The 100,877-nt window shown below is 64.2% G+C and carries 96 protein-coding genes; 56 read left to right on the top strand and 40 right to left on the bottom strand.

Annotation, left to right across the window (positions count from 1 at the left end; genetic code table 11):
* The first annotated feature begins 75 nt into the window (after positions 1-75).
* Together FCK22_RS04825 and FCK22_RS04830 are read left to right on the top strand one after the other, a co-directional pair.
* Entirely contained in the window at positions 76-705 is a 630-nt protein-coding gene (locus FCK22_RS04825) for a ribonuclease HII (protein ID WP_067265994.1), read from the top strand.
* An 88-nt stretch (positions 706-793) separates the two neighbouring features.
* Positions 794-1,894 carry a site-specific DNA-methyltransferase gene (locus FCK22_RS04830; protein WP_136720258.1) on the top strand — a complete coding sequence of 367 codons (1,101 nt, stop codon included), beginning with the start codon at positions 794-796 and terminating at the stop codon, positions 1,892-1,894.
* A 128-nt stretch (positions 1,895-2,022) separates the two neighbouring features.
* Here FCK22_RS04830 and FCK22_RS04835 read toward each other — a convergent pair whose 3' ends face one another.
* The 3 genes from FCK22_RS04835 to mutY form a co-directional block, all read right to left on the bottom strand.
* Positions 2,023-2,400 carry a response regulator gene (locus FCK22_RS04835; RefSeq protein WP_248646431.1) on the bottom strand — a complete coding sequence of 126 codons (378 nt, stop codon included), beginning with the start codon at positions 2,398-2,400 and terminating at the stop codon, positions 2,023-2,025.
* A gap of 114 nt (positions 2,401-2,514) precedes the next feature.
* Positions 2,515-3,663 carry an alkane 1-monooxygenase gene (locus tag FCK22_RS04840; RefSeq protein ID WP_136720260.1) on the bottom strand — a complete coding sequence of 383 codons (1,149 nt, stop codon included), beginning with the start codon at positions 3,661-3,663 and terminating at the stop codon, positions 2,515-2,517.
* A gap of 66 nt (positions 3,664-3,729) precedes the next feature.
* Complete coding sequence (mutY, locus tag FCK22_RS04845) at positions 3,730-4,794, bottom strand: A/G-specific adenine glycosylase (protein ID WP_136720261.1); 1,065 nt, start codon at positions 4,792-4,794, stop codon at positions 3,730-3,732.
* 82 nt (positions 4,795-4,876) lie between these two features.
* Here mutY and FCK22_RS04850 point away from each other — a divergent pair, with 82 nt between their 5' ends.
* From FCK22_RS04850 to FCK22_RS04860, 3 genes are read left to right on the top strand one after another with little or no spacing between them, the layout of a single operon-like run.
* A complete protein-coding gene (locus FCK22_RS04850; protein WP_067263163.1) occupies positions 4,877-5,386 on the top strand; it encodes a DciA family protein in 510 nt (169 codons plus the stop codon).
* A gap of 35 nt (positions 5,387-5,421) precedes the next feature.
* Positions 5,422-6,108: a DsbA family protein gene (locus FCK22_RS04855; protein ID WP_067263165.1), complete on the top strand. Its 687-nt coding sequence runs from the start codon at positions 5,422-5,424 to the stop codon at positions 6,106-6,108.
* Positions 6,108-7,226, top strand: coding sequence for a CaiB/BaiF CoA-transferase family protein (locus FCK22_RS04860; protein WP_067263168.1), 1,119 nt, complete (start codon positions 6,108-6,110; stop codon positions 7,224-7,226). Before FCK22_RS04855 ends, FCK22_RS04860 begins: the two co-directional genes overlap by 1 nt.
* Here the strand turns inward: FCK22_RS04860 and lpxK are convergent.
* The 6 genes from lpxK to FCK22_RS04890 all read right to left on the bottom strand — a co-directional run bounded on the left by lpxK (position 7,223) and on the right by FCK22_RS04890 (position 13,510).
* On the bottom strand, positions 7,223-8,209 hold the full coding sequence (gene lpxK, locus FCK22_RS04865; RefSeq protein WP_136720262.1) for a tetraacyldisaccharide 4'-kinase: 987 nt from the start codon (positions 8,207-8,209) through the stop codon (positions 7,223-7,225). The two genes, FCK22_RS04860 and lpxK, sit on opposite strands and share 4 nt — an antisense overlap.
* Positions 8,196-9,440 (bottom strand): glycosyltransferase N-terminal domain-containing protein, encoded by a 1,245-nt coding sequence (locus FCK22_RS04870; RefSeq protein WP_067262183.1) that lies wholly within the window; start codon positions 9,438-9,440, stop codon positions 8,196-8,198. The genes lpxK and FCK22_RS04870 overlap by 14 nt, the downstream gene beginning before the upstream one ends.
* A gap of 6 nt (positions 9,441-9,446) precedes the next feature.
* A complete protein-coding gene (locus FCK22_RS04875; protein ID WP_067262181.1) occupies positions 9,447-9,689 on the bottom strand; it encodes a DUF4170 domain-containing protein in 243 nt (80 codons plus the stop codon).
* A 63-nt stretch (positions 9,690-9,752) separates the two neighbouring features.
* The gene (locus tag FCK22_RS04880) at positions 9,753-10,529 is read right to left on the bottom strand and encodes a 3'(2'),5'-bisphosphate nucleotidase CysQ (protein WP_067262179.1); all 777 of its coding nucleotides are present in this window, start codon (positions 10,527-10,529) and stop codon (positions 9,753-9,755) included.
* A complete protein-coding gene (locus FCK22_RS04885; RefSeq protein ID WP_136720263.1) occupies positions 10,522-11,868 on the bottom strand; it encodes a TldD/PmbA family protein in 1,347 nt (448 codons plus the stop codon). The genes FCK22_RS04880 and FCK22_RS04885 overlap by 8 nt, the downstream gene beginning before the upstream one ends.
* A gap of 112 nt (positions 11,869-11,980) precedes the next feature.
* Entirely contained in the window at positions 11,981-13,510 is a 1,530-nt protein-coding gene (locus tag FCK22_RS04890) for a DUF2125 domain-containing protein (protein ID WP_067261706.1), read from the bottom strand.
* A 143-nt stretch (positions 13,511-13,653) separates the two neighbouring features.
* Here FCK22_RS04890 and FCK22_RS04895 point away from each other — a divergent pair, with 143 nt between their 5' ends.
* Positions 13,654-14,403 carry an SDR family oxidoreductase gene (locus tag FCK22_RS04895; protein ID WP_067261708.1) on the top strand — a complete coding sequence of 250 codons (750 nt, stop codon included), beginning with the start codon at positions 13,654-13,656 and terminating at the stop codon, positions 14,401-14,403.
* Positions 14,400-15,014, top strand: coding sequence for an enoyl-CoA hydratase/isomerase family protein (locus FCK22_RS04900; RefSeq protein ID WP_067261709.1), 615 nt, complete (start codon positions 14,400-14,402; stop codon positions 15,012-15,014). Before FCK22_RS04895 ends, FCK22_RS04900 begins: the two co-directional genes overlap by 4 nt.
* Here FCK22_RS04900 and FCK22_RS04905 read toward each other — a convergent pair.
* Complete coding sequence (locus tag FCK22_RS04905) at positions 15,011-15,316, bottom strand: HNH endonuclease (protein ID WP_231886283.1); 306 nt, start codon at positions 15,314-15,316, stop codon at positions 15,011-15,013. The genes FCK22_RS04900 and FCK22_RS04905 overlap by 4 nt on opposite strands.
* A 121-nt stretch (positions 15,317-15,437) precedes the next feature.
* Here FCK22_RS04905 and FCK22_RS04910 point away from each other — a divergent pair, with 121 nt between their 5' ends.
* Complete coding sequence (locus FCK22_RS04910) at positions 15,438-16,616, top strand: TIGR03862 family flavoprotein (RefSeq protein WP_067261713.1); 1,179 nt, start codon at positions 15,438-15,440, stop codon at positions 16,614-16,616.
* On the opposite strand, the gene FCK22_RS04915 is transcribed toward FCK22_RS04910, so the two are convergent.
* The 5 genes from FCK22_RS04915 to FCK22_RS04935 all read right to left on the bottom strand — a co-directional run bounded on the left by FCK22_RS04915 (position 16,613) and on the right by FCK22_RS04935 (position 21,831).
* Positions 16,613-17,206: a glutathione S-transferase gene (locus FCK22_RS04915; protein ID WP_067261715.1), complete on the bottom strand. Its 594-nt coding sequence runs from the start codon at positions 17,204-17,206 to the stop codon at positions 16,613-16,615. The two genes, FCK22_RS04910 and FCK22_RS04915, sit on opposite strands and share 4 nt — an antisense overlap.
* Positions 17,207-17,225: 19 nt before the next feature.
* A complete protein-coding gene (gene holA, locus FCK22_RS04920) occupies positions 17,226-18,224 on the bottom strand; it encodes a DNA polymerase III subunit delta (RefSeq protein WP_067261716.1) in 999 nt (332 codons plus the stop codon).
* Positions 18,221-18,721: an LPS assembly lipoprotein LptE gene (lptE, locus tag FCK22_RS04925; protein WP_067261718.1), complete on the bottom strand. Its 501-nt coding sequence runs from the start codon at positions 18,719-18,721 to the stop codon at positions 18,221-18,223. Before lptE ends, holA begins: the two co-directional genes overlap by 4 nt.
* On the bottom strand, positions 18,708-21,254 hold the full coding sequence (gene leuS / locus FCK22_RS04930; RefSeq protein ID WP_067261720.1) for a leucine--tRNA ligase: 2,547 nt from the start codon (positions 21,252-21,254) through the stop codon (positions 18,708-18,710). Before leuS ends, lptE begins: the two co-directional genes overlap by 14 nt.
* A gap of 82 nt (positions 21,255-21,336) precedes the next feature.
* Positions 21,337-21,831, bottom strand: a complete 495-nt coding sequence (locus FCK22_RS04935) for a DUF3576 domain-containing protein (protein WP_067261722.1) — start codon at positions 21,829-21,831, stop codon at positions 21,337-21,339.
* 280 nt (positions 21,832-22,111) lie between these two features.
* On the opposite strand from FCK22_RS04935, the gene FCK22_RS04940 reads away from it, so the two are divergent.
* Positions 22,112-23,074 (top strand): porin, encoded by a 963-nt coding sequence (locus tag FCK22_RS04940; RefSeq protein ID WP_067261723.1) that lies wholly within the window; start codon positions 22,112-22,114, stop codon positions 23,072-23,074.
* A 102-nt stretch (positions 23,075-23,176) separates the two neighbouring features.
* Positions 23,177-23,830 carry a YggS family pyridoxal phosphate-dependent enzyme gene (locus FCK22_RS04945; RefSeq protein ID WP_067261725.1) on the top strand — a complete coding sequence of 218 codons (654 nt, stop codon included), beginning with the start codon at positions 23,177-23,179 and terminating at the stop codon, positions 23,828-23,830.
* On the opposite strand, the gene FCK22_RS04950 is transcribed toward FCK22_RS04945, so the two are convergent.
* Entirely contained in the window at positions 23,820-24,314 is a 495-nt protein-coding gene (locus tag FCK22_RS04950) for a L,D-transpeptidase family protein (protein WP_067261726.1), read from the bottom strand. The two genes, FCK22_RS04945 and FCK22_RS04950, sit on opposite strands and share 11 nt — an antisense overlap.
* Positions 24,311-25,402 carry a GTP cyclohydrolase II gene (gene ribA / locus FCK22_RS04955; RefSeq protein WP_067261728.1) on the bottom strand — a complete coding sequence of 364 codons (1,092 nt, stop codon included), beginning with the start codon at positions 25,400-25,402 and terminating at the stop codon, positions 24,311-24,313. Before ribA ends, FCK22_RS04950 begins: the two co-directional genes overlap by 4 nt.
* Positions 25,403-25,564: 162 nt before the next feature.
* Between ribA and FCK22_RS04960 the strand changes: the two genes are divergently transcribed.
* From FCK22_RS04960 to FCK22_RS04980, 5 genes are all read left to right on the top strand, one after another.
* Positions 25,565-26,251, top strand: a complete 687-nt coding sequence (locus FCK22_RS04960; RefSeq protein ID WP_067261731.1) for a response regulator transcription factor — start codon at positions 25,565-25,567, stop codon at positions 26,249-26,251.
* Between the two features lie 300 nt (positions 26,252-26,551).
* Positions 26,552-27,340: an exodeoxyribonuclease III gene (locus FCK22_RS04965; RefSeq protein ID WP_067261733.1), complete on the top strand. Its 789-nt coding sequence runs from the start codon at positions 26,552-26,554 to the stop codon at positions 27,338-27,340.
* A 54-nt stretch (positions 27,341-27,394) separates the two neighbouring features.
* Positions 27,395-28,315, top strand: a complete 921-nt coding sequence (gene trxA / locus FCK22_RS04970; protein WP_067261734.1) for a thioredoxin — start codon at positions 27,395-27,397, stop codon at positions 28,313-28,315.
* 27 nt (positions 28,316-28,342) lie between these two features.
* A complete protein-coding gene (locus tag FCK22_RS04975) occupies positions 28,343-28,987 on the top strand; it encodes an LON peptidase substrate-binding domain-containing protein (protein ID WP_067261736.1) in 645 nt (214 codons plus the stop codon).
* Positions 28,984-29,166, top strand: a complete 183-nt coding sequence (locus FCK22_RS04980) for a Trm112 family protein (RefSeq protein ID WP_067261737.1) — start codon at positions 28,984-28,986, stop codon at positions 29,164-29,166. The genes FCK22_RS04975 and FCK22_RS04980 overlap by 4 nt, the downstream gene beginning before the upstream one ends.
* Positions 29,167-29,181: 15 nt before the next feature.
* Here the strand turns inward: FCK22_RS04980 and FCK22_RS04985 are convergent, their stop codons facing one another.
* A complete protein-coding gene (locus tag FCK22_RS04985) occupies positions 29,182-30,408 on the bottom strand; it encodes an FAD-dependent oxidoreductase (RefSeq protein WP_082851960.1) in 1,227 nt (408 codons plus the stop codon).
* 85 nt (positions 30,409-30,493) lie between these two features.
* On the opposite strand from FCK22_RS04985, the gene FCK22_RS04990 reads away from it, so the two are divergent.
* The 4 genes from FCK22_RS04990 to FCK22_RS05005 all read left to right on the top strand — a co-directional run bounded on the left by FCK22_RS04990 (position 30,494) and on the right by FCK22_RS05005 (position 36,862).
* On the top strand, positions 30,494-31,828 hold the full coding sequence (locus tag FCK22_RS04990; RefSeq protein ID WP_067261741.1) for an amidase family protein: 1,335 nt from the start codon (positions 30,494-30,496) through the stop codon (positions 31,826-31,828).
* 121 nt (positions 31,829-31,949) lie between these two features.
* Positions 31,950-33,134 (top strand): aminotransferase class I/II-fold pyridoxal phosphate-dependent enzyme, encoded by a 1,185-nt coding sequence (locus FCK22_RS04995; protein ID WP_067261743.1) that lies wholly within the window; start codon positions 31,950-31,952, stop codon positions 33,132-33,134.
* A 12-nt stretch (positions 33,135-33,146) separates the two neighbouring features.
* The gene (locus FCK22_RS05000; RefSeq protein WP_067261744.1) at positions 33,147-36,083 is read left to right on the top strand and encodes a DNA translocase FtsK; all 2,937 of its coding nucleotides are present in this window, start codon (positions 33,147-33,149) and stop codon (positions 36,081-36,083) included.
* Positions 36,084-36,256: 173 nt separating this feature from the next.
* Entirely contained in the window at positions 36,257-36,862 is a 606-nt protein-coding gene (locus tag FCK22_RS05005) for an outer membrane lipoprotein carrier protein LolA (protein WP_067261746.1), read from the top strand.
* Positions 36,863-36,935: 73 nt separating this feature from the next.
* Here FCK22_RS05005 and FCK22_RS05010 read toward each other — a convergent pair whose 3' ends face one another.
* Positions 36,936-37,526, bottom strand: a complete 591-nt coding sequence (locus FCK22_RS05010; protein ID WP_067261748.1) for a lytic transglycosylase — start codon at positions 37,524-37,526, stop codon at positions 36,936-36,938.
* A 305-nt stretch (positions 37,527-37,831) separates the two neighbouring features.
* On the opposite strand from FCK22_RS05010, the gene hspQ reads away from it, so the two are divergent.
* A complete protein-coding gene (gene hspQ, locus FCK22_RS05015; RefSeq protein ID WP_067261750.1) occupies positions 37,832-38,158 on the top strand; it encodes a heat shock protein HspQ in 327 nt (108 codons plus the stop codon).
* A gap of 37 nt (positions 38,159-38,195) precedes the next feature.
* Here the strand turns inward: hspQ and FCK22_RS05020 are convergent, their stop codons facing one another.
* From FCK22_RS05020 to FCK22_RS05030, 3 genes are all read right to left on the bottom strand, one after another.
* Complete coding sequence (locus FCK22_RS05020) at positions 38,196-39,773, bottom strand: gamma-glutamyltransferase family protein (protein ID WP_067266761.1); 1,578 nt, start codon at positions 39,771-39,773, stop codon at positions 38,196-38,198.
* A 226-nt stretch (positions 39,774-39,999) separates the two neighbouring features.
* Complete coding sequence (locus FCK22_RS05025; RefSeq protein WP_067266759.1) at positions 40,000-40,464, bottom strand: ATP-binding protein; 465 nt, start codon at positions 40,462-40,464, stop codon at positions 40,000-40,002.
* Positions 40,465-40,468: 4 nt separating this feature from the next.
* A complete protein-coding gene (locus FCK22_RS05030; RefSeq protein ID WP_067266757.1) occupies positions 40,469-40,807 on the bottom strand; it encodes an STAS domain-containing protein in 339 nt (112 codons plus the stop codon).
* 87 nt (positions 40,808-40,894) lie between these two features.
* Here FCK22_RS05030 and FCK22_RS05035 point away from each other — a divergent pair, with 87 nt between their 5' ends.
* From FCK22_RS05035 to FCK22_RS05050, 4 genes are all read left to right on the top strand, one after another.
* Positions 40,895-42,067 carry an acetyl-CoA C-acyltransferase gene (locus FCK22_RS05035; protein WP_067266755.1) on the top strand — a complete coding sequence of 391 codons (1,173 nt, stop codon included), beginning with the start codon at positions 40,895-40,897 and terminating at the stop codon, positions 42,065-42,067.
* Positions 42,068-42,139: 72 nt separating this feature from the next.
* A complete protein-coding gene (locus tag FCK22_RS05040) occupies positions 42,140-42,598 on the top strand; it encodes a GAF domain-containing protein (protein ID WP_067266753.1) in 459 nt (152 codons plus the stop codon).
* Between the two features lie 49 nt (positions 42,599-42,647).
* A complete protein-coding gene (locus tag FCK22_RS05045; protein WP_067266751.1) occupies positions 42,648-43,295 on the top strand; it encodes a pseudouridine synthase in 648 nt (215 codons plus the stop codon).
* Positions 43,296-43,478: 183 nt separating this feature from the next.
* Positions 43,479-44,132, top strand: a complete 654-nt coding sequence (locus FCK22_RS05050; protein ID WP_067266749.1) for a peroxiredoxin — start codon at positions 43,479-43,481, stop codon at positions 44,130-44,132.
* A 7-nt stretch (positions 44,133-44,139) separates the two neighbouring features.
* Here the strand turns inward: FCK22_RS05050 and FCK22_RS05055 are convergent, their stop codons facing one another.
* From FCK22_RS05055 to rbfA, 9 genes are all read right to left on the bottom strand, one after another.
* On the bottom strand, positions 44,140-44,892 hold the full coding sequence (locus FCK22_RS05055) for a glycosyltransferase family 25 protein (RefSeq protein ID WP_067266747.1): 753 nt from the start codon (positions 44,890-44,892) through the stop codon (positions 44,140-44,142).
* Positions 44,893-44,943: 51 nt separating this feature from the next.
* Entirely contained in the window at positions 44,944-45,648 is a 705-nt protein-coding gene (locus FCK22_RS05060) for a glycosyltransferase (RefSeq protein ID WP_067266745.1), read from the bottom strand.
* A gap of 61 nt (positions 45,649-45,709) precedes the next feature.
* The gene (gene pnp, locus FCK22_RS05065; protein ID WP_067266744.1) at positions 45,710-47,851 is read right to left on the bottom strand and encodes a polyribonucleotide nucleotidyltransferase; all 2,142 of its coding nucleotides are present in this window, start codon (positions 47,849-47,851) and stop codon (positions 45,710-45,712) included.
* Positions 47,852-48,133: 282 nt separating this feature from the next.
* Positions 48,134-48,403, bottom strand: a complete 270-nt coding sequence (gene rpsO, locus FCK22_RS05070) for a 30S ribosomal protein S15 (RefSeq protein WP_067266742.1) — start codon at positions 48,401-48,403, stop codon at positions 48,134-48,136.
* A 168-nt stretch (positions 48,404-48,571) separates the two neighbouring features.
* Positions 48,572-49,468, bottom strand: a complete 897-nt coding sequence (locus FCK22_RS05075; RefSeq protein WP_349237601.1) for a calcium-binding protein — start codon at positions 49,466-49,468, stop codon at positions 48,572-48,574.
* A 129-nt stretch (positions 49,469-49,597) separates the two neighbouring features.
* Positions 49,598-50,134: a DUF1643 domain-containing protein gene (locus FCK22_RS05080; protein ID WP_067266763.1), complete on the bottom strand. Its 537-nt coding sequence runs from the start codon at positions 50,132-50,134 to the stop codon at positions 49,598-49,600.
* A gap of 6 nt (positions 50,135-50,140) precedes the next feature.
* Complete coding sequence (gene truB / locus FCK22_RS05085; RefSeq protein WP_067266740.1) at positions 50,141-51,067, bottom strand: tRNA pseudouridine(55) synthase TruB; 927 nt, start codon at positions 51,065-51,067, stop codon at positions 50,141-50,143.
* 78 nt (positions 51,068-51,145) lie between these two features.
* Positions 51,146-51,892 carry a phosphodiester glycosidase family protein gene (locus FCK22_RS05090; RefSeq protein WP_067266738.1) on the bottom strand — a complete coding sequence of 249 codons (747 nt, stop codon included), beginning with the start codon at positions 51,890-51,892 and terminating at the stop codon, positions 51,146-51,148.
* The gene (gene rbfA, locus FCK22_RS05095) at positions 51,889-52,332 is read right to left on the bottom strand and encodes a 30S ribosome-binding factor RbfA (protein ID WP_067266736.1); all 444 of its coding nucleotides are present in this window, start codon (positions 52,330-52,332) and stop codon (positions 51,889-51,891) included. The genes FCK22_RS05090 and rbfA overlap by 4 nt, the downstream gene beginning before the upstream one ends.
* Before the next feature lie 96 nt (positions 52,333-52,428).
* Here rbfA and dapB point away from each other — a divergent pair, with 96 nt between their 5' ends.
* Complete coding sequence (gene dapB / locus FCK22_RS05100; RefSeq protein WP_067266734.1) at positions 52,429-53,247, top strand: 4-hydroxy-tetrahydrodipicolinate reductase; 819 nt, start codon at positions 52,429-52,431, stop codon at positions 53,245-53,247.
* A 79-nt stretch (positions 53,248-53,326) separates the two neighbouring features.
* Positions 53,327-53,686 carry a dihydrodipicolinate reductase gene (locus FCK22_RS05105; RefSeq protein WP_067266732.1) on the top strand — a complete coding sequence of 120 codons (360 nt, stop codon included), beginning with the start codon at positions 53,327-53,329 and terminating at the stop codon, positions 53,684-53,686.
* Positions 53,687-53,692: 6 nt separating this feature from the next.
* On the opposite strand, the gene FCK22_RS05110 is transcribed toward FCK22_RS05105, so the two are convergent.
* On the bottom strand, positions 53,693-53,998 hold the full coding sequence (locus tag FCK22_RS05110) for a DUF1674 domain-containing protein (RefSeq protein ID WP_067266731.1): 306 nt from the start codon (positions 53,996-53,998) through the stop codon (positions 53,693-53,695).
* A 94-nt stretch (positions 53,999-54,092) separates the two neighbouring features.
* Between FCK22_RS05110 and FCK22_RS05115 the strand changes: the two genes are divergently transcribed.
* Complete coding sequence (locus tag FCK22_RS05115; RefSeq protein WP_067266729.1) at positions 54,093-55,364, top strand: RsmB/NOP family class I SAM-dependent RNA methyltransferase; 1,272 nt, start codon at positions 54,093-54,095, stop codon at positions 55,362-55,364.
* Positions 55,365-55,367: 3 nt separating this feature from the next.
* Here FCK22_RS05115 and FCK22_RS05120 read toward each other — a convergent pair whose 3' ends face one another.
* A complete protein-coding gene (locus tag FCK22_RS05120; protein WP_067266728.1) occupies positions 55,368-56,117 on the bottom strand; it encodes a PhnD/SsuA/transferrin family substrate-binding protein in 750 nt (249 codons plus the stop codon).
* 164 nt (positions 56,118-56,281) lie between these two features.
* Here FCK22_RS05120 and FCK22_RS05125 point away from each other — a divergent pair, with 164 nt between their 5' ends.
* The 6 genes from FCK22_RS05125 to FCK22_RS05150 all read left to right on the top strand — a co-directional run bounded on the left by FCK22_RS05125 (position 56,282) and on the right by FCK22_RS05150 (position 63,433).
* The gene (locus tag FCK22_RS05125; RefSeq protein WP_067266726.1) at positions 56,282-58,030 is read left to right on the top strand and encodes a heparinase II/III family protein; all 1,749 of its coding nucleotides are present in this window, start codon (positions 56,282-56,284) and stop codon (positions 58,028-58,030) included.
* 16 nt (positions 58,031-58,046) lie between these two features.
* On the top strand, positions 58,047-59,633 hold the full coding sequence (purH, locus tag FCK22_RS05130) for a bifunctional phosphoribosylaminoimidazolecarboxamide formyltransferase/IMP cyclohydrolase (protein WP_067266725.1): 1,587 nt from the start codon (positions 58,047-58,049) through the stop codon (positions 59,631-59,633).
* A 15-nt stretch (positions 59,634-59,648) separates the two neighbouring features.
* On the top strand, positions 59,649-60,164 hold the full coding sequence (gene lspA, locus FCK22_RS05135) for a signal peptidase II (RefSeq protein WP_136720264.1): 516 nt from the start codon (positions 59,649-59,651) through the stop codon (positions 60,162-60,164).
* A 26-nt stretch (positions 60,165-60,190) separates the two neighbouring features.
* Complete coding sequence (locus tag FCK22_RS05140; RefSeq protein ID WP_067266722.1) at positions 60,191-60,703, top strand: DUF3035 domain-containing protein; 513 nt, start codon at positions 60,191-60,193, stop codon at positions 60,701-60,703.
* A 64-nt stretch (positions 60,704-60,767) separates the two neighbouring features.
* Positions 60,768-62,114 (top strand): pitrilysin family protein, encoded by a 1,347-nt coding sequence (locus FCK22_RS05145; RefSeq protein WP_067266721.1) that lies wholly within the window; start codon positions 60,768-60,770, stop codon positions 62,112-62,114.
* Positions 62,111-63,433, top strand: coding sequence for a pitrilysin family protein (locus tag FCK22_RS05150; RefSeq protein WP_067266719.1), 1,323 nt, complete (start codon positions 62,111-62,113; stop codon positions 63,431-63,433). The genes FCK22_RS05145 and FCK22_RS05150 overlap by 4 nt, the downstream gene beginning before the upstream one ends.
* Positions 63,434-63,492: 59 nt before the next feature.
* On the opposite strand, the gene FCK22_RS05155 is transcribed toward FCK22_RS05150, so the two are convergent.
* The gene (locus tag FCK22_RS05155; protein ID WP_067266717.1) at positions 63,493-65,838 is read right to left on the bottom strand and encodes an aldehyde dehydrogenase family protein; all 2,346 of its coding nucleotides are present in this window, start codon (positions 65,836-65,838) and stop codon (positions 63,493-63,495) included.
* 44 nt (positions 65,839-65,882) lie between these two features.
* Positions 65,883-66,896: a deoxyribose-phosphate aldolase gene (gene deoC / locus FCK22_RS05160; RefSeq protein WP_067266716.1), complete on the bottom strand. Its 1,014-nt coding sequence runs from the start codon at positions 66,894-66,896 to the stop codon at positions 65,883-65,885.
* Positions 66,897-67,073: 177 nt separating this feature from the next.
* On the opposite strand from deoC, the gene FCK22_RS05165 reads away from it, so the two are divergent.
* The 12 genes from FCK22_RS05165 (at position 67,074) to FCK22_RS05220 (ending at position 80,195) form a co-directional block, all read left to right on the top strand.
* The gene (locus tag FCK22_RS05165; protein WP_067266715.1) at positions 67,074-68,063 is read left to right on the top strand and encodes a zinc ABC transporter substrate-binding protein; all 990 of its coding nucleotides are present in this window, start codon (positions 67,074-67,076) and stop codon (positions 68,061-68,063) included.
* A 3-nt stretch (positions 68,064-68,066) separates the two neighbouring features.
* Positions 68,067-68,861 (top strand): metal ABC transporter ATP-binding protein, encoded by a 795-nt coding sequence (locus tag FCK22_RS05170; RefSeq protein ID WP_067266714.1) that lies wholly within the window; start codon positions 68,067-68,069, stop codon positions 68,859-68,861.
* Positions 68,858-70,063 carry a metal ABC transporter permease gene (locus tag FCK22_RS05175; RefSeq protein ID WP_067266713.1) on the top strand — a complete coding sequence of 402 codons (1,206 nt, stop codon included), beginning with the start codon at positions 68,858-68,860 and terminating at the stop codon, positions 70,061-70,063. The genes FCK22_RS05170 and FCK22_RS05175 overlap by 4 nt, the downstream gene beginning before the upstream one ends.
* Positions 70,060-70,989, top strand: coding sequence for a metal ABC transporter permease (locus FCK22_RS05180; protein ID WP_067266712.1), 930 nt, complete (start codon positions 70,060-70,062; stop codon positions 70,987-70,989). Before FCK22_RS05175 ends, FCK22_RS05180 begins: the two co-directional genes overlap by 4 nt.
* A gap of 296 nt (positions 70,990-71,285) precedes the next feature.
* Positions 71,286-73,175: a DNA mismatch repair endonuclease MutL gene (mutL, locus tag FCK22_RS05185; RefSeq protein WP_136720265.1), complete on the top strand. Its 1,890-nt coding sequence runs from the start codon at positions 71,286-71,288 to the stop codon at positions 73,173-73,175.
* Positions 73,172-74,416 carry a DNA recombination protein RmuC gene (gene rmuC / locus FCK22_RS05190; protein WP_067267779.1) on the top strand — a complete coding sequence of 415 codons (1,245 nt, stop codon included), beginning with the start codon at positions 73,172-73,174 and terminating at the stop codon, positions 74,414-74,416. The genes mutL and rmuC overlap by 4 nt, the downstream gene beginning before the upstream one ends.
* Positions 74,417-75,430 carry a pyridoxal-phosphate dependent enzyme gene (locus FCK22_RS05195; RefSeq protein WP_082852155.1) on the top strand — a complete coding sequence of 338 codons (1,014 nt, stop codon included), beginning with the start codon at positions 74,417-74,419 and terminating at the stop codon, positions 75,428-75,430.
* A 137-nt stretch (positions 75,431-75,567) separates the two neighbouring features.
* The gene (locus FCK22_RS05200; RefSeq protein ID WP_067267777.1) at positions 75,568-76,887 is read left to right on the top strand and encodes an FAD-dependent oxidoreductase; all 1,320 of its coding nucleotides are present in this window, start codon (positions 75,568-75,570) and stop codon (positions 76,885-76,887) included.
* On the top strand, positions 76,884-77,672 hold the full coding sequence (locus FCK22_RS05205; protein ID WP_067267775.1) for a DUF1365 domain-containing protein: 789 nt from the start codon (positions 76,884-76,886) through the stop codon (positions 77,670-77,672). Before FCK22_RS05200 ends, FCK22_RS05205 begins: the two co-directional genes overlap by 4 nt.
* Complete coding sequence (locus tag FCK22_RS05210; protein ID WP_067267773.1) at positions 77,669-78,904, top strand: MFS transporter; 1,236 nt, start codon at positions 77,669-77,671, stop codon at positions 78,902-78,904. Before FCK22_RS05205 ends, FCK22_RS05210 begins: the two co-directional genes overlap by 4 nt.
* Positions 78,901-79,467: a DUF3833 family protein gene (locus tag FCK22_RS05215; RefSeq protein ID WP_067267771.1), complete on the top strand. Its 567-nt coding sequence runs from the start codon at positions 78,901-78,903 to the stop codon at positions 79,465-79,467. Before FCK22_RS05210 ends, FCK22_RS05215 begins: the two co-directional genes overlap by 4 nt.
* Positions 79,464-80,195, top strand: coding sequence for an SDR family NAD(P)-dependent oxidoreductase (locus FCK22_RS05220; RefSeq protein ID WP_067267769.1), 732 nt, complete (start codon positions 79,464-79,466; stop codon positions 80,193-80,195). Before FCK22_RS05215 ends, FCK22_RS05220 begins: the two co-directional genes overlap by 4 nt.
* Before the next feature lie 3 nt (positions 80,196-80,198).
* Here the strand turns inward: FCK22_RS05220 and FCK22_RS05225 are convergent, their stop codons facing one another.
* The 3 genes from FCK22_RS05225 to FCK22_RS05235 are packed head-to-tail and all read right to left on the bottom strand — an operon-like array spanning position 80,199 to position 82,550.
* The gene (locus FCK22_RS05225; protein ID WP_067267767.1) at positions 80,199-81,254 is read right to left on the bottom strand and encodes a saccharopine dehydrogenase; all 1,056 of its coding nucleotides are present in this window, start codon (positions 81,252-81,254) and stop codon (positions 80,199-80,201) included.
* Positions 81,251-81,874, bottom strand: a complete 624-nt coding sequence (locus FCK22_RS05230; RefSeq protein WP_067267765.1) for a glutathione S-transferase family protein — start codon at positions 81,872-81,874, stop codon at positions 81,251-81,253. Before FCK22_RS05230 ends, FCK22_RS05225 begins: the two co-directional genes overlap by 4 nt.
* A gap of 25 nt (positions 81,875-81,899) precedes the next feature.
* Entirely contained in the window at positions 81,900-82,550 is a 651-nt protein-coding gene (locus FCK22_RS05235) for a histidine phosphatase family protein (protein WP_067267764.1), read from the bottom strand.
* Positions 82,551-82,723: 173 nt separating this feature from the next.
* Between FCK22_RS05235 and fdhF the strand changes: the two genes are divergently transcribed.
* Positions 82,724-85,489: a formate dehydrogenase subunit alpha gene (gene fdhF / locus FCK22_RS05240; protein ID WP_067267762.1), complete on the top strand. Its 2,766-nt coding sequence runs from the start codon at positions 82,724-82,726 to the stop codon at positions 85,487-85,489.
* A 15-nt stretch (positions 85,490-85,504) separates the two neighbouring features.
* Positions 85,505-86,698, top strand: coding sequence for a Zn-dependent hydrolase (locus FCK22_RS05245; protein ID WP_067267760.1), 1,194 nt, complete (start codon positions 85,505-85,507; stop codon positions 86,696-86,698).
* 6 nt (positions 86,699-86,704) lie between these two features.
* Here FCK22_RS05245 and FCK22_RS05250 read toward each other — a convergent pair whose 3' ends face one another.
* Positions 86,705-87,421 carry a response regulator transcription factor gene (locus tag FCK22_RS05250; protein ID WP_067267759.1) on the bottom strand — a complete coding sequence of 239 codons (717 nt, stop codon included), beginning with the start codon at positions 87,419-87,421 and terminating at the stop codon, positions 86,705-86,707.
* Positions 87,418-89,328 carry a PAS-domain containing protein gene (locus FCK22_RS05255; RefSeq protein ID WP_067267757.1) on the bottom strand — a complete coding sequence of 637 codons (1,911 nt, stop codon included), beginning with the start codon at positions 89,326-89,328 and terminating at the stop codon, positions 87,418-87,420. The genes FCK22_RS05250 and FCK22_RS05255 overlap by 4 nt, the downstream gene beginning before the upstream one ends.
* 127 nt (positions 89,329-89,455) lie before the next feature.
* On the opposite strand from FCK22_RS05255, the gene FCK22_RS05260 reads away from it, so the two are divergent.
* The 9 genes from FCK22_RS05260 (at position 89,456) to FCK22_RS05300 (ending at position 100,474) form a co-directional block, all read left to right on the top strand.
* A complete protein-coding gene (locus tag FCK22_RS05260) occupies positions 89,456-89,878 on the top strand; it encodes a cytochrome c (protein ID WP_067267755.1) in 423 nt (140 codons plus the stop codon).
* A 159-nt stretch (positions 89,879-90,037) separates the two neighbouring features.
* A complete protein-coding gene (locus FCK22_RS05265; RefSeq protein WP_067267753.1) occupies positions 90,038-92,008 on the top strand; it encodes an AMP-binding protein in 1,971 nt (656 codons plus the stop codon).
* A 50-nt stretch (positions 92,009-92,058) separates the two neighbouring features.
* Complete coding sequence (locus FCK22_RS05270) at positions 92,059-92,880, top strand: ABC transporter ATP-binding protein (RefSeq protein WP_136720272.1); 822 nt, start codon at positions 92,059-92,061, stop codon at positions 92,878-92,880.
* Between the two features lie 56 nt (positions 92,881-92,936).
* A complete protein-coding gene (locus FCK22_RS05275; protein WP_067267752.1) occupies positions 92,937-93,926 on the top strand; it encodes a branched-chain amino acid ABC transporter permease in 990 nt (329 codons plus the stop codon).
* A 159-nt stretch (positions 93,927-94,085) separates the two neighbouring features.
* Entirely contained in the window at positions 94,086-95,162 is a 1,077-nt protein-coding gene (locus tag FCK22_RS05280; RefSeq protein WP_067267750.1) for a branched-chain amino acid ABC transporter permease, read from the top strand.
* Between the two features lie 82 nt (positions 95,163-95,244).
* Positions 95,245-96,525 (top strand): ABC transporter substrate-binding protein, encoded by a 1,281-nt coding sequence (locus FCK22_RS05285; protein WP_067267748.1) that lies wholly within the window; start codon positions 95,245-95,247, stop codon positions 96,523-96,525.
* 67 nt (positions 96,526-96,592) lie between these two features.
* Complete coding sequence (locus FCK22_RS05290) at positions 96,593-97,429, top strand: ABC transporter ATP-binding protein (protein ID WP_067267747.1); 837 nt, start codon at positions 96,593-96,595, stop codon at positions 97,427-97,429.
* A gap of 93 nt (positions 97,430-97,522) precedes the next feature.
* Complete coding sequence (locus FCK22_RS05295) at positions 97,523-98,749, top strand: AMP-binding protein (protein WP_067267745.1); 1,227 nt, start codon at positions 97,523-97,525, stop codon at positions 98,747-98,749.
* 54 nt (positions 98,750-98,803) lie between these two features.
* Entirely contained in the window at positions 98,804-100,474 is a 1,671-nt protein-coding gene (locus FCK22_RS05300; protein WP_136720266.1) for an iron ABC transporter permease, read from the top strand.
* Positions 100,475-100,877: the final 403 nt, after the last annotated feature.

The following is a 100,877-nucleotide window of genomic DNA, read 5'->3' on the forward strand; positions in this document are numbered from 1 at the left end:
GGGGGGGGGTGTTCGGGCGCCTCCCCTTTCTCTTTTCTGTTGCACCTTAGGGGCGCATGCGGTTTCACCAGCCCCATGATACCTGACTATGAACTCGAACGCGGGGCGATGACCCGCGGCTTTCGCACCATCGCCGGTGTGGATGAAGTGGGCCGTGGCCCGCTGGCCGGGCCGGTCACTGCCGCCGCCGTGGTCTTTGCCGAAGGGCAGATCCCCGAGGGGCTGAACGATTCCAAGAAACTGACCGCCCGCGCCCGTGAAAAGCTTTATGAAGAGATCATGTCGGTCGCCGTGGTCTGCGTGGCCCATGCCACGGTCGAAGAGATCGAGGAACACAACATCTTGCGTGCCAGCCATCTGGCCATGACCCGCGCCTTGGCCGGTTTGGCCTGCAAAGCGGACTATGCGCTGATCGACGGCAATATGCTTCCGCGTGATTTGGCGCTGCCCGCGCAACCTGTGGTGAAGGGCGATGCGCGCTGTCTGTCGATCTCGGCGGCTTCTATTGTTGCGAAAACCGTGCGCGATAACCTCATGGTGGATTTGGCGCAACAGCATCCGGGTTACGGTTGGGAAACCAATATGGGCTATGGCTCGAAAAGCCACATCGCCGCCCTGCAGGATCTTGGTGTCACCCCACACCATAGACGTTTGTTCAAACCGGTACACAATATCTTGTATCAAGCCAATTTGTTAACCGATTGATTCAAAAAAGAAATTGACCACGATTCTCTGATGGCTCATTTTATCCACAACCAATGAGCGCTTAAGCGCCGGGTAATGAGGCAGAGATATGAAAACGATGACAAAGGGCGCCGCGGCGCTTCCCTTGAACACTATTGTTGCGGGCGATTGCATTGAGGCAATGAACGCCCTCCCAGCAGAATCGGTGGATCTGATCTTCGCGGATCCACCCTACAACTTGCAGTTGCGAGGTGATTTGCATCGCCCCGACAACTCCAAGGTCGATGCAGTTGATGACGAATGGGACCAATTCGCCAGCTTCAAAGCCTATGACGAATTCACCCGCGCATGGCTCAAAGCCGCGCGGCGTCTGCTCAAGCCCGATGGCGCAATCTGGGTGATCGGCAGCTACCACAACATCTTTCGCGTCGGTGCCGCGCTTCAGGATCAGGGCTTCTGGATCCTTAACGACGTGGTCTGGCGCAAGTCGAACCCAATGCCGAACTTCCGTGGCAAGCGCTTTACCAATGCCCATGAGACGATGATCTGGGCCGGCAAGAGCGAGAACAGCAAATACACCTTCAACTATGAGGCGCTGAAGGCGCTGAACGAAGGCATCCAGATGCGCAGCGATTGGGTGCTGCCGATCTGCACCGGCCATGAGCGTCTGAAGGATGAGGCGGGCGAGAAAGCGCATCCGACGCAGAAGCCCGAAAGCCTGCTGCACCGCATCCTCGTCGGCTCGACCAACCCCGGCGACGTGATCCTCGACCCGTTCTTCGGCACTGGCACCACCGGCGCCGTGGCCAAGATGCTGGGCCGCGATTTCATCGGGATCGAACGTGAGGAAGCCTATCGCAAGGTTGCCGAAAAGCGGATCTCGATGGTGCGCAAATTCGACAACGAAGCGCTGCAAACCACCACCTCCAAACGCGCCGAGCCGCGTGTGCCTTTCGGCCAGCTGGTCGAGCGTGGCATGCTGCGCCCGGGCGAGAACCTCTATTCCATGAATGGCCGCCACAAGGCCAAGGTCCGCGCCGATGGCACCCTGATCGGCAGCGATGTCAAAGGGTCGATCCATCAGGTGGGCGCGGCCTATGAGAAAGCCCCCAGCTGCAACGGCTGGACCTATTGGTGCTACAAGAAAGACGGCAAGAATGTCCCCATCGACATTCTGCGTCAGCAGATCAGAGCCGAGATGGCGAACTGATCCACCCCGGATAATCGAACACCGCCGGCACCCGTGGCCCCTCTGCGTGAGGGGCATGCACACGGGTGCCTACCTTGACCCCGCCCAATGGCGGGTTTTTTTGGTTCTGCTTTTTCTGTGAGGCTGGCCTAATGCATCTGCCGGTTGCGGCCCTGAAGCGCGCGCAGCGCAGCGGCGAGGTAGCTGGCATCGAAGTCGCATTTATTCACCACATAGAGCACCCCGGCAGAGGCGGCTTTCTCCCACATGATCGGAGAGGGCCAATCGCTGAGCATGATGACGGGGGTTTGAGCGTGGCGATGATCACAGGCCAGTTCCAACGCGAAATTTGCGCCCAGCCCATCGGGCAGGTTGTTGTCGAGCAGGATCAGCGCCTTGTCCCCGGCGCGGAGCGCCCGGCGTGCGGCTTCGATGCTGGGGGCGAATTCGACCTGCATCCCGCCATAGGCGCGGGCCAGAACGCGGCGCAGCCTTTCTCTGTCAAATTCACTGTCTTCGACGATCAGACAGGTGCCATCATAGGCCGCCGCGCGGCGTTTGTTGGTGCTGCATCAATACCACTCCACTGGTAACAATCGCAGCTTTTCTGGCAGGCAAAGTTTAACTTTGCGTTGCCGTGTTCAGAGCCGGGGCAGGGGATTGCTGGCCTTGTTGTAGGCTTTCCAATCGGTGATCTCAGGGTAATACATCTCGCGCCATTTGCGCACCCGCGGGTTCATGACGCGCCGCCACAGTGGCGGCACCATGGCGGCCATGGTCATCACCGGATAGCCATAGGGAAGCTGTGGCGCGTCGCCCGTGCCGTAGGTCTGCAAGACCGGAAAGCGCCGGTCGGGTTTGTAGTGGTGATCGGAATGGCGTTGCAGGTTGATCAGCAGCCAGTTGCTGGCCTTATGTGCCGCGTTCCACGAATGGCGCGGCTGGACATGTTCATATTTTCCGCCGCCCAGATGTTTGCGCGTCAGCCCGTAGTGTTCGATGTAATTGACCAGTTCCAATTGCCAGATCGCCACCCCGGCTTGGACAAGGAACAGGCCCAGCCCGCTCCAACCGCCCAAGATCAGCGCCAGCAGCAAAAAGGTGGCTTGCAGCGCCCAGTATTTGAAAAAGGGATTGCCCGGATCGGTCCAAGGCAGCCCCTTTCGGGCCAGCATGTTCTTTTCCGCTTGGAAGGCCGAGGTGAGCGACTCGCGCAGCACGCGGGGGTAGAAGCGATGAAACCCTTCGTTGTAGCGCGCCGTCACCGTGTCGCGCGGGGTGCCGACATGGCGGTGGTGCACCAGCAGATGCTCTGACCGGAAATGCGAATATAGCACCATGGCCAGCAGGATATCCGCCAGCCGCCGCTCGGTCTTGTTACGTTGGTGCATCAGCTCATGGCTGTAGTTGATCCCGATGGTGCCGGTGATGACGCCGACGCCAAAGAACAGAAAGATCCGCTCTGCCGTGCCCAGATGCCCGGCGCGTGTGGCGTAGTAGATCAGGCCAAAGACGGTGAGGAATTGCAGCGGGGTCCAGAGCAGGGTGACAAGGCGGTACCAATAAAGGTCATCTTCCGTCGCCTCCAGATCGGCGTTGTCGAGGTTCAACCCCAGCACCGCGTCGAGCATTGAAAACAGATACCATGTCACCAGCGGCAGCAGTGCGATGGTCCAGCCGCCCTGCGCCGCACAGAACCACGCCAGCGGGATCAGCAGCAGGGACATCCAGAAAGGCAGGGCGCGCGACAGACGGGCGAGGTCTTGGGCGGCGATGATGCGGTTGGCCATGGGGCACCTCATAGTTGCGCGCCAGATATACCGCAGTTTATCCGAGGCTCAAAGCCTGACGCGGCGCTATCGCGCGAGGTCGAAGGCTTTGCGCATGACGGTGGGCAGATCGCTGGGGCGGAACTGGTTCTGGCCGATGAATTCACCGTTTTCGGGGCGGCTGTCATGGCCGACCCGGGCGTGCTGTACCGTCAGCATCAGATGAAAATGGGTGAAGGTGTGGCGCACCTCGCCGGGCAGGGCGCGCCAATCGGCGGCCAAGGGCGGCATGCCTTCGGGCCGCGGCTCGGATGTGTCGACCCAGTCGGAGCCGGGCCAGCCGAGCATACCGCCAAGCAGCCCCTTCTCGGGCCGCGTCTCTAGCAGCCATGCGCCATCCTCGCGCTCTGCCAGATAGACCGTGCCGTGACGGATGGGTTTCGGTTTCTTCGGCGTCTTCTTGGGCAAGAGCGCCGCCGTGCCTTCCGCCCGCGCGGCGCAGGGATCGCGCCAAGGGCAAATGCCGCAGGCGGGGGATTTCGGGGTGCAGATCGTGGCGCCGAGATCCATCACCGCTTGGGCATAGTCGCCGGGCCGGGCCGCGGGGGTCAGGGCGGCGGCGCGGGCCATCAGCTCGGGCTTGGCGGCGGGCAGGGGCGTGTGGGTGTCATAGATCCGCGCCATCACCCGCTCCACATTGCCGTCGAGCACCGCATGGGGCAGATCGAAGGCGATGGAGGCAATCGCTGCCGCCGTATAGGGCCCGATCCCCGGCAGTTTCAGCAGCGCGTCGTGATCCGCGGGGAAATTGCCGCCATGCTCATCCACCACCACCCGCGCGCATTTCAGCAGGTTGCGGGCGCGGGCGTAATAGCCAAGCCCGGCCCATTCGGCCATCACATCGGCATCCTCGGCAGCGGCGAGGGCGGCCACATCCGGCCAGCGGGCGGTGAACCGTGCGAAGTAATCCTTTACCGTGGCCACGGTGGTCTGCTGCAACATGACCTCGCTCAGCCAGATGCGGTAGGGGTCGGGCATGACTCCGGCGATCCGGTCCTGCGGCGGCACCCGCCATGGCAGGGCGCGGGCATGGGTGTCGTACCACTCTAGCAGGATCGGCGGCAGCTCGCTGACGCGGGTTTTCTCACGCAATGTTTAGGCCTTTCGACGGGGCAGGGGCTGGTGACGCTGGGGCAAATGGTTATGTATGTCAGCACATTCGGGAAACAAAGCCATGCCGCCACGTCGTACGACTACAAAAGGGTTCAAACGCACCAACAGCCTGCTGTCGCAACAGATCCGCAAGGCGAGCGAGACGCGCGGCTTTGCGCAATCGCGTCTGCTGACCCATTGGGCTGAGATCGCGGGCGAGGCGACCGCCGCCATCTCGCGCCCTGTCGAGATCAGCTATGGCCGCAAGGAAGGCATCGGTGCCACCCTGACCCTGCTGACCACCGGGGCCAATGCGCCCATGCTGGAAATGCAGAAAGAGCAACTGCGCGCGCGGGTCAACGCGGTCTACGGCTACAACGCCATCGCGCGGGTGCGGATCACCCAGACGGCGGCGACCGGATTTGCCGAAGGGCGCGTCGCTTTCGATCACAAGCCCAAGGGCGAGAAGCCCCGCCCCAACCCCGCGTTGCAACAAAAAGCAGCCGAGGCCGCCAAGCCGGTGGCCGATGAGGGGCTGCGCGAGGCCCTTGCACGTCTGGGCGAGAACATATTGAACAAGAACCAAAGCTGACGATCTGATAGCTGGTCAAACGGAAGGAACATCCTATGAATCGCAGAAACGTAATCCTTGGCGGTCTTGCCACCCTCGGCGTCGGCGGCTGGTTCGCCGCGAGCAGCTTTGGCTCGGCCCCCCTTGGCAGCACTGCGCTGACCCCCTTCGTCGGCGCTGCGAACGCGCAAACGACCGAGGGCGAAGTCGACACCTCCGGCATCACCGAGATGGTCCTGGGCGATGAGAACGCGCCGGTGACGGTTGTCGAATACGCCTCTTTCACCTGCCCGCATTGCGCGACCTTCCACAACGACACCTTCAAAAAGCTGAAGGCCGATTACATCGACAGCGGCAAGGTCAAGTTCATCTACCGCGAAGTCTACTTTGACCGCTACGGTCTCTGGGCCTCCATGGTGGCGCGCTGCGGCGGGCAGGAGAAGTTCTTTGGCATCGCCGACCTGATCTACAAATCGCAAAGCGAATGGACCCGCGCGGGCGAGCCTGCCGCCATCGTCGATGAGCTGCGCAAGATTGGCCGTCTGGCCGGGCTCGATAACGAGACGCTGGATGAATGCCTGAAAGACGGCGGAAAGGCCGAGGCGCTGGTGGCATGGTACACCGCAAACGCCAAAGAGGATGACATCTCAAGCACGCCGAGCTTTGTCATTGACGGCAAGAAACACTCCAACATGTCCTATGCCGACATGAAGGAAATCCTCGACGAAGCGCTGGCTGGCTAATGACCGCACCGCTTGCAGGACTGAAAGTCGTCGAATTGGCGCGTGTTCTGGCTGGCCCTTGGGCCGGTCAGACACTGTCGGACCTCGGATGCGAGGTGATCAAAGTGGAAAGCCCGGCGGGGGATGACACCCGCCAATGGGGGCCACCCTTCGTCACCCGGGAGGAGGATGTCACCGCTTCCTATTTCCACTCGACCAACCGGGGCAAAGCCTCGGTCACCGTGGATTTCCGCACTGAGGAAGGTCAGGCGCAGGTCAAAGAGCTTTTGGCCGATGCGGATATCCTGATCGAGAATTTCAAGACCGGGGGATTGGCAAAATACGGGTTGGACTATGCGAGCCTATCTGCGCAGTTCCCGAAGCTGATCTATTGTTCGATCACGGGGTTCGGCCATACCGGGCCTTATGCCCATCGCGCGGGTTATGATTTCATCATCCAAGGCATGTCCGGCCTGATGTCGATCACCGGAGAGCCGGACGGCCAGCCGCAGAAATCCGGCATGGCGATCACCGATATCTTTACCGGGGTCTATGCCAGCACCGCGATTCTGGCCGCCGTTCATCAGCGTCACCAAACCGGGGTGGGCCAGCATATCGACATGGCCCTGCTTGATTGCGCCGTGGCGATCACCGGCAATCAGGCGATGAACTATCTCACCACCGGCAAGGCGCCGACGCGGATGGGCAACGCCCACCCCAACCTGACGCCCTATGAGGTGTTTGAGTGTTCCGACGGCCATCTCATCATCGCCACCGGCAATGACGGGCAGTACCAGCGCCTGTGTCAATTGCTGGGGCTCGATGACATGGCCACCGCGCCGGAGTACCTCAAGAACGCCGACCGGGTCGCCAACCGGCCCGAGATGATCCGCCGCCTGACCGGGGCGACCCGGCTGCGCAGCCGTGACGACCTTTTGGCCGCTTGCGAAGCGCATGGCGTGCCTGCCGGGCCGATCAACGACATGGCCGATGTCATGGCCGATCCGCAGGTCGTAGCGCGGGGCATGCAGATCGAACTCGACGGTGTGCCGGGGCTGCGCTCGCCCTTTACCTTTTCGGGGGCCGAGCTTTCGCTGCACCGGCCTGCGCCGAAACTGGGCGATGACAACAAGGCCTAAGGCGGTGGCAGCCTGTCCAGCGCTGCATGCAGCGCGTTGCCTTCGGGCAGGGACAGGCGCACCGGCAGGGTCAGCACCTTGGCACGGAACTCCATCGGCAGGCGCACCGCGTCTTTCTCGGTGGTGACAAGCTGGGCGCCGCGCATCGCGGCCTCGGCCTCCAGCCGCAGCATCAGCCGCGAGGTCAGCGGCTGGTGATCCTCCAGCGCCTCGGCATGAAGGATCGTCGCCCCCAGCCCGCGCAGCGTGGCGAAAAACTTCTCTGGATGGCCGATGCCTGCAAAGGCGAGGACTTGGGAATCCGACCAATCCATCCCGGTTTGCAACGGCGCGAGTTCGGCGCGGGCGTGCGGCAGGTCTGTCTTGGGCAGTCGTTTCGCAAAGCGCGCTTGGGCCGCCTCATCCCCGATAGAGAGCAAGAGATCGGCCCGCGCCAGCCCCGCCGCGACAGGCTCACGCAGCGGCCCGGCGGGCAAGCACAGGCCGTTGCCGAACCCTTTGACCGCGTCTACCACGACGATGCTCAGATCCTGCACCAGCGCGGGGTTCTGAAAACCGTCATCCAGCACCACCAGCGTGGCCCCCGCAGCTTCGGCGGCCTGCGCGCCCGCTGCGCGATCCCGGGCGACCCAGACATCCGCAAAGGCGGCGAGCAGCAGTGGCTCGTCCCCGATCTCCTCGGCGCTGTGCTGCACGGGATCGACCCGCACTGGCCCCTCTAGCGTGCCACCATAGCCGCGTGAGACGACATGCGGGCGATGGCCGCGCTCCAGCAGATATTGCAGCACAGCCATCACCGTGGGCGTCTTGCCGGTGCCGCCTGCGTTGATATTGCCGACGCAGATCACCGGCACCCCCAACCGCAGCGGCGTGCCGCCCGCCAGCCGCCGCGCGGTGGCCGTGGCATAGAGCGCGCCCAGCGGTTGCAACAACCGTGCGCGCCAGTCGGGGCGGGGCAGATGCCAGAAATCAGGCGCGCGCATCGGATGCTCCCATTTCTTCGTCGAGCCGGTCTTGCACCATATCAATCACCCTATCGGCCAGTTCGGCCCCTTCGCTGATCACGTCCCAGCCCGCATGGGCCATGGTGGCGGCCTGATCCGGCGCAATCAAGCGCGACACCGCATTGCCAAGCGCGCCCGCGTCATTGACGATCCGCGCCGCGCCTGCCGTGGCGAGCCGCCCGTAAGAGGGCAGGAAGTTGCGCACCTTGGGACCGTAGAGCACCGCCGAGCCAAGCGCCGCGGCCTCGAAGGGGTCGCAGCCGCCGTGGCCCGAGACCAGCGAAGACCCGAGGAAAGACACCGGCGCCACCCGAAAGAACAGCCCCCGGTCGCCCGGATCGTCCGCCACCATGACCTGCGTCGTCTCATCGGGGTAAGGGTCGTCGCCCCACCGCATCGTGGTGAACCCCCGCGCGCGGGCGCGCTCATGGGCGATATCGGCGGTCGGGTAATCATGGGTGTGCAGGATAAGCAGCAACCGATGCGAGAGGCGCAGCGCTTGGCGATGGGCGGTGAGCACGACAGGTATCTCTCCGGCCAAAACCTGCGTCGCATACCAAACCGGACGCCCGACCAGACAGGCCGACATATCCGCCAAATCCGATTCCGCGCAGCGCAGCGCCTGACCACCCGCCAGCAGCGGCGAGGTCACCTGCCCCTTGTTGCGCGGCAGGCCCAGCTGCACGAGGCGGCGCAGCACGGCGGGGGAACGGGTCAGCACCTGATCGAAGGCCGCCAGCAACTGCCGCGTCACATCGGGCAGCCAACGGTCCCGGCGGCCATCGAAACCGGCGCTGTCGGCGTCGATCATCATCATGGGGCAGCCGCGCGCTGCGGTCTCCAACACGAGGTTGGGCCTCAGCCCGCCCCATGTCCACAGGCAGAAATCGGGCCGCCAGTGGTCAAGGAACCGCGCCACATTGTCGGGGTGTTCGCTGGGGGCGGGGAAGATGAACAGATCGCGCGTCTCGGGCGTGGGCAGCTCTTGGGCCGCCGCGCTTTCCGAGAGGGTGACCAGCACTGCGACCCGGTCGCGCATCGCCATGAACCGTTTGGCAAGGTCGAGCACGGCCAACACGTTGCCCGCTTCGGCGGCATGCATCCAGACCAGCTCCCCCTCGGGGCGGGGGGCGTAGGGCGGCGCGTCTTCGGCCCCGCCCCGGCGCACGAGGGCGCGATAGGCTGCAAGCCCCAGCGACCGCGCCGCCATGGTGGTTTATTCCAGCTCTTCGGTGGGCGAGGCCGAGGTCTCTTCGTCGCGCAGTCGGTGCAGATGGGCGATGTAATAGCGCATATGCGCGTTATCCACGGTGCGATGCGCTTCGGATTTCCATGCGTCATAGGCGCTGGCATAATTGGGGAAGATCCCGACGATGTGGATGTCGTCGACATTCTTGAACGCGTTCTTGGTCGGATCGACAAGTTCGCCACCGAAAACAAGGTGCAGGCGTTGGGTCATTGAGCTGTCCTTTGATCTGTCAAAGCTGCGGTGCTGCGCATAGTGCCTAGCAGATGAGGCCGGTCACGCAAGGGCGTCGATCAGCGCGCGCTGCACCGAAGGCCCACCCGCCACGATGCCATCAACACGCGGGTCGCGGTTGTTGAACCTAAGCGGTGCGCCCGTGGCGGTGGTGCAACTGCCGCCCGCTTCGGCCACGATCAGCGTGCCGGCGGCGATGTCCCATTCCCATGTGCGGCGCAGGGTGATCATCGCGTCGAAAGAGGCATCGGCCACCAGCGCCATACGGTAGGCGAGCGAGGGGCGGTAGCTGCGTTTGAACACCGGTGCCGCGCCGCCGTGCCAGCGTTCGGCCACCAGCGCGGGCCGCGCGGCAAGCACGGTCGCCTCGGCCAGTTTGCCCACCTCGGAGGTGCGGATCGGCGCGCCGTTCAACGTGGCCCCGCCGCCCCGGTGCGCGGCATAGAGCATGTCGCGCATCGGCAGATAGACCACCGCCGCCGTCACCGCGCCGCCCTCGGCCACCGCCAGCGAATGCGCCCAAGTGTCGGACCCTTCGACAAAGCTACGGGTGCCGTCGATCGGATCGATGATGAAGACCCGCTCATGCCCCAGCCGGTCGGTATTGTCCTCCGTCTCCTCAGACAGCCAGCCATAGTCGGGCCGCGCCCTGCGCAACTCCGACAGCAGCAGATCGTTCACCGCCAGATCGGCTTCGGTCACCGGGCCTGCGTTATCGGGCTTGTCCCAACGTTTCGCCGTGGCCCCGACAAAGCCGCGCGCCACGGCACCCGCCTTGCGGGCGGCGTCGATCAGGAGGGTGAGATCGTCCTCAGGCACCGGCAAGGGTCATTCCCGGCACCAGCAGCGAAGGCACCACGCGGCTAAGATGCGTCCGCGCGTCATTGGCGGGGATCATCGCCCGCAGCATGTCACGCAGGTTGCCCGCGATGGTGCATTCGTTGATCGCATGGGTGATCTCACCATTCTCGACCCAGAGGCCCGAGGCGCCGCGCGAATAGTCGCCCGTGTTGGGGTTGATCGTGCTGCCGATCATGGAGGTCACCAATAGCCCCGTGCCCATCTCGGCAATCAGATCGTCGCGGCTGGCCTCGCCTTGGGTCAGCGCGATGTTCCAGTTCGACGGCTGCGGGCCAGAGCCGGGGCCGCGCGCGGCGTTGCCGGTGGGGCTGAGTTCCAGCTTGCGGGCGGTGGCGAGGTCGAGCGTCCAATCTTGCAAGATGCCCTTGTCGACGATGGCCCGCCGTTGGGTCGGCAGCCCTTCGGCGTCGAAGGGGCGCGAGCCGGTGGCGCGGATGCGGGTCGGGTCTTCGATCAGGGACAGGGCTTCGGGCAGCACCTGTTCGCCCTTGGCATCGCGCAGGAAGGACGCGCCGCGCGCAATCGCCTGACCGTTGATCGCCCCCAACAGGTGCCCGATCAGCGAGGCGGCGATGCGTTCGTCGAACAGCACCGGGTAGCTGCCGGTGGGGGGCTTGCGGGCGTCGAGCCGCGCCAGCGCGCGTTCGCCCGCGCGTGTGCCGATCTCCTGCGCGTCGCGCAGATCGGCCTGAAAGATGCGGCTGTCGCCGTCATAATCCCGCTCCATCCCGGTGCCGCTGCCTGCGATGGCGACACAGGACAGCCCGCGTTCGCTGCGGGCATAGCCGCCCTCGAACCCGTTTGTCGCGGCGAGGTAAATCTCTTGCGCGCCATAGCCCGCGCCCGCCGATTGCACTTGGCTGACCCCTTTGACGGCGAGCGCGGCGGCTTCGGCGCGGGCGGCGTCCTCTTGCAGGGCTTCGGGGGAAGGTTCGGGCGTGGGGTCGCAAAGCTCCAGCCCTTCGGCATCGCGGCGCGGTGAGAGTTGATCGGGGTCGGCCAGCCCGGAATAAGGGTCTTCGGGCGCTTCTCGGGCCATGGCGACGGCGCGTTCGGCCATTTCCTCGATCGTGCGCGATGACGTGTCGGAGGCCGAGACATTGGCCGAACGTTGGCCGACGAAGACCCGCAGCCCGATGTCCGTCCCTTCGGAGCGTTCGGCCTGTTCCAGCGCCCCGCCGCGCACTTCGATCGAGACAGAGCTTGCCGTGATCGCCATGGCATCGGCCGCATCCGCCCCGGCCTTGGTGGCCGCGTGAAGGAGGGACTTGGTCAATGCATCAAGGGCGTCTGGCATGGTCTGGCTCCTTTTGGGGTTGGAAAAGGGGTAATCCCCTGCCCCGCGGGGGGCAAGGGCTGGGCTCTATTTTCCCAGATAGGGCAGGCGCGGCGCAGGGCCGCGCCGCCGGTTATTTGATCTGCTGACCGTTGGCGAGGATGCCGCCCTCTTCGGTGAACTCGATTCTGGAGGTCAGGGAATCTTCGCCCTCGCCCGGCACGGTGAAGAGGCCCATCATCATCCGCGCGCCCATCGCCTGATCCTGCGGCACGAGGCCCATCGCCACCAATTTGTCGAGCAGGGCCACACCGCCGACCAGCGACAGATCCAGTGCGCCCACGGGTTTCGGCATGCCGGGCACGGTTTGCATATCGTCATTGTCAAAGGTGATCGCGCCCGAGGCGTCGAACTCGGCCCCGGCCACGTCCAGCGACACTTCGTTCACGTTCAGCGCGTGAATCTCGCCCGGCGCCTCACCGCCCATGGTGGCGGTGACTTCGGGGTCCATCAGTTCGAACAGCAGTTTGGCCTTGCCCGACAGGTCCACGACCAAGGTCGCCGGGTCGCGGGGCAATTGGCCGGTGGGATCGAAGATGCCCCAGATCATGTCCGACATCTCAAAACGGTCGAGCGTGACGCCAAAGGCGAAATCCTGTGGCTCTTCGGACTTCAACACCGGCATTTTGAGGTTAAAGGCGCTCTCTGCCATGCTGAACTGGATCGGGAAGGGCATGTCGGCGGCGGTCACGCTGACCTCAATGTCCTGCTGGCCGCCGTCATAAGAAAGCCCCTCCGGCCCCATGGCCACGCCGAGCTTCGCCCCGGTCGAGCTTGAGATCAGTTGAAACTCCCCATTCTCGGGGTCGGAAACCTGCATGTCGGTGCGGCCCGCGCCAGCGGTAAAGCTACCGTCGAAGGCAAGACCTTCGCGCATCATCGCGGCCACGTCGGCGCCTGCGTCGATCATCGGCAGCGTGCCGCTGCCGTCAAAAACCACCTGATCGACCCCGCCCGTCACGGCAACGCGGGCCGGGTCTTCGGGGGTTTTCATCACCACGTCATATTGCAGGCTGTCGATGCGGCCCGATTGGTCATAGCGGCGCGTCTCGGTGCCGGTCATCTCGGTCCGGCTGCTGACGCCGGTACCGATCAGCGTGAACTTGGCTTCTTCCTCGGTATAGCTTTGCTCGCCCACCTTGAGCCCGGCCAGCGTGAGCGAAATGCTGTCGGCGGCATAGTCGTATTGCAGTGCCTCGGCGCTGCCGCTGGCGCGCATCACCGGCGCGGTCTGGGCGTAGTTCAACACCATCGACACCGGTTCATCCTCCGCCGTTTCGGGCGCGACGTTGATCGTCATCGGCATGACGGTGGGCATGCGGATATTGACCGCCCCGTCACCTTCGGGCTCAAAGCTGAGCGTCCCGAGCGACATGGAGAAATCGCCGCCCTCTTCGGCCATGTCCATCTTCAGGGTCACATCGCTGACGGTCAGGTCATCGCCGTTGAAGGCTTCGCTTGCCTCGACCTCATAGCCCATGCTCTCCATATACTGGCGCCAATCGCCCCAGACGTCGGAAGGGGTCAGGTCGGCCCAGAGGGGCGTCGAAGCCAGCGTGACCGGCAGGGCGAGGAACAGCGATGCGGTGGAAATGCGAGACATCGGAAAATCCTTTTCGGCAATGAGTTACGCATAGGGTCTGCCAATCCCCGCGCAGGGTCAAGCGATGCGAGGCTGGACCCGGGTTGATCGGCAGATTACCACAGCCCTCAAGCAATGTACAAAACAAGCGGAAGGATCCCCCCATGGACATGACAGGCAAGACGATCATGATTACCGGCGCCAGCCGGGGCATCGGCGCCGCCGCCGCGCGTGTGTTCGCCGAGGCGGGCGGCAATGTCGCCCTGTTGGCGCGCAGTCAGGATGCCATCGCCGAATTGGCCGGAGAGTTGGGCAAACAGGCCATCGCCATCCCCTGCGACGTGACCCGCTATAACGAGATGACCTCGGCGGTCGAGACCACGCGCCGGGCCTTTGGTGGCCTCGACGTTCTGATCAACAACGCAGGCGTGATCGACCCGATCTCGCTCATGGGAGAGGCCGATCCCGCGGATTGGGCCAAGGCGATCAACATCAATGTCACGGGTGTCTTCCACGGCATGCGCGCGGCGCTGCCCTTGATGAAGGAAAACGGCGGCGGCACGGTGCTGACGATTTCTTCGGGCGCGGCGCATAACCCGGTGGAGGCGTGGAGCCACTACTGCGCGTCAAAGGCGGCGGCGAATATGCTGACCCAGTGTTTGCACCACGAAGAGGGCGGCAACGGCATCCGCGCCATCGGCCTGTCTCCCGGCACCGTGGCCACCGACATGCAGCGCGACATCAAGGACAGCGGCGTGAACCCGGTCAGCCAGTTGGATTGGGACGTGCATATCCCCGCCGATTGGCCCGCCCGCGCGCTGCTGTGGATGTGCGGCCCGGAGGCGGATCGTTTCTTGGGTGATGAGATTTCCCTGCGCGACGAAGGCATCCGCAAGGCGGTGGGCCTCATATGATCGAGCTTGACCGCGCGGGCGACATCTGGACCGTCACGATCAACCGCCCCGACAAGGCCAATTCCCTGACCCATGCCATGCTGGTCGAATTGGCCGAGATCATGGAAGCGGCGCAGGCCGCCCGCGCGGTGATCCTGACCGGGCGCGGCAAGGTGTTCAGCGCCGGGGCCGATCTGGACGAAGCCCGCGCGGGCCTTGCGAAATCGGATGTTTGGGAGCGTCTCTCGGGCGCGGTGGCCGCCCTGCCGGGGCTGAGCATCGCCGCGCTCAACGGCACGCTGGCGGGCGGTGCGATGGGCATGGCGCTGGCCTGCGACCTGCGCATCGCGGTGCCGGGGGCTAAGTTCTTTTATCCGGTGATGAAGCTGGGCTTCCTGCCGCAGCCCTCTGACCCGGCGCGGATGGCGGCGCTGATCGGCCCTGCGCGGACCAAGCTTTTGCTGATGGGCGGGCAGAAGATCACGGCGGAAGAGGCGCTGCGTTTTGGCCTGATCGACCGCATCGTCGCGGCGGAGGAGGTGCAGGAACACGCGCAGGCGCTGGCCGCCGACACAGTGGCGGCAAGCCCAGACATCGCGCAGGAAATCAAACGGATGTGCGGCCCCGCCTAACGTTTGCGCGTACCGCCGGGCACTTTGGAGCGGAAGCCCGGCGGGCGTTTCGCCACCCATGCGGCGAATTTGGCCAGCCGCGGGTGGCTGCGCAGCGCTTCGGGCGTGTTGTAGTGCCGCGCCAGTTCGGTCTCAGTCAGGGCGGCGTGCACCTCTCGGTGGCAGATGTGATGCATCAGCACCGTCGGCCCGCCCTTGCCACCGCGCAGCTTGGGGATCAGATGATGCAGGCTCTGCGGCACGTCCTCAGGGATGGGCCGGTGGCAGAGCGGGCAATGTGGCACGGTTTCGCCTTGGGTCACGGTCCTCCCTTTCGCTTGCATTGCAGGGCCACGGCAGGCAAGAGGATGTGTCAAATCCTCCCCAAGGCAAGGACAGGCCCATGGCTTCCCCGTCAGACAAGCAGACCCAAGGGCGCGCCGCGTGACCCGCGCCTTGGTCATTGGGGGCGGCCCGGCGGGGCTGATGGCGGCAGAGGTCATGGCGCAGGCGGGGCTGTCGGTCACGCTCTGCGAGGCGAAACCCTCGGTCGGGCGCAAGTTCTTGATGGCGGGCAAATCCGGGTTGAACCTGACCAAGTCCGAGCCCTTCGCCCCCTTCCTCGCCGCCTATGAAGAAGCGCAGCCTGCCTTGCGGCCGATGCTGGAGGCTTTCGATGCCCAAGCGGTGCAGGACTGGGCCGAAGGGCTGGGGCAAGCGGTCTTTACCGGCTCCACTGGGCGGGTTTTCCCACGGGCGATGAAAGCCTCGCCACTGTTGCGGGCATGGCTCGCGCGGCTGGCGGACTGTGGGGTGACGATCAACACCCGTTGGCAATGGCGGGGCTGGGAGGGGGACGCACTCACCTTCGATACGCCCGGCGGGCGGGAAGTGGTCGAGGCCGATGTGACGGTGTTGGCCCTTGGCGGGGCGAGTTGGCGGCGGCTTGGCGCCACCGGCGAATGGGCGCCCCTGCTGGTGGCGCGTGGCGTGGATGTGCAGAATTTCGCCCCGGCCAATGTCGGGCTGTTGGTCGATTGGTCCCCGCATATGACCCGCCATTTTGGCGCGGCGCTGAAAGGGGTGGCGTGGCGCGCGGGCCCCTACCGCTCGCGCGGGGAGGCGGTGATCTCGGCCCGTGGGCTGGAGGGGGGCGGCATCTATAGCGTCTCGCGCGGGCTGCGCGAGGGGCAGGGGCTGATGCTTGATCTGCTGCCGGACTTGCAGGACCACGAGGTGGCGGCGCGTTTGGCAAAGCCGCGCGGCAAGGACAGTCAGGCCAACCATCTGCGCAAACGGCTGAAGCTCAGCCCCGCCCAGATCGCACTGCTACAAGAGATGGCGCGCCCGCTGCCGCAGGAGGCCGAGGCGCTGGCCGCCTTGCTGAAAGACCTGCCCATCGCCCACGCCGGGCTGCGACCGATGGATGAGGCGATTTCGACGGCGGGGGGGATAGCGCTCGATGCGCTGGACGCAGGGCTGATGCTGCGCGCGCTGCCGGGCGTCTTTGCCGCAGGGGAAATGCTCGATTGGGAAGCGCCCACGGGCGGCTATCTGATCAACGGCTGTCTGGCGACCGGCCATTGGGCGGGCCGCCATGCTGTGGAATGGGCGCGGGGTTAACCATCTTCCTTGGTCATCGCGGCGACAAAAGTGGGGCGTTCGCGCAGGGATTTTGCCCAGAGGTTCAGCTTGTCATCCACACGCGGGAATTTCGCGCCAATCGACCAATTGATGCAATGCACCGCCAAAAGGTCGGGCAGGGTGATCTGATCGCCCATCAGGAACGGCCCCTCAAGCCGGTCGGACAGGGTGCTGGCCGCCAGCTCGAACTCGGCCTTCAGGCTGTCCTTGATGGCGGGCACGCGGGCCTCTTCGGGAAAGACGAAACTGTGCTTTGCCGCGGCCCAGAGCACCGCGTCGAATTCGTCGATCAGCCAAAAGGTCATCGCATCCTGCCGCGCACGGGCGGGCGTCCCGGCGGGGGCGGTGAGCGCGCCGTGTTTGTCGGCGAGATAGGTCATGATGGCGACGGAATCGGTCAGCACCTCATCGCCGTCCACAAGCGCCGGGATCTTGCCCGAAGGGTTGAATTTGCGCGCCTCGTCCGAGCGGGGTGCCGCGGGGTTCAAATCGTAGGGCTGGCCCAATTCTTCGAGCATCCACATGACGCGAAAGGCGCGGGTCTTGGTGCCGCCGATGACTGTGTACATTGAATTTCCTCTCCCAAAATCAACGTTGTGCGCCCAGCATCGCCAGACGGATAAAGGCCCGTTCGACCAGCGCCAACGCCGGGGCGTGCTGGCCTGCGGAGCGCAGCTTGAGGTCCGTCTCGGTCAGCACCGCCAGCGCGGTTTCCAGCTTCACCGCGCCCCAGTTGCGCGCCTGTCGCATCGCACGGTCGCGGTCGCGCACGCCGTAGATCGGCGCGCCGGGGTTGGCAGCGATGCGGTAGAGGGTGCGGAAATGCCGGGTGGCCATGATGGTCAGGGTCACCGGGTTCACGCCTTGGCCTTGCAGCTTGCTCATCACCGGGCCGATTTCGGCGGCGCGGGTCTCGGCCACGACATGCAGGATGTCGTCCACCTCGGCCTCGGTCGAGGTGGGGGCGCAGGCGGCGATGTCATCCAGCCCGATGTTGCTGCTGTCGCCCAGTTTATAGAGCGTGATCTTCTCCAGCGTCTGTCGGAAATCGCCGGGGTCGAGGGTGCGGGCCAGATCGGTCAGGGCGGCCATGGCGTCGGCCTCAGGCGTGAGCTTCGCGTCCTTCAGCATCTGCTCGATCTCGGCGCGGTCGGGCGGGTTGTCGTAGATCGCGGTGGCAAAGGCGTTGGGGTGGCTTTCAAAGGCCTTCAGCACCTTTGAGGTCTTCTTGAGATCGCCGCCGGTGACCACGATCTGCGCATCACCCGGCTGCCATTCCTTCAGCGCGTCGAGCAGGATTTTCGCGATATTGTCATTCGCCTCTTCCACCAGCGCAGCACGCGGGCCGGGGAAGAAGCCGACCGCCTTGATCGCATCCAGCAGCATCGCCGGATCGCGGCGCAATTCGCCCGCAGGCATCCGGCTGAGGCGCATTTCCTCTTCGGCATTGGGCCCGAGCAGGTTTTTCAGGAATTCCTGCCGTTTCAGCGCCACGCGCATCGCGTCGCTGCCATAGATCAACAGCCCCGTGCGCGCGGGATCGGGCCGCGCGAAATAGGGTTTCGCCTCGCGTGGGGTCAGTTTCATTGGGGCAGGTCAGCCGCATAAAGGCGGCTGATCACGAGGTCCGCGAGGATGGTCATCAGACGTTCCTGCGCGTCCAGTTCCGCCGCGCGGGTGGCCACGGTGGTGCCGGTGGCGGAATAGCCGGTGAAGCTTTCGACCTTGCCCGAGGTCACGATTTGCCCGCTGTCGAGGTCACGCAGCGCATAGGCGGTGGTGCCGACAAGGTTGTAGCGCCGTGTGTTGCCTTCGCTGTCGATGGCCAGCCCGTCTTCGACCGTGGTGGTGGTCAGCGCCAGCCCCCAACGGGGGGTGGCCGCGCGGCCAAGGCGGCTTTCCACCTCGCGCACCAGAAAATAGCCAAAGCGGTCTTCCGGTGCGTCCACCAGAACGCGGTTTTGCAACGCCGTGCCTGCGCCGCCGGGGCCATAGACCGGCTCGAACCCGCAGGCGGCAAGCGCCAGTAGGGGCAGGGCCAGCAGGAAACGGCGGCGCATATGGGTGGGCTTAGGCAACGACATTCACAATCCGTCCGGGCACGACGATGACCTTTTTCGGCGTGGCCCCGTCCAGCGTTCGAATAACAGCTTCATGCGCCAGCGCGGTTTTTTCAACCTCTTCCTTCGGCATATCGGCGGGCACTTGGATTTCCGCCCGGCGTTTGCCGTTGATCTGGATCGGCAGGGTCACGGTGTCGTCGACCAGCATCTTCTCATCCGCCTTGGGCCATGGGGCCTTGGCGATCAGCCCTTCGCCGCCCTGATGCGCCCAAATGTCTTCCGACAGGTGCGGGGTCATCGGCGACATCAGCTGCGCCAGCGTCATGATCGCTTCGCGCTGCGCGGCATAGCCCGCCTTGGACTTCTGCAAGGTCGCGGTGAAGGCATAGAGCTTGGCAATCGCGGCGTTAAAGCCAAAGGATTCGATGCCCATTGTCACGTCATGGATCGTCTTATGCATGGCGCGCAGCAGGTCGTCGTCGCCCGAGCCCGCCGCCTCGCGGTCCATCTCGGCCACGCGGTCACAGATGTTCCACACGCGCGAGAGCTGTTTATAGGCGGCTTCCGCGCCGGAGGCGGTCCATTCCACGTCCCGCTCGGGGGGCGAATCGCTCAGCACGAACCAACGCGCGGTATCGGCACCGTAGTTCGAGATGATGTGCAGCGGGTCGACAACGTTCTTCTTGGACTTCGACATTTTGGCGGAAGGGATGATCTCAACCTCGGTCCCATCGGCAAGTTTGCCATCGGTCACATCTTCCGGCAGGTGATAGACCGGGCGGCCATTGTCGTCGCGGGTCTGGTAGATCTCATGGGTCACCATGCCTTGGGTAAAGAGCGCGTCAAACGGCTCCACCGCGCTTTCGGGTAGATGGCCGGTGATCTGCATCGCACGGGCAAAGAAGCGCGAGTAGAGCAGGTGCAAGATCGCATGTTCGATGCCGCCGATATATTGATCGACGTTCATCCAGTATTGCGCGTCTTCCATGACGGTCGGCGTCTCGGCACGCGGCGCGGTGAAACGGGCGAAATACCACGAACTGTCGACGAAAGTGTCCATCGTGTCGGTCTCGCGCAGGGCGTCCTTGCCGCAGGCGGGACAGGTGCAGTTGCGCCATGTTGGGTGGCGGTCGAGCGGGTTGCCCGGCGTGTCGAAGCTGACATCGTAGGGCAGCTCGATCGGCAGGTTTTCTTTCTTTTCCGGCACCACGCCGCAGTCGTCGCAATGCACCACAGGAATCGGGCAGCCCCAGTAGCGCTGGCGCGAGAGGCCCCAGTCGCGCAGGCGGTATTTTGTGACGCCGTGGCCGATTCCGTTCTCCTCGCAAAAGGCGATGGCAGCGTCGACGCCCTCTTCGCCGGTCTGCCACTGATTGCCCGCGAAGCCGCGGTTGTAGAACACTTTTTCGGTCTTCGGCGGCACGAAAGCGGCGTCCAGCTCGGGCGCGGCATCCTCGGACGGCAGGAAGGTCGAGATGATCGGCAGGTCGTATTTCGTGGCGAACTCGAAATCGCGCGGGTCGTGGCCCGGGCAGCCGAAGATCGCGCCGGTGCCATAGTCCATCAGGATGAAGTTGGCGATATAGACCGGCAGTTCATGGGCCGTGTCGAAGGGGTGACGGACGCGGATGCCAGTGTCCATGCCGAGCTTCTCGGCGGTCTCGATCGCCTCCTCGGTGGTGCCGCCCTTGCGGCATTCGGCGCAGAAAGCGGCCACGGCTTCATCATCGCGCTCCAGCGTCTTGGCCAGTGGATGGTCGGGCGAGATGCCGACGAAGGAGGCACCCAGCAGCGTGTCGGGGCGGGTGGTATAGACCTCGATCCGGTCAAAGCCCTCGGGCGCTTCGATGGTCGAGAAGGCAAATTGCAACCCGCGCGACTTGCCGATCCAGTTGGCCTGCATCAGCTTTACCTTGGCGGGCCAGTTGTCGAGGCTGTCGAGCGCCGAAAGCAGTTCTTCGGAGTGGTCTGAGATCTTAAAGAACCACTGCGTAAGCTCGCGCCGCTCCACCGGCGCGCCGGAGCGCCAGCCGCAGCCGTTCTCGACCTGCTCGTTGGCGAGCACGGTCATGTCGACCGGGTCCCAGTTCACCACGGCGTTCTTGCGGTAGACCAGACCCTTCTCGAGGAAGTCCAAAAACAACGCCTGCTGCTGGCCGTAGTAGCCGGGATGGCAGGTGGCGATCTCGCGGCTCCAGTCAATCGACAGGCCGAGAGGTTTCATCTGCTTTTTCATCTCGGCGATGTTGTCATAGGTCCAATCCGCCGGGTGGCCGCCGATGGCCATGGCGGCGTTCTCGGCGGGCATGCCGAAGGCGTCCCAGCCCATCGGGTGGAGCACGTTATGCCCGGTCGCGATCTTGTAGCGCGCGATCACGTCGCCCATCGTGTAGTTGCGCACATGGCCCATGTGGATGCGCCCCGAAGGGTAGGGGAACATCTCGAGCACGTAGTATTTCGGCTTGTCAGCGTTGCGAACGGCCTGAAAAATGCCGTCCTTTTCCCAGGCTTGCTGCCAGCGGGCTTCGATCTCGGCGGGGGTATAGCGGGGCATGAGGGGACCTTCGTGACATGAAAAACGCCGGGCTGCTGTTTTCACAAGGCCCGGCGTTGGAACGGTGTTGAGTTAAGCGGGCTCAGAATTTGCTGTCGGACACGCGCATCTCCCGCGCTCGGCTGAGGATCGCATCCTCGACCGCGCGGGTGGTGGCCCGTGCCACGGGCTGGCCGCCCGAAGATTGCAGCGCCACATTGAGCGAGCGTGCATCAAGCGCCGGATCGTCGATCAGAACGGTCGCGCGATAGGCACGGCCACCGCCCGGCGGGGTGCCATAGCCGGTGACGATCACCCCGGTGAAAGGATCGACCGATTGCACAGGCAGGAAGTTCAGCACTTCGAGCGAGGCCGACCAGAGGTATTTGTTCACCGAAACACTGGTGTCTGTGTTCTTGCGGTTAAAGATCGACCAGATCGTATTGTCGGGATTGGTCTCAATGTTATTGGGATTGTTCGGATTGGTGTATTGATCCGGCCGATCTGTGGCCGGGCTGCCAAAGCTCCCGCCACAGGCGGTCAGCGCGCTGAGCGCCAGAACGGAGATTGCCATCTTGCAAGCGGTACGAAGGGCCATTGCAGCTTTCCTTTGCCTGTTTGCGCTCCGGTCTATCCAAGCAGGCCCTTATCGGCAAGGTCTATGTCATAGGAGCGCGCTGCGCGGCATCGAGCGCCGCCATAGGCAAAGGCGCGGCCCTGGGGTGAAGGAACTGTGGCATAGCTGCACCAACCCCGGCGACATTGCGGGTGGGGAGGCCGTGAACCTTGCCAAGTGCAGGGGATTGGGGGCAAACAGCCTGCATACCCTTACCGGATTCCCCGGTCTGGGCATATGAATTCAAACCGAGGGAAAACTCATGAAAAAAGTTCTCTTCGCTACAACAGCCCTGGTTGCGACCGCCGGTGTAGCAGCAGCAGACGTGACATTCGGCGGCTACGGCCGTTTTGGTATCATGTACAACGACAACGACTCCGATGGTGGCGACAGCGACACAGACGTGACTTCGCGGCTGCGCCTGCAGATCGACGCAACAGCTGAGTCCGACGCTGGCGTTGTCTTCGGTGCACGTATGCGCATCCAGCAGAACAACTCTGACGACAACGTGAACGTCGCCAAAGGCCCTGATGGTGTTTACGGTACAGCTGACGACGTGACCACAAGCGGTGGTCCTGCCGGTACAGGCATCAACGGTGTGCGTTTCTTCGCTCGCACCGGTGGCTTCGAAGTTGGCGTTGGTAACATCTTCGGCGCTCTGGAATCCATGCCGGGTCAGTACCCCGTCGACATGGGTCTGACCGGTCTGGGCTATGACTACACTGCGTTTGATGACCGTGGCGACCAGTATTCCTCTGGCGGTAACGGTGCAGCTGGCTCCAACGGCGTTGAAGTCCTTTACTCCGCTGGTGATCTGGCAGTGCACGTGTCGGCTTCCGACATCAACGACCGCGTTGCTGGTTACGTTGCTTACACATGGAGCGGCTGGACCTTCGCAGTTGGTGGCCAAGACTCCGACGCGGCAAGCGACACCGAGTGGACAGCGACAGCTGGCGGTTCCTTCGGCATCGCAGACGTAACTCTCGCCTATGCTGATAACGGCACCGGTGGTGACCGCGTTGTTCTGGCTGGCCGCTTCGACGTAGGCGCTGCAACAGACATCGAAGTCTATGTTGCTGACAACGACGGCGGCACAGAAGACGACACCGGCTACGGCATCGACTTCAACCACGACCTGGGCGGCGGCACCTCGCTGCGCGGCGGTGTGGTTAAGCAGTTCGACGGCGACACCGTTGCCGACATGGGTGTTCGCTTCAACTTCTAAGTTGAACGACATACTGTGAATATTGGGGCAGGCCTTTCGGTCTGCCCCTTTTCTTTTGCCCACCGCTGTTGTTTTCTGCGCGCCTGACATGGAGGGCCGAAAATGAGTCTGAGCGACATCCAAAATCGCATCTCGAAAGCCGAAGCCGATGCAGGCCGTGCGGCCGGGTCGGTCAAGCTGATCGCCGTCAGTAAGGTTCAGCCCGATGCGCGTGTGCGTGCGGTCTTGGAAGAGGGGCATCGCTCTTTCGGAGAGAACCGCGTGCAAGAGGCGGCGGGCAAATGGCCCGGTTTTCGCGAGGATTTTGACGGGATCGACCTGCACATCATCGGCCCATTGCAAAGCAACAAGGTCCGGCAGGCGATGGAACTGGCCGAGGCGATCCACACGGTCGACCGCCCCAAACTGGCCAAGACCATCGCGCGGTTGGCGCAGGAAATGGGCCGCTGCCCCGGCCTCTTTATTCAGGTCAATACGGGCGAGGAAGAGCAGAAAGCCGGCGTGATGCCCCGCGACGCGGATGCCTTCATTGCCGAGTGTCGCGCGCTGGACCTGCCGATCAAGGGGCTGATGTGCATCCCGCCGGTAAACGAGGCGCCGTCGCTGCATTTCGCGCTGCTGGCCAAGATCGCTGCGCGCAACGATCTGACCGGCTTGTCGATGGGCATGAGCGGCGATTTTGAGCAGGCCATCGCACTGGGCGCCACCCATGTGCGTGTGGGCTCCGCCATCTTCGGCGAACGGGTTAGCGGATAATCAGCCGCGTTGCCGGACCCAACTGCGCGGCGATTTCATGGAGGTCGTTCCGTGCAAAAGCAATGCACCCTTCGGTCGGATAGCCGGGCCGCCGCCATTGGTGAATGAATATCGCAGAACCGCGGCCCGCCGTGGCATCGGGCCAGTTCCAGTCGGTCAGGATCACCAGATCGTAAAGCGGATCGGCGCGGCGCAGGGTCTCATGGCTATAGGGGTAGGGCGCGCGGACGCGGTGGTTGTAATCGGGTTGGCCACTGGCGTCGGACCACAGATCGCCCGGACCGATCGGCTGGGCCCAAGCGCTTGGCGCCGGGATGCGGTCGGGCCGATAGAGCATCCCAACCAAGCGATGCACCCCGCGCGGCGTGGCGCCATCGCCCTCGCGTTTGTCATCGGTCAGCCCGCCCTTGCCGATGCTACAGGCATAGCGCCGCCCTTGAAACCGCAGCCCCGTCGGCGTCAGCACCATGTCGTTCGGGGTCATAGCAGATGCCCCGATTTCGCGGCTTTGGTGGCCAGATAGGCGCTGTTGTGGCGGTTCTCGCCCACGGCCAGCGGGACGCGCTCGGTCACGGCGATGCCGCTTTGCTCCATCATGCCCAGCTTGCGGGGGTTGTTGGTCAGCAGGCGCACGGCTGAGAAGCCCATAGAGCGCAGGATATCGGCCCCGAGGCGGAAGTCGCGCTCGTCATCCTCGAACCCCAGCCGATGATTGGCTTCGACCGTGTCAAATCCCTGATCCTGTAGGGAATAGGCCCGCATCTTATTGGCAAGACCGATGCCGCGGCCCTCTTGGTTGAGGTACAAAAGCACACCATGCCCTTCGCCGCCCATCTGCGCCAGCGCGGCGCGCAGTTGTGGGCCGCAATCGCATTTCAGGCTGCCCATCAGGTCACCGGTGAAACAGGCCGAATGCAGGCGGCAAAGCACCGGCGTGTCGCGGGCAGGGCGGCCGATTTCGATGGCATAATGCTCTTCGCCGCCATCCTCGGGGCGGAAGATATGCAGACGCCCGGCCTCGGAGACCTCCATCGGCAGGCGCGCGTTCACCACCGGATGCAGCGCGCTGCGCTCGGCAAGGATCGGGGCGGCGGCGGTAAGGTCGATCAAGGTCAGACCATGCGTCCGCGCGAAATCTGCCCCCTGCGGCAGATCAAGCACCAGTGCGGCGGGCAGCATGCGGGCGGCTTTCACCAGATCAATCGCGGCGCGATGCGCCGCCGTATCACCGCCCCGCGCGGTCTGAAGTGGCCCTTTCATGGGGGCGCGCAGGTCATCCGCCGGATCGGCGATGCTTTGCACCCAAGCAGGTGTCGCCCCCTCAGGCAGCAGCACCCGGGCGAGATTGCCATCATAGGCCCGCGCTTTGAGCGTTTCGGCCCGCCGCGCGGTGATCGCCAGCACCGGCGCACCGCCCAAGGCCAGCACATCCGCAAGGCGCTGCGCGGTCAGCGTCTCCGCTGCCAGCACGAGGGCGGCCTGCGCGCCATCCGCCAGAATCACGGGCACGCCCATGCGCAGATCGGCCCGCGCACGCGCCAGTTGTTCGGTGATGTCCGGGGCGAAACTCATGGTTTGTTGCAACTCCGCAAAGGCTTCCCCGTCTATCTAGGTTATACCGCAAGGAATTGAAACATTTCACGCTTTGTTGACACGAGGCTGTGAGACAGTGGTCACATCCCTTGTCCGGGCCCCGCCCAAGGCGCATGTATAAGACAACAGACGGAGAGACAGATGGCCCAGCTTAAGAAAATCCTGCTTGTCGATGACGACGATGACCTGCGCGAAGCGCTGAGCGAGCAGTTGATCATGACCGAGGATTTCGACGTTTTCGAAGCGGCCAATGGCACCGAGGCGATGACCAAGGCGAAAGAGGCGCTTTACGATCTCATCATCCTCGACGTGGGCCTGCCCGATACCGATGGCCGCGAGCTGTGTCGCCTGATGCGCAAACAGGGGGTGAAAAGCCCGATCCTGATGCTGACGGGCCATGACACCGATGCCGACACGATCCTCGGCCTTGATGCCGGGGCGAATGACTATGTCACCAAACCGTTCAAATTCCCGGTCCTTTTGGCCCGCATCCGCGCGCAGCTGCGCCAGCATGAACAGTCCGAAGATGCTGTCTTCCAGCTGGGGCCCTACACGTTCAAACCCGCGATGAAGGTGCTGACCACGGAGGACGACCGTAAGGTGCGTCTGACCGAGAAAGAGACCAATATCCTCAAGTTCCTCTACCGCTCCAATGACGGTGTGGTGCCGCGCGATGTGCTGCTGCATGAGGTCTGGGGCTACAACGCGGGCGTCACGACCCATACGCTTGAAACCCATATCTACCGGCTGCGGCAGAAGATCGAGCCTGACCCCTCGAACGCCCGTTTGCTGGTGACGGAATCCGGTGGCTATCGCCTGATGGCATAAAAACCGGGAACCAATTCCGACCCCCGTGGTTGGAATACCTGAGAGGCGGGGTTTTCATGACCCGCACCTCGGTTTGAAGCCCGACTTTTGTACCCGGGTAAAGGTACATACCTCCCTGTTGGACTGGCCGGGCCTTTGTGCCCGGTCTTTTTTTTTGGGGGGGGCGGGGAGATCGTCGCCCCGGACCGAAATCAAGCCGTAGGTGATGGCCCTCGCTGCAAGGAAGCCCCCATTTCCGCATGGCACCCCCGCGCCGCCCGCGTTACTGTGCCGAACCACCCCCAGACCGGAGCCTCCCCCATGTCCTTTACCCTCGCCACTTGGAACATCAACTCCGTCCGCCTGCGCGAGCCTTTGGTGCTGAAACTGCTGGCCGAACACGGGCCGGATGTCCTCTGCTTGCAGGAATGCAAAAGCCCCGTGGACAAGATCCCGGTCGAGGCGTTCAAGGCGGCGGGCTACACCCATATGGTCGCGCGCGGGCAGAAGGGCTATAACGGCGTGGCGATCCTGTCGAAACTGCCGCTGGTGGATGCGGGCGATCAGGATTTCGCCATGCTGGGCCACGCCCGCCATGTCGCGGCCAAGCTTGAGAATGGCGCGACGATCCACAACTTCTACGTCCCCGCAGGCGGCGACAAACCCGACCGCGAGATCAATGAGAAGTTTGGCCAGAAGCTCGATTACCTCTCTGAGATGCGCGACTGGTTCCATGGCGACAAGCCCGAGAAGTCGATCCTTGTGGGCGACCTCAACATCGCCCCGCGTGAGGATGACGTATGGGATCACAAGAAGCTGCTAAAGATCGTGAGCCACACCCCGGTCGAGGTCGAAGCGCTTGGTGCGGTGCAGGATGCGGGCAATTGGGTCGACATCACGCGGCAGGATGTGCCGGAGGGCAAACTCTATAGCTGGTGGTCCTACCGAGCCGCCGATTGGGATGCCGCCGACAAGGGCCGCAGGCTGGATCATATCTGGGCCACATCGGATATCGCGCAGGCCGGGCACTCCAGCCATATCGTCCGCGATGCGCGCGGTTGGGAGAAACCCAGCGACCACGCGCCGGTTTTTGCCAGTTTTGACCTTTGAATCGCGCCCCCGCACGTCCATATAAGGCCAAACGCGATTAGCGAGGATAACAGCATGACCGACCTGAACCTTTCCACCGCCGCCCCTGCGGATGCCGATCTGATCAAGGACACAACCGAGGCGACCTTCATGGCTGATGTGGTCGATGCCTCGCAAACGGTGCCGGTCATCGTTGATTTCTGGGCGCCGTGGTGCGGCCCTTGCAAGACGCTTGGCCCGATGCTGGAAGATGCCGTGCGCGCGGCCAAAGGCGCGGTGAAGATGGTGAAGGTCAACGTCGATCAAGCTCAGAACATCGCAGGTCAGTTGCAAATCCAATCAATCCCCACGGTCTATGCCTTCTACAAAGGTCAGCCGGTCGACGGTTTCCAAGGCGCGCTGCCGCAGTCCGAGATCAAGGCCTTCGTCGACCGTGTGGTAAAAGCGGGGGGCGGCGAAGCGCCCGGTGACACGTTGGCCGATGCCGTCGCCGCCGCCGAAGAGATGCTGGCCGAAGGGGCCGCCACCGACGCGGCGCAGACCTTTGCCGCGATTCTCGAAGAAGACCCGATGAACGCGCCCGCCTATGGCGGCATGGTTCGGTCCCACATCGCCATGGGCGCATTGGATCAGGCCGAAGCCCTGCTGAACGGCGCGCCGATCGAAATCTCCAAAGCCCCCGAGCTCGAAGCTGCCCATGCCCAGTTGCAGCTGGCGCATCAGGCCGCCGATGCCGGCCCCGTGGCCGAGTTGACCGAGAAGGTCGAGGCCAACCCCGACGACCATCAGGCGCGCTTCGATCTGGCTCAAGCGCTCTATGCCCATGACAATGCCGAGGCTGCCGTCGAGCACTTGCTAGAGCTTTTCCGCCGCGATCGGGAATGGAATGAAGGCGCCGCCAAGACGCAACTTTTTACTATTTTCGAAGCACTTAAGCCCAATGATCCGGTGGTGCTGAATGGCCGTCGCAAACTGTCATCAATGATATTTGCCTGAGGCCTTGGTCGCGCTAAGTCCCTTGTCATGATCAAGCCAGCAGAACTGCCCAAGACTATTGCGATCTTTCCGTTGGCAGGGGCGCTGCTGCTGCCCCGCTCGCGGTTGCCGCTGCATATCTTCGAGCCGCGCTATCTTCAGATGATCGAAGACGCGCTCAAGACCGACACGCGGTTGATCGGCATGGTCCAGCCCAACGAATTGCCCGGTCGCGACGGCCATGGGCTGCACCAGATCGGCTGCGCGGGCCGCATCACCCAGTTTTCCGAGACCGAGGATGGCCGCTATATGGTGACCCTTGGCGGCGTCTCGCGCTTTCGCGTGGTGGAGGAGATCGAGGGCTTTTCCCCCTATCGCCGCTGCGATGTGAATTGGTCGGGCTTTGACCGCGATCTGGGCGAGGATGAGGTCGACGATAGCTTTGACCGGGCGCGGTTTCTTGACCTTCTGGGGCGCTATTTCGACAGCCGCGGCCTTTCCGCCGATTGGGACACGCTGAAAGACGCCGAAGATGAGTTGCTGATCAACTCCCTGTCGATGATGCTGGAGTTCGAGGCCGAGGATAAACAGGCGCTGTTGGAGGCGCCTTCGCTGGAGACCCGGCGGGAGACATTGGTGACATTGATCGAATTCGCGATGCGCGGCGGTCAGGAAGAGGGCTTGATGCAATGACGGATGCGACCGTTCAATTCGACCGCCGGATGCTGGAGGCATTGATCTGCCCGCGCACGCAGACGACGCTGACCTATGACGCGGAAAAGCAAGAGCTGGTGTCGAAAGCTGCCAGCTTGGCCTATCCGATCCGCAACGGCATTCCCGTCATGCTGCCGGACGAAGCGCGGAGGCTGTAATGCCCCGCCGCTCCGTTACAGGGGCTTGCCACGCATCAACCGGGGCAGCTCCCCCGTCAGCCCTGCGGCTTCGCGGATAAAGGTTCGGCGCAGGCCGGGCAGGGCGTTGATCGCGGCCATGCCCATATCGCGGGCCAGCCGCAAAAGCGCATTATCGTTTGAAAACAGCCGGTTGAAACTGTCGGTCGCCAGCGCGAGGCTGGCATTGTCGAAGCGCCGCCATTCCTGATAGCGCGCGAGGACCGCGTCGTTTCCGGGGTCTTCGCCCCGGCGAACCGCATCGGCAATCACCTCGGCCAAGGCTGCCACATCGCGCAGGCCCGCGTTCAGCCCCTGACCGGCGATGGGATGCACCCCATGGGCCGCGTCGCCCAAAAGCGCCACGCGCGAAGCGGTCATGGAATGGGCCAGCGACAGGCCCAGCGGATAGCTGTAGCGCGGGCCGGTCAGCGAAAGCTCCCCCAGAAAACTGCCAAAGCGCGGGCGCAGCACCTCAAGGTATTGCGCATCCGGCAGGGCGTTGATCGCGGCGGCATTGGCGCTCGCTTCGCTCCAAACGATCAGGGAGCGGTTGCCGGTCAGCGGCAGGATCGCCAGCGGGCCGGGGGGCATGAAGAATTGATGCGCGATGCCGTGGTGCGGCTTTTCATGATCCACCACGCAGACCAGCGCCGTCTGACCATAGGACCATGCGACACGCTTGATGCCCGCGCGTTCCGCCGTGCCGCTGGCGCGGCCATCGGCCCCCACCGCCAGCCTTGCGCGTAGGGTCTTGCCGCCCTCAAGCGTCAGGGTGATGCCGGTCGGCGCCACCGTCTGCCCCGTAACGCGGGTGTCGTTCATCATCGTGATCGCCGGATCGGCGGCAGCCGCTTTCAGCAGCGCGCGGCGCAGATGGCGGTCTTCGACCATCTGACCCATCGGGCCTTCTTCGATCTCGGCATGATCGAAATGCATGAACATGGGCGAGGGGCCGGTGCCGGCACGCCCATCGGTGACCTTGATCTCAAGCATCGGCTGGGCGTCATCCGCGATGCCGGGCCAGATGCCGATGCCTTCCATTAACCTGACCGAGGTCAGCGCCAGCGCATAGGCGCGCCCATCAAAGGCGGCGTTCTCAAAGGTTTGTGCGGGCTGGGCGTCAATCACCGCCACGCGCAGTCCCGCGCGGCTGAGGGCCAAGGCAAGGGCGGGGCCATTCAGCCCACCGCCGATGATCGCGATATCGTGGTCAAAATCCATGGCCCTAGATATGACCTGCGTGCGGGGATTGTCCATGCGCCGAACGGTCGCTAGGTTCGCCAAGAACAGCGGTAAGGGGCACGACATGCAAGAATGGTTGGAAATGACGGCGGCGGATCTGGGGCGCGGGATCGCGGCGGGCGATATCGACCCTGTGGCGCTTTGTGATGCCTATCTTGATGCCATCGACGCACATCCGATGCGCGACCGTATCTATGCCCGCGTCACCCCCGACCGCGCCCGCGCCGAAGCCGCCGCGGCGGCTGAGCGTGCCCGCGACGGCCAGCGCCTGTCGCCGCTCGACGGGGTGCCGATCTCTTGGAAAGACCTCTTCGATACCGCCGGAACGGCCACCGAGGCGGGCTCCAAACTGCTGGAAGGCCGGGTGCCTGAGCGCGACGCCGAAGTGCTCGCCAGCGCGACGGCCTTGGGGCTGGTCTGCTTGGGCAAAACGCATATGAGCGAATTGGCCTTCTCGGGCCTTGGCCACAACCCCAGCACTGCGACACCGCCCTGCGTGAACGAGCCGGACAGCGTCTCGGGCGGGTCGTCCTCAGGCGCGGCGGCCTCGGTCGCCTTTGGCTTGGCGGCGGCGGCGATCGGGTCGGATACCGGCGGGTCGGTGCGCATCCCGGCGGCGTGGAACGATCTGGTGGGGCTCAAGACCACCGCGGGCCGTGTATCCCTTGCCGGGACCGTGCCGCTGGCGGCAAAGTTCGACACGGTTGGCCCGCTTTGCCGGTCGGTCGAAGATGCGGCGCTGCTGCTCGCCGCCTTGGAGGGGGGCAAGCCTGCCGATCTGCAAGAGAGCGAGTTGGAGGGCTGCCGTTTCGCGGTGCTGACCAATGTTGTCATGGATGAGCTTTCCGATGAGCCCAAGGCCGCTTTTGACGCGGCGGTGGCGCGGTTGCGAGAGGCCGGTGCCACGGTAGATGAAATCGCCGTGCCCGAAGTCGAAGAGGCGATGCCGCTGAGTTCCTGTCTCTACACCACCGAAGCCTATGGGCTATGGCGCGATGTGATCGAAGCCGACCCCGATGCCATGTTCAGCGAAATTCTTGAGCGTTTCCGGTTGGGTAAGGGATTCTCCGGCCCCGATTACGTCGCCGCTTGGGCCAAGCTCGATCTGGCGCGGGCAGGCTATGACCGGGCCGTGGCGGGCTATGACGCGGTGCTCGTGCCGACAGCACCCATGCTGCCGCCGAACATCGAACGGCTGAACAGTGATCACGACTACTACCTCGCGCAGAATCTCCTATCCTTGCGCAACACGCGAGTCGCGAATCTAATGGGGCTTTGCGCGCTTACTTTGCCGACCGATACCCCCTCTTGCGGCATTTCTCTGATGTGCGCACCGGGGGGCGAAGAACAGCTTTTGCGCCTTGGTGCAGCGGCTGAAGCGGCCCTGCGCGAGGCCTAAGAACGCACGACCGAAAAGCCACAAGGGCGGCAAAACTCCCCGGTTTTTCTGGACGGGAGAGGCGCCCTTGGGTACCTTGGGGCAAACGGGGCGCGAATGATCCCGATCCGAGGCAGTTTTGATGATGTATACCGAGCGGTTTTCGAACCTTCCGGCCCACGTGTGGCCGCGCCTGCGCGCATTGCTTGACGGGCATGAGGGCGGCGGCACGCCGATCCATATGACCATCGGCGAGCCGAAACATGCGTTTCCGGCTTGGGTGACCGATGAGATCACGAAACACGCCGCAGGGTTCAACAAATACCCGCCGAACGACGGCTCGCCCGAATTGCGCGCGGCCATCGCCGCATGGATCGTGCGGCGCTACGGGGTCGAGATGGACCCCGACAGCGAGGTGATGGCCCTGAACGGCACGCGCGAAGGGCTCTATAACGCCGTCATCGCGCTCTGCCCGCCCACCAAGAATGGGGAGAAATCGGCCATTCTGATGCCGAACCCCTTCTACCAAGTCTATATGATCGGCGCGATTTCCGGTGAAGCGGACCCGATCATGGTGCCCGCCACTGCCGAGACCGGGCATCTGCCAGATTTCGCGAGCCTGCCCGAAGAGGTGCTGCGCCGCACCACGGCGGCCTATCTCTGCTCCCCCGCCAATCCGCAGGGCGTTGTCGCCTCGCGCGATTACTGGGCCGATCTGATCGCGCTGGCCGAGAAGTATGATTTCCTGATCTTCGCCGACGAATGCTATTCCGAGATCTACCGCGACACGCCGCCTACCGGCGCGTTGGAGGTGGTCAAGGAGTTGGGCACCGACCGCAACCGCGTGGTGATCTTTCACTCGCTGTCGAAACGCTCGAACCTGCCGGGGCTGCGGTCGGGCTTTGCCGCCAGCGGGGCCGAGACGATGCGCCAGATCAAACAGTTGCGCAACTACGCGGGCGCGCCGCTGCCGCTGCCCTTGCAGCAGGCAGCCGCCGCCGTTTGGGCGGATGAGGCGCATGTGGAAGAAAACCGCGCGCTCTACCAAGAGAAATACGCCATCGCCGACCGCATCTTTGGCAATGTGCCGGGTTATGTGAGCCCGGAGGCGGGGTTCTTCCTCTGGCTTCCGGTCGAGGATGACGAGGCCGCGGCGCTGAAGCTCTGGCGCGAGACCGGCGTGCGGGTGCTGCCCGGCAGCTATCTGGCGCAGAACGTCGCCGGGGGGAACCCCGGGCAGAATTACATTCGGGTCGCCTTGGTGGCCCCAAAAGACGAAACGACGCGCGGATTGGAAGCGATCCGCGACTGTCTGTATTCGGCATAAGCGAGGGACGACATGGCATATCAGACACGGGGACGCGATCCATTGCTAGACAGCAACATGGCCGAGGCAATCGAAAAGCGCGGTCGTGAACTGCTGGGGCTGGCGCTGATCATGCTGGGCATCATGGCCGCCATGATGATCGGCAGCTACACGCCCGACGATCCCAACTGGATGGTCTCAACCGATGCGCCGGTGCAGAACTGGATGGGCCGGATCGGTGCCTCCATCGCCGCGCCGCTGTTCATGATCGTCGGTTGGGGCGCTTGGGGGATCGCCATCGTCCTGCTGTTCTGGGGCGGACGTTTCGCGCTGCATCAGGGCGATGACCGCGCGCTTGGGCGGTTGATCTTTGCGCCTATCGCCGTGGCACTTGGCGCGATCTACGCCGCGACACTGGCCCCCGGTCAGGAATGGTTGCTGACCCATAGCTTCGGTCTGGGCGGGCTGTTTGGCGATACCGTCATGGGCGCGCTGCTGACGATCCTGCCCATCGGCTCGACCCTGACGGTCAAGCTGATGTCGCTTTTGATGGGGGTCGCAATTCTCGCGTTGGGCGCCTTCGTCTTGGGCTTTACCAAGGCCGAGCTGTTCCGCATTGCGCGGTTCCTGCTGGTCGGTCTGATCATGGCCTATGCCGGGCTGATGACCCTTCTGGGCCGTGGGGCCAATGGGGCCGTCGTCGCCGCGCAGAACCTCTCGGCCCGTCAGGCCGAACGTCGTGAGCGCCGCCGTCAGGAAGCCGAAGACGCCGAAGCCTGGGCCGCGCAGGAAGCCGAGCAGAGCTATGCCGCTGAGCACGCTCCGGTGGCCGAGCCGGAAGCCGAACCGCGCAGCCTGTTCGGTCGGATGCCCGGGCTGATCAAACGGCCCGAACCCGAAGACGACTTGCCCGAGCCGGAACTGATCGAGACCTACAGCGACGCCATCGTGGATGAGACACCGGGCGAAGAGCGCATCAAAAGCAAAATCGCCGATGTCATCAAAAACCGCGTGCGTCATGCCAATGCGATCCACACGCCGACGACCGCGCCCTTGACCAAGGGCCGGGGCCGTGGGCCGGACCCGTTGGTGCTGAACACCAGCCAGCCTGCCGCCCAGCCCGCCGGGCTGCGTGCGGAACCGCCCCTGACCGCCGAACCGGCCACCCTGCGCCCCGAGCCGCTGCTGCGCAGGCCGCAGGCCCAGCCCACGCCCGCCCCGACGCCTGAGCCGATGGTTCAGGAGCCGGCAGCGCAAGCGCCGATGGCCGCGCCCTACGAAGACACTGTGGCGTCTGAGACCCTGCCGTTGCAGCAGGCGCCCGCGCCTGAGGCGATGAAAATCCCCGTGGCGGAGCCGCGCAAAGTGGTGCAACAGCCCGCCCGCAAACCCGTCCAGCCCTCGAAACAGGCACAGGTCGAAGCGCAGCCCACCCTGACCTTCGACGACACGCACCCCGGTTTCGAACTGCCGCCGCTGAGCCTTCTGGAAAGCCCCGAGAGCGTGCAGCGCCTGCACCTGAGCGACGAGGCGTTGGAGGAGAACGCGCGGATGCTGGAAACCGTGCTCGACGACTACGGCGTGAAGGGTGAGATCGTCGCCGTGCGCCCCGGCCCCGTCGTCACCATGTACGAACTCGAACCCGCGCCCGGTCTCAAGGCCAGCCGCGTGATCGGTCTTGCGGATGACATCGCCCGCTCCATGGCAGCCCTTTCGGCGCGTGTCTCCACCGTGCCGGGCCGCTCGGTGATCGGCATCGAACTGCCCAACGAGAACCGCGAGAAGGTGATCCTGCGCGAGATCCTCTCCAGCCGCGACTTCGGCGACGGCAACCACCGCCTGCCGCTGGCGCTCGGCAAGGACATCGGCGGCGACCCGGTTGTGGCCAACCTCGCCAAGATGCCGCACCTGCTGATCGCGGGGACCACCGGCTCGGGTAAATCCGTGGCAATCAACACGATGATCCTGTCGCTGCTCTACAAGCTGACGCCGGAAGAATGCCGGATGATCATGATCGACCCCAAGATGTTGGAACTTTCGGTCTATGACGGCATCCCGCATCTGCTGAGCCCGGTCGTCACCGACCCCAAGAAGGCCGTCGTGGCGCTGAAATGGGTCGTGGGCGAGATGGAAGAGCGCTATCGCAAGATGTCCAAGATGGGCGTGCGCAACATCGAAGGCTACAACGGCCGCGTCCGCGAAGCGCTGGCCAAGGGCGAGATGTTCTCGCGCACCGTGCAGACCGGTTTCGATGAAGACACCGGCGAGCCGATCTTTGAGACCGAGGAAAACACCCCCGAGGCGCTGCCCTATATCGTCGTCATCGTCGACGAGATGGCCGACCTGATGATGGTCGCGGGCAAGGAGATTGAGGCCTGCATCCAGCGTCTGGCACAGATGGCGCGGGCCTCCGGCATCCACCTGATCATGGCCACGCAGCGCCCCTCGGTCGATGTGATCACCGGCACGATCAAAGCGAACTTCCCCACGCGGATTTCCTTCCAAGTGACATCGAAAATCGACAGCCGCACGATCTTGGGCGAAATGGGCGCCGAGCAACTCTTGGGCATGGGCGACATGCTGTATATGGCAGGCGGGGCCAAGATCACCCGCTGCCACGGCCCCTTCGTCAGCGACGAAGAGGTCGAAGAGATCGTCAACCACCTCAAGCAATTCGGCGAGCCGGATTATGTCTCGGGCGTGGTCGAAGGGCCGTCCGAGGATAAGGAAAGCAACATCGACGCGGTGTTGGGCCTTGGCGGCAATACCGATAGCGAAGACGCACTTTATGACACCGCCGTGCAGGTGGTGATCAAAGACCGCAAATGCTCCACCTCCTACATCCAACGCAAACTGGCGATCGGCTATAACAAAGCCGCGCGTCTGGTCGAGCAGATGGAGGAAGAGGGGCTGGTCTCACCGGCGAACCACGTTGGCAAGCGTGAGATTCTGGTGCCGGAACAGGCATAGGGCGACTTCTCCCCCCCTCTCGGGGACGACAATCAGAAACACCGCCGGGCCACCCTCCCGGCGGTGTTTTTTTTATGGGGCAGGGCAGGCGATAGCGAAAAACCGCGCCCTGATATCGAATATCACGCCCGCCCGCCCTATGTCAGAACGTGAGGCAACACAGGACGAACAACATGCGTAAACTTACTTCTGCGATTCTGGCGGTTGGACTGGCCGTATCGGCCCCCCTCGCGGCGGCGGCGCAGCAACTGTCGCTGAATGAGATTTCGGGCTATCTGAACCAGCTTCGCACCGCCGAGGGCGACTTTACCCAGATCAACGACGACGGGTCGATCAGCACGGGCACGATCTATATCAAACGCCCCGGCAAGGTACGTTTCGAATATAACGCGCCGGATTCCGGGCTGGTTGTCGCGGGGGCGAATACGGTCGTGATCTACGACAAGAAGTCGAACCAACCGGCTGAGACCTATCCGCTGGCGCGAACACCGCTGTCGATCATCTTGGCCGACAACGTCAATCTGGGCCGCGCCAAGATGGTGACAGGCCACAGCTATGACGGCACCGCCACCACGGTCACGGCCCAAGACCCCGCCAACCCGCAGTATGGCAACATCCAGATGAAGTTCACAGGCAATCCGGTGCAGCTGCGTCAGTGGATCATCAATGATGGCAACGGCAGCGCCACGACCGTTGTGCTGGGTGACATGCAGGTGGGGGGCAATATCTCTAACAGCCTGTTCGACACCGCGGGCGCACGGGCAGGCGGCAGACGCTAAGCGGACCTTTAGAAACAAAAAAAAACGCCCCGGCGGATCAGGCCGGGGCGTTTTGCATTGGAGTAGGGCGGGTTTACCAGCGGCCCAGACGGCAACCGGCGATCTGCCGTTGATAGAGTTTGGCGCGGGAATCGACCTTGCCCGCGACCCCGACCAGCCACGCCTTGCTGTTGTAGCTCTTGCGGGCAAAACCGGTGTGGCCCTCGTGATAGGCGAGGTATTGGTTGCGGGCGTCATGCAGCGAGACGCCGTTCCGCTCCCGCGTCAGGTTCATGTACCAGCCCATGAAATCGCTCGCGTCGCGAATCCGGTCGCGTTTGGCGCGCCAGCGGCCCTCGGATTCCAGATACTCATCCCATGTCGCGTCCAAAGCCTGGGAATAGCCAAAGGCGCTGGATTGGCGGCCCATCGGGATCACCCCCAGCACATATTTGAACGGCGTCCGGGCATCCGCCACGAATTTGCTCTCTTGGTGGATGGTGGCCATTTGAACGTGGATGGGGACACCCCATTTCCGCTCGGTCGCGCGGAATGCGCGCAGGTAGTCGGGGTGATCTTTCAGGATCGTGCAGGCGTTATCCAGATCACGTGGGGCCGTTTGAGGCCCGCTGCCGCAGGATGCCACCAGCAGTACGATCATCATTGCGCAAAAATGCTTGCTCATCTGCCTCTCGCCTCTCGTTTTTGTTAGGGGACGTTTTTTCGAAGGAGTTTAACCGATTCACCCTCACCATCACATCACTAAATTGGGAAAATGCGCGGCGGGCTGGGCGGTATTGCGCTGACTGCGAAGCCCCGCGCAGGCGGTATTTCGCAGGAGGCTGGCAAAGCAGTTGCGCCCCCGGGCGGTGGGCTGCCGCAAACCCACTGTCGGCGCGGCGTTCACAGTCTGTTTCCCCGTGCAGAGCCGCTGTGATTGGACAAAAGCCCCTTGAAAGGGCTACCGTCGAGGGGTAGGGGCAGCATGTTATGATACGAACACGCGCAAAATATCACCTCGGGCAGATTGTCCGTCACAAGAAGCATCCCTTTCGGGGCGTGATTTTTGACGTCGACCCGGAATTCGCCAACACCGAAGAATGGTATGAGGCGATTCCCGAAGAGAACCGGCCGGTGAAAGATCAGCCATTCTATCATCTCTTGGCCGAGAACGATCAGAGCTACTATGTGGCCTATGTGTCCGAGCAGAACCTCGTGGCCGATTATTCGGGGGAGCCTGTGGACCACCCCGATATCCCCGATCTGTTCGGCCCCTTCACCGATGGTGCCTATCCGCTGCATTTCCAGATGAACTAAGCCCGGCGGGCCGTTTGCCGCCCGCCCAAGCGTTTCATCAATAGCCCAAAGCGCAGCCGTCCTTGCGCGGATCGCTCGCGCCTTCCAGCACGCCATCTTCGCGGATGCGGATCGCCTGCGCCCCGCCGATCGCCGTTTCGGGCACTTCGACCCTATGACCCAGATCGCTCAAGCTTTGGCGCACGTCGTCGCCAAAGCCGCGTTCGACCTTCATCACCTGCCCATCGGCAAAGGCGCGGGGTGCGTCGATGGCGCTTTGCACATCCATGTCGAAATCGGTGAGGTTCGAGGCAAAGCGCGCATGGCCGCAGGGCTGATAGGCCCCGCCCATCACGCCAAAGGGCATGGTCACCCGGCCATTCTCGCGGATCATGCCGGGGATGATCGTATGCATCGGGCGTTTGCCGCCTTTCAGCTCATTCGGGTGGCCTTCCTCCAATGTGAAACCCGCGCCACGGTTTTGCAGCAGGATGCCGAACTTGTCCGAGGCGATGCCAGAACCGAAGCCGTGGAAGATCGAATAGATGAGCGAGACCGACATGCCGTCGCCGTCGACCACGGTGATATAGATCGTGTCTTTATGCACCGCCTCGCTGATCGGGGCGGCGGCGGCCATGGCGCGTTTGGGGTCGATCAGGGCCGCAAGGGCGCGGGCGGTCTCAGGCGCCAGCATGTGCTCAAGCCGCGTGGTGTGGTCCGGGTCGGCCAAAAAGCGGTTGCGCGCGTCATAGGCCAGCTTGGTCGCCTCGGCTTCGATATGCAGCCGCTCGGCCCCCAGCGGGTCCATCCCGGCGATGTCGAAGTGATCGAGGATATTCATCAGCAACAGGGCGGTCGCCCCTTGGCCGTTGGGCGGATGTTCGACCACTTCGAGGTCTTTGTACTGGCCGGACACGGGCGTCGTGACCTCGGCGCGGGCCTTGGCGAAATCCTCGGCGCTGTGGCTGCCGCCTGCGGCTTGCAGGGTGGCGATCATGTCCTCGGCGATCTCTCCGGTGTAGAAGGCATCGCGGCCCTGCGCGGCCACGCGGCGCAGCACTTCGGCCTGTCCCGGCGCGCGGAAGATGTCGCCGGTGCGGGGCGTTTTTCCGTTGATGAGGAAGTGATCCCGCGCGCGCCCCTGAAGGGTGCCGCCATCGGTGGCCCAGTCAAAGGCCACGCGCGGGGCGACGGGCACCCCCGCCTCGGCGTAGTGGATCGCAGGGGCGAGCAGGGCGTCCAACCCCAGTTTGCCGGTGCTTTCGGAGAGGTGGCAGAAGGCGTCGATGGCCGTAGGGATCGTCACGGCATCCGCCGAGCGGAGCGGCACCGTCTTTTCGCCCTTGTCCCGCAATTTCGCGGAATCCAGCGCCGCTGGCGCGCAGCCGGACCCGTTGAGGGCATGGACCTCCTCGCTCCCCGCCGGGGAGTAGAGCACGAAACAGTCGCCGCCGATCCCGGTCATCTGCGGCTCGCAAATGCCGAGCAACACCGCCCCGGCGATGGCCGCGTCCATCGCGTTGCCGCCCCGCGCAAGTATATCGACCGCCGCCCGCGCGGCCAGCGGATGCGATGTGGCGCAGATGCCGTTGGTGGCCAAGACCGGTGACCGGCCGGGAAGGTGAAAATCGCGCATGTGCTGCCCCTCGCTGAATTACGTCAGCGTGACCCTAGACGGAGATCTCGGTTCTGCCAATGCGGGGGAAAGTTCCTCGGCACCGCGTACTGGGTGGGGGCTATTAAACACGGCACCGAGGGAAGCCATATGCAGCTACAGCCCCGTTTATGACCGGCAACCAAGGCACAATTGTGATCCCAGCGGGGCCGTATTGGGAAATATGCGGGACGCGCTGCCGTAGGTGTTAACGCGGCGGTAACCCAACCGGGAGCCGCAGGTCGATCCGGTTCTCTTGCGCCAAGCGGCGATAGGTCAGGTCTTTCGCCAGATCGCGGATCAGGAACCAGCCAAAGCCGCCTTCGGGCAGGTCGCAAACCGGGCGGTCGATCTCTTGCGGCAGGCCCAAGGGCGCTTGCAGGTCGGGCATCGGCAGCCCTTCGTCCGACACGGCAAGGTGCAGGCCGTCGGGCGCGTGATGGCAGGCGATATGGATGGGGCCGGGGTGGTGCGGGTCGGGGTAGGCGTGTTCGACGATATTGTTCAGCATTTCGGCGACCACCAAACGCACCACGCAGACCTCCTCGGCCCCGAGCGAAAGGCAGGAGAGCGCGTCCAGCAAAAGCGTGAGCGCCTCCCGCGCGGCCTGCGGGCCGCTGTAAACGGTGATCTCGAACGGGCAGAGCGCGGACCGCGCGGCGGAGAGCCGCATGGCGCTATTCTCGATGCGCGGTAAGGGCGGCGTCAAGCGTGTGGAAGATGCCAAAGACCCTATCCATCCGGGTGAGGGTAAAGACCTTTTCCACCGCCGGGGTCAGCCCGGCCAGCACCAGCGCGCGCTGCGGCGCCAGATGTTTCATCGCCGCCACGATCGCGCCCAAACCGCTGGAATCAATGAAATTGACCCGGTGCAAATCAAGGATCACCACCGGCGGCGCATGGGCCGCGGCGCGGCGCAGCGCATCCTTGAACTCCAGCGCCGCGGCGGCGTCGATCCGGTCATGCAGCACGCTGACCACGCAAAAGCGGTCTTCTGTTTTGGCGGAAACTTCCATAGACATGCCCCGAGACTTTGAAGTTCGAGACGTGATTAACCGTAAAACCTTACCAACTGGTATGCGGTGCAACTCTAGGAGAACGTGATGCGCAATGTCGTGATAACCGGTGCAGCCAGAACCCCGATGGGCGGTTTTCAGGGGGCCTTTGAGGGGCTGACCGCCGCGGAATTGGGCGGCAGCGCGATCAAGGCGGCCTTGGGCAAGACGGATCCTGCCGAGGTGCAAGAGGTGCTGATGGGCTGCGTTCTGCCCGCAGGCCAGGGCCAAGCCCCCGCGCGGCAGGCCGGGTTCAAGGCCGGTCTGAGCGAAGAGGTGCCCGCCACGACGCTGAACAAAATGTGCGGCTCGGGCATGAAGGCGGCGATGATGGCCTTTGACCAGATCGCGCTTGGCCAGACCGATGTGATGGTCGCGGGTGGCATGGAGAGCATGACCAACGCGCCCTATGTTCTGCCCAAGATGCGCGGCGGCGCGCGGCTGGGGCATGGGCAGGTGATCGACCACATGTTCCTCGACGGGTTGGAAGACGCCTATGACAAGGGCCGCCTGATGGGCACCTTTGCCGAGGATTGCGCCGAACGCTTCCAGTTCACCCGCGAGACGCAGGACGACTATGCGCTGGCCTCGCTGTCGCGCGCCATCGAGGCGCAGGAGGGCGGTGCCTTTGAAGATGAGATCGCCCCGGTCGAGGTGAGGTCGCGCCGCGGCAGCACCACGGTCAGCGCCGACGAACAGCCTGCCAGCGCCCGGCCCGAAAAGATCCCCCAGCTAAAACCGGCCTTCCGCGAGGGCGGCACGGTGACGGCGGCGAATTCCTCGTCGATTTCCGATGGGGCGGCGGCGCTGGTGCTGGCGGATGAGGAGACTGCCAAGACCCGCGGCCAGACCATCCGCGCCCGCATCGTCGGCCACGCCAGTCATGCCCAAGCGCCGGGGCTGTTCACCACGGCACCCGTCCCCGCGGCACAGAAACTGCTGGAGCGGATCGGCTGGAAGAAAGAGGATGTCGATCTGTGGGAGGTCAACGAAGCCTTCGCCGTCGTGCCGCTGGCTTTCATGCATGAGATGGACCTCTCCCATGATATCGTGAACGTCAACGGCGGCGCCTGCGCGCTTGGCCATCCCATCGGTGCCTCGGGCGCGCGGATCATGGTGACCCTGCTGAATGCGCTGGAAAAACGCGGGCTGAAACGCGGTGTCGCGGCGATCTGCATTGGCGGCGGCGAGGGCACGGCCATCGCGATCGAACGCCCCTGAGCTCTCGGGCCATTTAACCTATTGCAGGGGGCGGCCTGCCTCCCTTTTTCCGTCTGCAATAAGAGTATCGCCATGACCGTCGACTACCAAACCCTTGCCAAAACCATCGCCGCCCTGACCGAGGGCGAAGACGATGCCGTGGCCCTGATGGCCACCATCGCCTGCGAGGTGCATCACGCGGATGACCGCTTTGACTGGACCGGCTTTTACCGGGTGACCGCGCCCGACTTGTTGAAGATCGGCCCCTATCAGGGCGGGCACGGCTGCCTCGTAATCCCCTTTTCGCGCGGGGTCTGCGGGGCCGCGGCGCGTACGGGCGAGGTGCAATTGGTCGAGGATGTCGACGCCTTTCCGGGCCATATCGCCTGCGCCTCCTCGACACGTTCGGAATTGGTTCTGCCGGTCTGGAGCGGCGCGGGGGAGTTGCTGGGGGTTTTTGACATCGACAGCGACCAGCCAAACGCCTTCACGCAAGCGGATGCCGATGCGCTGAGCGCGATCCTCAAGGATAGTTTCGCCGCCGTCGCCTGACGGCATCGCCCCCGCTTGATCCGCGGGGCTGCATCTGCGAGGGGGAGCCATGGATAGCGAATATAACCCGCCGCAGGACCCATTGGTCATTCTGCATGAAGATGCCGAAGTTCTGCTGGTCGACAAACCTTCAGGGCTGCTCAGCGTGCCGGGCAAGGGCGAACATCTGGCCGATTGCCTGATCACGCGGGTGCAGGCGGTCTTTCCCCAAGCGCTGCTGGTGCACCGGCTCGATCGCGACACCTCGGGCGTGATGATCTTTGCCCTGACGCCCCATGCGCAGCGTCACCTTGGGTTGCAGTTCGAAAAGCGCATGACCCGCAAGACCTATGTCGCGCGGGTCTGGGGCGTGCCTGCGGAGAAATCCGGCAGTGTCGATCTGCCGCTGATCGTCGATTGGCCCAACCGCCCCCGGCAGATGGTCTGCCATGAGACTGGCAAGCCTGCGCAGACCGATTGGAAGATGGTCAAGAACGATGGGGAGACTGCCCGCCTTCGGCTTTTCCCCAAGACCGGGCGCAGCCATCAGCTGCGCGTGCATATGCTGGCGCTTGGGCATCCGATTTTGGGCGACCCTTTCTATGCCACGGGGCCCGCGCGGGATTTTCCGCGGTTGATGCTGCATAGCGAGGAATTGCGGTTCAATCATCCGCAGGGTGGCGCATCGACGAAGGTGCGGGCCAAGGCGCCTTTCTGAGCTGCGCTCCGTGCCCGGCCTTGCGCCGTGAGGTGGGGGCGGGATTGGTATTTGAGAAAGGATGAAGGGGAAGGGGCCGTGGCGCTGCGGTGAAGTTGGGCTTTGTGGCGATCGGGGGGTGAAACCGGTGGGGTTTGCGATTACCTCTGACCTATCTGTTCACAGATTGACCCGGAGGATATCATGGGCTTGCGTATCAACGACACTATTCCCGATCTTACAGTCGAAACCGATCAGGGCAGTTTTTCCCTGCATGACTTCGTCGGTGACAATTGGGCGATCCTGTTCTCCCATCCCAAGGATTTCACCCCTGTTTGCACCACCGAGTTCGGCGCCGTGGCGCTGCTTTCCGAGGAATGGGAAAAGCGCGGCACCAAAGTGATTGGCGTCAGTGTCGACGGTGTTGAAGAGCATAAGAAGTGGAAGGGCGATATCGAGAAGGTTGCAGGGGCCGAGGCCGGTTTCCCGATCATCGCGGATGCGGGGCTGGAGGTGTCGAAAGCCTTTGATATGCTGCCCGCCGAAGCCTATTTGCCCGATGGCCGCACGCCTAATGACAGCGCCACGGTGCGATCGGTTTTCATCATCGGGCCGGATAAGCAGTTGAAGCTGAGCATGACCTATCCGATGAACGTGGGCCGGAACTTTGCAGAGGTTCTGCGGGCTTTGGACGGGTTGCAGACGGCGGCGAAGAACGCTGTGGCGACGCCTGCGGATTGGCAGGTGGGTGAGGATGTGATCATCCCCGCGACGGTGTCGGATGAGGACGCCAAGGCGAAGTTCGGGGCGTTTGAGACGGTGTTGCCCTATTTGCGCAAAGCGCAGCTGCCGGGCTGACCTGCCCTTAGCGATGGCTAAGCTTATGGGCGAAGGCCATCGCTTTTTCATGCAGCAACCTACGCTGTTTGCGCAGGCCATAGAGGGGGGAACGCCGGAATTGCCCTCTGTTTCCTCCAGAACGAGCGGAAATGTCACTGTCGAACCGGCCCGCCGTGACGAGGCTTTGGGCTGTGGCAAGCCCCATGTCGGAGCGCGTCAGCACCTGTCTGAGCATGTTATCCGCAGGGCAGAAGATAGGTTCGGAGGCGGCGAGGAAGGCCTCGGCCCCGGCACGGTTCCAGATCAGCGCGTGGGCGAGCATCGGAAAGTAATGGGCGCGGAGCAGCGGCACGCCTGCGACTTTGGCCATGGGGCTGGTGATTTTCAGGCGTGTCGCGCCCAGATTTACACAGTGCCAATCGGTGCGGGGGCGCAGCCATTCTATCAGCTCTGGCACGACGGTTCTGAATGTGGGTTCCAGGGCGATGTCATCTTCGAAGACGAAACCAAGTTCATCGCCGCTCTCTAGGAAGGCGGCGGCGGCGCGTTGGTGCGAGACGTAGCAGCCGACCTCGCCTTGGGTCATCGACCGGCCCATGAAACGTCGGGCTTTGCGATCGTCATAGGGGGCGAATTGGGCCAGATCGATCTCGCGCCCGTCGAAGGCATCCACGCGGACGGCTTCGATCTGTGCGGTGTCCAGTTCGGCCTTCGCACTGTCCAGTCGCTGGGGGGAGGCGGCCAGATTGATGACGAATCCCTTCGGGCGCTGTGGCATCGTTATGACCTCATTCCTGCGGCGCGCGGGGCGATGACAGGCTTATACGGGTTAAACTTTGGGGGTGGGCCGCCCGCGCAGCCAGTTCTTGAACCGTTTGAAGGCGGAGGGCGGTTTGTGGGCGACGCTGACAAACCCAATGTGCTGGCAAGCGCCGGGTTTCAGGAAAGCGGTGAATTTACCCTGTTTGCGCAATTGGCGCGAGATGTGGCTTTCGCGTTTGAAACCGCTGAAGCCGCCGACCTCTTTCCAAAGGGAAATCGGGGCCAGATGCGGATTAAAAGTATAGCCGTACCATTTGGGGCTGAGCGCATCCATCCGCGCATAGGGGATGCCGGCGCATTCTTCGGTGACGATCTGGGCGCGAGCCGCATCTTCGATGAAGAAGTTATCAGTGTCGCGGAAACAGACCGAAGAGACATCGGGATGGGCCTCTAGCAGGCGCAGGGCGTCATCTAAAAAATCGTGGCGGGTGAACTCCCAATCGTCTTCCATGTGAAAGACATAAGGCGTGCGCACCTTGGCATACATGGCGTCGACGGCGGGGTGGTGGCCGACCTGTTTGCCCAGATCGATGCGCTGCCCATGAGGGCAGAGCCGGTCGAAGACCGCGCTGGTTTCGGCATCGCCGAAGTCGTTGATGCCAATGATCGGCAGCTTGCGCAGCTCCGGGCCGAGGCTTTCGAGTGTTTGTTGCAAGACATCGGGGCGCAGCCCCATGGTGATGCAAATCGTGACCAGATTTTCTGCGCGCATGTCTCGTACTGCCCCAAGGGGAAGCTGCGGACCCCCGGTGAGGGTCCGCAGCAGTTTTTGATTAACCTTCTGCCGCTTCTTTCTTCTCGGCAGTGATCTCTTCGCCAGTCTCCTGATCGACGACTTTCATCGACAGGCGCACCTTGCCGCGATCGTCGAAGCCCAGAAGCTTGACTTTCACTTCCTGACCTTCCTTCAGAACGTCCGAAGGGTGGTTCAGGCGGCGGTTTTCGATCTGGGAGACATGCACCAGACCGTCGCGCTTGCCGAAGAAGTTCACGAAGGCGCCGAAATCGACGATTTTCACAACGGTGCCGGTGTAGATGGCACCTTCTTCGGGCTCGGCCACGATCGAATAGATCATGTCATAGGCTTTCTTGATCGCTTCGCCGTTGGGGCTGGCGATCTTGATGGTGCCTTCGTCGTTGATGTCGACCTTGGCGCCGGAAACCTCGACGATCTCACGGATGACCTTGCCGCCCGAGCCGATCACTTCGCGGATCTTGTCGGTCGGGATTTGCATGGTCTCGATACGCGGGGCGTGGACGGAGAAGTCCGCGGCGCCCGAGATCGCCTTGTTCATCTCGCCGAGGATGTGGATACGGCCTTCTTTGGCCTGGGCCAGGGCTTTCTCCATGATCTCGGGCGTGATGCCTGCGACCTTGATGTCCATCTGCAGCGAGGTGATACCGGCTTCGGTGCCCGCAACCTTGAAGTCCATGTCGCCGAGGTGGTCTTCGTCACCCAGGATGTCCGACAGGATCGCGTAGGAGCCGTCATCTTCGAGGATCAGACCCATCGCCACACCGGCCACGGCCGATTTCAGCGGCACGCCCGCGTCCATCATGGACAAGGAGCCACCGCAGACCGATGCCATCGACGAGGAGCCGTTGGATTCGGTGATCTCGGAGACGAGACGGATGGTGTAGGGGAAGTCTGTTGCCGCGGGCAGAACCGCCTGCAGGGCGCGCCATGCGAGCTTGCCGTGGCCGACTTCGCGGCGTCCGGGAGGGCCCACGCGACCCACTTCGCCGACCGAGTAGGGCGGGAAGTTGTAGTGCAGCAGGAAGTTCGATTTGAAGTTACCGTGCAGCGCGTCGATGAACTGCTCATCGTCGCCGGTGCCGAGCGTGGTCACCACGAGGCCCTGCGTCTCACCACGGGTGAAAAGCGCCGAGCCGTGGGTCCGCGGCAGGATGCCGGTTTCGGCCACGATGTCGCGGATCTCGTCGGTGCGACGGCCGTCGATACGCTTGCCGGTTTTCACCACGTCGCCGCGCAGGATGCTGGCCTCAAGGCCCTTCATTGCGGAGCTGAGGTTCTTGTCCTCAAGCTGCTCTTCGGTGAGCTTGCTCTTGATCGTCTCACGGGCAGCAGCAACGGCGGCGGTGCGCTCTTGCTTGTCCACGATCGCGAAAGCGGCACGCATTTCGTCTTCGCCAGCGGCTTTCACGGCAGCCGACAGATCGGAATAGTCTTCGGGCTGGAAGTCGAAAGGCTCCTTCGCGGCTTCCTCGGCCAGATCGATGATCAGGTCGATGACCGGCTGGATCTGCTCATGCGCGAATTTCACGGCGCCCAGCATTTCCTCTTCCGACAGCTCATAGGCTTCGGATTCGACCATCATCACTGCGTCCTTGGTGCCCGCGACCACGAGGTCGAGGCGCTGGTCGGGGTTGGTGCGCAGGTCTTGCATGTCGTCGATGGTGGGGTTCAGCACATAGTCGCCACCCTCATAGCCCACACGGCAGCCCGCGATCGGACCCATGAAGGGCGCGCCCGAGAGTGTCAGCGCGGCGGAGGCGGCGATCATGGCGACCATGTCGGGGTCGTTGACCAGATCGTGGCTCAGCACGGTGCACATCACCAGAACTTCGTTTTTGAAGCCGGGGACGAAGAGCGGGCGGATCGGACGGTCGATCAGACGCGCGGTCAGTGTTTCCTTCTCGGTGGGGCGGGCCTCACGCTTGAAGAAGCCACCCGGTACTTTACCGGCGGCATAGTATTTCTCTTGGTAGTGCACGGTCAGGGGGAAGAAATCCTGCCCGGGCTTTTGCTGACGTGCATACGTCACGTTGGCCATGACGCTGGTCTCGCCCAGCGTGGCAATCACCGACCCGTCCGCCTGACGGGCAACCTTACCGGTTTCCAGTGTCAGCGTCTCTTCGCCCCACTGGATCGATTTTTTTGTTACATTAAACATCTACGTTTCCTTTTTGGCCCATTGGCCATTGCATAGGGGCCGTATTGCCCCTGACTCCGGTATCTTCTTTTTCAGGCGCTGGAGTCCGGGCGCCGGATTTCAGATTGCGCGGGCATACATGTTTTCATGGCAAATGGGAAGCGTTCTATCGCCTCGGGGCCATAAGCGGCGGGTTCTTTCCGCCGCAGCGCGCCCCGGTCTGCGCGCAACAAAAAACCTCCCGGCAGGGGCCGGGAGGTTTTGGTCGTCCTGTCACCGGAACTTCCGGCGGCTTGCGCGCGATTAGCGGCGCAGGCCGAGGCGTTTGATCAGGTCCTGATAGCGGGACTCGTCTTTGGCCTTAACGTAATCCAGCAGCTTGCGGCGCGTCGCGACCATTTTCAAAAGACCACGGCGGCCGTGGTTGTCTTTCTTGTGGGTCTTGAAGTGCTCGGTCAGCGTGGTGATGCGCGAGGTCAGAATGGCAACCTGAACTTCGGGCGAACCGGTGTCGCCTTCTTTGGTGCCAAATTCTTTCATGACTTTTGCTTTTTCTTCAGCAGTGATCGACATCGGGGTCTCCTTTCGAAAAGAGTTAAAATGGATGGCGCAGGCCGGGATGTCGTCCAGCGCAGGCCCATGGAGATATCACCCGCTGACGGAATCAGCAGGCGATGGGGGCGTATAGGAGGAATTTCCGCCTTTGGCAAAGGGTGATTTGCGCATGGGCTCCGGACCGCCTTAGGCCGCGAGGCCGAGGTCGAAGGCCGCAGAGAGCGGGATCAGCGCGATATCGTCTAGCGTGATGCTGTCCCCCGCCACCCGCGCGACGATGATATCGTCCAGCAGGACGAGGGTTTGGCCCGCATCCTCCGGGTCGGGCAGGATGGAGAGCGGTGGCTCCGCCCCGCCCGCGCTGCTGTCGTCCCAGACAAAGAGCAGCGAATCGTCCGCCGCGTGGTAGTCCGTGATCTGCGCCGCCCCGCCTTGGCCGATCCAGTCCCCCAAGGCGATCTGATCGGTGCCGTCGCCCGAGGTCACCACATCCCCGGCGCCCGCAATTATCAGGTCGTCGCCGCCGCCGCCGTTCAGGAAATCGGGGTTTTGTAGGTCATCCGCCCCGGTGAGCGTGTCGTCGCCCCAGCCGCCAAAGAGCGTATCCACGCCCGCGCCGCCGCGCAGCGCATCGTCGCCAAGCCCGCCTTGCAGGGCATCGTTTCCGGCTTCGCCCTCCAGCAGGTCATCCCCCGCCGCGCCTTGGAGCGCATCATCGCCCGCCCCGCCATAGAGAAAGTCGTCGTCGCTATGGCCGAAGAGGCTGTCGTTGCCCGCGCCGCCGAAGAGGTCGTCATCCCCGCCATTGCCATGCAGGATGTCGCCGCCCGCGCCACCTTGGAGCGTGTCATTGCCGCCGTGGCCGTGCAGGTCATCATCCCCGCCGCCGCCACGAAGCAGGTCCTCCCCGCCGTAGCCGCCAAGCTGGTCGTCGCCGGGGCCGCCCTCCACCGTCTCACCGTCATCGCTGCCCGACAGGATATCTCCGACCGTGGTGGTGCCGCCGCCCGGGCTGTCCCCCTCAGGCAACGCGTCCTCCGGCGGCGTTTCGATTTCCACGAAAGTGACGGCGCCGACCGCCATCAGACCCATTACCCCAGCCAGCCACAACATCCGCAGTTCCACCCGTTGATTGCTTGATGCCCCACACATCGTCCCAGCTTCAAAAGGGCATGTCGTGGCTGTAAAATCAAAGGAATAGCGGGGAAATGGTTAACGAATGCCTGCCCGCGCCGGGGGCTCGGGCTGCCACAGAACCGGCTCTTGGGTGTAGGGCAGGTACAGCGGATGGCGCGGATGCCCGGCTTTGGAGAGGCCGAGGTGGTAGAGCGGTTTCTCCCCCTCAGCCAGTCGTGCGGCGACGGCCAGACCGCGGTCGAGATGGGCGCCATGCACGCCCCAAGCGGCGATGATGCGGTCGGCCCAATCGGCCCCCTCGACCAGCGTGGCATCATTGTCGGGGCCGATAGGATCGGGCGCGGCGCGCATGTCGCGCGGATCGGTGGCGCGGAAGGCGAAGATATTGGTCACCCGGAAGCCGCCAAAGCCTAGTACCCGCGCCCGACGCTCGCACCGCTCGACCGTCGGGTCGTTCTGCACCTCGGTCGCGGTGGAGGGGTTCAGCATCACGAACATCACCTGCGGGGCGCCTGCGTCCCAGATCCGCGTGAGGCTGTAGCGGTATTGCTCGCAGGGCGAGTAGACCGCGGTCGAAGGTGCGTCGCCCTTGGTGTGGCTGCGGGTGATCAGGGCCATTCAGCCCTCATTCGCGTCCGACGACAGGTTGAACACCCGGCTGGGGTGCAGCTCTCCCGCCTTGAAGCGGCCCACGGCGACAGGCTGCCCGTCGAACGAGGCCCAGCATTCATCGCCATATTCCACGTCATGGGCGATGACCATGCCGGGGTTGCCGTTGCGCAGGCGGGTGGCGCCTTCGGGGGTGGCTTTGACTTCGGGCAGCTCGGCCAGCCCTTCGGCCAGCGGCAACAGATAGGTGTCGAGTTCCGGTGTCCGGGCCAGCTCATCGACCTGCGCCAGCGTCAGGGCGTTGGCCGCTTCGAACGGGCCGGACCATGTGCGGCGCAATTCGCGGACGTGGCCGAGACAGCCAAGCTTCTGCCCCAGATCGCGCGCGATGGAGCGGACATAGCCGCCTTTGCCGCAGACCATTTCAAGCGTGACATGATCGGCATCGGGGCGGTCGACCAGCAGCAGGCTTTCCACCCAGAGGGGGCGGGCGGCGATCTCCATCTCTTCGCCGTCGCGGGCGCGTTTATAGGCGCGTTGGCCGTCGATCTTTACGGCGGAGAACTGCGGCGGCACCTGCTGGATGTCACCGATAAAGCCGTTCAGCGCATCCTTGATCGCGGCGTCATCGGGGCGCAGGTCAGAGGTGCCGATGACTTCGCCCTCGGCGTCGTCGGTATTGGTGGCGATGCCGAGCCGCACGGTGAACTCATAGGCTTTGAGCGCGTCGGTGATATAGGGCACGGTCTTGGTCGCTTCGCCCAAGGCGATGGCCAGAACGCCGGTCGCTTCGGGGTCGAGCGTGCCTGCGTGGCCCGCCTTCTTGGCCTCCAGCGCCCAGCGGACCTTGTTGACCACGGCGGTCGAGGTGGGGCCCGCGGGCTTGTCCACCACCAGCCAACCGGAAATATCGCGACCCTTGCGTTTGCGTGCCATGTCTTGCCCCTTCGCTTTTGTGGTGCTGCCCTCTATCGGAGCCGCGCCGCGCTGCCCAGCCCTCATGCGCCGAAAAGCTCACTTTGCGGGCGTCACGATGCCTACGATCGGCCCCAAGGTGGTAAAGCCCGCCCCGCTGCGGCGCAGGCTGGGGGCGCGCAGGCGCGAGATATTGCCGTCGAAATACAGCGCGTTAGGCAGGTCCAACTCATCCCGGTAGAGCCGGGCGAATTCGTGAAAGGTGACCACATCGTTGGAAATCGCGAAAACCGCGCGTTTGCCATCTGCCGTGGTGCCAACCCCGTTTCGGATATAGCGCGAAGTGCTGTCGGGCAGGAATCGCGGGTGCAGCGCCCCGTCGATCACCAACATCGGCCCCGATTGCGTGGCAAAGCGGCAGTTCGGTTTGGCCTTGAGATAGCGCTTGGTCTCGATCACATCGGCGCGGCCCTTGCGCAGGCAAAAGACCCCATTGGGCAGCAGGCCGAAATTGCCGGGGCCAGCACTGTCAATCACGCCGCGCGTCTCGACTCCATCTTCGATGTAATGCCCAACCGGGGAGCGGTCTTCGTGGTACATGCCCGCGTTCATGGCAAAACCGAGCCGCAGCCCCTGCGCTTTCAACGCCTCGTCGAGCGAGCCGAAGAACCCATAGGGCGCGCCCGCCTCATTGTTGAGAAAGAGCCGCAGGTCATCCCGCTCCAGATCGACTTCACAGACCGTGTAGGAACTGCCGTCAAAGGTAATGTTGCGGCATTCGGCAGCGTCCGCAGGCGTGCCTTTCAGCGCCAGAAGCGCGAATGCGATCAGGCCCGCGCGGATCACTGATCCGGCGCGCCGTCGGCACTGTCACCGGCACCGTCGTCATCGGGGGCATCCGCATCGCGGCGCACCACCTCTTGGTTCAACATGCGGCGGGTGTCGTCCATCCGGTCAAAGGTCTGGTCCAACTGAAAGCGCAGATCGGGCGAGAACTTGAGCGTCAGTTTCTTGGCGACCTGACGGCGCAATTCGCTTTTGTTGCGGGCCAGCAGTTTGAGAACCTCATCCTGACCTTCCCCGCCCAAGGGCAGCACATAGGCCGTGGCGATCTTGAGGTCGGGAGAGATGCGCACCTCGCCCACGGTGATCGACATCCGATTGAGATCGGTGTCATGCACATCCCCGCGTGCGAGAACATCGGACAAGGCGCGGCGGACGGTTTCGCCCACGCGGAGTTGTCGTTGCGACGGGCCGGGGCCCTCATGAAACTTGTTCTTTGCCATGCCCCCCATCTAAGGCTTCGGTTGCACTTTGCCAAGCGCTCCGCGACGGGCTAAACCGGCCCTGCCAGTCACGGCCAGAACCGCAGGAGACCGAGTATGACACAGACCCCCGGCATTGCCGTCACCGGCGCCTCTGGCCGCATGGGCCAAATGTTGATCCGTGAGATCATCGCCAGCGACAAAATGCATCTAGCCGCGGCGCTGGAGCGTCCGGGCCATGACTGGATTGGCCGCGATCTGGGCGAGGCGATGGGCGGCACGGCCTCGGGCGTGACTGTGACAGACAATGCGGCAGAGGCTTTTGGCAAGGTGCAGGCCGTCATCGACTTCACCGCGCCGCAGGCCACCATCGCTTTTGCCGGTGAGGCCGCCAAGGCCGGGATCGTCCATGTCATCGGCACCACCGGCATGACCGAAGATGAGATCGCGCAGCTTGCCCCTGCCGCCGAACAGGGGGCCGTCATCGTTCGTGCGGGGAACATGAGCCTCGGCGTGAACCTGCTGACGCAGCTCACCCGGCAGGTCGCCGCCGCGCTGGACGTGGATTACGACATTGAGATCATCGAATCCCACCACAATCAGAAAGTCGATGCCCCCTCGGGCACCGCATTGATGCTGGGCGAAGCCGCCGCCGAGGGGCGCGGTGTCAAACTGGCGGATGTTTCGGACCGGGGCCGCGATGGGATCACCGGCGCGCGGCAAAAGGGCGATATCGGTTTCACCGCGATCCGGGGCGGCGATATCGTGGGCGAACATGACGTGATGTTCGCCGCCGCCGGAGAGCGGATCATCCTGCGCCACGTTGCCTCGGACCGTGCGCTTTTCGCCCGCGGGGCGCTTAAGGCCGCTCTTTGGGGGCAGGGCAAAGCACCGGGCGAGTATGACATGCTGGACGTACTTGGCCTGAAGGGCTGAGGCGCAGGCAAATTGTCTGAAACTTTACCTTCCTTGGCTACGTGAGTGCCTCAGGCAACTCACCCCAAGGGAGGTTTCGATGAAGATTACCTTTGCACTGGCCGTGACAGCGATGCTCGCGGCTGTTGGTCTGCCCGCTGCGGCGGAATATGCCCGTATTCAGAACAAGTCAGACTTCGTTGCGGCGGTGAATGGCAAAAGGCTGACCCGCCCGCTGGTCGATCTGCGGGTCACCTCAGGTGGGGCCATTTCCGGCAAGGGCGCGGTTTGGGAGGTCACCGGCAAGTGGTCGTGGAAAGACGGTTATTTCTGCCGCACGCTGATCTGGGGCGGCAAGGATCTGGGCTATAATTGCCAAGTGGTCATGCGCGATGGCGCGAAAATCCGCTTCACCTCTGACAAAGGTGCGGGTGAGTCGGCGGTGCTGACCCTGCGCTAAGACAGCTTAGAAATCGACGGCGATGCCCTTCTTTTCCCAGTCGCCATAGCGCACAGGCTCCGGCCCATCGCGCCCGCCAAGTTCGGTGGGCATGTCGAGCGCGGCGGCGGCCTCGCGCCGGGCCGCGGCCTCGGCCAAGGCGCGTTGCGCGGCGGCAGGCAGGTCGGGGCCGGGGGTCGGCGTCGGGTCATGCGGCGTGTCGGGAATCGGTTTCGGCCCCGGTTTGGGCTGCGGGGGCAGGTCCGGTTTGGGGCTGGGCGTCGGGTCAGGGCCGGGTCTGCTGTCGGGAATGGGGCGTTGATCGGGCATCATGGTCCTCTTGAGCCAAGTTCTCCCTTGATATACGTCGCCCGCTGGCCCAGACAACCCGGCAACCCCTCAAGCCAGACCCAGATAGGATATGACCATGGCAGACACAGGCGTTCAGGCCCGCAGAAGCGCGGTATATCTGCTGGATCAGATTTTGGGCGATGAGCCGCGGCTGATGTCCGAGCTTCTTGCCGCGGGCGCGCTGGACAAGCTGCCCCCCGATGATCGGGCGCGGGCGCAGCGTCTGGCGCAGGACACGCTGCGCGGGTTGGAACGGGCGGACCGGTTGCTGCAAAAACACCTGCAAAAGGCACCGCCGCTGACCGTGCGCAATGTGCTGCGGGTCGGCACGGTTGAGCTTTGTCAGGGCGGGGCCGCGCATGGGGTGGTGAATGCGATGGTGAACCTCGTCTCGCAGCACCGCACGCTGAGCCATCTCAAGGGGCTGACCAACGCGGTGCTGCGCAAGATCGCCGCTCAGGGGCCCGAGGCGTGGGATGCCCTGCGCGCGCCGCGCCTGCCGAAATGGCTGCGCGGACCGCTGGCTGAGGCTTGGGGAACCGATGCCATGGCCGCGATGGAACAGGCGCATTTCGCCGGCGCACCGCTTGATCTGACCGCCAAGGGCGACGCTGCCACTTTGGCAAAGGCCGTGGGGGGCACGCTGCTGCCGACAGGCTCCGTTCGGGTGACGGATGCCGGGCAGGTCTCCACCATGCCGGGCTTTGCCGAGGGGGACTGGTGGGTGCAAGATGCCGCCGCCGCGATCCCGGTGCGGGTGCTGGCGCCCAGGGAGGGCGAGACTGTGCTGGACCTCTGCGCCGCGCCGGGCGGCAAGACGATGCAACTGGCCGCCGCGGGGGCGGTCGTCACCGCCGTTGACCAGTCGCACCCCCGGATGCAGCGGGTGAAGGAAAACCTCGCCCGCGTCGGGCTGAAGGCCAAGACGCTGATCAAGGACGCGCGCGCCGTGCAGGGTACATTCGACGCCATTCTGCTGGACGCGCCATGCTCCGCCACCGGCACCATCCGCCGCCACCCGGACCTGCCCTATGCCAAGGACGGATCGGAATTCGGTGATCTGATCGAGTTGCAATCCGAGTTGATCGACCACGCCTGGAGCCTGCTCAAGCCCGGCGGGCGGTTGGTGTTCTGCACCTGTAGCCTGCTGCCCGACGAGGGCGAAGTGCAGGTCGACGAAGCCTTGGAGCGGCATGGCGACATGAACGTCGACACCGCCGCGCTGGAACTGCCGGGGGTCGAGGCTGATTGGCACACCGAAGAGGGCGGGCTGCGCCTGCGCCCCGATTTCTGGGCCGATCAAGGCGGGATGGACGGGTTCTATATCGCCTGTCTGCGCAAGGACTGACCCTCACGCCCCGTCGGGTGGGGAGGGCACGGCGAGATAGGCCGCTTTCGGGATGTCTATGAGGCCGCGGAGCCCTAGCGTGGCGGCGTCTTCCGGCATGAGCCCGGCGATGGCCGCACGCACCGCCGCGGCTATTGCCACCGCATCGGCATCCGCTGCCGCAATATAGGGCAGGCCGGGGGTCGGGACCGTGCGTTCCAGCACCCGCAGGTCACCCGCGAAAGCGTCATGGCTTTCGATCAGCCGCCAAGAGACTGCATCCAGCGCCGCGATATCCGCGCGTCCCTCGGCCACGGCCTTGGCCGAGGCGCGGTGGCCGTGGCTTTGGCTGCGCTCTGCAAACCAAAACCCCCGCGCCCGGCAATGCGCGTAAGGGGCGGCATAGCCTGATTGCGAGAATGTTTGGTTGTAGGTGAACCGCGCCGCGTGGAAATCGGAAATTGTTTCACGGGGATCATTGGCGCGGACCACGAAAACGCTGTTGTAATACCCCGGCGGGCAGCCTGCGACGCCAAAGTCCGGCGTGCCGATCAGCGTGACACGGTCGTGCAGCCACAGGCGGTAAGGCATCCCGCAGGTCTGGGAAAGGGTGAGGTCGGGCGCGGTCCAGACGGCGAATTCCTCGGCATCATTGCTCAGCCTTTCCGGGGCCGGGGTGCCCTGCGCGCGCAGCGCGTCACGGATCATGGCCCAGTAGCGCCCTGTCGCCTCGGCGGTCTCGGGGCGCAGGTACATCATCAGGCTGGCGATCATCGGCGGCTCCGCTTGGGGTGTTCCTGTTTAGGCCGCGCCGCCGCGCGGTGGCAAGCGTCGGTTCCCCGCCGATCCCCCGCCGCGTGGGGAAAATCCGGTGACTCATTGTGGGGCCGCGGTTATGCTGCCGCCAAACGCCAGCAGAGCGTCAGGGGCAGCTTGATATGATTAATCTTTCCAGCGTCATGGCCCGCAGGGCGCGGTTTCTGAACCGCTTCCATGCTTGGCGTGCGACCCGGGGCCGGGGGCGCGTCGTCGCGTTCACCTCTTCGCCCGAGCCGCGCACCATCGGCTCTTTCGCGCGGGGGCGGCAGTTGATGGCGGGCAATTACCTCTTTGCCGGCAGCCTGCTGACCGCACCGCAAACCGCCATGTGGGACCTGACCCCGCCTGACCCCGCCTTTGCCGCGGAGTTGCACGGTTTTGCGTGGCTCGATGACCTTGCTGCCGTGGGCGATGCGCGGGCGCGGGGGGCGGCGCAGGCGTGGCTTTGGGGCTGGATCGACCGTTTCGGGCGCGGGCAGGGGCCGGGCTGGACCCCGGCGCTGACCGGGCGGCGGTTGATCCGTTGGATCAACCACGCGCTTTTCCTGCTGCGCGGGACCGAGGCCGAGCAGAGCGACGCCTTCTACCGATCCCTCGAACGGCAGACCCGGTTCCTGTCGAAACGATGGCGCGGGGCGGCCCCCGGCCTGCCGCGTTTCGAGGCGCTGGCCGGGCTGATCTATGCCAGCCTATCGTTGGAGGGGCTGGCGGAACTGGCCGATCCGGCGGTCAAGGCCCTCCCCCGGGAATGCGCCAGCCAGATCGATGACGAAGGCGGGCTGCCCACGCGCAATCCCGAGGAACTGCTGGCGGTCTTCACCCTGCTGACATGGGCCGCCGCTGCGCTGAGCGATGCGGGCCGCAGCACGCCCAAGGAGCATCTGACCGCGATCGAGCGCATCGCGCCGACCCTGCGCAGCCTGCGCCATGCGGATGGGGCGTTGGCGCGGTTTCACGGCGGCGGGCGCGGCATGGAGGGCTGGCTGGACCACGCGCTGGCGGCGGCCAAGGTCAGGACGCGGCAGCCCGATGGGCTGGCCATGGGCTTTGCAAGACTGTCCGCAGGCCGCACCAGCGTGATCGTCGATGCGGCAGCCCCGCCAAGCGGTGCGGCCTCGACCAACGCCCATGCCTCGACATTGGCGTTCGAACTGACCTCGGGGCGGCGGCCCTTGGTGGTGAACTGCGGCTCCGGCGCGTCTTTCGGGCTGGAGTGGCGGCGGGCGGGGCGGGCCACGCCGTCGCATTCGGCCCTGTCGCTTGTTGGTCATTCCAGCGCGCGACTGGCGGAGCCTGATCCGCATAGCGGGGCGGAAGCGCTGATCGCGGGCCCGCGCCATGTGCCCGTCGAGATTGGAGAGGCGGCGGACGGGCTGCGTTTCGAAGGCGCGCATGACGCCTATCTGCGCAGCCACGGGTTGACCCACGCGCGGCGGCTGGAGTTGACCGCAGACGGGCGCGGCCTCTCGGGGGAGGATATGTTGCTGGCGATAGAGGGGGCGGAGAAGCGGCGCTTTGACAAAGTGCTGAACGCCGCCCAGTCAAAGGGGGTCGCCTTCGACATTCGGTTTCACCTGCACCCGGATGTAGATGCCAACTTGGACCTTGGCGGGGCTGCGATCTCAATGGCGCTGAAAAGCGGGGAGATTTGGGTGTTTCGCCATGACGGCACGCATAATCTGTCTTTGGAACCGGGGGTTTACCTCGAGACAACCCGCCTGAAACCACGCGCCGCGCAGCAGATCGTGCTCTCGGGCTATGCCATGAACTATGCCACGCGGGTGCGCTGGTCGTTGTCAAAAGCGCAGGAAACTGCGATTGGCGTGCGAGATTTGTCGATCGACGATCCCTATGCTGATGAAGACTGACCAAGGAACCAGCCCCATGCCCGACCTCTATCCCATCAAACGCGCCCTGCTTTCCGTATCCGACAAGACCGGTCTTTTGGACCTTGGCAAGGCTTTGGCGGCGCGGGGCGTCGAATTGCTCAGCACCGGCGGCACCGCGAAAGCGCTGCGCGACGCGGGGCTTGAGGTTCTGGATGTGGCCGATGTGACTGGCTTTCCCGAGATGATGGACGGGCGCGTGAAAACGCTGCATCCGGTCGTGCATGGCGGTCTGTTGGCCCTGCGCGACAATGACGAACACGTCGGCGCGATGAACGAACATAACATCGGCGCGATCGATCTGGTGGTGGTGAACCTCTACCCCTTCGAGGAAACCGTCGCCAAGGGCGCGGAATACGCCGAGGTGATCGAGAATATCGACATTGGCGGCCCGGCGATGATCCGCTCGGCGGCCAAGAACCACGGTTTCGTCAATGTGGTGGTGGATGTCGAGGATTACGCCGAGGTCATCGCGGAGCTGGAGGCCAACGACGGCCAGACCACTTACGCCCTGCGCCAACGGCTGGCCCAGACCGCCTATGCCCGCACCGCTGCCTATGACACCGCCGTCAGCACATGGATGGCCGCGCAGGTCGCGGCCACGCCGCGCCGCCGCACCTTTGGCGGCACGTTGGCCCAGACCCTGCGCTATGGCGAGAACCCGCATCAGCAGGCGGCCTTCTACACCGATGGCTCGAACGCCCCCGGTCTGGCCAACGCGGTGCAGCACCAAGGCAAGGAGCTGTCCTACAACAACATCAACGACACCGACGCGGCCTTCGCGCTGGTCAGCGAGTTCGACCCCAAGGACGGCCCCGCCTGCGCGATCATCAAACACGCCAACCCCTGTGGCGTGGCCCGGGGCGAGACGCTGCTGGAAGCCTACACCCGCGCCTTCGACTGTGACCGAACCTCGGCCTTTGGCGGCATCATCGCGCTGAACCAGCCGCTGGACGGGCCGACGGCTGAGGCCATCGCGGCGATCTTCACCGAGGTCGTCATCGCCCCCGGCGCGGATGAGGATGCCAAGCGCATCTTCGCCGCCAAGAAGAACCTGCGCCTGCTGACCACCGAAGGCCTCGCCGATCCGACCGCCGCCGAACTGGCGGTGCGTCAGGTCTCGGGCGGCTTTCTCGTGCAAGACAAGGACGTGGGTCGCATCACCCGCGATGACCTGAAAGTCGTGACCAAGCGCAAGCCCTCGGATCAGGAACTGGATGACATGCTCTTTGCTTGGACTGTGGCGAAACACGTCAAGTCCAACGCCATCATCTACGTCAAGGATGGCGCCACTGTGGGCGTGGGCGCGGGCCAGATGAGCCGCGTCGACAGCACCCGCATCGCCGCGCGCAAGGCCCAAGACATGGCCGAGGTGATGGACATCGAAGCCCCCCTGACGCAGGGCTCGGTCGTGGCCTCTGATGCCTTCTTCCCCTTCGCCGACGGCCTCATCACCGCGGCCGAGGCCGGTGCCACGGCGCTGATCCAGCCCGGCGGCTCCATGCGTGACGACGAGGTGATCGCGGCGGCGGATGAGGCGGGCCTTGCCATGGTCTTCACCGGCATGCGCCACTTCCGGCACTAAGCAAAGGGGAGCCCCATGCGGACATTCGGCATCGCGGCCTTCGTGGCCTTTCTGATCGACCAGATCAGCAAATATGTGGTCATTCACATGATGGAACTGGCGCGTGTCCGCTCCATCGACGTGCTGCCGCCGGTGCTGAATTTCCGCTACGGGGAAAACCGGGGCATCAACTTTGGCCTCGGCGGCGACATGAGCCAATGGGTGCTGATCGTGGTGGCGCTGGTGATCTGCGCGGGCGTCACCCTATGGCTCTGGCGCAGCCCGCATGGGCGTTGGGCGCAGCTCAGCGGTGGCCTGCTGGTCGGCGGGGCGCTGGCGAATGTGGCGGACCGGCTGATCTACGGCTATGTGCTCGATTTCCTGAACAACTCCTGCTGCGGCATCAACAACCCTTTCGTCTACAACTTGGCGGATGTCTTTATCTTTGCCGGGGCCTTGGGGCTGATCCTCTTTACCGGAGAGCCGAAAAGCGCGCCCAAACGCCGGGGCAAAAAAAGGTCAGTGACATTGCCCGCTTGCCTGCGATATTGAACAAGCAGACCCTGAAAGGAGACACCATGCGCCGCATTGCCCTCATCAGCTTGATCCCGCTGGCCCTCGCCGCCTGCAGCAATCAGGGCCTTCGCGATTTGCAGCCGACTTCTGAAGGGCCTGATGAGTTCCTGATCCAACCGGTCAAGCCGCTGGAGCGTCCTGACAACCTGAACACCCTGCCCACGCCTGCGCCGGGGCAGGCGAACCTGACCGACCGCTCGGCGGTGGCCGAAGGGGTGGCGGCATTCGGCGGGCGTTTGGATACCTCTACTGGCATCCCGGCGGGGGATGCGGCGTTGGTCCAACATGCGGGCCGGATGGGCGTGCAGCCCGGAATCCGTGAGAGCTTGGCCGAGGCCGACGCGAAATTCCGCAAGCGCAAGGGCCGTTTCACCCAATTCCGCATCGTACCGGTTGATCGCTACGGCCAAGCCTACAAGCGCATGATCCTCGACGCCCATAGCGAGGCGGAGCGCTGGCGCAGGGCAGGCGGACGCACGCCGTCCTACCCGCCGCAGGACACACGTTTTCGCTAGGCTTCTTGAAAGTAGCGCCAGACCGCGTAGGTAATGCGAGAGGCGATATATTTCGAGGTAAGCAATGATCCGACTGCCGATGATGGCGGCCCTGGTGGCAACGCTTTTCACAGCCCCCGCCGCGCAGGCGGGGCAGACCGAGAACGAAGCGGTCACCCATTTCACCCTTGATAACGGCATGGAGGTCGTGGTCGTCGAAGACCACCGTGCCCCGGTCGTGCAGCAAATGGTTTGGTACCGTGCAGGTTCAGCGGATGAGCCCAAAGGTGCCTCCGGCGTGGCGCATTTCCTTGAGCACCTGCTGTTCAAGGCCACCGATAAGCTGGAAGCGGGCGAGTTCTCGGCCACCGTGGCCGCCAACGGCGGGCGCGACAACGCTTTCACCAGCTACGATTACACCGCCTATTACCAGCGCGTCGCGGCAGACCGCCTTGGCCTGATGATGGAGATGGAGGCCGACCGGATGAAGAACATCCGTTTGACCCCCGAAAACATCGAAACCGAACGCGATGTGATCCTCGAAGAGCGCAATCAGCGGACCGAGAACAACCCCGCCGCGCTGTTCAGCGAACAACTCAGCGCCGTGCAATATCTCAACCACCGCTACGGCGTGCCGATCATCGGCTGGAAACATGAGATGGAGGAGTTGGACCTCGAAGACGCCCTGTCGTTCTATGAACTCTACTACTCGCCCAACAACGCGATCCTCGTGGTCTCGGGCGATGTAACACCGGAAGAGGTGCGCGAACTGGCCGAGGCCACCTATGGTCAAATCCCCGCCAACCCCGCCTTGCCGGAACGTCTGCGCACCGAAGAGCCGCCCCAGATCGCCGAGCGTCGGTTGATCTACAAAGACGCCCGCGTGGCCCAGCCCTATGTCCGCCGCTCCTATCTTGCCCAAGAACGTGACAGCGGCGAACAGGAGGAAGCGGCGGCGCTCTTGCTGCTTAGCGAATTGCTGGGCGGCGGCACCACGTCCTACCTTGCCGAGAAACTGCAATTCGACGCGCAGATCGCCAATTACACCGGCGCCTTCTACAAGGCCGACACGCTGGACGACACGACCTTTGACCTCGTCGTGCTGCCCGTGCCCGGCGTCAGCCTGCAACAGGCCGAAGAGGCGCTGGACGAGGCGCTCGCGCAGTTCATGGAGGCCGGTGTCGACCCGGAACACCTCGAACGTCTCAAGGCGCAGTTGCGCGCCGACCAAATCTACGCTCGCGACGACGCGGACAGCGTGGCGCACCGCTATGGTTCGGCCCTCGCTATCGGCCTCACGGTCGAAGACGTGCAGGCATGGCCCGATGTGCTTCAAGCCGTCACCGCCGAAGACATCATGCAGGCCGCCCACGACCTGTTCGACAAACGCGCATCGGTCACCGGTTGGCTGATGAAGGAGGACGCGCAATGAGACTGATCTACGCCCTGATCCTGACGGTAATTGCCGCACTCCCCGCCCGTGCCGAGGTCGATATTCAGGAGGTGACCAGCCCCGGCGGCATCACCGCTTGGCTGGTCGAGGAACACTCGATCCCCTTCGTGGCACTGGAAATCCGTTTCCGTGGCGGCGCGTCTCTCGATGCCCCCGGCAAACGCGGCGCGATCAACCTGATGACCGGCCTCTTGGAAGAAGGGGCAGGCGAGATGGACGCCCGCGCCTTCAGCCGCGCGACCGAAGCGCTGGCCACGAACCTCAGCTTTGATGTCTCTGACGATGCGCTTTCCGTGTCCGCACGTTTCCTGACCGAGAACCGCGCGCCCTCAATCGACCTTCTGCGCGTGGCCCTTCAGGAGCCGCGTTTCGACGAAGACGCCATTGAGCGGGTGCGCGGCCAAGTGATTTCGAACATCCAGTCGAACCAGAAAGACCCCAACAAAATCGCCCAACAGACCTTTGACCGGATCGCCTTTGGGGATCACCCCTATGGCAGTTCGCTCAATGGTACGCTGGAAAGCGTCGCCGGCCTGACGCGTGACGATCTGCTCGCGGCGCATCGCGCGGTGCTGGCGCGGGACCGCATCATCGTTGGCGCGGTGGGCGACATTACGCCCGAGGAGTTGGGCCAGATGCTCGACAAGCTGTTGGGGGGGCTGCCCGCCGAAGGCGCGCCGATGCCGCCCCGGGCCGAGGTCGATATCCCCAGCGGCACCACTGTGGTCGATTTCGCCACGCCGCAATCCGTCGCGCTCTTTGGTCAGCCCGGCCTCGCGCAGGACGATCCCGATTGGTTCACCGCGACGGTGCTGAACCACGTCCTTGGCGGCGGCGGTTTCGAATCCCGGCTGATGACCGAGGTGCGCGAGAAACGTGGCCTGACCTACGGCGTCTATTCCTACCTCGCCCCGCGTGATCTGGCCGAGACCTATCTCGGCTCCGTCAGCTCGTCCAATGACCGCATCGCCGAAGCGATCGAGGTGATCCGCGCCGAATGGGCCAAGGCCGCTGCCGAAGGCATCACGCAAGAGGAACTGGACGCCGCCAAGACCTATATCACCGGCGCCTATCCGCTGCGCTTCGATGGGAACACGCCCATTGCCAACATCCTCGTCGGCATGCAGATGCTGGGCCTGCCGACCGACTATATCGCCACCCGCAACGACAGGGTTGAGGCGGTCACGCTCGAAGACGTCAAACGCGTCGCCGCTGAGTTGCTGGAGCCCGAAAACCTGCATTTCGTTGTCGTCGGCCAGCCCGAAGGGCTAGAGGTCGCAGACACAGCGCAGGAATGAAAAAAAAGCGCCGCTCCCGACAGGGGGGCGGCGCTTCTGCATAGGCCGGGCGGTGGGCGTTATTCGCCGTAGGGCACCCAGATATTCTTGACCTCGGTCGCGGCCTGCAGGAAGTCGCGCCCCGCGCCCTCGGCCCCGAACCAATCCCGCGCCATGCCGTGGTTGACCCAGCTGCGTTTGATGTTGCTCGCGGCCCCTTTCTCCACAATGCCGGAAAGCGCCGCGGCGCCGAAGGACCAGACCGCATCCACATCCATATGACGCGCCATCGCCTCGGCCAAATCCGCCTGCGGGCCGGTCAGGATATTCACCACGCCCGCGGGCACGTCCGATGTCTCAAGCACCTGAACGAAGTCCGTCGCCGCCAGCGGGAAGGGGTCGGAAGCTGAAAGGATCACCCGGTTGCCCATGGCGATGGCGGGGGCCATGCAAGAGATCAGCCCCAGCAAAGGCGCCTCGGCAGGGCAAAGCGCGCCGATCACACCCACGGGTTCCTTCATCGCCAGCGCCACGCCACGGATCGGCACCCCGTGCACCTGACCATCGTATTTGTCGGCCCAAGCGGCATAGGTGAAAAGCCGGTCAATGGCCGCATCGACCTCCCGACGGCCCGTCTTCGTACCCTGCATCGCATCCAGACGTGCGGCGAATTCATCGCCGCGTGCGGAAAGGTTCTCGGCAATGTAGTACAGGATCTGCGCCCGCAGATGGCCGGTGGTTTTCGACCAGCCCTTCGCCGCATGCGCCGCCTCGACAGCATTGCGCAGGTCCTTGCGGTTGGCGAGGCTCACATGCCCCAACAGCCCGCCCGACTTGCCCCAAACCGGCGCCGAATAGCCGCCATCGGGCCGCGCCTGTTTGCCACCAATATAAAGCTTCGCGGTCCGGTCGATCCCATCCTCCGGCGCACCCTCACCTGAGAAGGCTTCGATCTCCTTCAAAGGCTTCCGCGCCGTCTTGGGCTTGGTATAGCCCGCCAGACCTTCCCAACCGCCCTCGCGGCCAAAGCCGCTTTCGCGCTTGCCGCCGAACCCGGCTGCGGCATCCATCATATTGGTGCCGTTGACCCAGACGATCCCGGTCTCAAGCTTTGGCGCGATGTCGAGGGCGAGGTTCACATTCTCGGTCCAAACCGTCGCCGCCAGACCGTAGCGCGTGTTATTGGCCAGCTGCACCGCCTCGCTGGGCGTGCGGAAGGTGGTGGAGACCAGCACAGGCCCGAAAATCTCTTCCTGCATCAGCCGATCCGCCGGGTTCAGCCCGGTGATCAGGGTGGGCGGATAGAAACAGCCGTTCTCCGGCATCGCCCCCGGTGCCACGAAACGCTCACCGGCGGTATTGGCCTCGACCATCTCGCTCACGCGCTTGTATTGCACCGGGTCGACCAGCGCGCCCACGTCAATGCTCTTGTCCAAGGGATCGCCGACGCGCAGCTTCTCCATCCGCGCGCGCAGCTTGGCATAAAACCGATCCGCGACCGGCTCATGCACCAGCAAGCGCGACCCGGCACAGCAGACCTGCCCCTGATTGAACCAGATCGCATCAACCAGCCCTTCGACGGCGCTATCCAGATCGGCATCGTCGAAAACGATGTAAGGCGATTTGCCACCCAACTCCAAGGTCAGCGCCTTGCCGGACCCCGCCGTCGCCTCGCGAATGCGGCGGCCAACGGCGGTGGAACCGGTAAAGGCGATCTTGTCGATATCCTCATGTCCGACGATCATCTCGCCTACGGTGCCATCGCCCGTCACGATATTGACCACACCCTTGGGCAGCCCGGCCTGGCGGCAGATATCGGCAAACAAAAGCGCGGTGAGCGAAGTGTATTCCGCAGGTTTCAATACCACGGTATTGCCCATCGCCAGCGCGGGCGCGATCTTCCACGCCAGCATCAGGAGGGGGAAGTTCCACGGGATGATCTGCCCGCAAACCCCAAGCGCCTGCGCATCGGGCAGTTCGCTCTCCATCAACTGCGCCATGCCCGCGTGATAATAGAAATGCCGCTGCGCCAAGGGCACGTCGATATCGCGCGCCTCACGAATGGGCTTGCCGTTGTCCAAGACCTCCAAAACCGCAAACAACCGCGCGTGTTTCTGCAGCAGGCGCGCCAGCGCATAGATACGCCGCGCCCGGCCATGGCCGCCCAGCTTCTCCCACTTGGGCTGCGCCTTGCGCGCCGCCTTCACGGCGGCATCCACATCGCCCTGCGACGCCTGCGTGAGACTGGCCAAGACCTCACCCGTCGCCGGGTTCGTGCTGTCAAACCCCGCCCCCGGCGCGGTGAAGGCGCCATCGATGAAATGGCCAAACCGCCCGCCCTGATCGACGATCCACGCCAGCGCATCTGCCGCCGATTCCGGGGCTGGCCCGTATTCCATGCTTTCGAATATGTCGGACACGCTCATGCCTTCATCCTTTTCCAAATACCTTCCCGCAGCCTGCAACGGGCTCAGGCGGTCGCGTGGCGGTAAGCCGCCGAATAATTGCCGGTCACATGATGCTCCAACTGCCGCTCGATATCGCCCAAGAGCGAGGACGCCCCAAAGCGGAACAGGTCAGGCTGCAACCAACGGTCGCCCAACTCTTCCTTCATCAGCGCCAGATAGGTGATCGCATCCTTGGCCTTCGAGATGCCGCCCGCGGGCTTGTAGCCCACGCGCACGCCGGTGCGCGCGTAATACTCGCGGATCGCGCGGATCATGACGAGGCTCACGGGCAGGGTGGCGTTCACGCTTTCCTTGCCGGTCGAGGTCTTGATGAAATCGGCCCCGGCCATCATGCAAACCAGCGACGCGCGGGCCACATTGCGCAGCGATCCCAATTCGCCGGTGGCGAGGATCGCCTTCACATGGGCCTCGCCGCAGGCTTCGCGAAAGGCGCGCATTTCATCGTAAAGCGCCTGCCAGTCGCCCGAGAGCACGTGACGGCGCGAGATCACGATGTCGATCTCACTCGCACCGGCCTCAACACTCATCTCGATCTCGCGAATGCGCAGTTCCAAGGGCGACAGCCCTGCCGGGAACCCGGTTGAGACGGCGGCGATGGGAATGTTCGTCCCCTCCAGCGCGCGCCGCGCGGCGGGGATCATCTCGTGATAGACGCAGACCGCGCCGGTGGTGATCGGCGCCATGCCAAGCGCGTTGAGCAGATCGGGCGCAATCGGTTGCCGCGCCTTGGCGCAAAGCCGCTCGACCCGGCGCGCGGTATCGTCGCCCGAAAGGGTCGTCAGGTCGATACAGGTCACCGCGCGCAGCAGCCACGCGGCTTGGTGGTCCTTTTTCAGCGAACGGCGGGCGGGCAGGGCGGCGGCGCGGCGTTCGATCGCCGAGGTGTTCGCCTGCACCGAGCGCAGCCAATCCATATCAAGCGGCATCGGTTCGACGCGGGGTTCGGTGACCTGGGGCAGATGGCCCGGCGCGTCGGTCTCTGTCTCACGGTGCTGCGGGGTCGTCTGGGTGGCCATCGGGGTCTCTCCGGTTTGGTCAGGCGCGCAAAATGGCATGGTGCAGGGGCCAAAGCAAGCGACGCTAACCTCGCGTCACCGGCCGAATGCCTGGAAAACAGGCGAAATGTGGAAATTGTTAATGAGAACGATTCTCAACTGTTGACTTAATTGAGAATCGTTCTCACTAATACCCCCATGACACATGCATCTGATCCCTTTCGCCCGTCCCGCCGCACCGCTTTGATCGGCAGCCTGAGCGCATTTGCCCTGCTCGGGGCCGCGCCCGCTGCCTTTGCCGCGCCAAAGCTCAACGTCGTTGCGACCACCGGCATGATCGCTGACGCCGCCCGGCGGATCGGTGGCGATCTGGTCGAGGTCCGCTCGCTCATGGGGTCGGGCGTCGATCCGCACAGCTACCGCCAGACGCGCAGCGACATCGTGGCGCTGACCCGGGCCGATCTCGTGCTCTGGCACGGCCTTTACCTTGAAGCGCAGATGGAGCGGTTCTTTGAGGATCTGGGCCGCAAACGCGCCGTGATCGCCGTGGCCGAAGCCCTGCCCAAGGAGGGGCTGCTTAGCCACCCGGATTACGAGGGCCGCTATGACCCGCATGTCTGGATGGACCCCAACACATGGACCGCCGTGGTGGATGAGGTGACCCGCGCGCTGAGTGAAGCACATCCGGCGGGGGCCGAGACCTTTGCCACGAATGCCAAGACCTACCGCGCGGAACTGGACCAACTCGCCGCCTATGCCGCCGAGACCGTGGCGCAGGTGCCCGAAGGCCAGCGCGTCTTGGTCACGGCGCACGATGCTTTCAGCTACTTCGGGCGCGCCTTTGGCTTCGAAGTGATCGGCATTCAAGGCATCTCGACCAACAGCGAGGCGGGGCTCAACCGCATCTCTTCGCTGGTTGATGAGCTTGTTGAACGCGAGATCGGCGCGGTTTTCGTCGAAACTTCGGTGTCCGACCGTAACATGCGCGCACTGGTCGAGGGGGCTGCGGCGCGCGGTCATGAGGTCGTGATCGGCGGGTCGCTCTATAGTGACGCCATGGGGGAACCGGGCAGCTATGAGGGCACTTATATCGGTATGATCGATCACAACGTCACCACCATCGCCCGCGCGCTCGGCGCGCCGGTCGATGCGGGCGGGATGAGCGGCAAGCTGGCACAGGGAAGCTGATCCATGACACTCGAACTCGCCAGCACGCGTGACACCGCGCCGACCGCCCGCGCCGACAGCCCGCTCGCCCTGCGCGGGATGACCGTTTCCTACGGGCAGAAGCCTGCGGTCTTTTCGGTGGATATGACCGTCGCGCCGGGCAAGATGACGGCGATCATCGGGCCGAACGGGGCGGGGAAATCGACGCTGCTCAAGGCCGCTTTGGGCATCCTTACCCCGCTGGCGGGCACCGCCACCGTCTATGGCAAGCCGGTGGCCGAACAGCGCCACCGCATCGCCTATGTGCCGCAGCGCGCGAGCGTGGATTGGGACTTCCCGACCCGCGTGATCGACGTGGTGTTGATGGGGCTTTACCCGCAACTGGGCCTTTTGGGCCGCATCCGCCCCGTGCACCGCGCCCGCGCCGCCGATTGTCTGGCCCGCGTCGGGATGGAGGATTTCGCCACCCGCCAGATCGGCCAACTCTCGGGCGGCCAGCAGCAGCGGGTTTTCCTTGCGCGGGCCTTGGCGCAGGATGCAGACCTTTACCTGCTCGACGAACCCTTTGCCGGGGTCGATGCGGCGACGGAAAAGGCGATCATCGCGGTGCTGAAATCGCTGCGGGATGCGGGCAAGACGGTCGTCGCCGTGCATCATGATCTGTCCACGGTGCCTGAGTATTTCGACAATGTCTTCCTGATCAACACCCACCGCGTGGCCGAGGGCAGCGTCGCGGAGGTTTTCAAGTCCAACCACCTGCAAGACGCCTATGGCGGGCGTTTGGCGGGCGCGCAGATGGATGCCTTGCAACTGTCATGATCTGGGACGCGCTGACACTGCAACTGGGCTATAATGCCACGCTGGTGACGCTGGGGGCCACGCTTTTGGGCATGGCGGCAGGCGTTGGTGGCACCTTCTTGTTTCTGCGCAAACGGGCGTTGGTGAGCGATGCAATTTCGCATGCGACACTGCCCGGCGTGGCGCTGGCCTTCATGGTGATGGTCGCTTTGGGCGGCGATGGGCGCAACCTGATCGGCCTGCTATTGGGGGCCGCGCTGTCGGCGGGGGTGGGGCTGCTCTTGGTCTCATGGCTCAGCAACCGCACGCGATTGGCCGAGGATGCGGCGATTGGCTCGGTCCTGTCGGTTTTCTTTGGCCTTGGCATCGTGCTGCTCACGGTGATCCAGACCATGAGCGCGGGGCGTCAGGCGGGGCTAGAGGATTTCCTTTTGGGCTCCACCGCCGGGATGCTGCGCAGCGATGCGCTGATCATCGCCGTCGCGGCGGCGCTGACGCTGGCGCTGGTGCTGCTCTTGCGCCGCCCGCTGACGCTGGCCTCTTTCGATCCCGAATATGGCACCGCCATCGGGCAGAACGTGCCGCGCACGGATCTGGCGATGATGGGGCTGGTGCTGGCCGTGACGGTGGTTGGGCTCAAGATCGTGGGGCTGATCCTGATCGTGGCGCTGCTGATCATCCCGCCCGTCACCGCGCGTTTCTGGAGCGAGCGAACCGACCATGTGGTGCTGATCTCGGGCGCGCTCGGCGGCATCGCGGCCTATATCGGCGCGGCGCTGTCGGCGGCGCAGCCGAACCTGCCGACGGGGCCGATCATCGTTCTGGTGGGCTTCGCGCTCTTTGCGCTGTCGCTGCTGCTGGCACCGGGGCGCGGGGCGCTGTCGGCGCTACTGCGGCATCGGCGCTATCAGCGTCGGGTCCATCTGCGGCAGGGGCTCTTGGCCTTGGCCCATGGGCAGCCGATCTATGAACAACTCACCCTGCGCCTGCTGCGGGCCGAAGGCTATGCGCTGCCCGATGGGGTCGCCACCAAGGCGGGCCGGGGCCGCGCGGCCAAGGCGCTGCGCGATGAAACCCGCTGGCAACTGATCCGCCGCGATCCGGCTTACGAGGCGGCGGCCCAGCAATATGACGGTCTGACCCCCATCGAGACGGTGCTGACCGCCGACCAAATCCGCGAAATCGACAGCCGCATCGACATGCGCGGCGGGGTGATGGCATGAACGGTTCCGAATTCGTCCCCCTGTCCTTGGTGCCGATGCTGACGGGCATCTTCGTGGCGGTGGCCTGCGCCTTGCCGGGGAACTTCCTTGTGCTGCGCCGCCAAGCGTTGATCGGCGATGCAATCAGCCATGTGGTGCTGCCGGGGATCGTCGTGGCGTTCCTGCTGACCGGTGTGGTCAGCACTTGGCCGATGCTGTTGGGCGCGGCGGGGGCGGCACTGGTCGCCGTGCTGGCCATCGAAGGCGTGCGGCGTTTGGGCAAGATCGAATCCGGCGCGGCCATGGGCGTGGTCTTTACCGCGATGTTCGCGGGCGGCGTGCTGCTGCTGGAACAATCCGACACCAGCAATGTGCATCTCGATGTGGAACATGCGCTTTATGGCAATCTCGAAAGCCTGATCTGGCTGGATGCGACCGGCTGGGGGTCGCTGCTCGACCCCGAGGCGCTGGCGACCATCCCGGTGGAACTGCCGCGCATGGCGGTCACGTTTCTTTTCGTTGCACTTTTCACGGCGGTGTTCTGGCGACCGCTCAAGATCAGCACCTTCGACGAAGGCTTTGCCCGCACCATCGGGATGAAGACCGGGCCATTGGGCCTTGGGCTGGTGATCGTTGCTGCCATTGCCGCCGTGGCCGCCTTTGACGCGGTGGGCAGCATCATCGTGATCGCCATGTTCATCTGCCCGCCCGCTGCGGCGCGGATGATGACCAATCGGCTGGAACACCAGATCGCATGGTCGGTGGGTTTTGCCACCGTGGCCGCGATTTTGGGCTATGTCTTGGCAGGTTACGGGCCGCTGTGGATCGGGCTGCGGGATTCGGTCTCGGCGGCGGGGATGATCGCGACCGTCTCAGGGCTGATCCTTGGCGCCGCGGCAGTGATGGGGCCGCATCGGCATAGAGGTGCCGCCGCGCCCACCGCTTAATCGAATCGCAACGATTCGTTTTATCGGCGACTGATTCGCTTTTGCTTTGACCTGTGATTCGTCCTGCGTCTATACAAGTGGCAAGCTCCGCCGGAGACGAGTTGTACCCGGGTCGCCCGCCGCTCTGATAAGACCGGAATAACAAAAGCACCAGTGCGCCGAGTAGCCGACCCAGCAGCGGATCGCCCCACCTTTGGCGGCGGTCCGCTGACTTTGCCCAGAACCTCTGATACCCGGCCCTCATAGACGCATTCACATCTGGCAGAATCAAAAGCCGCCATGCTAGGTCTTGCGGTATGCCCAGCCCGACCCCCAATATAAGCGAAGTTCGCCCCGTCATCCGTCAATTGGACGATTCCGCGATCAACCGCATCGCCGCGGGCGAGGTGGTCGAACGGCCCGCCTCGGCGGTCAAGGAATTGGTCGAGAACGCCATCGACGCGGGCGCGCGGCGCATCACCGTGGAATATGCAGATGGCGGCAAGACGATGATCCGCGTGACGGATGATGGCTGCGGCATCGCGCCCGAAGATTTGCCGCTGGCCCTGTCGCGTCATGCGACCTCCAAAATCGACGGCTCTGACCTGCTGGATATCCACACCTTCGGCTTTCGCGGCGAGGCGCTGCCGTCGCTCGGTGCTGTCGGGCGGCTCACAATAACCAGCCGCGCGGCCGGGTTCGACGGGGCCGAGATCACCGTCGACGGGGGCCGCATGGGCGAGGTGCGCCCGGCGGCGTTGAACGGCGGCACCATCGTCACCCTGCGCGATCTGTTCTTCGCCACGCCCGCACGGCTCAAATTCCTGCGCACCGACCGGGCCGAGGCGCAGGCGATCGGCGATGTCATCAAACGGCTCGCCATGGCCGAGCCTTTCGTGCGTTTCGTGCTGCGCGATGTCTCGGGTGACGGTAAGGGCCGCGATGTGTTCCGCGCCGAGGCCGAGCAGGGCGATCTTTTCGATGCACTGCATGGCCGTCTGGCGCAGGTGCTGGGCCGGGAGTTTGCCGAGAATGCCCTGCCCATTAACGCCATGCGCGAGGGGCTGCATCTGACCGGTTTCGCTGCTCTGCCGACCTATTCGCGCGGCTCTGCCGTGGCGCAATATCTCTTCGTGAATGGCCGCCCGGTGCGGGACAAGCTGCTGACGGGCGCGCTGCGCGGCGCCTATTTCGATTTCCTCAGCCGCGACCGTCACCCCGCGGCGGCGCTTTTCGTGGAATGCCCGCCGACGCTGGTCGATGTGAACGTGCATCCCGCGAAATCCGAAGTGCGCTTTCGCGATCCGGGGTTGGCGCGGGGGCTGATCGTCTCGGCCCTCCGCCACGCGCTGGCCGAGGCCGGACACCGTGCCTCGACCACCGTGGCGCAGGCGACCCTGGGCGCGATGCAGCCCGAGCCGCAGGGCGCGCGGGTCTACCAGATGGACCGCGCGGGCAGGGACCGCCCCAGCCCCGCCGCACGAGAGGCCGCCTATCAGGCGCAGGCCCCCGGTTTTGCCGAGACCGCAGGCGTTTGGGGCCGGGTGGAGGGCACGCCGCTGCCCGAGACCCCCGCGTCGAGCCACGCCGCCGCCCCCGAAGCGGAAGAGGCCGCGCCCGCCCCCGATTACCCGCTTGGCACCGCGCGGGGGCAGGTGCACGAAAATTACATCATCGCCCAGACCGCCAATGGCATGGTCATCGTCGATCAGCACGCGGCGCATGAGCGGCTGGTCTATGAGAAACTCAAGCGCCAGATGAACGAGAACGGCGTCGCGGCCCAAGCGCTGCTGATCCCCGAAATCGTCGAACTGTCCGCCAATGACTGCGCGCGCCTGCTGGAACTGGCGGAGGAGCTTGCGCAACTCGGCCTTGGCATCGAAGCCTTCGGCGGCAGCGCCATCGCGGTGCGCGAGACGCCTGCGATCCTCGGCACCGTGAACGCCCGTGCGCTGATCCTCGACGTGCTTGATGAATTGGCCGAGGGCGAGAGCAGCAACATCGTTCAGGCCAAGATCGAAGCGATCCTGAGCCGGGTCGCTTGTCATGGCTCGATCCGCTCGGGCCGCTGGATGCGCGCCGAAGAGATGAACGCGCTCTTGCGCGAGATGGAGGCGACGCCGCATTCGGGCCAGTGCAACCACGGGCGGCCCACCTATGTTGAACTCAAACTCGCCGACATCGAACGGCTGTTCGGGCGCACTTGATGGAGCTTGCCGGCACGACCCTGACCCTTTCCGACCCTGTGACGCTCTTGGCCTTTGCGGGCGCGGGGCTGCTGTTGCTCATCGTCATCCTGCTGATCATGGCGGTCCGCGCCGCGGGCCGTTCGGCGCGTGTGGCCGCCCCCTTGGCGCAGCAGATGCGCGTGCTTGGCGGCCATGTGCAGCAGTTGGGGCAGGGGCAGGAGCAGCTGCGCGGCGGGCTGCAAATGGTCTCGGACACGCAAAGCAATACCCAAGCGCAGATGATGCAGACGATGGAAGCGCGGCTGGCCTATGTGCAGCAGCAGATGCAGGACCGTCTGGCCGACAACGCCGCCCGCTCGGCCCGTTCGCTGGCCGAGATGCAGCAGCGCATGACCGAGACGCTGCACGGCTCGTCCAAACGCACCACCTCCAGCCTTGCGCAGTTGCAGGAGCGGCTCGCCTCCATCGACAAGGCGCAGGACAATATCACCAAACTGTCGGGCGACGTGCTGTCGCTGCAAGACATCCTGAGCAACAAGCAAACGCGCGGTTCCTTTGGTGAAATCCAGTTGCGGGATATCGTGTCGAAAGCGCTGCCCTCGGACAGCTATTCGCTGCAAGCCACGCTCAGCAACGGCAAGCGGCCCGATTGCCTGATCCATCTCCCCAATCCTCCGGGCCCGATCGTGATCGACAGTAAATTCCCGCTGGAGGCCTATGAGGCCCTGCGCCGCGCCAAGACCGAAGCCGAGACCCGCGCCGCCGCCCAACAGATGAAGACCGCCGTGCGGGTGCACCTCAATGCCATCGCCGACAAATATATTCTGGAGGGGGAGACGGCGGAAGGCGCCTTGATGTTCCTGCCCTCCGAGGCGGTCTATGCCGAGTTGCACGCGAATTTTTCCGAACTCGTGCGCGAAGGCTTTGAGAAACGCGTCTGGATCGTCAGCCCGACCACCTGCATGGCCACGCTCAATACCATGCGCGCGATCCTGAAGGACGCGCGGATGCGCGAACAGGCAGGCGCGATCCGCAAGGAGTTGGGCAATCTGAACAAGGATGTCGAGCGTCTGGCGATGCGTGTCGGCAACCTCGACCGGCATTTCACCCAAGCGCGGCGGGACGTGGAAGAAATCAAAGTCAGCAGCGAAAAAGCCGCCAAACGCGCGGGGCGCTTGCATAATTTCGACTTCGAAGAACTGGCAGAAGCCAAAACCGAGGCTATTGTTCCCCTAAGGACACCCGAAGGGAACGGCTGAATGAACGACGTGGACATTACCGGAATGACGCTGGAGGCGATGCAGACGCGGGCCGCCGCGTTGCGCAGCGATATCTTGCAAACACCGGTGGTGACGCTGTCTTCTCCCATGGTCGACGAGGTGCTGGGCGGCGCGCGGGTCGCGCTCAAGCTGGAGTGTTTTCAGCATACCGGCACCTTCAAGGCCCGCGGCGCGCTGTCGGTGGCGCGACAGCTTGACGATGACACCCGCGGGCGCGGGATCACCGCGGCCAGCGCGGGCAACCACGCCATCGCCGCAGGCTGGGCTGCGGCCAAGCTTGGCATCAGCGCCAAGGTGGTGATGCAGGACAACGCCAACCCTTTTCGCGTCGCCCTCGCCCGTGCCACCGGGGCCGAGGTCATCCTGAAACCCGCCGGGCAAGAGACCTTTGCCGAGGCCGAGCGACTGGTGCGCGAAGAGGGGCGGTTCTTTATCCATCCTTTCGAGGGGTTGCACACCTCGCTCGGCACCGCCGGGGTGGGGCTGGAACTGATGGCGCAGGTGGCGGATTTGGACGCGGTCGTCGTCTCTGTCGGCGGTGGCGGGTTGATCAGCGGTGTCGCCGCCGCGGTCAAGGCGGTCAACCCCGCTTGTCGGGTCTATGGCGTGGAGCCCGAGGGCGCCGACAGCATGTCGCAAAGCCTCGCCTCCGGCGCGCCGGTGACCATCCCTCAGGTTAACACAATCGCCGACAGCCTTGGGCCGCCGATGGCGCTGCCTTTCGGCCATGCGCTCTGCGCGGTCTATGTCGATGATGTGGTCACGGTCAGCGACGATGCGATCTGCGCCGGGATGGTGGTGCTGCAACAGGCGGCGAAACTGGCGGTGGAACCTGCCGCCGGGGCCGCGATGGCGGGCGCGCTCGGCCCCCTGCGCGGGCAATTGGCCGGGCGGCGCGTCGGCGTGATCGTCTGCGGGGCCAATATCGACACCGACAGCTATTTGGGCCAGCTCAGCCGCGGGCAAGCGGCGCTCGACAGCCTGCTGTCCTAGTGCCCTCCAAGGGGCTTTGCACGCGGTCGCGGTGCTGCGTGCATTCTTCCAAGAAAATCTATCGGGCGCTGCAACTTTAACTCCCCTTTACCCGTGGGTGCCCCATATCCAAAGTTCCGGACTAAAGCAGGACGCCTATGCCTTTTGAAGCTCTGAACGACAGTACCCTCCCTCAACAGCCGCTTGGGCGGCGTGTTGCCGTGATCGGCGGCGGGATTTCCGGCATGGGGGCAGCGCATATGCTGGCATCTGCGGACCGCGTCACCCTCTATGAGGCGGGGGCCAAGATCGGCGGCCATGCGCGGACGGTGATCGCGGGCAAGAATGGCGATCAGCCGGTCGATACCGGGTTCATCGTGTTCAACTATGCCAACTACCCGCATCTTGCGGCGCTCTTTGCGGAGTTGGACGTGCCGGTCGTGCCCTCGAACATGAGCTTTGGCGCGTCGATTGATGGCGGGCGGCTGGAATATGCACTGACCAATTTCAACGCGATCTTCGCCCAGAAACGCAATATGTTCAGCCCGCCTTTCCTGCGGATGCTGAGGGACATTCTGCATTTCAACAAGAACGCGCTGGCCGTGTCGCGCGACCCGTCGATGACCATCGCAGAGTTTCTCGACCAGCTGGGCACCGGGCCATATTTCCGCGACTTCTACCTGTCGCCCCTGTCGGGCGCGATCTGGTCCACGCCGGCGGAAAGGATCATGGATTTCCCCGCCCATGCCATGGTCAATTTCTTCGAGAACCACGCGCTGTTGAACTATTCCGGCCAGCATCAGTGGTACACGGTCAAAGGCGGCTCGCGCCAATATGTCGACCGGTTGGAGAGTGCGCTGCGCGCCAAAGGTGTCGACCTGCGCACCGACAGCCCCGTGCAGGCGGTGCGCCGCACGGCGCAGGGGGCCGAGGTCCGCGCCTATGGCGGGGAGTGGGAGGCCTTCGACGAGGTGATTTTTGCCGCCCATTCCGACGACACGCTGGCGATGCTTTCCGATCCGACGGAGGCCGAGCAGCGCGCCCTCGGCGCCATCCGCTACCAGCCCAATGACATCGTGCTGCACGCTGATGCCAATATCATGCCCAAGCGGCGCTCCACTTGGGCGTCATGGGTCTATACCGAGGATCGTGAGCAGAAGTCCGACCGGATCGACCTGACCTACTGGATGAACTCGCTGCAACCGATCCCGCAGGACGATCCGCATTTTGTCACGCTCAACACCAAACGCACCATCCGCGAGGAGTTGATCTATGACCAAGTGACCCTGCGCCACCCGGTCTATGACCTTGCCGCCTTGGCCGCGCAGGACGAGGTGCGCGCCTTTAACGGCAGCCATAACACATGGTTCTGCGGGGCGTGGCTGCGCAATGGTTTCCACGAAGACGGGCTGGCCAGCGCGGTGGATGTGGTCGAGCGGATGCAAGCCGCGCGGGTGGCGCCTTTGGCGGCGGAGTGACGGCGCAGGTCGATCATATCCGCGGCCAGACCTTCCATGGCCGCAAGGGCGCGGTCGAGAACCGTTTCCGCTATTCGGTCGACTATGTGATCTGCGACGCCGAGGCCGAGGCGTTAAGGACGCCCGCGCTTTTCGCCCGCAATGGTGCGAATGTGACCAGCCTGCACGACAGCGACCACGGCGGCGCGCCGGGGCAGGGGCGCGGCGCCCCTTGGGTACGCGAGGTTTTGGCGGCGCATGACATCTCCGGGGTCGCGCGGATCGAACTTTTGGCGCAGCCGAGGGTGCTGGGCCATGTCTTTAACCCGGTCAGCTTTTGGCTCTGCCGTCGGGCGGATGATGCGCTGATTGCCGTGATTGCCGAGGTCACGAATACCTATGGTGACCGGCATTCCTATCTCTGCCACCACCCCGATCTGCGCCCCATCGCGCCCGAGGATCGCTTGCGGGCCGCGAAGCTCATGCATGTCTCGCCCTTTCAGGACATCTCGGGCGGCTATGTCTTTCGCTTTGACATCAGCGCTGAGCGGATCGGCATCTGGATCGATTTCTCGGATGGGGGGAACGGGTTGATCGCCACCTTGACCGGGCCGCGTGCGCCGCTGACGAATGGCCGTATCCTCTGGTCGCTGCTGCGCCGCCCCTTTGGGGCGCGGCGGGTGCTGGCGTTGATCCACTGGCAGGCGCTGAAGCTCTGCCTCAAGGGGGCCGGGTTCCGCAACCGCCCCGAGGCACCGCAGGTCGAGGTTTCCCGTGATGCGGCCCATGGCGCGGGCGGGCGATGAGGGCGCGCGCGGCCCGGCTGCCCGCCTATGCGCTTTTCGCCGCATTGCTCGCCGCGGCGGGGCTGCCAATCTACATTCACGCGCCGAAGTTCTATGTCGATGAATACGGGGTATCGCTGACGGCGCTTGGTTCTGTGCTTTTTGGATTGCGGTTGTTGGACGTGGTGCAAGACCCCGCGCTCGGATGGCTGGCCCAAGCGCTGCGCCACAAACGCGGGCTGGCGGTGACGGGGGCGGGGGCGGTGATGGCGCTGGCGATGCTAGGGCTTTTCGCGGTGCCCGCGCCGATGGCGCCCGTGCTGTGGTTTGCCCTGATGCTGACGCTGGTCTTCTCGGCCTTCAGCTTTCTGACCATCTGTTTCTATGCCCAAGGGGTGGCCAAGGCCGACAGCCTGCCGGGGGCCGGGCATCTGACCCTCGCGCGCTGGCGCGAGACCGGGGCGCTTTTGGGCGTCTGTCTCGCCTCGGTCGCGCCCCTGCTGCTGGGCTTGGCGCTGGACCGGCCCTTTGCCGGTTTCGCGGTGGGCTTCGCGGTTCTAGCGCTCTGGGCCGTGGTCGCGATGCGCAAGGAGTGGCGGGCGGCAGAGCTGCCGGGCGCGAGCGGTTTCGGCACCGTCTTGCGCGACGGGCTGGCGCGGCGGCTGTTGCTGATCGCCTTGGTCAATGCCGCCCCGGTGGCCGTGACCTCGACCCTGTTTCTCTTCTATGTCGAACTGGCGCTTGAGGCACCGGGATGGGAGGGGCCGCTCTTGCTGCTGTTTTTCATCGCGGCGGCGGCGGCAGCACCGCTTTGGGGGATGCTGGCCGAACGCCACGGCCCGCGCCGGGTGCTCTTGGCGGCGATGGCCTTGGGCATCGCCGCTTTCGGCGGGGCGCTGTTTTTGGGTCCGGGGGATGTCGTGCTGTTCGCCTTGGTCTGTCTGGCTTCCGGCGCTGTCTTGGGGGCCGACCTGACCCTACTGCCTGCCATGTTCGCCAGCCGCATGGCGCAGATCTCTCCCTCGGCGGCCGAAGGCTTTGGCCTTTGGTCTTTCGTGTCCAAACTGACCTTGGCTTTCGCGGCGGCGGCCCTACTTCCCGCCTTAGAAGGCGCAGGGTTGCAGACCGCAACGGGAACCAGTTCCGATACATCCATCTCCCTGTTGATCTGGTTCTATGCCGGTGTACCTTGCGCCCTGAAATTGCTGGCGATCGCTCTTCTCGCCGGTGCAAAAGACGTGGAGACATCGTGACAGAGCCGCTGATCTTTATCGCTGTCGGGCTGGGCCTTGGTCTATTGCTCACCTTCCTGCGCCGCCGGTTGGGGGAGTTTCACGGGCAATCGCCCAGCGACTATGTGGATTCTTTCCCCGTCTTCGACCTGCGGTTGCATCTGCGCGATGAGATGATCTGCGAGGGCGTGATTTTCGGCCCCCTTGGTCGGGTCACCAGCAGTTTCACGGCCAAGTTCGACGTGTCTTGGGAGGGCGATGTCGCCACCGTGGCCGAGAGTTTTCGCTATAACGATGGCTCGCGTCAGCAGCGCGAGTGGACCGTGACACTGGGCGAGAATGGCCGTTTCACCAGCACCGCGCCGGATGTGATCGGGGTGGGGCAGGGCGTTCAGGCTGGTCCGACATTGCAGTTGCGCTATCGTATCCAACTGCCCGAGGAACTGGGCAGCCATGTGCTGAAAACCGTCGATTGGATGTATCTCACCCCCGATGGCACCATCGTCAATCGCAGCCAGTTTCGGAAGTTCGGGATCAAAGTAGCAGAATTGGTCGCCACCCTGCGACCGACGGAGGAAAGATGAAAGACTGGCAAGGCAAGACCTATTGGCTGGTGGGCGCGAGCGACGGGCTTGGCGCAGCATTGGCGCATCAGCTGAGCCGCACCGGGGCCGAGGTGATCCTCTCTGCCCGGTCCAAAGACAAGCTGACCGAACTCGCGCAGGCGCTGCCGGGGCGGGCACGGGTGCGGATCATGGATGTGACCGATGACGAAGACGTGGCGCAGGCGGCGAAGGATGTGGGGCCAATCGACGGGCTGGTCTATCTGGCGGGGGCCTATTGGCCCTTTGGCGCGCAGGATTGGGACGCGAAACATGGGGTGACCATGGCCGATGTGAACTTCACCGGCTTGATGCGCGTACTGGGGCAGGTGGTGCCGCAGATGGTGGCGCGGGATCACGGTCATATCGTCATCACCTCCAGCCTGACCGCCTATCGCGGGCTGCCCGGGTCAATCGGCTATACGGCCTCCAAGGCGGCGACGCTGTCGCTGGCGGAATGCATGCATGCCGATCTGCGCAAGACCGGCGTGCAGGTGCAGGCGATCAACCCGGGCTTTATCAAGACCCAGTTGACCGACAAGAACGATTTCAAAATGCCCTTTTTGATGGAGCCCGATGACGCCGCGCGCCGCGTCTTCGAGCATATGAACAGGGACAGTTTTAAACTGGACTTCCCTTACGGCTTCTCACTGCTGTTCCGTTTGGGGCGTTTCCTGCCGGATTGGCTGTACTACCGGTTCTTTTCCTGAAGGTCAGACCTCGGCGACATGCTGAGTGAACAGATCTCGCGCACGTTGCCAGACGGCATGATCCGTCTTTGGCAGCGCCTGTAGGGTCGGCAGCAACTGGCCCGCGAAATCCTCTGAGCTTTCGCGCGGCAGCATGGATGGCAGGTTGTCGATGGCCATGACATCCAGCGGCGGGGCGTCATGTACGCGCAGCGCTGGCTCCGCCCAAGTGGTCGCGCGGTCATAGACCTGCACCGGATTGAAGGCGCTGTCGGGGTCGCAGGCGATGTCGCCGATCACGCGCAGGGCGCGCTCGGCCTGAGGGGCATCGGGGCGGATAAAGGCGGGGGTGTCTGGCCCTGCGAGGATGCAGTTGAAGAAATAGGCGTGGTCGAGGATCTCGGGGAAGGGCCCGCCGTGGGCCGTCTCTGCCATGTCCCAACCGGTGACGGGGATGCCAAGTGCCGCGCAAAGATCGCTCGCCCCACGGCCCACCCGGCCTAAGGCCCCGATGACAAGCGCGCGGTCGCCGCTCGCGTCAACTTGGGCAAGCTCTTCGGTCAATGCGGCTTTCAGCGCTTCGGCGTTAGCGTAGGGCGCAACCGGGCCGCAGGTCTCTCCGCGCAGCTGCGCGATGCGGCATTTGACCGAGACGGCCGCTCCCGCGAAACCGGCCCAATAGCCAAAGGCGGCAACGCGGCGGCCAGTGTCATCGGTCAGGTACTCCAAATCCAGCAGCGTGCCGCCGCCCGCCTTGAACCGCTCCAGCAGTTTGCGGCCCGAGGATTGGCCCTTGTAGGCATGGCCGAACATGATGTGCGTATGCGGCAGGGGCGTGCCGTCTTCGGGCAGTTCCTTTAGGCCAAAGATCACCGCATCGCGCGGGGCGTCTGGCCAGCTATGGGCCGGAACGATCTCACAGCCCGCCTGCGCATAGGCGGCGGTGGGGATTACGCGGCTGTCGCTGTCTTCGACGCTCACCTTCATGCCGGGTGCGATCAGCGCGGCGGCCCCTTCGGGCGTCAGCCCCGTGCGGGTCTCATTGTCGCGCTGCTCGGCGCGGAGCCATAGGTGGGTCATGCCAAGAATCCTTTCGCGCGCATGGTCTTGACGCTGTCGCGGTCTTCCATCCGGGCGGCGAAGGCGTCGAGCCGTGGGTAGGCCGCACGGTCGACCCCGTCACCGGCCAGCCACCCCGAGACGACAAAGAGATAGGGATCGGCCAGCGACAGGGCATCGCCCGCCACGAAGTCACCCCTAAAGGCGTGGTTCTCGATATAGGCGGCGCAATCGGCCATGGTCTGCGGCACCTTGGCTTTCATATCGTCAAAGCTGGATTGCTGATCGGCCCAGCGGTGGCCGCGCATTTTATGCGCGTGGGCCACATGCATGGTCGAGGCGAGGTAGTACATTACCCCGCGCATATGGGCTGCGTGTTCAGGGTCGGCAGGGACCAGCCCCGCATCGGGCGCGCGGGCGGCGACATAGTCCAAAAGCGCGCCGGTCTCGGTCAGGGCGCTGCCCGCTTCGGTCACGAGGGTCGGCACCCGGCCCTTGGGGTTCAGCGCCAGATAGGGTGCTGCGGTCTGTTCGGCGCTGGCGAAATCGACCTTCACCGGCTCATAGGCCAGCCCCGCTTCTTCGAGGGCGATGGCAACGGCGACCGAGATCGTGCCGGGGGCGTAGTGAAGTTTCAGCATGGGTCAGCCTTTCGCGGGCGAGGGGTTACATATGCGTTTGTGCAAGGCGGCGGTCGGGCCGGTCAAGATGCGGCACGGCGTTGAACAGCACCGGCGACCAATGCCCGCCGATGGGAAAGAGCCGGTGCATCGACGTATGCATGATCGCCAGCGCCAGCCGCGCCATCGCCGGAATCCCCACGCCCATCGCCTGCGCCATCGCCAGAGAGATCAACCCGCCCGAGGTCACCACCAGCGCCGGGCCTTCGCCCTCGGCGATCTCGGCGAGGACGGATTGCACCCGCGTCTCGAAACTTTCATAGGTTTCTGGCGTATCGGCAAGCTTGCCCGCTTTCCAATAGTCAAAGACCTGCGGCAGGTGGTGCACGAACTCACCCTCGCGGGGGAAGGGCACCTTGTGCTGCTGCTCCATTAGATTGGCGAGGGTGAAATACGCCAGCTCGTTCAACCGTGCGTCGCGGATCGGCTCCAGCCCGGTGTTCATCCCCTCCGCCGTTTCGATATGACGGGTCAACGTGCCGGTATAGAGCCTTGTGTGGTAGGTCTCGCTCTGGCGCAGATGGTCGCCCAGCCACGCGGCTTGCTCATGGCCAAGCGGGCTGAGTTGGTCATAGCTCAGCTCGTCCTTGGCGGTGGAATTGGCTTGGCCGTGGCGGATCAGGGTAATGTGGGACATCAAATGGCTTTCACTGTTCGCCCAAGTGATAGGGCAGCTTGTCGGGCCATACAATGCAATGCGCCGCAATGCACTGGCGCGGCGTTTATCCGTGACGGGGTGTCGGGATTGGCCCCTGACAAGCGCCGGATTTTGCCTATAGTTTGGGCAATAGCCAAGGGGAGGGGGCAGCCATGGCCGAGAGGATCACATTCACGCTTGATGGGCAGACCGTCGAGGCCGAGGCCGGCATGACCATTTGGGAAGTGGCCAACGGTCGGGGTTTGAAAATCCCGCATCTGTGCCATAAACCCGCCCCCGGCTACCGCCCCGATGGCAATTGCCGCGCCTGTATGGTTGAGATCGAGGGTGAGCGCGTGCTGGCGGCGTCCTGCATCCGCGAACCTGCCGAGGGGATGGTCGTCACCACCAACAACGCGCGGGCCGAGAATGCCCGCAAGATGGTGATGGAACTGCTGCTGGCCGACCAACCCGCGCAGGACGTGGCGCATGACAAGTCGAGCCACATGCGCGAAATGGCGGCGCTGAATGGCGTAGAGGAAAGCCGTTTTCCGAAGTTGGAGCGTGACCGCGTGCCGCTTTTGGACGACAGCCATGTGGCGATGCGGGTCAATCTCGACGCCTGTATCCAGTGCAACCTTTGCGTTCGCGCTTGCCGTGAGGTGCAGGTCAACGACGTGATCGGCATGGCGGGACGCGGCCATGACGCCTATCCGGTCTTCGACATCGACGATCCCATGGGTGCCTCGACCTGCGTGGCCTGCGGCGAATGCGTGCAGGCCTGTCCCACCGGCGCGCTGATGCCCGCAAGCGTGGTCGACGAGGGGCAGGTCGGTGACTCTGCCGACTTTGACAAGGAGGTCGCCAGCGTCTGCCCCTTCTGCGGCGTCGGCTGCCAGATCTCGCTCAAGGTGAAGGACAACAAGGTCAAATATGTCGAAGGGATCAACGGCCCAGCGAACGAGGGACGGCTCTGCGTCAAGGGGCGCTTTGGTTTTGATTACATCCACCACGACCACCGCCTGATCAAGCCGCTGATCCGCCGCGACGACGCGCCCGCCAAGGGGCTGAACGTCGACCCCGGCAACTGGGGCGAGGTGTTCCGCGAGGCGACCTGGGACGAGGCGCTCGATTTTGCCGCCAAGGGCCTGAAAGGGCGCGGGCGCGAAGTGGCGGGTTTCGGCAGCGCCAAATGCACCAATGAGGAAGCCTATCTGTTCCAGAAGATGATCCGGCAGGGGTTTGGTCACAACAACGTCGATCACTGCACGCGGCTGTGCCATGCCTCCTCGGTCGCGGCGCTGATGGAGAATGTCGGGAGCGGCGCGGTCACCGCCACCTTCAACGAGATCGAGAATGCCGATGTGGCCATCGTGATCGGTGCCAACCCGGTGGAGAACCACCCCGTCGCTGCGACCTATTTCAAGCAGTTCACCAAACGCGGCGGCAAGCTCATCGTCATGGACCCGCGCGGGCAGGGCCTGCGCCGGTTTGCGTCGCATATGCTGCAATTCCGCCCCGGTACCGACGTGGCGATGCTGAACGCGATCATGCATGTGATCGTGGAGGAAGGTCTTTACGACGAACAATACATCAAAGCCTATACCGAGAACTGGGAGGCCGAGAAGGCGCATCTGAAGGTCTTCCCGCCCGAGGCCATGGCCGCCGTCTGCGGCATTGAGGCCGAGGTGCTGCGCGACGTGGCGCGGACCTTCGCCGGGGCCAAAGCGGGGATGATCTTCTGGGGCATGGGGGTGAGCCAGCACATCCACGGCACCGACAATTCGCGCTGCCTGATTTCGCTGGCGCTGATGACAGGCCATGTCGGCCGCCCCGGCACCGGGCTGCACCCCCTGCGCGGGCAGAACAACGTGCAGGGCGCCTCGGACGCGGGCCTCATCCCGATGTTCCTGCCCGACTACCAGCCCGTCGGCGACGACGGCGTGCGCTCGGCTTTCACGGAGGTTTGGGGCTCGGATGATTTCAGCGCCGAGAAGGGGCTGACGGTGACCGAGATCATGGACGCGGTGCACGAGGGCGAAATCAAGGCGATGTATGTGCTGGGCGAGAACCCGGCGATGTCGGACCCGGATGTCGATCACGCCCGCGCGGCGCTCGCGAAGCTCGACCATCTCGTGGTGCAGGATATCTTCCTGACGGAGACCGCGAATTATGCCGACGTGATCCTGCCCGCCTCTGCCTTTGCCGAGAAGTCCGGCACGGTGACCAACACCAACCGGCAGGTGCAGATGGGCCGCCCGGCGGTGACGCCGCCCGGAGAAGCGCGCGAGGATTGGTGGATCGAGGTGGAACTGGCCAAGCGGCTGGGGCTGGGCTGGAACTACACAAGCCCGGCGGAGGTCTTTGCCGAGATGAAGCGCAACATGGCCTCGCTCGACAATATCACATGGAACCGGCTGGCGCAGGAGAATGCGGTGACCTACCCGTCGCTCAGCGAAAACGATCCCGGGCAGGCCATTGTCTTTAGCGACGGGTTCCCCCGGCCCGAAGGCCGCGCCAAATTCACCCCCGCCGCGATCGTGGCCCCGGATGACGCGCCCGATGACGCCTATCCGATGATCCTGACCACTGGGCGGCAGTTAGAGCATTGGCACACCGGCTCGATGACCCGGCGCTCCAAGGTGCTCGACGGACTGGAGCCGGAGGCGAATTGCTCGCTCCACCCCTCGACCCTGCGCCGCCTTGGCGTGCCCCCGGGGGAGCATGTGCGGCTGTCGACCAAACGCGGCAGTATCGAGATCATGGCCCGCGCGGATCGCGCCGTGGCGCCCGACATGGTTTTCCTGCCCTTCGCCTATGTCGAATCGGCGGCGAATATCCTGACAAATCCAGCGGTTGACCCCTATGGCAAGATCCCGGAGTTTAAGTTCTCTGCCGTCAGGGTGGAGGCGGCGAAAGGGGCCGTCGCCGCCGAGTAAGGAAAGTTTGGAAGAATGAAGATTGATGCCGCCCGATTTTTGAAAGACCTGCACGACCTGCGCGCCATTGGCGCTGCGGGTGTGGGCAAGGGCGTGGTGCGCCCGGCCTATTCCGCCGCCGATGTGGAAGCGCGCGAATGGCTTGCCGGGCGGATGCGCGATGCGGGGCTGAAGGTCGAGGTCGATGCCATGGGCAACCTCTTTGGGCTTGCTGACGGCCCGTCGATCCTGTTGGGGTCGCATTCCGACAGCCAGCCTGAGGGTGGCTGGCTTGATGGGGCCTTGGGCGTGATCGCCGCGCTTGAAGTCGCCCGCGCGGCGGGTGAGGCCGGAGGGCCTGCGGTCTCGGTCGTGTCCTTTCAGGACGAAGAGGGGCGCTTTGGCGTGACCACCGGGTCGACGGTCTGGTCCGGCGCTTTGGATCAGGCCAAAGCCGATGGCTTTACGGATGACGCCGGGGTCAGCTTGGCCGAGGCGCGCCGCGCGATGGCGGATATGGTCACCGGCCCCGTCGATCCCGCGCAGTTCACCGGCTATATCGAGTTGCACATCGAACAAGGGCCGACGCTGGATGACAGTGGTGAGCAGATCGGCGTGGTCAGCGACATCGTCGGCATTCGCGATATGAAGGTGATCTTCGAGGGCCAGCAGAACCACGCGGGCACCACGCCGATGGCGGTGCGGCGCGATGCTTTTCAGGCGGTGTCGGAATTCAACAGTCTACTCAACGACCGGCTGCGCAATGTGGTGACGCCGAGCACCGTCTGGACCATCGGCCATGTCAGCCTGCACCCCAATGCCTCGTCCATCGTGCCGGGCAAGGCGGTGTTTTCCATGCAATGGCGCGACGGCGATAGCGACCGTCTGGGGCGGATGGAGAAGATCATCCGCGAAACCGCGCAAGAGGTGGCCGAGACACGCGGGATGGAGTTGTCCTTTGGCCCGATGCTGGGGCTGGAGCCGGTTGCCATGGAAGCGCGGCTGCGCGATGCGCTGGCGAAGGCGGCTGAAGCGGTGGCGCCCGGAAAATGGCGCAAGATGCCCTCGGGTGCCCTGCATGACGCGACCAATGTGGCGCGGCTGATGCCGGTGGCGATGCTTTTCGCGCCGTCGATCGGCGGGATCAGCCATGCCTTCGAAGAAGACACGGATGAGGCCGATTTGGTCGCGGCAGTCGAGGTGTTGGGGCGGGCGGTGGCGGCGCTCTAAACGCGCTCAGTCCCAGTCCACATCGCCGAGGAAGATATAGCCCGCGCCGTAGATCGTCTTGATCAACTGCGGGTTCTTCGGGTCTTCGCCAAGCTTCGTGCGCAGCCGCGAGATGCGCACGTCCATCGCCCTGTCGAAGCTTTCCGAGGCGACGCCGCCGAGGCTTTCTTGCATTTGCGCGCGGCTGATCAGGCGTTTCGGCGCGTCGAGGAAGAGCCGCAGCACCTCGCCCTCGGCATGGGAAAAAGTCACTTCGGCGCCCGAGGCGTCCTGCAAGACATAGCGGTCGAAATGCGCGGTCCAGCCGTTGAACCGCGCCGTGGTGCCGGCCTGCGGCGTCGGCTTGGCGCTGCGCAGGCGGGCGCGGATGCGGGCCACGACCTCGGCCGGGTCGAAGGGTTTGATGATGTAGTCGTCGGCGCCAAGCTCCAGCCCCGTGACCCGATCCTGCACCTGCGCGCGGCCCGAGATGATGATCACGATGGCACCCTGCTCCAGCGCCAGACGGTGCACCAGTGTCAGCCCGTCGGTGTCAGGCAGCGACAGATCGACGAGGCAGACATCCGGCGTATGGCTCGCCAATGCGGCCTCAAAGGCCCGCGCGCGGCCAAAGCTGAGCGTGTCGAAGCCCGCTTCCTCCAGCGTGTCCGACAGCATCTGCCGGATCTCCGGTTCGTCGTCGAGGATGGTGACCAGCGGGCGCGGGGCGGTATCACGGCTCATGGGGCGGTGGCTTTCAATGGGGCGATCAACGCTTGCAGATCGTCTTTTTCAAAGGGTTTGCGCAGCACCGGCGCGAGGGTCTGGGCCTCGACAAAAAGCGGGTGATCGGGGGGCAGGGAGGTCATCAGCAAAAGCGGCAGGCTGCTGCCGACGCGGCGGGCAAGGTCGATCCCGGTGCCCTCGCCCGAAAGCTGGATGTCCGACAGCACCAGCGCGATGTCGGGCAGATCGGCGATGAGGGCGGTGGCCTCATCCGCGCTGGTGGCCTCGATCACCGAATGGCCCTGATCCATCAGCATGTCGCGCACCACGGCGCGGATATCGGTGGTGTCCTCGACCAGCAGCACCAGCCCGGTGGTGGCGGGCACGGCGGCGCGGTAGGGCAGGCGCAGGCTGATCTGCGCGCCGCCCTCGGGCGCATTGCTCAGCCGCAGGTCGCCACCTGAGGATTTGGTCATGTCATAGACCATTGACAGGCCCAGCCCTGACCCCTCGCTGCCCTTGGTGGTAAAGAACGGCTCGACCCCACGCTCCAGCGCCGAGGGCGCAAAGCCCGGCCCGGTGTCGTGGATCACCCATTCGATCCATGTGTCATGCACCAGCCGTTGGGTCAGCGTGATCGTGCCCCGCGCGCCGCAGGCGTCGCGGGCGTTGAGGATGAGGTTCAACAGCGCATCCTGCACCCGGCCTTTGTCGAGTAGCACCGCGCCCTCGGGCGCGTCATTGCGCACCACCAGCGCGCATTTCGGCGGCAGGGTGGGGGCGGCGAGGGTCGAAAGCTCACTCAGCAACGCGGCGGGGTCGGTGGCCGCGGGGCGCAGGGCGCGGGGTTCGGTCACATCAGCGATGGAGCTGAGCAGCGTGCCGCCCCGCCGTGCGGCGGCCAAGGTGCCTTCGACCAATTCACCCGCTTGTGGCGGCATGTCGGGCAGCCGGGCGAGTTTCGATTGCATCCCGAGGATGATCGTCAAAAGGTTCGAGAAGTCATGCGCCAGCCCAGAGATCATCCGCGAGGCCAACTCGCGTTTCAGCGTCTGTTGCAGGGCGACGCGGGTCTGGGTCTCTTCGGTGATGTCCATCGACAGGATATAGACCCCGCCGCGCCCGTCTGGGGTAAAGGCACCGCGGATGCGGCGGGCGGATTCGTCATGGGTGAATTCGATCACCGCCGGGCTGCCCGCATAGGCTTGGGTCAGCGCGGGTTTGATCCGCGCATAGGCCGCCGCCCCAAGCGCGTCACTGATATGCAGCCCGTAGATGTTGCTGGGCCGCCCCGGCATCACGCTGGAGAGGCGGCGGTTGGAGTAGATATAATGCCCGCTCGCGTCGACATGGGCGATATGGGCGGGCATCATTTCGGTCGTGAGCCGGGTGCGGGCCTCACTTTCGGTGACCTGTCGCTTGGCTTCCTCCAGCGCGGTGATCGTCGCCTCCAACTGGCGGTTCGTGGCGGCGAGTTGTTCGGCATGGGACAGCAGTTGATCGCTCAGCGCGTCCGACCGTGCGCGCAACAGCGCCTCTTGCCGCTTGGTGTTGGTGATATCGGTATAGACGGTGACCCAGCCGCCTTGGGGCAGGGGCGAGCCTTCGACGCTGATGGTGCGCCCGTTCGAGCGGGTCCGCTCCATGTAATGCGGCACGAAGGCGCGGGCCTGTTCCACCCGTTCGGCGACGAAAGCGTCGACATCCCCCACCTCGCCATACTCGCCGGTGCCAGCCAGATGACGGATCGTATCCTCAAAGGGCGCGCCGGGGGTCACCAGCCGATCCGGCAGGTCGAACATGGATTGAAACGGGGCGTTGCAGACCGCGAGCCGAAGGTCGCTGTCATAGATGGTCAGCGCCTGAGCGATCAGGTTCAGACCGGCATTGGTCAGCGCTTTGGTTTGGTCGTCGGTGATCTGCATCGGCATCCTTTCGCATAGGGCTAGCACCGCGCGGGCGAAAGGCAAAGAGCCGCGCGTAAATCGCGCTTGACCTTCTTGCGCTGGAGGCCCCGAGAAGCGCGCCGAATGGAAATCTGAAAGGCAGAGCATGAACAAGAAAATCGGAGCAGGCGCAGCGGCGGCACTGGTCTTGGCAGGCGGGTATATCTGGTGGCAGAGCGAAGAGACTCCGGCCCCCACTGCCAGCGGCGCGGCCATGGTGAAGGTCACCGTGCCAGAGAGCCTGAGCGGACCCGCGCAGATCGGCGCACGGGCGTTCGAGGCAAAATGCGCCGCCTGCCACGGGGTCAACGCCGCCGGGCGCGAGGGGGTTGGTCCGCCGCTGATCCATAAGATTTATGAGCCCAGCCACCACGGCGATGCATCCTTCATGGTCGCGGCCACCAATGGCGTGCGCCAGCATCACTGGTCTTTCGGCAATATGCCTCCGGTCGAAGGGATTACCCCGGCAGAGGTGAAATCCATCGTGACCTATGTGCGCGAAGTGCAGCGCGCCAATGGGATCGACTAGCGGAAAATGGGCCGCGGGGGTGCTGTAACAATTCGTTAGAATTCGGAAAAGATCAGGAAAAAGTTGACCTCCACAAAAAAGAGAACGTCACTTGTGGGATCATAGAATCGCACAAGCGATCGAACCCGCCGGGGAGGGCGGGCATGGGAGGAAGACAATTTGGCCAAGCCGCTGACGCGTGCCGACGGACCTCAGTCCGTGCCGGCGCTGTTGCACCGCAACGCAAGTGAATTCGCAAACGCCCCCGCTTACCGGGAGAAGGAATACGGGATCTGGCAGAGCTGGACCTGGTCGCAGACCCGCGACGAGGTCGAGGCGCTGGCGCTCGGGTTTCTTGAGCTGGGGCTGAACGAGGGCGATTTCGTCGCCATCATCGGGCGCAACCGTCCCTATCTCTACTGGGCGATGATGGCAGCCCAAATGGCCGGTGCCGTGCCAGTGCCGCTCTATCAGGACGCCAATGCCGAAGAGATGGCCTATGTCATGGGCCACTGCGGCGCGCGCCTTGCCGTGGTCGGCGATCAGGAGCAGGTCGACAAGATTATTGAGGTGCAGGACCAGCTGCCCGACTTCGAGCGGATGATCTACCTCGACCCGCGCGGCCTGCGCAAATACGACCATTCCAAGCTCGACCAATATACCGCCGTGCAGGAGATGGGCCGCGCCAACCGCGAGAAACATATCGCCGAGTTGGAGGCGCGTCAGGCCAAGCTGGATTACGATTCCACCGGCGTGATGCTCTATACCTCGGGCACCACCGGCAAGCCCAAGGGCGTGGTGCTGAGCAACCGCAACGTGATCGAGACGGCGAAGTCGTCGTCGGAGTTCGACGACCTCAAGCGCAATGACGAGATCCTCGCCTATCTGCCGATGGCATGGGTGGGGGACTTCATCTTCTCCGTAGGTCAGGCGCTTTGGACCGGCTTCTGCACCAACTGCCCCGAAAGCGCCGACACGATGCATGTCGACCTGCGCGAGATTGGGCCGACCTATTACTTCGCCCCGCCGCGCGTGTTCGAGACGCAGCTCACCTCCGTCATGATCCGCATGGAGGACGCGAGCCGGTTCAAGAAGTGGCTCTTCGACACTTTCATGGCCCATGCCCGCAAGGTCGGCCCTGCCATTCTGGACGGCAAGAAAGTGTCCGCTTGGGACCGCGCGAAATACGCACTGGGCGAGTTGATGATCTATGGCCCGCTGAAGAACACCCTCGGCTTTAGCCGCGTGCGCGTGGGCTATACCGCCGGTGAGGCGATCGGCCCGGAGATCTTCGATTTCTACCGCTCGCTCGGCATCAACTTGAAGCAGCTCTACGGCCAGACCGAGGCAACGGTGTTCATCACCGCGCAGCCCGATGGCGAGGTGCGCAGCGATACCGTGGGCGTGACCTGCCCGGGCGTGGAGTTGAAAATCGCTGACAATGGCGAGGTCTTCTACCGCTCGCCGGGCGTTTTCGTGGAATACTACAAGAACCCCGAAAGCACCGCCGACACCAAGGACCCGGAAGGCTGGGTCGCCACCGGCGACGCGGGCTTCATCGAGGAAAGCTCGGGCCATCTGCGCATCATCGACCGCGCCAAGGACGTAGGCCAGATGGCCGACGGCAGCCTCTTCGCGCCGAAATACGTGGAGAACAAGCTCAAGTTCTTCCCCAACATCCTCGAGGCCGTGGTCTTCGGCAACCAGCGCACCGAATGCACCGCCTTCATCAACATCGACCTGACGGCGGTGGGCAACTGGGCCGAGCGCAACAACATCGGCTACGCCTCCTATCAGGAACTGGCGCGGCATCCGCAGGTGATGGACACGATCCAGTCCCATGTGGAGGAGGTGAACCGCTCGGTCGCCGAGGACGAGATGCTTTCGGGCTGTCAGGTGCACCGCTTCGTGGTGCTGCACAAGGAACTCGACGCCGACGATGGCGAGCTGACCCGCACCCGCAAGGTGCGCCGCAAGATCATCGAGGAGAAATACGCCGACATCATCGCCGCTCTCTATGACGGCTCCGACAAGGTCAGCACCGAGACGGAAGTGACCTACGAGGACGGCCGCAAGGGCTCGATCAAGGCGACGCTCGAAATCCGCGAGGCCGCGGTGCAGCCGGTCAGCCGCCGGATGGCAGCGGAATGAGCGCGGCCAGCGTCAGTGCCGGGCAGGCGGGAACTATGGAAAGGGACAGCGTGAAAGATCAGGCTGACAGCTATGTCACCGACGACGGCCGCACCATGGCCGGCCCGACGGTGATGGAGATGAAGAACATCACCCTGCGCTTCGGCGGCGTGGAGGCGATCAAGGATATTTCCTTCGACATCCGCGAGGGCGAAATCCGCGCGATCATCGGGCCGAACGGGGCGGGCAAGTCCTCGATGCTGAACGTGATCAGCGGCTTCTACGTGCCCCAAGAGGGCGAGGTCTGGTACAAGGGCGCCAAGCGGCCCCCGATGAAACCCTATCAGGTGGCCCAGCAGGGCATCGCCCGGACCTTCCAGAACATCGCGCTTTTCGAGGGCATGTCGGTGCTCGACAACGTGATGACGGGGCGTCTGACGCAGATGAAGACCGGGATGCTGGCGCAGTCCTTCTGGAAAGGCCCGGCCGAGCGTGAAGAGATTGAGAACCGCGAGATCGCCGAAAAGGTCATCGACTTCCTTGAGATTCAGGCGATCCGCAAGACACCCGTGGCGCGTCTGCCCTACGGTCTGAAGAAACGGGTCGAGCTGGCCCGCGCGCTGGCCGCCGAGCCGACGATCCTGCTGTTGGACGAGCCGATGGCGGGCATGAACGTCGAAGAGAAAGAGGACATGAGCCGCTTCATCCTCGACGTGAACGACGAGTTCGGCACCACCATCGCGCTGATCGAACATGACATGGGCGTGGTCATGGACCTGTCCGACCGCGTGGTCGTGATGGATTACGGCCGCAAGATCGGCGACGGCTCGCCCGACGAGGTGCGCAACAACCAAGAGGTGATCGACGCCTATCTGGGGGTGGCCCATGACTGAGGCCCGTTTGATCACCCGCAACGACACTGCCGTTCTGACTTTGGGGAGGGCCAATGATGCCTGAGCAACTGGCGTTTACGATCGAGGTCTTTCTCAACGGGCTGATGGCCGGGGTGCTTTACGCGCTCGTGGCGCTCGGCTTCGTGCTGATCTACAAGGCTTCGGGCATCTTCAACTACGCCCAAGGCGTCATGGCGCTGTTCGCCGCGCTGACGCTGGTGGGCGTGATGGAAGGGCAGGTGCCTTTCGGCCATTTGATCAACGCGATCCTTGGCACCGAGGTGCATCACTTCGGCTGGCACATTCCGGCGTTCCTTGCCATCGTGCTGACGATGGTCGTGATGATCGTGCTGGCCTATTGCGTGCAGCGCTTCGTCTTCCGCTACCTCGTGGGGCAAGAGCCGATCATCCTCTTCATGGCGACCATCGGTCTGGCCTATTTCCTCGAAGGGGTGGGCGACCTGATGTGGGGGTCCGAGATCAAGACGCTCGACGTCGGCCTGCCGCAGGGCATCAACGTCTGGATCGACGAATTCACCTATAACGCCACCGGCTACGGCTTCTTCATCGACAACCTCGATATCGTGGCTTCCATCGTCGCGGCGGTGCTCGTGATCGGGCTGGTGATGTTCGCACAATACACCAAGCAGGGCCGCGCCATGCGCGCCGTGGCGGACGACCACCAAGCCGCGCTTTCGGTCGGTGTCTCGCTGAACTTCATCTGGATCCTGGTCTGGTCGCTCGCGGGTTTCGTGGCATTGGTCGCGGGCATCATGTGGGGGGCCAAGTCGGGCGTGCAGTTCTCGCTCTCGCTTATCGCGCTGAAGGCGCTGCCGGTGCTGATGCTGGGCGGCTTCACCTCGATCCCCGGCGCCATCGTCGGCGGGCTGATCATCGGCGTGGGCGAGAAGCTCTTCGAGTTCCTCATCGGCGCCCCCTTCCTTGGCGGCGCGACCGAGAACTGGTTCGCCTATATGCTGGCGCTGGTCTTCCTTGTCTTCCGCCCGCAGGGCCTGTTCGGGGAGAAGATCATTGAACGGGTTTGATACAGGCTACCCGGAAACTGTCCGGGGGACAGTTTCGCCTGTTCAAAGGGCGAAGCCCCGGATTGATAACGGCTTGGTGCGCGGCACGCGCGCACCCTATCGCAGGGCATTGCAGGCAAGCGCAGTGCAAATGACTACCGCAGAAGGGAAAGCAGTCTAATGTTCTATCGTGAAGCGGGCGATTTCAACACATCCTACGCCCAGGACCAGCAGACCTTCCCGATCCGGTTCGACCGGTACCGCTACTATCTGGTGCTGTTCATCGCGGTCTTTGTCGTGCCCTTCGTGGTCAACGACTACTGGGTGAACTCGCTGTTCCTGCCCTTCCTGATCTACGCCATCGCGGCGATCGGGCTGAACATCCTCGTGGGTTATTGCGGGCAGGTGAGCCTCGGCACCGGGGGCTTCATGGCGGTGGGGGCCTACGCCTGTTACAAGCTGATGACGGCCATGCCCGAGGTCAGCATGTTCATCCACATCCTGCTGGCGGGCGGCATCACCGCGGCGGTGGGCGCGCTCTTCGGCCTGCCGTCCTTGCGGATCAAGGGCTTTTACCTTGCCGTGGCCACGCTGGCGGCGCAGTTCTTCCTCGTGTGGCTGTTCAACCGGGTGCCGTGGTTCTACAACTACTCCGCCTCTGGCCAGATTAGCGCGCCCGAGCGGGACACCTTCGGCATCCTGATCACCGGCCCCAATACCGAAGCCTGGGCGACCTATATGTTCTGCCTGATCTTCACTGTGGGCTCGGCGCTGGTGGCACGCAACCTGACGCGCGGCTCGGTGGGCCGTAAGTGGATGGCCATCCGCGACATGGACATCGCCGCCGAGATCATCGGGGTGAACCCGCTGCGCGCCAAGCTCACGGCCTTTGCGGTCAGCTCCTTCTTCATCGGCATCTCCGGCGCGTTGTTCTTCTCGATCTACCTCGGCGCGGTGGAAGTGGGCGAAGCCTTTGGCATCAACAAATCGTTCCTCGTGCTCTTCATGATCATCATCGGGGGCTTGGGCAGCATCTTCGGCAGCTTCGCCGGGGCGGCGTTCCTTGTACTGTTGCCTGTCTTGCTCAAGATCGTCGGCGTGGACTGGCTGGGCTGGCCCACGGATATCGTGGCGCATTTGCAGCTGGTGATCGTGGGCGGGCTGATCGTGGTCTTCCTGATCGCAGAGCCGCACGGGCTGGCGCAGCTGTGGCGCGTGGCCAAGGAAAAACTGAGATTGTGGCCCTTCCCGCACTAAGCGGGAGCCATGAAAAGCGAGGCCGGAGGGAGGAAACCCGGCCCAAACACCCAAGTCGGACAATCCAAGGGAGGAAACACCGATGAAATACAAACTGGGAACACTGGCCGTAGCTGGCCTGATGGCCGCAAGCCCTGTGATGGCGGACCTTGTCTTTCCGTCGCTGAGCTATCGCACCGGGCCCTATGCCGCGGGCGGCATCCCCTTCGCCGACGGCTATGCCGATTACTTCACCCTGCTCAACGAGCGTGACGGCGGCATCGGTGGCGAGCCTATCCGCGTCCCGGAATGCGAGACTGCCTATAACACCGAGAAGGGCGTGGAATGCTACGAATCCACCAAAGGTGAAGGCGCGTTGGTGTACCAGCCGCTCTCGACCGGCATTACCTACCAGTTGATCCCCAAGGTCACCGCCGATGACATCTCGATGCTGACCTCCGGTCTGGGCCGTACCTCGGCCAAGAACGGCAATGTCTTCAGCCATGTCTTCAACTTCCCGGCCAACTATTGGGATGGCGCCTCGGTCGCGGTGAAACACATCATGGAGCAGGAGGGCGGCAGCCTTGAGGGCAAGAAGATCGCGCTGGTCTACCACAACTCTGCCTATGGCAAGGAGCCGATCCGCACCCTGCAGGAACTGAGCAAGAAACATGGTTTCGAGCTGAAGGAAGTGCCCGTCGACCACCCCGGTCAGGAGCAGAAATCACAGTGGCTGCAAATCCGCCGTGACAAGCCCGACTATGTGATCATGTACGGTTGGGGCGTGATGAACCAAGTTGCCGTTCAGGAAGCCGCCAACATCCGCTTCCCGATGGACAAGTTCATCGGCATCTGGTGGTCCGGCTCCGAGAACGACGTGCTGGCCGCGGGCGCCAAGGCCGATGGCTACAAGGCGCTGACCTTCCACAACGTCGGCTCCGACTATCCGCTCTATGACGACCTTCAGAAATACGTTGTCGACGCGGGCAAAGCCGCGGGCGCGGGCGATCAGGTCGGCTCCGTTCTGTACAACCGTGGCATCTACGCCGCGATGCTGGTGGCCGAGGCCGCGCGCACTGCGCAGGAGATTCACGGCGTGACCGACATCACCAGCGGCCAAATGCGCGACGGGATGGAGCAGCTCGAGATCACCGAAGAGAAGATGGCGGCGCTTGGCCTGCCGGACTTCGGACCTGAGTTCAGCGTCACTTGTGAGAACCACGGCGGCGAAGGCTTCGTGGCCGTGACCCAGTGGGATGCCGAGGCCAAGGAATGGAACCTCGTGTCGGACTTCATGCAGTCCGATCAGGACGTGATCCAGCCGCTGATCGATGCCGACAGCTCGGCCTATGCCGAGGAAAACGCCATCGAGGGCAACTGCTAAGAACCCTGCTCCCGGCCACCTTGCGGGTGGCCGGGGACATCTTCGAACCCCAAGAAAGGTCATGCCCATGCTGGATGCCGCCAACACCAATGACGTCGCAGTCGACAACCTGCTCGAGGTCAACAATATCGAGGTGATCTACAACCACGTCATCCTCGTGCTGAAGGGCGTCAGCCTGAATGTGCCCAAGGGCGGCATCACCGCGCTTCTGGGCGGCAACGGCGCGGGCAAGACAACGACGCTCAAGGCGATCTCGGGGCTGCTGGCCTCGGAACGTGGCGAGGTCACCAAGGGCTCGATCAAGTACCGCGGCGGCGCGATCCAGCATCAGGACCCCGCCGAGATCGTGAAACAGGGGGTCGTGCAGGTCATGGAAGGCCGGCACTGTTTTGAGCACCTCACCATCGAGGAAAACCTGCTCACCGGCGCCTATACGCGCAGCGACGGCAATGCCGCGATCCAGCAGGACCTTGAGATGGTCTATAACTATTTCCCCCGTCTGAAGGAGCGCCGCCGCTCACAGGCCGGATATACCTCGGGCGGCGAGCAGCAGATGTGCGCCATCGGCCGCGCGCTGATGTCGCGGCCCGAGACGATCCTTCTGGACGAGCCGTCGATGGGTCTGGCCCCGCAGCTGGTAGAGCAGATCTTCGAGATCGTGAAATCGGTCAACGAACAGGAGGGCGTGACCTTCCTGCTGGCCGAGCAGAACACCAACGTCGCCCTGCGTTTCGCGCATTACGGCTACATCCTCGAATCCGGGCGCGTGGTGATGGACGGTCCCGCCAAAGACCTGCGCGAGAACCAGGACGTGAAAGAATTCTACCTCGGCATGTCCGACGAAGGCCGCAAAAGCTTCCGCGACGTGCGCAGCTACCGCCGCCGCAAGCGCTGGCTCAGCTAAGCCGGCCCGCCCGGACCCGAAGGAAAGACTTAAGATGAGATCTGAGCGGGCCTATGCCCTCTCCAGTGATGCCATAGCAGGAAAGTGACAGGGATGCTGACCAAGCCCCATTTCGACGATCTGGAAACCCGCAGCGCCGACCAACGGGCGGCCGATTTGGCGCAGGCCTTGCCGCAGCAGATCGCCCGCGCGCAGGGCTTGGCGGGCTATGGCGACACGCTCAAAGGGGTGGATGCCGCGCAGATCACCTCCGCCGAAGCGCTGGCCGATCTGCCGGTTTTGCGCAAATCCGAACTGGGCAAGGCGCAGGCCGGCCAGCCGCCCTTCGGTGGCTTCACCACCAAGCCGGTGCATGACTTCTCCCATGTCTTCCAGTCGCCCGGTCCGATTTATGAGCCTTCGAGCAACGATCCCGACTGGTGGCGCATGGGGCGGTTCCTGCATGCCGCCGGGATCGGCGCGGGCGACGTGGTGCACAATTGCTTTGGCTACCACCTGACCCCCGCGGGCATGATCTTTGAAAGCGGCGCACGCGCCGTTGGCGCCACGGTGCTGCCCGCCGGCACCGGCCAGACCGAGCTTCAGGTCACCGCCGCCCGCGACGTGGGCTCCACCGCCTATGCCGGCACGCCGGATTACCTGAAGGTGATTCTCGAAAAGGCCGATGTCATGGGGGTGAAGCTGAACATCACCAAGGCGGCGGTCGGCGGCGGGGCGCTCTTTCCCAGCCTGCGCGCCTTCTACCAGGAGCGCGGCATCACTTGCCTGCAATCCTACGCCACCGCTGACCTGGGCAATATCGCCTATGAAAGCCCGGCGATGGAGGGGCTCATCGTCGACGAGCAGGTCATCGTCGAGATCGTCACCCCCGGCACCGGCATCCCGGTCGCCCCGGGCGAGGTCGGTGAGGTGGTGGTCACCACGCTCAACCCCGATTACCCGCTTATCCGTTTCGCCACCGGCGATCTCAGCGCCGTGCTGGAGGGCGAAAGCCCCTGTGGGCGCACGAATATGCGCATCAAGGGCTGGATGGGCCGCGCCGACCAGACCACCAAGATCAAGGGCATGTTTGTCCGGCCCGAGCAGGTCGCGGCGCTGGTCGCGCAGCACGACGAGATCGAGAAGGCCCGCGTCATCGCCAGCCGCGAAGGCGAGGCCGATGTCATGACGGTGCAGATCGAGACCGCCGGAGAGGATAAGGACGCTTATGCCCAATCCGTGGCCGATCTGCTCAAGCTCAAGGGCCGTGTCGAACTGGTCGCCCCCGGCAGCCTGCCGCGCGACGGGCTGGTGATCGAGGATACCCGCAGCTACGACTGAGGCGCGGCGTCGCGCCCTCTGGCATTTCCGAGTGAAATCGTCGAAATAGGGCGCATGACGCTGAACCCCGCCTCCACCGAGACGCCCCACCTGCGCCGCGCCCGTGACGGGCTGCGCGCGCTATCGGGCGTTGCCCTGACCGTGGCCCTCTTCTGCGCGCTGCCGATGCTGGCGGTGCTGATCGCCGCCCTCAGCGGCGGGACGGAGACGGTGCAGCACCTGATCGACACGGTGCTAGGGCGCTACACGGTGACGACGCTTCTCTTGGTGCTGCTGGTCTCTCTGGGCACCTTCGCCATCGGTGTGGGGGCCGCGTGGCTGGTCACGATGACGCGTTTTCCGGGGGCGAAGTTTCTAGAGATTGCGCTGGTGCTGCCGCTGGCCTTCCCGGCCTATGTGCTGGCCTATGCCTATACCCATGTGCTGGACCATCCCGGCATCGTGCAGACGGTGCTGCGCGACGTCACCGGCTGGGGGCCGCGCGATTACTGGTTCCCTGAGATCCGCTCGCTCGGCGGGGCCGCCGCGATGCTGGTGCTGGTGCTCTATCCCTATGTTTATCTGCTGGCGCGCGCGGCCTTCCTGCAGCAGAGCGGGACGACCTTTCTGGCCGCCCGCGCGCTCGGCTCCAGCGCATGGGCCGCGTTTTTCAAGGTCAGCCTGCCGCTGGCCCGACCCGCCATTGCGGGCGGCGTGCTCTTGGCGGTGATGGAGACCATCGCCGATTTCGGCACCGTGGCCTATTTCGGCGTGCAGACCTTCGCCACCGGTATCTACACCAGCTGGTTTTCCATGTTCGACCGCGCGGCAGCGGCGCAATTGGCGCTCTGCCTGTTGAGCTTCGCCCTGCTGCTGGCGATGCTGGAACGGGCGCAGCGCGGCAAGGCCAAGTATCACGACCCCGCGCGCCGGACCCAGTCCGCGCCGCCGGCCGAGTTGAAGGGCTGGCAGGCCGCGGCGGCGATCGTGCTTTGCGGGGTGCCGGTGCTGTTTGGGGCGGTGCTGCCGGTGGTAATCCTCGTGACCATGGGGCTCGACAGTGAGCAAAGCCTGTTCAGCCCGCGCTACCTTGGTTTCATGCGCAATTCGGTGACGCTTGCGGGGGTCGCGGCGGTGCTCACGGTGCTGGCGGCGATCAGCGTGGGGTTCTACCGGCGGCTGCGCCCGGGGCGGGTCTCGCAGGGCGCGGCCTATGTGGCGCGGCTTGGCTACGCGGTGCCGGGCGGGGTGATCGCGGTGGGTCTGCTGGTGCCTTTCGCGGCCTTCGACAACGCGCTCGACGCTTGGATGCGTGAGACCTTCGATATCTCCACCGGCCTTCTGATTACCGGGTCGATCTGGCTGCTGGTGCTGGCCTATCTGGTGCGCTTTCTGGCCGCGGCGCTTGGCGCCTACGAGGGCGGGCAGTCCATGGTGCATGCCAATATGGATGCCGCCGCACGCTCGCTGGGGCAGACGCCTCTGGGTACGTTGCGCCGGGTGCATCTGCCGATCCTCGCGCCCAGCCTGCTGACCGCGCTGCTGATCGTCTTCGTCGATGTGATGAAGGAACTGCCCGCGACGCTGATCATGCGGCCGTTCAATTATGACACGCTTGCGGTGCAGGCGTATCGGTTGGCGAGTGATGAGCGGTTGAACGGGGCCGCGGTGCCGAGCCTCGTGATCGTGGCGATGGGGTTGCTGCCGGTGATCCTGATCTGCCGACAGGTGGGGCGGCAGCGGTAGTTCCCGAGGGCCAGCGCCTGCCCGTGGGGTGGCGATCCTAACGTGGCTTCGTGCCACTTTACGATGCCGCTTTGGCGTGACTTCGATGACTTCCACCCAGCCTCACCAAATCGCCTCCCCGTCGCACCAAAGGTGCGCCGTTATTGATCGGCACGCCTTTGGCGTGACGGGACGGGCAGGCGATGGCCCGGCGCCTGCGGCTTGACTCCGGGCCGTCTGGCGATGAGGGCAGCGCCCTCCCTGGGGGGCGATGATCGGCCTGCTTTCTGCAATGCCATTGCCAAAGGCGCAGGCGCTGCGTCATGGGCCTGCGTTGCAAAATCGCCCTCCGGGGGGAGGGAGGGCGATGCCCGCCGTGGCGCCGGGCAGGGCGTTTGGAGGCAGCACAACACATAAAAAAGGC

Origin of the sequence: Sulfitobacter sp. 15WGC, from assembly GCF_005068605.1 — a bacterium.
GTDB lineage: Bacteria > Pseudomonadota > Alphaproteobacteria > Rhodobacterales > Rhodobacteraceae > Sulfitobacter > Sulfitobacter faviae.

Bases quoted from the DNA above. Each gene is read 5' to 3' on its own strand.
- FCK22_RS04960 (WP_067261731.1), top strand. From the start codon at position 25,565: ATGGCCCAGCTTAAGAAAATCCTGCTTGTCGATGACGACGATGACCTG.
- FCK22_RS05030 (WP_067266757.1), bottom strand. From the start codon at position 40,807: ATGGAAGTTTCCGCCAAAACAGAAGACCGCTTTTGCGTGGTCAGCGTG.
- FCK22_RS05145 (WP_067266721.1), top strand. From the start codon at position 60,768: ATGATCCGACTGCCGATGATGGCGGCCCTGGTGGCAACGCTTTTCACA.
- FCK22_RS04830 (WP_136720258.1), top strand. From the start codon at position 794: ATGAAAACGATGACAAAGGGCGCCGCGGCGCTTCCCTTGAACACTATT.
- FCK22_RS05035 (WP_067266755.1), top strand. From the start codon at position 40,895: ATGCGCAATGTCGTGATAACCGGTGCAGCCAGAACCCCGATGGGCGGT.
- leuS (WP_067261720.1), bottom strand. From the start codon at position 21,254: ATGCCCCGCTATACCCCCGCCGAGATCGAAGCCCGCTGGCAGCAAGCC.
- FCK22_RS05140 (WP_067266722.1), top strand. From the start codon at position 60,191: ATGCGCCGCATTGCCCTCATCAGCTTGATCCCGCTGGCCCTCGCCGCC.
- FCK22_RS04855 (WP_067263165.1), top strand. From the start codon at position 5,422: ATGAATCGCAGAAACGTAATCCTTGGCGGTCTTGCCACCCTCGGCGTC.
- FCK22_RS05000 (WP_067261744.1), top strand. From the start codon at position 33,147: ATGGCATATCAGACACGGGGACGCGATCCATTGCTAGACAGCAACATG.
- mutL (WP_136720265.1), top strand. From the start codon at position 71,286: ATGCCCAGCCCGACCCCCAATATAAGCGAAGTTCGCCCCGTCATCCGT.
- FCK22_RS05225 (WP_067267767.1), bottom strand. From the start codon at position 81,254: ATGACCCACCTATGGCTCCGCGCCGAGCAGCGCGACAATGAGACCCGC.
- FCK22_RS05250 (WP_067267759.1), bottom strand. From the start codon at position 87,421: ATGAGCCGTGATACCGCCCCGCGCCCGCTGGTCACCATCCTCGACGAC.
- FCK22_RS04860 (WP_067263168.1), top strand. From the start codon at position 6,108: ATGACCGCACCGCTTGCAGGACTGAAAGTCGTCGAATTGGCGCGTGTT.
- FCK22_RS04935 (WP_067261722.1), bottom strand. From the start codon at position 21,831: ATGGCCCTTCGTACCGCTTGCAAGATGGCAATCTCCGTTCTGGCGCTC.
- FCK22_RS05045 (WP_067266751.1), top strand. From the start codon at position 42,648: ATGGATAGCGAATATAACCCGCCGCAGGACCCATTGGTCATTCTGCAT.
- FCK22_RS05255 (WP_067267757.1), bottom strand. From the start codon at position 89,328: ATGCAGATCACCGACGACCAAACCAAAGCGCTGACCAATGCCGGTCTG.
- FCK22_RS04870 (WP_067262183.1), bottom strand. From the start codon at position 9,440: ATGGCGGCGCGGTCGCTGGGGCTTGCAGCCTATCGCGCCCTCGTGCGC.
- FCK22_RS04840 (WP_136720260.1), bottom strand. From the start codon at position 3,663: ATGGCCAACCGCATCATCGCCGCCCAAGACCTCGCCCGTCTGTCGCGC.
- FCK22_RS05075 (WP_349237601.1), bottom strand. From the start codon at position 49,468: ATGGCGGTCGGCGCCGTCACTTTCGTGGAAATCGAAACGCCGCCGGAG.
- FCK22_RS05105 (WP_067266732.1), top strand. From the start codon at position 53,327: ATGAAGATTACCTTTGCACTGGCCGTGACAGCGATGCTCGCGGCTGTT.
- FCK22_RS05040 (WP_067266753.1), top strand. From the start codon at position 42,140: ATGACCGTCGACTACCAAACCCTTGCCAAAACCATCGCCGCCCTGACC.
- FCK22_RS04990 (WP_067261741.1), top strand. From the start codon at position 30,494: ATGCAAGAATGGTTGGAAATGACGGCGGCGGATCTGGGGCGCGGGATC.
- FCK22_RS04875 (WP_067262181.1), bottom strand. From the start codon at position 9,689: ATGACCCAACGCCTGCACCTTGTTTTCGGTGGCGAACTTGTCGATCCG.
- FCK22_RS05260 (WP_067267755.1), top strand. From the start codon at position 89,456: ATGAACAAGAAAATCGGAGCAGGCGCAGCGGCGGCACTGGTCTTGGCA.
- FCK22_RS04985 (WP_082851960.1), bottom strand. From the start codon at position 30,408: ATGGATTTTGACCACGATATCGCGATCATCGGCGGTGGGCTGAATGGC.
- purH (WP_067266725.1), top strand. From the start codon at position 58,047: ATGCCCGACCTCTATCCCATCAAACGCGCCCTGCTTTCCGTATCCGAC.
- FCK22_RS05125 (WP_067266726.1), top strand. From the start codon at position 56,282: ATGATTAATCTTTCCAGCGTCATGGCCCGCAGGGCGCGGTTTCTGAAC.
- rbfA (WP_067266736.1), bottom strand. From the start codon at position 52,332: ATGGCAAAGAACAAGTTTCATGAGGGCCCCGGCCCGTCGCAACGACAA.
- holA (WP_067261716.1), bottom strand. From the start codon at position 18,224: ATGAAACTGACCCCACGCGAGGCGAAACCCTATTTCGCGCGGCCCGAT.
- FCK22_RS05165 (WP_067266715.1), top strand. From the start codon at position 67,074: ATGACACATGCATCTGATCCCTTTCGCCCGTCCCGCCGCACCGCTTTG.
- FCK22_RS04950 (WP_067261726.1), bottom strand. From the start codon at position 24,314: ATGACCCCGAACGACATGGTGCTGACGCCGACGGGGCTGCGGTTTCAA.
- FCK22_RS05245 (WP_067267760.1), top strand. From the start codon at position 85,505: ATGAAGATTGATGCCGCCCGATTTTTGAAAGACCTGCACGACCTGCGC.
- FCK22_RS05235 (WP_067267764.1), bottom strand. From the start codon at position 82,550: ATGTCCCACATTACCCTGATCCGCCACGGCCAAGCCAATTCCACCGCC.
- dapB (WP_067266734.1), top strand. From the start codon at position 52,429: ATGACACAGACCCCCGGCATTGCCGTCACCGGCGCCTCTGGCCGCATG.
- FCK22_RS04945 (WP_067261725.1), top strand. From the start codon at position 23,177: ATGAGTCTGAGCGACATCCAAAATCGCATCTCGAAAGCCGAAGCCGAT.
- fdhF (WP_067267762.1), top strand. From the start codon at position 82,724: ATGGCCGAGAGGATCACATTCACGCTTGATGGGCAGACCGTCGAGGCC.
- FCK22_RS05155 (WP_067266717.1), bottom strand. From the start codon at position 65,838: ATGAGCGTGTCCGACATATTCGAAAGCATGGAATACGGGCCAGCCCCG.
- FCK22_RS05230 (WP_067267765.1), bottom strand. From the start codon at position 81,874: ATGCTGAAACTTCACTACGCCCCCGGCACGATCTCGGTCGCCGTTGCC.
- FCK22_RS05280 (WP_067267750.1), top strand. From the start codon at position 94,086: ATGTTCTATCGTGAAGCGGGCGATTTCAACACATCCTACGCCCAGGAC.
- FCK22_RS05210 (WP_067267773.1), top strand. From the start codon at position 77,669: ATGAGGGCGCGCGCGGCCCGGCTGCCCGCCTATGCGCTTTTCGCCGCA.
- FCK22_RS04995 (WP_067261743.1), top strand. From the start codon at position 31,950: ATGATGTATACCGAGCGGTTTTCGAACCTTCCGGCCCACGTGTGGCCG.
- FCK22_RS05295 (WP_067267745.1), top strand. From the start codon at position 97,523: ATGCTGACCAAGCCCCATTTCGACGATCTGGAAACCCGCAGCGCCGAC.
- FCK22_RS04885 (WP_136720263.1), bottom strand. From the start codon at position 11,868: ATGCCAGACGCCCTTGATGCATTGACCAAGTCCCTCCTTCACGCGGCC.
- hspQ (WP_067261750.1), top strand. From the start codon at position 37,832: ATGATACGAACACGCGCAAAATATCACCTCGGGCAGATTGTCCGTCAC.
- FCK22_RS05060 (WP_067266745.1), bottom strand. From the start codon at position 45,648: ATGCGCGCAGAAAATCTGGTCACGATTTGCATCACCATGGGGCTGCGC.
- lpxK (WP_136720262.1), bottom strand. From the start codon at position 8,209: ATGCGCGCGCCTGATTTCTGGCATCTGCCCCGCCCCGACTGGCGCGCA.
- lptE (WP_067261718.1), bottom strand. From the start codon at position 18,721: ATGTCGTTGCCTAAGCCCACCCATATGCGCCGCCGTTTCCTGCTGGCC.
- FCK22_RS04825 (WP_067265994.1), top strand. From the start codon at position 76: ATGATACCTGACTATGAACTCGAACGCGGGGCGATGACCCGCGGCTTT.
- FCK22_RS05055 (WP_067266747.1), bottom strand. From the start codon at position 44,892: ATGCCACAGCGCCCGAAGGGATTCGTCATCAATCTGGCCGCCTCCCCC.
- FCK22_RS05025 (WP_067266759.1), bottom strand. From the start codon at position 40,464: ATGCGGCTCTCCGCCGCGCGGTCCGCGCTCTGCCCGTTCGAGATCACC.
- pnp (WP_067266744.1), bottom strand. From the start codon at position 47,851: ATGTTTAATGTAACAAAAAAATCGATCCAGTGGGGCGAAGAGACGCTG.
- FCK22_RS05275 (WP_067267752.1), top strand. From the start codon at position 92,937: ATGCCTGAGCAACTGGCGTTTACGATCGAGGTCTTTCTCAACGGGCTG.
- FCK22_RS05010 (WP_067261748.1), bottom strand. From the start codon at position 37,526: ATGAGCAAGCATTTTTGCGCAATGATGATCGTACTGCTGGTGGCATCC.
- FCK22_RS04850 (WP_067263163.1), top strand. From the start codon at position 4,877: ATGCCGCCACGTCGTACGACTACAAAAGGGTTCAAACGCACCAACAGC.
- FCK22_RS04900 (WP_067261709.1), top strand. From the start codon at position 14,400: ATGATCGAGCTTGACCGCGCGGGCGACATCTGGACCGTCACGATCAAC.
- FCK22_RS05120 (WP_067266728.1), bottom strand. From the start codon at position 56,117: ATGATCGCCAGCCTGATGATGTACCTGCGCCCCGAGACCGCCGAGGCG.
- FCK22_RS05150 (WP_067266719.1), top strand. From the start codon at position 62,111: ATGAGACTGATCTACGCCCTGATCCTGACGGTAATTGCCGCACTCCCC.
- FCK22_RS05195 (WP_082852155.1), top strand. From the start codon at position 74,417: ATGAACGACGTGGACATTACCGGAATGACGCTGGAGGCGATGCAGACG.
- FCK22_RS05005 (WP_067261746.1), top strand. From the start codon at position 36,257: ATGCGTAAACTTACTTCTGCGATTCTGGCGGTTGGACTGGCCGTATCG.
- FCK22_RS04980 (WP_067261737.1), top strand. From the start codon at position 28,984: ATGACGGATGCGACCGTTCAATTCGACCGCCGGATGCTGGAGGCATTG.
- FCK22_RS05020 (WP_067266761.1), bottom strand. From the start codon at position 39,773: ATGCGCGATTTTCACCTTCCCGGCCGGTCACCGGTCTTGGCCACCAAC.
- ribA (WP_067261728.1), bottom strand. From the start codon at position 25,402: ATGAGTTTCGCCCCGGACATCACCGAACAACTGGCGCGTGCGCGGGCC.
- deoC (WP_067266716.1), bottom strand. From the start codon at position 66,896: ATGGCCACCCAGACGACCCCGCAGCACCGTGAGACAGAGACCGACGCG.
- trxA (WP_067261734.1), top strand. From the start codon at position 27,395: ATGACCGACCTGAACCTTTCCACCGCCGCCCCTGCGGATGCCGATCTG.
- FCK22_RS05200 (WP_067267777.1), top strand. From the start codon at position 75,568: ATGCCTTTTGAAGCTCTGAACGACAGTACCCTCCCTCAACAGCCGCTT.
- lspA (WP_136720264.1), top strand. From the start codon at position 59,649: ATGCGGACATTCGGCATCGCGGCCTTCGTGGCCTTTCTGATCGACCAG.
- FCK22_RS04895 (WP_067261708.1), top strand. From the start codon at position 13,654: ATGGACATGACAGGCAAGACGATCATGATTACCGGCGCCAGCCGGGGC.
- FCK22_RS04975 (WP_067261736.1), top strand. From the start codon at position 28,343: ATGATCAAGCCAGCAGAACTGCCCAAGACTATTGCGATCTTTCCGTTG.
- FCK22_RS05300 (WP_136720266.1), top strand. From the start codon at position 98,804: ATGACGCTGAACCCCGCCTCCACCGAGACGCCCCACCTGCGCCGCGCC.
- FCK22_RS05180 (WP_067266712.1), top strand. From the start codon at position 70,060: ATGAACGGTTCCGAATTCGTCCCCCTGTCCTTGGTGCCGATGCTGACG.
- truB (WP_067266740.1), bottom strand. From the start codon at position 51,067: ATGGCACGCAAACGCAAGGGTCGCGATATTTCCGGTTGGCTGGTGGTG.
- FCK22_RS05285 (WP_067267748.1), top strand. From the start codon at position 95,245: ATGAAATACAAACTGGGAACACTGGCCGTAGCTGGCCTGATGGCCGCA.
- FCK22_RS05220 (WP_067267769.1), top strand. From the start codon at position 79,464: ATGAAAGACTGGCAAGGCAAGACCTATTGGCTGGTGGGCGCGAGCGAC.
- FCK22_RS04915 (WP_067261715.1), bottom strand. From the start codon at position 17,206: ATGTACACAGTCATCGGCGGCACCAAGACCCGCGCCTTTCGCGTCATG.
- FCK22_RS05050 (WP_067266749.1), top strand. From the start codon at position 43,479: ATGGGCTTGCGTATCAACGACACTATTCCCGATCTTACAGTCGAAACC.
- rpsO (WP_067266742.1), bottom strand. From the start codon at position 48,403: ATGTCGATCACTGCTGAAGAAAAAGCAAAAGTCATGAAAGAATTTGGC.
- FCK22_RS04940 (WP_067261723.1), top strand. From the start codon at position 22,112: ATGAAAAAAGTTCTCTTCGCTACAACAGCCCTGGTTGCGACCGCCGGT.
- FCK22_RS05290 (WP_067267747.1), top strand. From the start codon at position 96,593: ATGCTGGATGCCGCCAACACCAATGACGTCGCAGTCGACAACCTGCTC.
- FCK22_RS05170 (WP_067266714.1), top strand. From the start codon at position 68,067: ATGACACTCGAACTCGCCAGCACGCGTGACACCGCGCCGACCGCCCGC.
- FCK22_RS05110 (WP_067266731.1), bottom strand. From the start codon at position 53,998: ATGATGCCCGATCAACGCCCCATTCCCGACAGCAGACCCGGCCCTGAC.
- FCK22_RS04890 (WP_067261706.1), bottom strand. From the start codon at position 13,510: ATGTCTCGCATTTCCACCGCATCGCTGTTCCTCGCCCTGCCGGTCACG.
- FCK22_RS05175 (WP_067266713.1), top strand. From the start codon at position 68,858: ATGATCTGGGACGCGCTGACACTGCAACTGGGCTATAATGCCACGCTG.
- FCK22_RS05115 (WP_067266729.1), top strand. From the start codon at position 54,093: ATGGCAGACACAGGCGTTCAGGCCCGCAGAAGCGCGGTATATCTGCTG.
- FCK22_RS04965 (WP_067261733.1), top strand. From the start codon at position 26,552: ATGTCCTTTACCCTCGCCACTTGGAACATCAACTCCGTCCGCCTGCGC.